This is a genomic window from Streptomyces diversicolor, from assembly GCF_057537855.1.
The window spans coordinates 1-86,294 of the sequence record NZ_BAAJXA010000041.1; the positions used below are offsets into that span (position 1 = coordinate 1).

Below are 86,294 nucleotides of genomic sequence, written 5' to 3' on the forward strand. Positions count from 1 at the left end.
ACCGTAGGCGGACCCGCGGACACCGGTCTTGAACGAATCGGACACCTCCCCGCCCACCGAGACCGGAGCGGGACGAGCGCGGCGGGGTGTGTGCCGTGTCGCCGCCGGCCGGGCGCCGCGCGAGCAGCGCTCCGCCCGGCCACCGGCGGTTCATCGGCCGCGGGGTGCCCGGGCCGCGTCCCCGGCGCGGGCCGCCGCCACCGCCGCGTCCGGACCGGTGGGCCGACCGCTCGGCCCGCCCGGCGCGGCCATCTGCGCGGCGGCACCGGCCGGGCGGCCCGCACCGACGGCGGCCAGTGACGTTTCTCCGGTGAACCGCTTGAGCCGATGGGGTGAGTAAAGCGCGCGCACGGAGAAGGTCACGCACACCCATAGACATCCTTTTGTCTCGGTAAAGGACCACCCCCTACGGGAGGAAGTCAGACCGTGACGCACGGGAAGAAACTGCGCGAGCGGATCGCCGCACCAGGGACCACTCCGCTGATCGGCGTGTACGACATGTACTCGGCGTCGATCGCGGCCCAGCACTACGACGGCATGTTCGTCTCCGGCTTCGGCTTCGCGGCCTCGTACTACGGCCTGCCGGACATCGGGTTCATCGCCTGGCCCGACATGGTCGCGTTCGTCCAGCGGCTGCGGGGCGCGTTCCCGCACCACCACCTGCTGGTGGACATCGACGACGGCTACGTCGACCCCGAGGTCGCCTGCCACGTCGTCGAGGGTCTGGAGCGGATCGGCGCCTCCGGCGTGATCCTGGAGGACCAGAAGCGCCCGCGGCGCTGCGGCCACGCCGACGGCAAGCAGGTGCTCCCGCTCGACGAGTACCTGGAGAAGCTGGAGAAGGTGCTGGCGACCCGTCGGGACCTGGTCGTGGTGGCCCGTACGGACGCCACCGACGAGCACGACATCCTGCACCGGGCCGAGCGGCTGGCCGCCACCGACGCCGACGTGGTGCTGGTCGACGGCGTGCGCAGCGTGGCGTGGATCCGCCGGATCCGCGAGGTCGTCGGCGGCAAGCCGCTGCTGTTCAACCAGATCGCGGGCGGCAAGTCGCCTCGGCTGTCGCTGGGCGAGCTGACCGACCTCGGCGTGGACGTCGCGATCTACAGCACGCCGTGTCTGTTCGCCGCCCATGAGGCGATGGACGCCGCGCTCACCGAACTCAAGGCGGCGGACGGCCGGTTGGCCGAGGTGGACGTGGCGAGCGGGATCGGCGTCAAGGCGTCCACCCGGCTGCTGGAGCAGAACATCGCCCGGGACCGGCTGATTCCCCAGAGCGTGGGCGTGTGACGCGTGCCCGGCCCGCGCTGCGGGCGACGGTGGCGGTCGCCACGGCGCTGCTCGGGGCCGCGGCCACGCCCGCGGTCGCGGACGGGGGCCTGATCACCGTCCTCGACAACTCGCGCTCGGACTCGATCCTGGAGGTCGACCGCACGGCGAACCTCCAGACCGGCCGCGGCACCGCGGGCAGCGATCACGACGGCAGCGCCGTCGACGCCATCCAGGCCCTGATGGGCGAGGGCGGCACGGACGACGACGACTGACCCGCCCCGCCGGAACCGCCGGCCGGGCGCCCGAGGGCCCCCGCCCAAGGGCGCCCGGCCGCACGGACCATCGCCGAACCCGCCTCTTCGGCCCGCCCGAGGGCCATCGAAAGGTGCGCACAACGCTGCTTCCGTGGCCTGTCAGGGCATCACCGAGAAAGCGCTTCCTGCGATAGATGTGCCCCAGGACGGCGTGAAGACCGGAGACATCGCGGAATCACGGGCGGGTGGACTTTCGAAACCCGCAACACAGCACAACGCCGTCCCAGGGCACGCCGGCGTACGCCGAACAGCCCTCCGGGCGCTGCACGGCCCCGGAATACCGGCGGACGACGGAGTGCTCTCACTTCACCGGTGCAAGCGCGCGGCGGGAGGAGCTGGTGGGCGGATGACGGCAGACCAGGCGGGCCCCGTGGTCAGCACGCCGTACGGGGCGGTACGCGGCAGATACGAGCGCGGCGTCGCGGTGTTCCGCGGCATCCCGTACGCGGCCCCGCCCTTCGGGCCCCGCCGGTTCCGCCCGCCCGAGCCGCCCGCACCCTGGGACGGCGTGCGGGACGCGGGAGCCTTCGGGCCGACCGCGCCGAAACCGCCGTACTCGGAGGCGTTCGCGCACTACCTGTCCGACCCGGACGTGCCCGGCGACGACTGCCTCAACCTCAACGTATGGACCCCCGAGCCGGGGCCCGGCGCCCGGCTCCCGGTCCTGGTGTGGCTGCATGGCGGCGCCCTGACCAGGGGCTCATCCGCCGTGCCGGTCTACGACGGACACGCCTTCGCCCGTGACGGCGTCGTCCTCGTCTCCCTCAACTACCGGCTCGGCGTCGAGGGGTACGGACTGTTCCCGGACGCGCCCGCCAACGCCGGACTGCGCGACCAACTGGCCGCGCTGCAATGGGTGCACGCGTCGATCGCGGCCTTCGGCGGCGACCGGGACCGGATCACCCTGGCCGGACAGTCGGCGGGGGCGATCAGCATCGGCGCGCTGGTCGCCGCACCGCAGGCCCAGGGTCTGGTGCGCCGGGCGGTCCTGCAGAGCGGGCCGCCGGAGGCCGCCGAGCGGGACAAGGTACGGCGCATGGTGCGCCGCATGGCCACCCGGCTGAAGATCCCCGCCACCGCCGAGGCGTTCGCCGCCGTCGACCGGGACCTCCTGCTGCGCACCCAGGCCGAGGTGGGTCGGCTGAGCAGCCCCGTCCTGGGCGGCCCCGCCTTCGGCATCGTCGTCGACGGCGACATCGTGCCGTGCGACCCGCTGGAGGCGCTGACCGAGAAGAACGCCGCCCGCGACGTCGACCTGCTGCTCGGCTGGACCCGCGACGAGTACCGGCTGTGGCTGGTACCCGGCGGGCTGATGGACCACGTGGACCGGCTCGGACCGGTCGCGGTGGCCGGCGCGATGGCCCGCTGCCACTGCGGCCACGAGGTGCCGCGCGGCTACCGCGCCCTGCACCCCGAGGCCCGCACCGCCGAGATCGTCGGCCAGTTGGTCACCGACCACCTGCTGCGCCGCCCACTGCACCGGCTGGCCGGCTCCCGCCCCGGCGCCAGCCACGTCTACGAGTTCGCCTGGCCCTCCAACCTGCCCGGCCTCGGCGCCTGCCACGCCCTCGAACTGGGCTTCGTGTTCGACACCGGGGACATCCCCGAGTCACGGAAGCTGGCGGGCGAGGGCGGCCCGCGGGAACTGTGCGACGCGATGCACGGAGCCTGGGTGCGGTTCGCCTCCGGCGGTGACCCCGGGTGGCCGGCCTGGGACGACCGTCATCCGGTGCGGGTCTTCGGGGACGGCGATCCGTATACCGCCTACGGTCCCCGTGACCGTGAACTCGCCCTGTGGACGGCCGGTGACGCCCGTGCGTCCGCCCCCGTCGGCGGTGCGCCGCCCGCGCGCGGCACGGAAGTGGCCTCCGCGGTACGTCGCCTGCGCCGCACCATGCGGGCACGCTCGCGCTGACGCCGACGACGGCGGGGGTGCGGATCGTGCCGAGAGCGGCGGGGTGTTGGCGTACGCGGTTGCGCTGGGTCCGCCGCGGACGGGGTACGTGGTCGCGCCGGGACTGACGGGGCGCAGCGTACGCGGGTTGCGCCCGAGTTCCACGGCGGAGGGGTGCGCGAGGGTGTGCGGAGACCGGGGGAGCCGGAGTCCGACGGCGGGTGGAGTGTGCGTGGTTGCGCCTGAGCGCGGCGGTGGGCGGGGTGTGTGCGGGGTGCCCAGGCCGGTGTGAGTGTGCGGGCGATCGATGTAGTTGTTTGCGATCCCACTCGGCGGCAGCCGCCGATCAGGCGGGCGCCTGTCGCCCGCTATTCCTCGGCCTGGTCGGTGCGGTTGTGCCTGGATTTCAGTGTGCGGGCTATCGATGTGATGGTTTGTGGGCCCACTCGGCAGCAGCCGCCGATCAGGCGGGCGCCCGCCGTTCGCCACTCATCGACCTGGGCGGTGCGGAAGTCGGCGTGGCCGTCCCAGGCGTGGGCCGTGGCGTTCCAGGACTCGCCGCTGTTGGGGTAGGCGACGACCGGCTTGCCGGTGACCCGCGCGGCGATCCGGACCGCCCGGCCGACGTCCTGCGGGGCGCAGCAGTTCACGCCGACCGCGATCACCTCGTCGGCGTCCGCTGCCGGGGCGAACGCCTCCGCCAACGGCTGCCCGGCCCGGGTGCGGTCCCCGTCGACGGTGTACGACAACCAGGCGGGCACGCCGAGCCCGCGCACCGCCCGCAGCAGTGCGGTCGCCTCATCGGCGTCCGGAACGGTCTCCAGGGCCAGCACGTCCGGGGCGGCACCCGCCAGCACCTCCAGACGCGCCCGGTGGAAGCGCTCCAGCTCCGCCACGCTCAGCCCGTACCGGCCCCGGTACTCGGAGCCGTCCGCGAGCATCGCGCCGTACGGCCCCGCCGACGCGGCCACCCACAGCGGACGCGTGATCCCCTCGGCGCGTGCGCGCCGCGCGGCGTCCCGGGCCAGCTCCACGCTGAGCGCGAGCAGCCGGGCCGCCTCCGTCCGGCCGGTCCCACGCCGCGCGAAGCCCTCGAAGGTGGCCTGGTAGGAGGCGGTGATCGCCACGTCCGCGCCCGCCCTGAAGTAGGCGAGGTGCGCCTCGGTGACCGCCTCGGGCCGCTCGGCCAGCAGCCGCGCCGACCACAGGGCGTCCCCCAGGTCGTGCCCCGCGGACTCCAACTGGTTGGACAGGCCGCCGTCGAGCACGACCGCTCCGGCGCGCAACGCCTCGCCGAGCGGGGGTGCGCTGTCGCTGCTCATGCCCCCGACGCTAACCGATGCCGCACCCAGCCCGGCAGCGGAGTCCCGGGGCCCCACCGGGGGCGCCCCGCCGGGCGCATGCCGGCGGCGCGATCTCGTGCACGGCGCGACGGTCTTCGCCGGACTCGTCTGCGACGCTCCCGGCACGGAGTCCGGTGCCCCAGGACGCCGCGGTCGGGATGAAGCCCCGGGGCGCCCCGGCCCGGTGGCCCCGGTTCCGGCCGGGAAGCGGCACCGGTTCAGTACACGTAGCGGCTCACGGTTTCCGGGTGGATGGTGAGGCGTACCTGGTCCGTGGCCAGGATCGCGGCGAGGTCGGCGGCGCGCGCCGGATCGGTGAGGTCCCAGTAGCGGGCGGCCAGGCGGGCGCACAGATCGTGGGCCCCGTCGCTGTCCACCGTGGTGCGGCCCGCGACCGACAGCCAGCGCTCGCGTTCGCCCACGGGGGCGGCGACGACGAGCGAGGCGCGGGCGTCGCGGCGCAGTCGCCGCACTTTGACCGAGTCCGGGGCCGTGAACAGCTGGATCGTGCCGTCGGCCGTGGCCTCGAACCACACCGGGCGAGGCTGTGGCGGAAGCGGCCCCGCGGCCACGGACAGGAAGCCGTGCAGCGGGCGTCGCAGGAATTCGAGGTCCTCGGGGGTCAGCGAACCGGCGTCGGTGCTCATCACAGTCCTTCCGAAGGTGAGGCAAAGGGTTCCGGGGCGGTCGTCATCGCCAGGCTCCCGCCGCGGCGGCCCGCACGACGTAGTCCTCGAAGGTCCGGGGTGCCCGCCCCAGCACGGCGGCGAGGTCGTCCGTCGTAGCGGCCAGCAGCCCGCGTTCCATCAGCACGAACATCTCGGCGACATGATGGGCGTCCTCCTCACTCACCCCCTCCTCGACCAGCGTCGCCGCGTACTCGGCGGGGGAGATCCGCCGGTAGGCGAGGGGCCGCCCGGACGCCCGGGAGATCAGCTCGACGGCCTCAGCGAAGGTGAGCGCACGCGGCCCGGTCAGCTCGTAGACGCGTCCGGCGTGCCGATCGCCCCCGGTCAGCACCGCGGCCGCGGCGTCGGCGACGTCCTCGACGTCGATGAACGGCTCGGGAACCACGCCGGCCGGCAGCGCCAGTTCCCCCGCGACCAGCGGGGCGTGGAAGACGTCCTCGTCGAAGTTCTGGGCGAAGTTCGAGGACCGCAGCACGGTCCACTGAAGCGCCGAGCCGCGTACGGCGTCCTCGGCCGACCGCATGTCGAGGCCGAACGAGGAGTCGCCCCAGGTGTCGGCGCCGCGCCCGGAGAGCAGCACCAGCCGCCGCACTCCGGCGGCCTCGGCCCGGGCCACGAACTCGTGCACCGGGCCCGGCACGCTCGGGGCGACCACATAGACGGCGGCGACACCCCGCAGGGCCGCGTCCCAGCCGCCGGGTTCGGACCAGTCGAACCGGGTCGGGCTCGACCGTGAGGCGGTACGCACCGGCGTGCCGCGCAGCCGCAACCGGGCGGCGAGCCGCCGGCCGGTCTTGCCCGTCGCGCCGAGGACGAGAGTGGTGTCGTTGCTCATGACGCCGATTCAACCCGGCCGACTCGGACGATCCCATAGGTAAGAAGCCGGATCACCTGTGTATGCGTCTAACCTCGCTGAGGTGGATGTGTTCAGTGATCTGATCCGTGGGGTGCGCGCCCACGGCTCGTTGTTCGGCAGCTCGACCCTGTCCCCGCCCTGGGCACTGCACTTCGTGGACGGCGCGCCGCTGACCCTGTGCACCGTGCTCACCGGGGCGGGCTGGATCGTGCCGGAGCACGGCCCGCCCGAGCCGCTGCGTGCCCGCGAGACGATCGTCGTCCGCGGCCCCACGACGTTCACCTTCGCCGACGAGGTCGGCACCCGGGCCGAACCGGTCGCGTGCGGCGAGCACTGCGCGACGCCCGAGCAGGGCGGGACCCGGCACCGGCTCGGCTGGCACGACCCCGGCGGAGACACCGGTGCCGGTCCCGGTGCGACGACCCTGATCGTCGGCGCCTATCCGGTGCGCGGCGAGATCAGCCGCCGGCTGCTGGACGCGCTGCCCGTCGTGCTGCGCGTGGACGCCGGGGGCACGGCCGACCCGGTGCTGGACCATGTCGCCGCCGAGGTCGCCGTCGACACACCGGGCCAGCAGGTCGTACTCGACCGGCTGCTGGACTGGATGCTGGTCTGCACGCTGCGGGAGTGGTTCGACCGGCCCGGCGGCGAGCCCCCGGCCTGGTGGGCCGCCCAGCGGGACCCGGTGGTCGGCGACGCGCTGCGTCTGCTGCACGCCGAGCCGGCGGCTCCCTGGACGGTCACCGCGCTGGCCGAGCGCGCCGGGGTGTCGCGTTCGACGCTGGCCAAGCGGTTCGCCGAGCTGGTCGGCGAACCGCCGCTGACCTATCTCACCCGCTGGCGCATGACGCTGGCGGCCGACCTCCTGGTCGAGCGGGAGGCCGCGACCGTCGCGGACATCGCCCGCACCGTGGGCTACTCCGACCCGTTCGGATTCAGCGCGGCGTTCAAACGGGTCCGGGGCGTCAACCCGAGCGAGTTCCGCCGCACCGCGCCCCCCGCCTCCGCACCCCCCGAGCACCCCACCTGAATCTGACCACCGCCGCCAGGACCGCTGCCGCCAGGACTGCTGCCGGCCACGACGTCGGCGACGCCGGACCGGCATGCGCGACGCCGGACCGGCATGCGCGGCCTGGGCCGACGGTTCGGCCGGTGCCGAAGTGATACGGGGCTAGCGTCGGTCTCATGAGCGACATCGCACGGAAAGCGACACGGAAGGCCGCACAGGAGGCGGCACCGGCGACCGCACCGGCGACCGCAGCGGACACGCTGTCGGCAGCGGCTCCGTCCTTCGCCGAGTTGCACCGTCGTCCGGGTGCGCCCCTGCTGCTGCCCAACGCCTGGGATCACGCCTCCGCCGCCGCCCTCGCCGCACGCGGGTTCCCGGCGATCGGCACGACGAGCCTCGGTGTCGCCGCGGCGGCCGGGCTGCCCGACGGCGCGGCGGCGACCCGCGACCACACCCTCCGGCTCGCCCTGACGCTCGGCACCGAGCCGTTCCTGCTCTCCGTCGACGCGGAGGGCGGCTTCAGCGACGACCTCGGCGAAGTGGCCGAGCTGGCACGGCTGTTGTGGGCCGTCGGGGCCGTCGGCATCAACCTGGAGGACGGGCTCGGACCCGTGGACCGGCACGCCGCGAAGATCACCGCCGTCAAGTCCGCCGCGCCCGGCCTCTTCGTCAACGCACGGACCGACACCTACTGGCTGGGCGACGGGCAGGGCACCGGAAAGCGGCTGGACGCCTACCAACGGGCGGGCGCGGACGGCGTGTTCGTGCCCGGCCTGAGCGACCCCGACGAGATCGCCGCCCTGCTGCGGCACCTCGACGTCCCCCTGAACATCCTCTACTCGCCCACCGGACCCACCGTCCCCCACCTCACCGACCTCGGCGTACGCCGGATCAGCCTCGGTTCGCTGCTGTACCGCAGGGCGCTGGGCGCCGCACTGGACGCCATGGCCGACATCGCGGGCGGACACGCCCCGCGCGGTACGACGCCCTCCTACGACGACGTACAGGCGCTGGAGCGGCGACCCGGATGAGCCCCGCCGGCCCGCACCGGAGCCGCTGATCGCCCTGCCGCCGCCGGCGCTCCGGGCCACCGGCTCGCGGGACGACGCCACGTCCCCGCCCGGGTGCACGGGCACTGCGTCCCGGAGCGCGGGCGGGGACCGGGACGCTCAGGCGAGTTCGGTGAAGACGAAGGAGAACTCGGCCGGTTCGGGGCGCAGATGGTACTGGGGGAGCGGGCCCGGGCCGCAGGACTGGGAGCCGATGCCGTGCTGGCCGTGGTCGAGGTTCACCCACACCGTGTCGCCCGGCGCGAGGTCGCCGAGGTGCCGGGCGGCGTCCAGCTGCTCGGTGGTCCAGCGCCGGGCGGTGAACCAGAACTCCGGGTCCCCCTCGACGCGCAGGCCGCCGATCTCGGCCCAGCGGACGTCGGCCCGGGCGCCGTTCTCCTGCGGACGCACATACGGCGTCTGCAGTTCGTCGACCGTGGACTCCCACCGGCCCGGCAGCGCCGCCGACCTGGTGTCCGGGTACGCCTCGCCGGGACCGCCGCCGAACCAGCGCACCCGGTCGGCCGCGGACAGCCCGAGGCGGATGCCGAGCCGGGGCAGCGGCAGCGTCCAGTCGCCCTCCGGGCTCACCGACACCGTCAGCCCCAGCCGGGCACCGTCCGACGTCCAGCGGTACACCGTCGCCAGGCCGAGATCGCGGCCGGCCGGCGCCACCCGGGTGCGCACCGTCAGCGCGTCGCCCCCGGCATCCACCGCGTCGACACGGTGCCGCATGCGGTGCAGGCCGAGCCGGCGCCACAGCAGCCCGTACCGGGTGTCGGTCTGCCAGGCCGCGCCGTCGTCGTTGTCGGTCGTCGCCCGCCACACGTCCAGCCGCAGACCGGTGACCGGCACCGCGCCGATCGCCGTGAGCGCACCGGTGCGGGCGTCGAAGGCGGCCGGGCCGAGCGTGATCCGCCGCTCGTCGGCGACCGGCCGGGCGGTCGCCGCGACGGACGGTGCCCGGCGCGCGGTGACCGCGAACCGGCCCCAGGCGACCACATGCCCGCGCGGCCCCCACGGGGTGTCGGCGGCCAGCACCGCCCGCACCGTCCCCTGTGTCTCGCCCGGGCCGGCCGGGGGCGGCTGCGGAAGCTTCACCTCGGCCGACGCGCCGGGGGCCAGGGCCGGCACCGGCAGGGCGCCCGACTCGACCGTCTCGCCGTCCACCTGGTAGGCCCACGTGAACGCGAACGCGGAAAGATCGGCGAAGTCCTGCTTGTTGACGATGCGCACGGTGCCGGCCGCGCCGTCTCCGTCGATGCCGACCGGCTCGATCACCTTCTTGTACTCGATCAGCCCCGGGGAGGGCCGCCGGTCCGGGAACAGCAGCCCGTCGCAGACGAAGTTGCCGTCGTGCAGTTCCTCGCCGAAGTCGCCGCCGTACGCGTAGCCGTGGCGCTCGTCCTCGATGCCGTGGTCGATCCACTCCCAGACGAAGCCGCCCTGGAGCCGTGCGTACGACTCGAAGAGCCGCTGGTAGTCGGCGAGGCCGCCGGGGCCGTTGCCCATGGCGTGCGCGTACTCGCACTGGATGAAGGGGAGCCGGCGGCGCCGCCCGGTGCCGCCGTCCAGGCCCCGGCCGATCCGCTCCACCTCGGCGTGCGCGGCGTACATGCGGGAGTACACGTCCGTGTCACGGCAGGTGATGTCGCCCTCGTAGTGCACGAGCCGCGAGGAGTCCCGGCCGCGGATCCACTCGGCCATCGCGGTCAGGCCGCGGCCGGTGCCGGCCTCGTTGCCGAGGGACCAGATCACCACCGACGGGTGGTTCTTGTCGCGTTCGACCATCCGGGCGGCGCGGTCCAGCAGCGCCGGGGTCCAGCGGTCGTCGTCCACGGGGTTGTCCCGCCAGCCCTGCTCGGTGAAGCCGTGGGTCTCCAGGTCGCACTCGTCGATCACCCACAGGCCCAGCTCGTCGCAGAGCGACAGGAACGCGGGGTGCGGCGGATAGTGCGAGGTGCGTACGGCGTTGATGTTGTGCCGCTTCATCAGCAGCACGTCCTCGCGCATGGTCTCCGGGTCCAGGGCGCGGCCCCGGCGCGGATGCCACTCGTGCCGGTTGACGCCCTTGAACAGGATCGGCGTGCCGTTCACCTCGATCAGCCCGTCGGCCAGTCGCACCGTGCGGAAGCCGATGCGCAGCGGCACCCGCTCGCCCTCGGTGGTCAGCACCCCGTCGTACAGCGTGGGTGTCTCCGCCGTCCACGGCCGCACCGGTACCGTCACCGGCTCGCCGGTCGCGACGTCGACACCGAGGTCCGGCACGGTGACCCGGCCGGCCACGTCCGAGTCGACACGCAGTGTGCCCGCGCCGGTGGTGTGGTCGTAGGAGGCGTGCACGAAGAAGTCGAGGACGGCGCCCGCCGGCCGGTGCAGCAGGGTGACGTCACGGAAGATGCCCGGCAGCCACCACTGGTCCTGGTCCTCCAGGTACGAGCCGGCCGACCACTGGTGGACGCGGACCGCCAGTACGTTGCCGCGGGGCCGCAGCAGATGCCCGACGGCGAACTCGTGCGGCAGCCGGGAGCCCTTGAACTCGCCGAGGTCCGTGCCGTTCAGCCAGACGCGGGCGCAGGACTCCACGCCGTCGAACCGCAGCACGCAGCCGCCGCCGGCGAGGTCGGGCCAGTCCTCGGGCAGGTCGAAGACGCGCAGGTGGTCGCCGGTCGGGTTCTCGGTGGGCACATGCGGCGGGTCCACCGGGAACGGGTAGCGGTGGTTGGTGTAGATCGGGGCGCCATGGCCCTGGAGGACCCAGTGGCCGGGCACCGAGACCTCCGCCCAGGCGTCGCAGTCGTAGCCGGGCTCGGCGAACGCGGTGTCCTCGGCGTCGGCGGTCGGCGACAGACGGAAGCGCCAGCCGCCGTTCAGGGAAAGGGAAGCGGCGTCGGAGGAGGCGTACCAGGCCCGGGGCGGCAGGGTCCCCGAGCCGGGCGAGACGTCCTCGACGTAGTCGGCGGTACGGAAAGACATCGGTCTCCTTGTTCGACCCTCGGCGTTCGGCTCTCGGCGTTCGGCCCTTGCGGTTCGGCTCCGGTGTTTTCGGCACCGGTGGTCAGCGTCTGGCGGATCCGGTGCGCGGGTGCCCGGCCGCCCGGTGGTGCCAGCCGGACGGCCGGAGGGCGCCCTCCAGGGCGAAGGTCGCCGCGCCCAGTGAGACCGGGTCGGTGGATATCGGGGACAGGACGATCTCCGTCGCGGCCAGCGGACGGCGCAGCGCGTGCCGGGCCACGGCCTCGCGCACCTCGCCGAGCAGCCGCTCGCCGAGCCGGGCGGCGACCCAACTGCTCAGCACGACCACTTCCGGATTGAGCAGGTTGATCAGATCGGCGATGCCCGCGCCCAGATAGCGGGCGGTGTCCCGGACGACCGCGGTCGCCACCGGATCGCCGGCGGCCACCGCGCAGGCCAGAGCGTCGATGGTGGCCGTCTGGTCCTCGGGGTGCAGCAACGCCGAACGCGGGCTCAGCTCCCGCAGATTCCGCATGATGCCGGGTGCGCCGACGTACGTCTCCACACAGCCGTGGTTGCCGCAGTGGCACGGCCGCCCGTCCAGGACCAGCGTGGTGTGGCCCCACTCGCCGGCGCTGTTGCTGGCCCCCCGGTGCGGTCCGCCGCCCAGCGCGAGACCGGCGCCGACCCCGGTGCCGAGGTTGACCACCACGCAGTCCTGCCGGCCGCGCGCCGCCCCGAACCACAGCTCGGCCACCGTACAGGCGCGCAGCGGGTTGTCCAGGTACAGCGGGCGGTCGATGTGCCCGGCGAGCAGAGCGCGCAGCGGCACGTCGTGCCAGCCCAAGTTGGGTGCGTACTCGACGATGCCGGTGTCCCGGTCCACCTGGCCCGGGACGCTCACGCCCACGCCGAGGACCCGGTCCGCCTCGACCCCGGCCCGCGCGAGCACCGCACCGACGGCGGCGGCGACGTGCGCGACCACCTGCTCCGGGCGGCTCTCCGTGGGACGCATGTCCTCGTCGGCGCGCGCGAGCACGCCGAGCGCGAGGTCGAACAGTTCGGCATGGACGTACGTCTCCGCGATGTCGACGCCGATCAGGGCGCCCCCTGAGGCGTTGACGGCGACGAGGCCCCGCGGACGGCCGCCCGCCGACTCCTGAAAGCCGACCTCGGTGATCATGCGGAGGTCGAGCAGTTCGCCGACGAGGGTGGCGACCGTGGCCAGGCTCAGGCCCGTGGCGGCGGCCAGCTCCTGCCGGGACGTGGGCGACTCGGCGATGATCCGGCGCAGCACCTCGTAGCGGTTCGCGGTGCGGATGTCACGTGACGTGCGCTTCACCCGGCTGCCCCCTCTCGTCCCCTTGTGCCCTTGTCCCCTTGTGCCCTTGCCCCCTTGTCCCCTCGGGCCGGGGCGACGACGGCACCGGCGCGGCGCACAGGCTAGGGGCTGTGCGGGTGCCGGACAAGGGATTCGGCAAGGACTTAGGAAAGGGGCCGTACGAAGTCGGACGGCCGTGCGAAGTCGAGAGCCGGGGGACTGTACGAAGTCGAGAGCCGGGGGACTGTACGAAGTCGACAGCCAGGGGACCGTACGAAGTCAGGCGCCCAGCGACTCGCGGACGAAGGCGTTGGCGAACTTGCCCGTCGGATCAAGGGACTTGGCGAGCGCGAGGAAGTCGTCGAGGCACGGGTACCGGTCGTGCAGCACGGACGCCGGCACGGTGAACACCTTGCCCCAGTGCGGGCGTGGCGCGAAGGGGTCCAGCGCCTGCTCCAGCCGGCGCACCACCGGCAGCACCGCCGCCATGTCGTCCACCCAGGTGAAGTGCAGCGCGACCGAGTCCCGGCCGTGGGCGGGGCTGAGCCACTGGGGATCGGCGGCGACGGTCCGTACCTCGCAGGTCTGCAGGACGGAGGCGACCGTGGCGCGGATCGCGTCCACCGCGTGCAGCGCGTCCAGTGCGGCCGTGCGCGGCAGCAGGTACTCCGACTGCAACTCGTCGCCGCTGCTCGGGGTGAACTCCGCCTTGAAATGCGGCAGTCGCTCGTGCCATGGCCCGGGCACCCCGAACTGCGGGGTGCAGTTGACCGCGGGCATGCCCGGCACCGGGTGCAGGGCCTCGGTCGCGGGCGTCGCCCAGGGGAAGCGGGGCGGCGCCTGGTCGGTGCGCCGCTTGAGCCACACCTGTCTGAAGCCCGGCCGCCGCCAATCGGTGAACAGGCTCACGCTGTACGCCGAAGCCGCGACCGTCTCGAAGTCCAGGCCGGTCAGGGGAAGTTCGGTGAACACATGCTGCTCGACACGGTAGTCGGGCTCCAGGTCGAGGGTGAGCGCGGTGACCACGCCGAGCGCGCCGAGGGAGGTCACCGCGCCGTCGAAGCGGGCATCGCCGCGGGCGAGGGTCACCGTCGAGCCGTCCGCCGTCACCAGGTCCACCTCCCGCACCGGCGCGGCCAGCGAGCCGTTGCCGATCCCGGAGCCATGGGTGCCGGTGGCCACCGAACCGGCCACCGAGATGTGCGGCAGGGAGGCCATGTTGGGCAGCGCCAGACCGTGCGCGTGCACCGTGCGGGCCAGTTCCGCGTAGCGGACGCCGCCCGAGACCCGTACCGTGCGGGCCGCGGTGTCCACGTCCAGCAGCCGCGGCAGCTCCGCGATCGACAGCAGGACGCCGTCGGGGCCCGGGTCGGCGATCCCGTTGAACGAATGGCCGCTGCCCAGCACCCGCAGCCGCGCGCTCGCGGCCACCAGCGACCGCAGCGCGTCCAGCGACCGCGGGCGGTGGTACTCCTTGGCCGTATAGCTGACGTTGCCCGCCCAGTTCGTAACTCTCTGCGACATCCCCGCCACCCCTCCCGACAACGACTCCTCCCCCGACCTTCTCATCCCCCCACCCCAGCCCCGGCCCCACCCGCCCCACGACGCCACCTACCCGGCCGCCCGGCCCCGCGACGGCGCCGGCCCCGCCCCGCCGCGCGAGACGAGCGCGGCGCGCCGGGGGACCCGGCACATGGGGCGTGCGGGCGGGGGCATACCGTGAGGAGTCGAACGCCTGAGCCGGGAGGAGAGACGGGATGGGCAGCCGCACCGCGCTGGTCGAGGATCTGATGGAGCGGTTCCCGCACGTACCGCGGGAAGCCGTCATCAAGGAGGACCTGCTCCGGGGCGGTGTCGCCTTCGACGCGTCCGCCCTGTCCGACAACGAGGACGGAGAGGTCAAGCCGAAGTCGTACTTCATCTTCTCCTTCGACCACGGCACCCTGCCGGAGCTGGGCGAGGCCGCGCTGCGCCGCCCACCGGAGGAGATCATCCTCACCGGCGGCCCCTACGACCTGCGCAGGACCGTGGTCTCCGTACGGGTGAACCCGTCCTCGCCGTACCGGGTCGCCGCCGACGACGGGGGGCTGCTCGGCCTCTACCTCGACGGCAAGCGGATCGCCGACGTCGGCGTGCCGCCGATGCCCGAGTACTACCGGCACACCCTGTCCAACGGGAAGTCCGTGATGGAGGTGGCCCCCACCATCCAGTGGGGCTACCTGATCTATCTGACCGTCTTCCGGGTCTGCCAGTACTTCGGCGCGAAGGAGGAGTGCCAGTACTGCGACATCAACCACAACTGGCGCCAGCACAAGGCGGCCGGGCGGCCCTACACCGGCGTGAAGGACGTCGAGGAGGTCCTGGAGGCGCTGGAGATCATCGACCGGTACGACACCCAGAAGGCGTCCACCGCCTACACGCTCACCGGCGGCGCCATCACCAAGACGGTCGCCGGGCGCGACGAGGCCGACTTCTACGGCCACTACGCCAAGGCCATCGAGGAACGCTTCCCGGGCCGCTGGATCGGCAAGGTCGTCGCGCAGGCACTGCCCAAGGACGACGTACAGCGCTTCAAGGACTACGGCGTGCAGATCTACCACCCCAACTTCGAGGTGTGGGACCGCAGGCTGTTCGAGCTGTACTGCCCGGGCAAGGAGCGCTATGTCGGCCGCGACGAGTGGCACCGGCGCATCCTCGACTCGGCGGAGGTGTTCGGCGCGCGCAACGTCATCCCGAACTTCGTGGCGGGCGTCGAGATGGCCGAGCCGTTCGGCTTCACCGGCGTCGACGAGGCCATCGCGTCCACCACCGAGGGCCTGCGCTTCTTCATGTCGCACGGGATCACGCCCCGCTTCACCACCTGGTGCCCGGAGCCCACCACCCCGCTCGGCAAGGCCAACCCGCAGGGGGCGCCGCTGGAGTACCACATCCGGCTCCTTGAGGCGTACCGCGCCACCATGGACGACTTCGGCCTGTCCTCCCCGCCCGGCTACGGCCCGCCCGGGCCCGGCCGTGCCGTCTTCTCCGTCAGTTCGTTCATGGACAGCCTCCCCGCGCAGGAGCCGGCCGGGCTCTGACCGTGCCGCCCGCCCGGCGCAGCCCAGCCGCTCGTGGTCCGCGGGACCGGCGGCGTGCCACGGTGAGTCGAAACCCGGTCGCCGTCCGTACAGGAGGCCGGAGTTGTGGCTCGCGGCGGACCGCGCCGCTCGGCACCGTACGGCGCAACGACCCGCCGTACGGTGCCCGCAGCCAGAATTGAATAGGCCGCTTGTCAGTTGTGTCGAAAGCGTGAAAAGCTCGGGCCCTTCCGCGAGGTTCCCCCCAACTCCACTGCCGATATGGTGAGTTGACCTCGCTCGTGGATGCAGGAGACCCATGCCCGACCTGCCGACCCCCCAGGACGCCACCGAGGCGGCGCTGTTCGCCGAGTACTGGGACGCCGTGCTCTCCTACGCCGACCTGTGCACATCCGGCGCCCAGACGGCCAACCAGCTGGCCACGGAGGCGTTCGCGGCGGGCCTGCGCGAGGCGCGCGACGCGGGGTCCTCGCCGGTGCGGGCGGGCCGGCGCGCACCCCGGCTGCCCATGATCCCGCTGCTGCTGACCGCCGTCCGCAGCACGGCCGCCGGCTGGGAGGCCGACGGGTTCGGCCACCGGCTCGACCCCGACCTCCGGCTGTGGCTCAACTCCGACAAGGCCGCCCGCTACACCGGGCCGCCGCTGCTGCGCCCGGTCGCCCTGCGCGCGCTCAGGGACCTCCAGGAGGCGGACGCCTCGCTGCTGTGGCTGGTCGAGGTGGAGGCGCTGCCGCTGCCCGTCGTCGCCCGCCGGCTCGGCCTCGACCCGGAGGTCGCGGGCCAGGAACTCGGCCAGGTCCAGGCCCTGTTCCGGGACCGCTGCCACCGCGCCCACCTCGACACCCCGTTGGACGCGCAGTGCCGCAGCTACGCCCGGCTGCTCGACGCGGTCACCCGCTCGCCCGCCACCGACACCCCCGACGACCTCTCCCGGCATCTGGCCACCTGCGTCCAGTGCGCTGAGGCCGCCGCCTGTCTGCGGCTGCACGGCGGCGGACTGCCCGCTGCGCTGGCCGGCGGGGTCATCGGCTGGGGCGGCCTCGCCTATCTGGAGCGCCGCCGCCGGGCCGCCGAGGTGCGGCTCGGCGTCGGCCGCCCCGGGGCACCGGCGGACCCGGAGAGCGAGGAGCCGAAGGAGGGCGCCGGCCGTGGCCGGCTGCTGCGCGGCGGCCTGCTCGCCGCGGCCGTCCTGCTGTCGTTGCTGGCGCTCGGCGTGTCGATGATGCCCTTCGGCGGCTCGGACGAGGACCGGGCCGCACGCCCCGACGACCGGCAGCCGGTCGCCGACCCCGGCGTGCCGCTCCCGTCCGCTGACCCCTCGCGCACCGCGCCCACCGCCCGCTCCACGGCCCCGTCCGCGTCCGGCACCGCGACCGGCACCCCGACCGGGCCGGCCGGCCACGCCCCCGACCCGGAACCGCAGGGCACCTCCGCCTCCACCGCCCGCGGCCCGGCTGCCGCGACCCGGCCGGGTGCCGCCTGCCGGTTCGAGTACGAGCAGGTCAACGAGTGGCCCGACGGCTTCCAGGCCACCGTCACCATCAGCACCGCGCAGGCCCTCGCCGACTGGCGTGTCTCCTGGTCCTTCCGGGACGGCCAGCAGGTGAGCCAGATGTGGGACGCGAGCCTCAGCCAGCACGGCGCCCGGGTCACCGCCACCGCCGCCGACTACAACAAGTCCGTCGCCGCGGGCGGCCGCCTCAGCTTCGGCTTCCTCGCCTCCTGGCACGGCCGGAACTCCGCCCCGTCCGCGTTCACCCTCAACGGCCACGCCTGCGCGGCCCACTGACCCGCACCCTCACCGGGCGCACCCCCTACCGGGCAAGCCCAGCACGCGGTTGGAGAAGTGGCGGCCGGTCGAGCGGCGCCCGGCGGCGGGCCCTCTCCCACGTGGGGACTCCCGGCGCCTGAACGCCGCCGCTCGCCGAAACCCTCGCCCGTGCCGGACCGGCGTCATGGTGACCTTGCCCGGAGCGGTCGAACCGGTGGACGTACCCGCCGTCGGCGGCGATCGACCGGGTCGGTTCGCCGGGGCCACAGGCGCGACCCTGGGCCCTTGACGTCACTGTTCCCGCACGCTTCCGCCTCAGTCGGCTGCCGTGAGTTCCGACTCGCTGGGAGAGGGGGGCCGTTCCTCGGGGCGGCCCCTGTGCCGGGTTTCCCTCGCCCAGGCCACGGTCCCCGCCGTGATCGCGCTCATCAGCGCGATGAAGACGACGACTCCGGCCACGCTGTGGTCGAACCAGAGCAGCAGTGCCGTGGCCAGCATGGGCGCGAGTCCGCCGGTGAGTACCGTGCCGATGTTGTTGGCGACGCCGACCGCGCTGAACCGCACCTTGGTGTCGAAGAGTTCGGCGAAGAAAGCGGGTTGTGAACCGAGGATCGCCGACTGGCCGACGCCGAGGGTGACCAGCAGGGCCAGCCAGGTGAGCGCCGTGTTGCCGCCGTCGACGATCGAGAAGAACGGCCAGGCCGTGAGCAGCAGCACCAGCGCGCCACCGATCGACACCGGCCGCCGCCCGACCCGGTCCGACAGCGCACCGAACGCGGGCACCGTCACCAGCTTGACGGCCGCGGCGATCGAGATCCCGCTGAGCAGTGCGGCGGTCGGCAGGCCGCGGTCCTCGGCGTACGCCACCGAGAAGGTGCCGAAGATGTAGTAGCCGGCGTTCTCGGCGGCGCCCGCGCCGATCACGATCAGCATCTCCTTGGGGTAGCGCCGCCATGCCTCCATGAACCGCGTACGGGCCAGGCGCTCGCGCCAGGTGCCGCCGCGGTGCCGGGGTGCGAGAACGCCGTTCTCCCGGAACTCGGCGGTTTCCTCAAGGGACGTGCGCACCCACAGCCCGAACAGTGTGAGCGCCGCGCTGAGCAGGAACGGGAGCCTCCAGCCCCACGCGAGGAACGCCTCGTCGCTCAGCAGCCCGGTGCACAGTGCGAAGACGCCGGTCGACAGGAGCGTTCCGGTGCCCGTGCCGATCGCGGGCAGCGAGGTCAGCAGCCCGCGCCACTTGGGCGGCGCGTTCTCGAACAGGATGACCAGGGCGCCGGTCTTCTCGCCGCCGGCCGCGAACCCCTGCACGAAGCGCAGCGCTGTCAGCAGCAGCGGCGCGGCCACGCCTATCTGCCCGTACGTCGGCAGCAGGCCGATCGCGGTGGTGGCGAGGCCCATCAGCAGCAGCGTGGCCACCAGGACCTTCTTGCGGCCCTGTGTGTCTCCCTTCTCGCCGAAGTAGGCGCCGCCGAGCGGCCGGGCGAGGAAGCCGATGGCGAACGTGCCGTACGCCAGGATCGTGCCGACGAGCGGGTCGCTGTCGGGGAAGTAGACCTTGTTGAACACCAGGGAGGCCGCGATGCCGTAGAGCGCGAAGTCGTACCACTCGACGGTCGTCCCGAAGACGGCCGCGATCGCCACCCTCGGCTGCAACAGCCGTCGTCTGCTTGCCACTTCGCTCATGGGGGACTCCCTCGTCGCCGAATGCTCCGAGCGGGTGAGGATCACCGAAGTACCGCCTGGTGGTCCTCTTGTGCCGCTGAATGGTTCGGTGATGTTATGGAGGGGCCCACCCCGTGACAAGAGGTCGGCACCGATGTGTTGGTGCCGCTGGGAGGAAGAACCATGTCCGAGCCCGAAGCGGGAGGCGTGCGCAGCGTGCAGCGCGCGGTCGACCTGCTCGCCCTGTTCGACACCGAGCATCCCGCGCGCACCGTCCGCGAGCTGGTCGACGAGACGGGCCTGGCCAAGAGCACCGTTGTCCGGCTGGTGCACACGCTGGAGCGGTGCGGCCTGCTGTGGAGCCGAGGCGACGGCCGGGCCGTCCCCGGACCCGGTCTGTTGCGCTGGGCCGAACTGGCCAACGCCACCTGGCAGTTGCCGGAGTCCGCACTCGCCGTGCTGAAGCGCCTGAGCGAGGCGAGCGGCGGCGAGGCCGTGCATCTGTACGTGCGTCAGCAGGGCGCCCGCGTCTGCGTCGCCCGGCACGAGGGTACCCGCACGCTGCGCCACGTCGTCCGCGTCGGCGAGGAGATGCCCCTGTGGTCGGGCGCCGCCAGCCACGTCCTGCTGTCCCGCGCCGAGCGCGCCGACGTCGAGGCGGTCGCGGCCGGCGCCCCGCACGAGGACTGGGCCGTGACGCTGTGGGAGCGGTCGCAACGGGCCGCGGTGACGGGCTGGTCCGCCAGCCACGGGGAACGCGAGGCGGGCGTGTCCGGCGTCGCGGCGCCCGTGTTCGACAGGGCCGGCCGTGTCGTGGCCGCCCTCGCCCTGGGCGGCCCCACCACCCGTTTCACCGACGACGCCGTGGCCGGCTTCTCGAAACATCTCGTCGAGGCCGCCGCCGAACTCACCGCCCTCGACTGCATCGGAGGCGGAGCCCGATGAGCACCGCACTCCTGGACGGCATTCGCGTCCTCGATCTCACGAACGTTCTCGCCGGGCCCTTCGCGGGCTATCAACTCGCCCTTCAAGGCGCCGACGTGCTGAAGATCGAGATGCCCGGATCGGGTGATCTGGCACGGCAGTTGGGCGCCGACCGCGCACTCGGCGAGGACCTGCTCGGTGCGTCGTTCCTCGCACAGAACGCCGGCAAGCGCTCCCTGACCCTCAACCTCAAGGACCCGGCGGGCAAGGAGGCGCTGCTGCGTGCCGTGCGCGACGCCGACGTCCTCGTGGAGAACTTCCGGCCCGGTGTGATGGACCGCCTCGGCGTCGGCTGGGAGACGCTGAAGCAGGAGAACCCGGGCCTCGTCTACTGCGCGATCTCCGGCTTCGGACAGACGGGCCCGATGCGCGAACGCCCCGCGTACGACCAGATCGTGCAGGGACTCAGCGGCATGATGAGCGTCACCGGCACGCCCGAAGTCGCCCCGCTGAGGGCCGGATTCCCCGTCGCGGACACCCTGGGCGGCATGGCGGCCGCCTACGCGATCGCGGCCGCGCTCGTGCGCCGCGCGCGGACGGGGGAGGGCGCCCACCTCGATGTGTCGATGCTGGAAGCCGCCCTCACCGCGATGGGCTGGGTCACCTCCAACTACCTGATCACCGGGCGTGCTCCACAGCCCATGGGCAACGACAACTTCACCGCCGCACCTTCCGGGACCTTCGCCACCGCCGACGGCCACCTCAACATCGCCGCCAACCGGCAACAGCAGTTCACGACCCTGTGCCGGCTCATAGGCCGCGACGACCTCCCGGCCGACCCGCGCTTCGCCCACCCGGCCGACCGCAAGACACACCGTGCAGCGCTGCGCACCGAGGTCGAGCGCGGGCTCGCGCTGCGCACCGCGAAGGAGTGGGAGGAGATCCTTTCGGACGCCGGTGTCCCCGCGGCCCGCGTGCTGTCGGTTCCCGACGCACTCGGCCTGGAACAACTGGCGGCCCGCGGCTTCGTACGCCGCCTGCCCTTTCCCGACGGCCGCGACCGCCCCCTCGAAGTGCTGGGCAGCGCGACCCGAGTGGACGGCGCACCGGTCGGCCCGGCAAGTCCCCCGCCGCTCCTCGGCGAGCACACGGACGCGGTCCTGGCCGAACTCGGGTACGACCAGCGGGAGATCGAGGAACTTCGGGCGAAGGGTACGGTGTGATGACCGCGGGCGGCGACGGGAGCGCGGCTGTGCCGGACGGGTTCGTCGAACGGGCCCGCGTCACCGATTGGTGGTCCACCGCGGTGAGCCGGATCCGCCCCGGCGAGATCCTGCTGCGGGGCTACCCGGTGGAGCAGCTGATCGGGCGCGTCACCTTCGCGGAACAGATCTGGCTGATGCTCCGGGGAGACCTGCCGACTCCCGTACAGGGAAGGCTGCTTGAGGCGGCGCTGGTCTCCGCGGTCGACCACGGCCCGCAGGCCCCGTCCATCGCCGCCGCCCGCATGGCCGCCACCTGCGGAGTGGGCCTCAACAGCGCGGTCGCCACCGGCGTCGGACTTCTCGGTGATACTCACGGCGGGGCGGGCCAGCAGTGCATGGAGGTCCTGGAACGTATCGTCGCGGGTGCCGAACCGTCGGCACTGGTCGCGGAGTTCAGGGAACGCGGCGCATACGTCCCCGGCTTCGGGCACCGCTTCCACCCGCGTGATCCGCGCCGCGATCCGCTGCTGGCCCTGGTCCGCGATGCCGTCGACGCGGGAGCCGTGCCGGGGCGCGCGCTGGCGGCGGGACTCGCGCTGGAAGCGGCACTGGCGCGGGGGCGGGCGAGGCCGGTTCCGATGAACATCGACGGCGCGACCGCGATCGTCTACGCCGAACTCGGCTTCCCGGCCGAACTGGGGCGCGGTCTCTTCGTCCTCTCGCGCAGTGTCGGCGTACTGGCCCATGCCTGGGAGGAGCACGAGGGCGGGGCCCGGATCAAGGGACCGCTGCCCAGACCGCTCCTGGCCGGATACCACGGCGCGGACCCCCGCGACCTCCCCCTGCCGGAACACCGGCCGAGCGCGAGCGCCTGAGGGAAGAGCCGCCGGAGGTTTTCCGCAACGGCCGGCGCGGCGCCGACCGCGTGCCGGTCCCGGTGATGGCCGACGGCAGCGGATGGGGTCGAGGCAGTCGGTGGGTGCACGGGTGGCTCGGGCGACGGCATCGGCTGAGCTGCGGCGGCGGGAACTCGGCCACGGCGGATGGCGCCTGCCGTCACGCCCGCGCGGCGACCGACCGTCCCGCCCCTCGCAGGGACGGGACGCCATGACCGACAGGACGCCCGCCACCGGGCGGGACCCACATCATGCCCGCCGTCCGTCCGGCCCAGTCCGTGGGAAAACCCCTGGCACAGCGTCGGCGCGGGCGGCTATGGTCATGCTCGTTCGTACCGCCGTTGTCTGCTGCGCGTGATCCGGGAGGTGTTGACCGATGGCTGTCGTTGCGATGGGCGCTGCCCGCATCCGGAAGTTCATCCAGTCCACCTCCGTGGCCGCCGGCTGACCACACTCCTCTTGAGCGCCTGAGGGCGCGCCGCCGGGGCCACCCATGTGAAGGGTTACCCCTTGTCTCCGTCTTCTTCTCTTTCGGGCTCGGTTTCGTCGCATCCACTCGCCCCGTACGGCTGGGACGCCGGCTGGGAATCCGAGTTCGCTCCGTACGCCGAGCAGGGACTCCTGCCCGGCCGCGTCGTCCGGGTCGACCGCGGACAGTGCGACGTCGTCACGGCCGCGGGCGTTGTCCGCGCAGACACCGAGTTCGTCGTTCCCCGCGATCCGATGAAGGTCGTGTGCACGGGCGACTGGGTCGCCGTCGACCCCGACGGCGGTGATCCGCGGTACGTGCGGACGCTGCTGCCGCGCCGCACCGCCTTCGTGCGCTCCACCTCCTCCAAGCGGTCCGAGGGGCAGATCCTCGCCGCCAACGTCGACCACGCGATCGTCGCCGTGTCGCTCGCCCTCGAACTCGACCTCGGCCGCATCGAACGGTTCCTGGCCCTGGCCTGGGAGTCCGGTGCGCAGCCCGTGGTCGTGCTCACCAAGGCCGACCTCGTGCCCGACCCGGTGACCCTCGCGCACCTGGTCCGGGACGTGGAGACGGCCTCGCCCGGGGCGCCCGTGCTGAGCGTCAGCGCCCTGCACGGGGACGGCCTTGACACCCTCTTCGCACTGGTCGGCACGGGCACCTCCGTGCTGCTCGGGCAGTCCGGCGCGGGCAAGTCGACCCTCGCCAACGCCCTGGTCGGCGAGGACGTCATGGACGTACAGGCCGCCCGGGACGTGGACGGCAAGGGCCGGCACACGACCACCACCCGCAATCTGCTCGCCCTGCCCGGCGGCGGCGTGCTCATCGACACGCCGGGGCTGCGCGGCGTCGGACTCTTCGACGCCGAGACCGGGGTCGGGCAGGTCTTCGCCGAGATCGAGGAACTGGCCGCGGGGTGCCGCTTCCACGACTGCGCGCACGACACCGAGCCCGGATGCGCGGTCACGGCCGCCGTCGAGACCGGCCGGCTGCCGGCCCGCCGCCTGGACAGCTACCGCAAGCTCGTCCGCGAGAACCAGTGGATCGTCGCGAAGACCGACGCGCGGGTGCGCGCCGAGCTGCGCCGGGACTGGAAGCGCAAGGGCGCGGAGGGCAGGGCGGCGATGGAGGCCAAACGCGGACGCCTGCGGTGACCCCACGGCGCCGGCGGTGACTCCACGGCGTCGGCCCGGGTGCCGGCGCCGGCCGGCGGCGGGCTGCCGGCGGAGGGGTCGGTGGGCGGCGGGCTGCGGCTGTGGGGCGCGGCGGCGGCGGTGACTTCGTGGCGGCGGCAGCGGTGGCCTCGCGGGCGTCGGCGGTGACTCCGTGGCGGTGGCAGCGGTGGCCTTGCGGCGGTGGCCGGTGGTGGGCTTGCCGTCGGCGGAGGGGTCGGTGGGCGGTGGGCTGCGGCTGTGGGGCGCGGCGGCAGCCGTGACTCCATGGCGGCGGTGGCCGTGATCCCACGGCGGCGGCAGCCGACTCCATGGCGGCGGCAGCGGCCCCGCGGCGGTGGCAGCGTCGTGTCCGATTTCCGCCAGCCGCTGCCGTGCGCGTCGCCCACACTGGATGACGTGATGGACGAAGACACCAGGTACGAGGCCGTGCGCAGCCGGGACGCCCGGTTCGACGGGGAGTTCTTCTTCGCCGTCGAGACGACCGGGATCTACTGCCGGCCCAGCTGCCCGGCCGTCACCCCGAAGCGGCGCAACGTGCGGTTCTTCACGACCGCCGCCGCCGCGCAGGGCCGCGGCTTCCGGGCCTGCCGCCGCTGCCGCCCGGACGCCGTGCCCGGCTCCGCCGACTGGAACGTGCGCGCGGACGTCGTGGGCCGTGCCATGCGGCTGATCGGCGACGGCGTCGTGGACCGCGAGGGCGTCGCCGGGCTCGCCGACCGGCTCGGCTACAGCGCGCGACAGGTCCAGCGGCAGCTCACCGCCGAGCTGGGCGCCGGACCCGTCGCGCTCGCCCGGGCCCAGCGGGCGCACACCGCGCGCGTCCTGTTGCAGACCACCGACCTGCCGATCACCGAGATCGCGTTCGCCTCCGGGTTCGCCAGCGTGCGGCAGTTCAACGACACGATCCGGGCCGTGTACGCGGCCACCCCGAGCGGGCTGCGCGCCGCGGCGCCCCGCGGCAGGGACGTGCCGCCACGCACCACACCGGGCGCCGGGATACCGCTGCGGCTCGCCCACCGCGGGCCCTACCAGGCCGCCGCCGTCTTCGACCTGCTCGCGCGCGAGGCCGTGCCCGGGGTCGAGGAGGTGACCGGCGCCCGCGGCGACCGCGGCTACCGGCGCACGCTCCGGCTGCCGTACGGCACGGGCATCGTCGCCGTGGCGGAGCGCACCCGGTCCCCGCGGACGGGGCCCGCCGCCCACCCCGGCGGCTGGCTCGACGCCCGGCTGCACCTCACCGATCCGCGGGACCTGACCACGGCGGTGCAGCGGCTGCGCCGGCTGTTCGACCTGGACGCCGATCCGTACGCGGTCGACGAACGGCTGAGCGCCGACGCACTGCTCGCCCCGCTGGTCGCCGCCCGGCCCGGACTGCGCTCACCCGGAGCCGCCGACCCGGCCGAGTGGGCGGTGCGCGCGCTCGCCGGGCCCGCGCGGTCCGAACGGCTGGTGCAGCGGTACGGGAAGGCGCTGGACGCCCCCTGCGGCAGCCTCACCCATCTGTTCCCGGAGCCCGCCGTGCTCGCCGAGGCCGAGCCGCACGGCACCCTGGGCGCCCTGGCCGCCGCGCTGGCCGACGGCACCGTACGGCTCGATCCCGGCGCGGACCGGGACGACGCCACGCGGGCACTGCTCGCCCTGCCCGGCCTGGACCCGGCCGTCGCCGCCGCGATCCGGATCCGCGCCCTGGCCGACCCCGACGTGGCCCCGCCCGGCCTCGACATGCCGGACGGCCGGCGGCCCTGGCGCTCCTACGCCGTGCGGCACCTGGAGGCCGCACGGGACCTCGGCGAGGGGCCGGACCCGTACGCCCCACAACACCCGCATCCCGAAGGGAAGTCCACGACGGCATGACCCTGGAACCGACGTACTGGACCACCGTGGCCGCGCCCCTCGGCCCGCTCCTGCTCACCGCGGGCCCGGACGGCGCGCTCACCTCGCTCTCCGTGCCCGGCCAGAAGGGCGGCCGCGCGGTCGGCGCGGGCTGGCGGCACGACCCCGGCCCGTTCCGGGCGGCCGAGCAACAGCTCGCCGCCTATCTCGCCGGTGAACTGAAGGAGTTCCGGCTGCCGCTGCGCACGCACGGCACGGCGTTCCGGGAGCGGGTGTGGGCCGCGCTCGACTCCGTTCCCTACGGGGCGACCACGACGTACGGCGAGATCGCCGCGCGGATCGGCGCGCCGCGGGCCGCGGTGCGGGCGGTCGGCGGCGCGATCGGCGCCAACCCGCTGCTGATCGTGCGCCCCTGCCACCGGGTGATCGGCGCGGACGGCTCCCTGACGGGCTACGCCGGCGGCATCGACCGCAAGACCTGGCTGCTCACCCTGGAGGGAGCACTCGCACACCCCTGACCACATGCGCTCGGCCCGCGCCAGGTCAGCCCCCGCCCACCGCACACGCCCACCGCTCCTGCCACCCCGCACACCGACTGCCCGCACGGGCTGCCCGCGCGGGCAGCCCGTGCGTGACGGTCCGCGCGCGTCGTACGCGAACTGCCCGCGCGAAGCGCCGTGTCGGCCGCCTGCGTGCGCCGTAGGCCCGAACTGACCGCGTGCGGCGCCCGTTTCGGGCTGTCCGTTCGCTGCGTGCGCTGGGCCGAGCGGGTGTCGTCGCGGTGATGCTGCCCCCGCGCCCCTCGGCCGTGTGTCACCTTCGGCTCCTGCGGGGCATCGGGAAGGGCGGGCGCACACATGGTCAAGGCCGGGCGGGTACTCGCGGCGGCGCTGCTGGCGCTGATCGGTACGACGGGCGCGGCGGCGCAGACGGGGGCCGCGACGGCCACCGCGCCGGCCGCGGCGACGCGTACCGCGCACGCGGCGGTGTCCACGGCGGTCCGTGTCGAGGCCGTGCGGGTCAAGGACGTGCCGGGCTCCTGGACCGGCACCTGGGAGGCCGCCCCGTCGGGCACCACCGCCGCGCTGCCCGGCGCCGCCGTCCGCAACGTCGTGCACCTCAGCGTCGGCGGTCAGCTCCTGCGGATCCGCCTCAGCAACCGGCTCGGCACCGCCCCCTTGACGCTCGGCGCGGTCACCGTCGCGCTGCGCGGAGCGGCCGGCCCGGACGCCGTCCCCGGCACGATGCGCACCGTGACCTTCGGCGGCGCGCCCACCACCGTGGTCCCGGCGGGCGGCGACCTGGTCAGCGATCCGGTGCCGCTGGCCGTGCCGGCCGCCGCCGATCTGCTCGTCACGGTCCACACCCCCGCCGACGGCGGACCCGCCACCTACCACCGCACCGCCCTGCGCACCAGCTATGTCGCCCCGCGGGGCGCGGGCCGGGCGGCCGACGAGAACGGCTCGGCGTACACGGCCACCACCAGCCACTGGTACTACGTCACCGGCGTCGACGTCCTCGTGACCAACGGCGCCGGCAGCGTCGTCGCCTTCGGGGACTCACTCACCGACGGCACCGGCTCCACCCCGGACACCGACCGCCGCTGGCCCGACCGGCTCGCCGAACGCCTGAGGCCGCACCGGCTGGGCGTGCTCAACGCGGGGATCGCCGGCAACCGGCTGCTACGCGACGGCACCGGGCCGAGCGCGCTGTCCCGGCTGGACGCCGACGCCCTGTCCCGGTCGGGCGCGCGGGTCCTGATCGTCTTCGAAGGCATCAACGACATCAACGGCAGACCCGAGGCGAAGGACGTCGGCGACTTCGAGGCCGCGTACCGCGCGATCGTCTCCCGCGCGCATGCCCTCGGCATCCGGGTCGTGGGCGCCACCCTCACGCCGTACGGCGGCCACGGCGCCTTCACCGCCGCGCGCGAGGACGTACGGCAGCGGATCAATGCCTTCATCCGCACCGGCGGCGCCTTCGACGCCGTCGCCGACTTCGACGCGGCCGTCCGCGACCCGGCACAGCCCCGCCGGATCCGGCCCGCCTACGACCCCGGCGACCATCTGCACTTCAACGACGCGGGCATGCGGGCGCTGGCCGACGCCATCGACCTCGGCGTTCTTCGGTGAACCGCCCGCGGCCCCCGCGGGCGCGACCGTGCCGCGCCGGGCGCCGGTCGCGCCGTCAGCCCCAGACCACCGCGCCCAGCCAGGCGCCCATGATCAGCAGACAGGTGAACAGCTCCGTCAGCACACTGGAGCCGCCCGAGCGCATCGTCGTGCGCAGCGCGGCCACCGCCTCGCCGCGGCGGCCCAGGTGCAGCCGCTCATGCAGATAGATCCCGGCCAGGAAACCGGGTATCGCCCCGACCACGGGCAGCAGGAAGAAACCGAGGAACGCCCCAAGACCGGCGTACGCCCCCGCCCGCGGAGCCGCACCGCTCGCCCGCAGCCGCCGCGGCGGCAGCGCCCAGCGCACCACCTGGGACAGCAACAGCACGCCGGTGGCGCCCACCAGGACACCCCAGGCGACCGGCTGCGGATCCTGCAGCGCCCACCACAGCACCGCGGCCCACACCAGCCACGAACCCGGCACCCCGGGCACCAGCACCCCGCACAGGCCGAGCGCCATCACCACGCCGACCAGCAGGAGTCCCCACACTCCCATCTGCCCAGCGTGCCGTAACGCGACCGGTCGCGCAGGGCAGGTACGCGTCACTCCTGGGCGTCCCTGGCCACCCAGCCGCGCTCGTAGGCGTGCCAGCCCAGTTGCAGCCGGGTCGTCACCCCGGTCAGCTCCATCAGCCGCTTCACCCGCCGCTGCACGGTCCGCAGGCCCAGGTCGAGCTGCTTGGCGACGCTCGCGTCGGTCAGCCCGGCGAGCAGCAGCGACAGCACCTCCAGATCGGTGCCGTCGGGCCCGTCCGGCCGCTGCTCGCGCACGCCCTGCGCGCCCAGCCTGAGCGGCAGCGCCTGGTGCCACACCGACTCGAACAGGCCGCACAGCAGCTCCAGCAGACCGCTGGCGTGCACGACGAGCGCGGCCGGTTCCGCGCTGTGCGAGGTGAGCGGCACCATGGCCAACGAGCGGTCGGCCACCACCAGCTTGGTCGGCACCTCGTCCAGCACCCGCACCTGCTCGTCCCGGCCCAGGGCCGCCGTCAGCTCGGTGATCCCGTCGGGCAGGTCCAGCACCGCACGCTCCACCACCACCCGGTAGCGGACGCCGCGTCCGACGGCCTGCTCCTCGGCGTCGTTCTCCGCGCCGGAGACGACCATCGGGGTGCCGGTGACCAGCGCACAGACCTCGTCGCTCGCGGCCAGTTGCATCTGCAGGAAGCGCTGGGCGACCGCGGCGGCGCCGGTCACCACCTCGACCAGGTCGTGCACGGCGGGCTCGGCCGCCGCCGCCCGGTACTCCTCGGCGAGCAGGGCCGCCGCCAGCTCGGCCTTCTCCAGTTCGTGCCGCTGCTGGGTGAGCAGCGCGCCCAGCGCGACGCCCGGCGGCGCCGCCACCCAGCGGCCCGGACGGGCCGACGACTGGGCCGCGAGGCCGTGCCGCTCCAGTCGGCGCAGGGCGCGCTCGGTGTCGTGCTCGGCCAGCATCAGCCGGCGCGCCAGATCGGGCACGTCGGCGGCGCCCACGGACACCAGTGCCCGGTACGCCGTCTCGTGCGTCTCGTCCAGCCCTATCGCTGCCAGCATCAGCCCTCGTCCCTCCCCGGCGACACGACCACACCTCGCGGCGGGTGTGGCGGAAACCGGCCACGGCGCAAACCCGCCTCGGCACATCATCGCCACACCAGCGGTCACTCTGCCATGGTGGCCGCACCGCGAAGTCGATCATCTGCTGTTCGGCCGCGCAGACGGTGGTCCGCGACCGGGTCACCGGTATGTCGCCGGGCGGTTCTCCCGTGGGGGGTGGAGCCGCCCGGCGACGGGCGTCGGCGTACCGCCCGCACCGTCTACCGCCCCTTTCCCGTACGGCAGTTCAGCGCCTTGCCCGCACACCGGTCGAGGCCGTGGGTGTGCCGCTTTTTCCCGATGTCCCGTTGTCCCGGGGCCCGCGCGGTGGACAATCAGGGGCATGAGCCAGCAGGGGGGCGGGCCCGCCCGAGACGCGGACGACTGGTGGGGCCGGCTGTACGACGACTCCACCGAGGACACGGGTCCCGTACCCGCGACCGATTCACTGGACGACCGCTTCGCCTCGGCCTCGCACACGCTCGGCCCGGGCGCGCCGAGCCCACGGGCCGCGGAGGCCACCACGAACCGGAACACGTCCCGGTCCTGGCCCGAGTCCTGGCCCGGGGCATGGCCCGGGTCCGGGCCTGAGGAAGCGCCGGGCACGCCGGAGCCCGGGCCGGGCTCCGGCGGCCGGGCGGAGGAACGGTGCGCACCAGCGGCCGACGCGGGCCCGGACGACCGTCCTGGGGGAGAGGACGCGGTTCCGGGCGAGGACGCGGTGGCGGGACGGGGTGCGGTTCCGGGTGAGGTCCCGGTGGCGGGCGAGGACGCGGTTTCGGGTGAGGGCGCGATACCGGGCAAGGACGTGATTCCCGGGCAGGGCGTGGTTTCGGGTGAGGGCGCGGTACCGGGGCAGGCGGCGGTGGCGGGTGAGGGCGCGATACCGGTACGGGGTGCGGTTCCGGGTGAGGTCGCGGTGGCGGGCGAGGCCGCGGTACCGGGACAGGGCGCCGTTTCGGGTGAGGACGTGATACCGGGCGAGGGCGCGGTGCCGGGGCAGGGCGCCGTTGCGGGCGAGGTCGCGGTGGCGGGCGAGGGCCCGGTGCTGGGGCAGGGCGCCGTTGCGGGTGAGGACGTGATACCGGGGCAGGGCGCCGTTGCTGGTGAGGGCGAGGTACCGGGGCAGGCGGCGGTGCCGGGTGAGAGTGCGGTACCGGGACGGGGCGCGGTGTCGGGGCAGGGTGAGGGCGCGGTTGTGGTGGGGCGTGCCTCCGGCCCGCCGGACGGCGGCCCGGTCCGGCCGCGGCCCGGAGCCCCCTGGGAGCCACCCGGCCCGGTGCGGTCCGGAGCCCCCGGGGAGCCACCACCCGCGGACCCGCCGCCTTGGCCGGCCCCCGGGGAGCCGCCATCCGCGGACCCGCCGCCTTGGCCGGCCGGCCCCGAGGAGCGCGTGTCCGAGGACGATCCCGCCGCGCCGCGGCCGGCCTCCACGGGCCCGGCGGAACCGGCGGCCCCGACGCACTGGGCACGGGGCGAAAGCGCCCCGCGGGCGGGAGTCCTCGGCGGGACGGGCCCCGCCGCCGACGGCCCGCGGGAGCGGACGGGCCCGGACAGCCGGCACGCCGTACCGGAGTACGAGGGCATCGCGCAGGATGCCGCGGCCGACCCCGGTGCCGCCCCGTGGGCGGACGCGGCGGGCGCTGAGGCACGGGACGTCGCGTACGTCGGGTCCGGGCCGCCCACCTATGACGCCGAGCCGACCGCCCTGCCGCTCGCCGACCCCGACGGCCTCGACGAGTTGGTCGCGGACACCGTGCTCGACGGTGCCCGGTACGGGGTGTGCACCCTGCGGGCCGCGTCCGTGCGGGGCGACTCCGCGCGCTACCGGGGCGAACCGCGCCGCGACGCGCTGCTCACCGCGCGGTTCGGCACCGGCGAACAGGCGCTGATCCTCGTCGCGATGGCGACCGGCGCCCGGGCCACCCCGGGCGCCCACCGCGCCGCGGCCGAGGCATGCCAGTGGATCGGCCGGGCCGTGGGCCGCAGCCATCAGCGGCTGGTCGAGGACATCCACGCGGCCCGCCGCGGCGACCTGAAGTCAGGACTGCACCGGCTCACCGACCGCAGCCTGGGCAGGCTCCGCGCCAGCGCCGCCGAGCAGGGCATCGACCCGGAGGAGTACGCGGCCACTCTGCGCTGCCTGCTGCTGCCGGCCCGCCCTGACTGCCGTACGCGCGTCTTCTTCGGCATCGGCGAGGGCGGCCTGTTCCGGCTCAGGGACGGCGCATGGCAGGACATCGAGCCGCAGGTCAGCGCCGCCGACACCACCGGTGACGCGGTGCTCGGCTTCGGGTCGCCGCCCGCCGAGACCCCCGACGGCGACCGGCTCACGATGGACCTGGGGATCCCGACGCCGCCCAGCCCCTACGAGCCCGCCCCCGAGCCGCCCCGCGAACCCTTCCGCTTCCGGGCCTCCGTCGCCCGCCCGGGTGACGCGCTGCTGATGTGCAGCGGCGGCCTGGCAGAACCGCTGCGCGGCGAGCCCGCCCTCTGCGCCTATCTGGCCCGGCGCTGGTCCGGCGGCAGCCCGCCCGGCCTGGCCGCGTTCCTCGCCGACACCCAGGTGCGGGTCAAGGGGTACGCGGACGACCGTACGGTCGCCGCCGTTTGGGAGGCGTGAGAGCGGCCCCTGTGACTTCATGGAACTGCGAGCCGACCGTCTCATCCCCCGGGACCGGAGGGGTACTCGAAAGCCATGGCCAAACAGAACGTCGCAGAACAGTTCGTGGACATCCTCGCCCGCGCCGGAGTGCGCCGCCTCTACGGCGTCGTCGGCGACAGCCTCAACCCCGTGGTGGACGCCGTGCGCCGCAACGCGGCCATCGACTGGATCCACGTACGGCACGAGGAGAGCGCCGCCTTCGCCGCCGGCGCGGAGGCCCAGATCACCGGGAAGCTGGCCGCGTGCGCCGGCTCCTGCGGCCCCGGCAACCTGCACCTGATCAACGGCCTGTACGACGCCCACCGCTCCATGGCGCCGGTGCTCGCCCTCGCCTCGCACATCCCGTCCAGCGAGATCGGCCTCGGCTACTTCCAGGAGACACACCCCGACCAGTTGTTCCGCGAGTGCAGCCACTACAGCGAGCTGATCTCCACCCCGAAGCAGATGCCCCGGCTGCTGCAGACCGCGATCCAGCACGCGGTGGGGCAGCGGGGCGTCAGCGTGGTGTCCCTGCCGGGTGACATCGCCGCCGAGCCCGCGCCGGAGCGGGCCGCCGAGCTGGCCCTGGTGACCTCCCGGCCCTCCGTGCGGCCGGGCGACGCCGAGGTCGACGCGCTGGTCCGGATGATCGACGAGGCCGACAAGGTGACCCTGTTCTGCGGCAGCGGCACCGCGGACGCGCACGCCGAGGTCATGGAGTTCGCCGGGAAGATCAAGTCCCCGGTCGGCCACGCGCTGCGCGGCAAGGAGTTCATTCAGTACGACAATCCGTACGACGTCGGCATGAGCGGCCTGCTCGGCTACGGCGCCGCCTACGAGGCCACCCACGAGTGCGATCTGCTGATCCTGCTCGGCACCGACTTCCCGTACAACGCCTTCCTGCCCGACGACGTACGGATCGTGCAGATCGACGTGCGCCCGGAGGTGCTGGGCCGCCGCTCCCGGCTCGACCTGGCCGTATGGGGCGATGTGCGCGAGACCCTGCGCTGTCTGGTGCCGCGGGTGCGCACGAAGGAGAACCGGCGCTTCCTCGACCGGATGCTGAAGAAGCACGCGGACGCGCTGGAGGGTGTGGTCAAGGCGTACACCAGGAAGGTCGACAAACACATCCCGATCCACCCCGAGTACGTGGCCGCGGTGCTCGACGAAGTCGCCGACGAGGACGCCGTGTTCACGGTCGACACCGGGATGTGCAACGTCTGGGCGGCCCGCTACATCTCACCCAACGGCCGCCGCCGCGTCATCGGTTCCTTCTCGCACGGCTCGATGGCGAACGCGCTGCCCATGGCGATCGGGGCGCAGTTCACCGACCGCCGGCGCCAGGTCGTGTCGATGTCGGGCGACGGTGGATTCGCCATGCTGATGGGCGACTTCCTGACCCTCGTCCAGTACGACCTGCCGGTGAAGGTCGTCCTGTTCAACAACTCCGCGCTGAGCATGGTGGAGTTGGAGATGCTGGTGGCGGGGCTGCCCTCGTACGGCACCACCAACACCAACCCCGACTTCGCCGCCGTGGCCCGCGCCTGCGGTGCCCTCGGGCTGCGGGTGGAGAAACCGAAGCAGCTGGCCGGCGCGCTGCGGGACGCCTTCGCGCACCGGGGCCCGGCCCTGGTCGACATCGTCACCGACCCCAACGCGCTGTCCATTCCGCCGAAGATCAGCGGCGACATGGTCACCGGCTTCGCCCTGTCCGCCTCGAAGATGGTGCTGGACGGCGGTGTGGGCCGCATGGTCCAGATGGCCCGCTCGAACCTGCGCAACATTCCCCGGCCCTGACCGAACGGGCGGCGGGGCGATGGATTCCGGCCAGATTCACGTGCACTGACAGAGCGTCAGCGCCCGGCGCGGGGCGTCCCGGCTCATCCTGTCGTGGCGTTCGTGGCGTCCTACCGCTCTCTTGGTGGCCGGATCACGGTGTCCATGGCGTCCGGGCCGCCGTGACGGCGCCGTATCGCCATGGCCGAACCGCTGGTCGTCGGCGGTCGGACAGGACTGGCCCAGGGCTCATGGGGCATGGATCTCCGTGAACGTGTTCGACCAGGAGGGGCAACGGCGACGGCGTGCGGGCGGGGGACATGAGAAAGCAGGCACGAGGGGGCGGCCCCGTGGTCATCAGGGGCTCCTCGGCGAAGACGACGAGAGAAGGCACCGACGACGGCACGGACCGTACGCACGCGCCGCAACTGCGACGCAGGCTCGGCCGGGCGAACCTGCGGGCCGTGCCCGAGGCACGCAGGGAACTGCGGGAACTCCTGCGGCACTGGGGGAAACCGGGCCGCTCCGAGATAGCGGAACTCCTCACCAGCGAACTGGTCACCAACGCACTCGTGCACACCGACCGGGACGCCGTCCTGACGGCCGTCGTCGGTCCCCGCGGACTGCGGGTGGAGGTACGGGACTTCGTGGCCCGCAGGCCGGTGCTGCGGGCGCCGTCCGCGGACGAGGGCACACACGGCCGGGGCCTGCTCCTGGTCCAGTCCCTCGCCGACGCCTGGGGCGTGAGACCACACGGCGTGGGCAAATCGGTCTGGTTCGAACTCAACGCGGAAGCCGCCTGAACGGCCGGCACCAGCGAGCGAGGCGGGGTGCGAGCGGGGTGGGGCGTGAAAACGGGGCGGGGGCGTGATCCTTGTGGTCACGCCCCCGCCCCGTGGGGTCCGGGCCCGGTCGGGCCGGTCCCGGCCGAGTTCTAGCCGAACTGCTGTTCAAGATCCTTGAGCTTGCGCTCCAGGGAGTCGAGGCGCGGCAGCGCCATGGTGTCGTCCTCCGCGGTCAGGTCGACGGTGATCGGGTCAGCTCCTTTGCGGACCGGCTGAAGGGAGGGCCGAGAGCGTACGGGCAGTTCCGGCGCCGCTATGGCAGGCTCCGCGGAAACCTGTGCGGAGCCACGCTCCACGGCCTGCACCTCGACCTGCCGGCCGCCCCGCCCGATGAAGCCACGGGTCCCGCGGCTGAGGGCCTTCAGCTGGGCCCGCTCCATGCGCTGCTGCTCGCGCCTGCGCAGCCGCGCCTCTTCCTTCTGCCGCTTGTCCTCGCGGACCTCCTCGACCGCCTCGTCCAGGCTGCGCACGTTCTCCAGCAGCATCAGGGACCAGGCCCTGTAGGTCTCGCGGGGCGCGCGCAGCCAGCGGACGATGCGGATCTGCGGCAGCGGACGCGGCACCAGGCCCTGCTCGCGCAGGGCGGCCCGGCGGGTCTGCTTCAGCGCCCGGTCGAACAGCACGGCCGCGGAGAGGGACATGCCCGCGAAGAAGTGCGGGGCGCCGTCGTGGCTCAGGCCCCTGGGCGCGTGCACCCAGTTGAACCAGGCAGCGGCGCCCGCGAACGTCCACACGAGGATCCGGGAGCCGAGGGCCGCGTCGCCGTGGCTGGCCTCGCGCACCGCGAGGACGGAACAGAACATGGCCGCGCCGTCCAGGCCGAACGGCACCAGGTACTGCCAGCCGTTGGACAGGCCCAGGTTCTGCTCACCGAAGCCGACCAGACCCTTGAAGGAAAGCGCGGCCGCGACCGCCGCACAGCAGAAGAGGAGTACGTAGGAAGCCGTACCGTAGATGGCCTCCTTGCGCCTGCGCCGCTCCTCGCTCCGTTCCCACGAGTCCTCGGTCTTCGCGTGCTCCCCGGACCGCTTGCTGCGCGCGAGCACCGCCACCGCTGCCAGGATGCCCAGGAGCAGTACGGCGCCCGGAAGCAGCCAGTTCAGCGATATGTCGGTCAGTCTCATCTGGGGTCCCTTGCATTGGGATAGGGCGTAACGCCCGCCATAGTGGCCCAATTCCACCGGCCCTCAGGGGGTTTCGGGGCAAGAGGCCGCCAAGGAGGTGCAAGGGGATGCCCATGGCAGCGTTCTGCTCGAACTGCCGCTTGAGGGGCGGGAGTTGAGTTCGAGTAAGACTACCCGTACGGATGGTTCTACGGAAAGTTCCCGCGACAAGTGAGGAAGTTGTGAATGAGGTACCCCCGTACGGGTGTCCTGGTTGTGGATGATCTTAGTGGACGCCGGGGGATGCCTCGTCCCGCTCTGCCGCGAGAGATGACCTTGCCTTGCCTTGTCCGTTCGGAATTTGAACTGTCGCGTCATGCGCCTAAGGTGCTTGACGGACAGGTAACAAGTCGCCGTAATGACCCCAAGTGCCGACAACCCGGAGGAGGACCCGTGAGGCACGGTGTGCACGACTCCACCGGGACCGGGATCCCGGAGCTGCGGGCCGCGGCGGCCCGGGTGCCGGCCCAGGCCCAGCCCGCGGACCGCGGCCGGCAGCGGGGTGCGGCGCCGCCGGGCGTACGCGGTGAGCACACGCACGGTGAGCCGCCGATTCCGCAGCCGCGGCCCGTGCAGCGGGCGTCGGTGCGCGGGCAGATCCTGGACGCGCTGCGCACCGCGCTGGTCACGGGCGAGCTGACGCCCGGCGAGGTGTACTCGGCGCCGGCGCTCGGGGAGCGGTTCGGGGTGTCGGCGACGCCCGTGCGGGAGGCCATGCAGCAGCTCGCGCTCGAAGGCGCGGTCGAGGTCGTGCCGAACCGCGGGTTCCGGGTGGTCGAGCGGGGCGCGCGGGAGCTGGCCGAGCTGGCGGAGGTCCGGGCGCTGATCGAGGTGCCGGTGGTGCTGCGGCTGGCCCGCACGGTGCCGGCCGAACGCTGGGCCGAGCTGTGGCCGCTGGCCGAGGACACCGTCCGTGCCGCGTCCTGTGGGTGCCGGGCGACGTACGCCGAGTCGGACCGGGTCTTCCACCGGGCGGTGCTGTCCCTGTCCGGCAACGAGCAGCTGGTGCAGATCGCGGAGGACCTGCACCGGCGGTCCCAGTGGCCGCCGGTCGGCGGCCCGGCCCGACGCCAGCGGGCCGACCTGCTCGCGGACGCGGCCCAGCACACGGCCCTCCTGGAGGCCCTGATCGCCCACGACCTGCCCACAGCCCAAACCCTCACGACAGCCCACTTCACCCCCACCACCTGACCCCCGCCACGACGCCGGTCCGGCACGCGGCATCGGCGACCGGCCCGCTCCGGCCCGGCCCGGCCGCGCACCGCCAGGGCCGCGCCGGCGTGTAGCCGCAGGTGGGGTGGTCAGGTTGTGGCTGGGTCTGGGGTGGGCGGGGTGAGGTGCTGGGCCAGCCAGGTGGGTACGCCGCCGAGGAGGCGGAACAGCCGGCGGGCCTCCTCGCGCAGGCGGGACGCCTCCGGCTCGGACTCGGTCTCGGCGAGCGAGGCCAGGGCCGGCGCCGTACCGACCAGATAGCCCAGCTCCTCCCGGATGCGCAGGGATTCGGTGAAGCCGTGGCGCGCCTCGGCCACCTCGCCGTCCCGCAGGGCGAGCCCCGCGAGGTGCCGCCAGGTGAAGGACAGGAGCAGCGGGTCCGCGTGCGCGGCGGCGCTCGCGTGCGCGCGGCGGTACGCGGCCCGGGCCGCCTGCGGGGAGCGGGCCAGGTTCTCGGCCAGCAGCCCCCGGCGGAAGTCCAGCAGCGCCCGGCCGGGCGCCCCGGGCGGGATCAGCGCCGCCGCACGCCCCAGCGCGGCCCGCGCCTCGTCCGCCCGGTCCCGCACCCCGTGCAGCGTGGCCGCGTAGGCGAGCTGGCCGCGCTCGCAGGCCGCCGCGCCGCGCTCCTCGTCGCTCTGGGCCACCGCCTCCGCCGTACGCAGCGCGTCCTCCGCCTCGGCCCAGCCCCGCTCGGTGTACAGACAGCGCTCGACCAGCAGCCCGGCCCGCTGGAGCGCGGCCGGCGCGGTGTCCGGCCGGAGCAGCGCCGCCGCGTCGGCCCAGCAGGCCCGCGAGCGCAATCGCCATACCGCGGTCTGGAGCGGATCGTCACCGGCGGTCGTTCCGTTACCAGACATGGCGGAATGCGCCACGTTGCCCTCCCCGAGCGCGCCGTCGAGCTGTTGAGTGGTGGCGGCATTCCAGCACCCTTTGCGGGGCCGGGCCAAGAGGCTGGGTGAAGGATTTCACAAAGTCGTGGGACGGGGCGTCACCCGCAGTCCACCCGGCGCACGCCCGCGTGACCTCAGCTCATGCGCAGCGCCAGGAAGAAATCGAGCTTGTCCTCAAGCCGCGACAGGTCCCGTCCCGTCAACTGCTCGATCCGGCCCACCCGGTACCGCAGCGTGTTGACGTGCAGATGGAGCCGGGCGGCGCAGCGGGTCCAGGAGCCGTCGCAGTCCAGGAACGCCTCCAGCGTCGGGATCAGCTCGGCCCGGTGCCTGCGGTCGTAGTCGCGCAGCGGGTCCAGGAGCCGTGCGGTGAAGGCCCGCCGGACGTCGTCCGGCACGAACGGCAGCAGCAGCACGTGCGAGGCCAGCTCCTGGTGGCCCGCCGCGCACACCCGCCCGGGGCGTGCCGCGGCCACCCGGCGGGCGTGCCGTGCCTCCTCCAGCGCCCCGTGCAGCCCCTCCGCCGAGTGCACCGCCGCGCTGACGCCGAGGGTGACCCGGCCGTCGTCGTCCAGACCGGCCGTCAGCGGGTCGCGTACGGACGCGAGGAGCGCGTCGGCGAGCACCCCGGTCTCCGAGCCGTCGTGCTCGGCGGAGACGGCGGGCAGCGGGACCAGCGCGACCGCCTCGTCGCCGGTGTGTGCGACGGCGATGCGGTCGGCGGGCTCGGGCCCGGTGGCGAGCGGGTCGACCAGGATCTCCTCCAGCAGCGACTGGGCGACCGGGCCGCCACCCGCCCGGTGCCCGCCGGAGCCCTCGGCCGTCCTGTCCGCGGGCCCGTCCTCCCACTCGACCCGGGCCACCACCACCTGCCAGTGCGGGGCCGCGCCGAGCCCGGGCAGCAGCACCGGCGCGGCCACCCGCAGCCGCGCGGCGATCTCGGCGGGCGCCGCACCGGCCTGCACCAGCTCAAGGACCTCCTGCGCGAGCCGGCGCCGCACCGTGCGCGCCGCGTCCCGCCGGTCCCGTTCCACCGCGATCAGCTGGGTGACGCCCCGGAGCAGTTCGAGCCGTTCCTCGGGCCAGTCACCGGCGTCGGCCTCGACGGCGAGCAGCCAGTCCGAGAGCGCCGTAACGCGCGTATCCCGGGCCGCCTGCGGGGAGCGGCCGGCGGAGCGGACCGGGAAGAGGGAGTACGTCGCGTGGCCGAGGACGATCCGGTGCGGCCCGCGGCGGCCGGTGCGGACGGCCGCCAGGTGCTCGGCGGCCAGCCGGGCGCCCGCCCCGGCCGGCAGGTCCGCCCCGGCGGCCTTGGGACCCGCGATGAGCCGGCCCGTGGGGGACAGCACCCAGGCCCGCAGGTCCAGGTCGCTGCCGAGCAGGTCGAGGACCACGTCCGGGCCGCCGCCCGCCGGGCCCGCGGACATCATCCGCCGGTGCCGGTCCACGACGGCCGCGAGATCACCGGCGCGCTCGCCGGACACCTGACGCACGACGTGCTCGGTGATCGTCGCGAACGCCACCGACTCGTGCACCGCGAACAGCGGCAGCCGGTGCCGCGCGCAGGCCAGCACCAGATCGTCCGGGACGGTGCCCAGCTCGGCCTCGCCCGCGGCCAGCGCGGCGACCCCGGCCCGCACCAGGATCCGTACGAACCGCTCGGAGTCGGTGGTGTCCCGGCGCCAGGCCAGCCCCGTCAGCACCAGCTCACCGCCCGAGAGATAGCGGCTGGGGTCGCGCAGGTCGGTGGTCATCACGCCCCGCACGGTCCGGTCCAGCTCGTCCGCGCCGCCGAGCAGCCGCAGGCCCAGCGCATCGGTGTCCAGCAGTGCGCGCAGCCGCATGTCGTCCCGCCGTTCTGTGTCTCGAAACCAACGATGGATCATGGTGGGGAGTCGGAGGGAGGAACCCGGGGACCGGTGCGCGAACCGCTGTGCGCGGCGGCCGGCCGTGTCCCGTGTTTCCTCGGTGAAACGGAGTGGTTACCGATGACCTCTCGTTCATACGAATCTACAAGAAGTGCGCCCTGGCCAGCCAACTCCTTCATGGTTTCGGTGACTGACCCGCTCGGAGCACGGCGCTGTGTACTGACACCACTCCGCGTGAACAGCACATGAACGAGCCGGGCCCATGCACACGGATGGGCTCGATCCGCACGCCCCACACGACGAAGAAGAGAGCCGTTCATGGACTTCCTTCGCCCCGCCACCTGGGACGAGGCGCTGGCCGCGAAGGCGGAGCACCCCACCGCCGTGCCGATCGCGGGTGGCACCGATGTGATGGTCGAGATCAACTTCGACCACCGGCGGCCCGAGTACCTGCTCGACCTCAACCGGATCAGCGACCTCTACGAGTGGGAGGTCGGCGCGGACACCGTGCGGCTGGGCGCCTCGGTCCCGTACGCCGGGATCATGGAGCGGCTGCGCGCCGAACTGCCCGGTCTCGCGCTCGCCTCGCACACCGTCGCCTCCCCGCAGATCCGCAACCGCGCCGGCGTCGGCGGCAACCTGGGCACCGCGTCCCCGGCCGGCGACGCCCACCCCGCGCTGCTCGCCGCGGGCGCCGAGGTGGAGGCCGAGTCGGTGCGCGGCACCCGGCTGATCCCGATCGACGCGTTCTACACCGGGGTCAAGCGCAACGCGCTCGCCCCGGACGAGCTGATCCGCGCGGTGCGGATCAAGAAGGCCGACGGGCCGCAGCAGTACTCCAAGGTGGGCACCCGCAACGCCATGGTGATCGCCGTCTGCGCCTTCGGGCTCGCGCTGCACCCCGACACCCGCACGGTCCGCACCGGGATCGGCTCGGCCGCGCCCACCCCGGTCCGGGCGAAGGCCGCCGAGGACTTCCTGAACGCGGCCCTGGAGGAGGGCGGCTTCTGGGACAACGGAAAGACCATCACCCCGTCCGTCGCGAAGCAGTTCGCCGAGCTGTGCTCGGCCGCCTGCAACCCGATCGACGACGTCCGGGGCACCGCGGGCTACCGCCGTCACGCGGTCGGTGTGCTGGCCCGCCGGACGCTCACCTGGGCCTGGGAGTCGTACCGCGGCAGCCGCCGCACCACCGAGGGAGCCGCGTGATGCGTGTCAACTTCACCGTGAACGGACGGCCCCAGCGGGCCGACGACGTCTGGGAGGGCGAGTCCCTGCTGTACGTGCTCAGGGAACGCCTCGGCCTGCCCGGCTCCAAGAACGCCTGCGAGCAGGGCGAGTGCGGCTCGTGCACGGTCCGCCTCGACGGCGTGCCGGTGTGCTCGTGCCTGGTCGCCGCCGGACAGGTCGAGGGCCGTGAGGTGGTCACCGTCGAGGGCCTGGCGGACTACGCCCGGCAGCGGTCGCGCGCGGCGCCCGGCGGCACCCCGCTCGACGAGACCGGGCGCCGGCAGACCGCGGGCGCCGGCTCACACGCCGGCTCACGCGCCGGCGAGGGCGACGGGCTCTCCCCGATCCAGCAGGCGTTCATCGACGCGGGCGCCGTCCAGTGCGGCTTCTGCACCCCCGGCCTGCTGGTCGCCGCCGACGAGATGCTGGAGCGCAACCCCCGTCCGACCGACGCGGACATCCGGGAGGCGCTGTCGGGCAACCTGTGCCGCTGCACCGGCTACGAGAAGATCATGGACGCGGTCCGGCTCGCCGCCGCCCGGCAGTCCGAGGAGGCATGAGCATGGCCGACGGCGCTCCCAGCAGGATCACGCAGGGCACCCGGACCAAGGGCGGCATCGGCGAGTCCACGCTCCGTCCCGACGGCGTCCTCAAGGTCACCGGAGAGTTCGCCTACTCGTCCGACATGTGGCACGAGGACATGCTCTGGGGCCAGATCCTGCGTTCCCCCCTCGCGCACGCCGAGATCGTGTCCATCGACACCGGTGAGGCCCTGGCCACCCCGGGCGTGTACGCCGTACTGACGTACGACGATCTGCCGGCCGACGTGAAGCACTACGGCCTGGAGATCCGGGACACCCCCGTCCTCGCCCACGGCAAGGTGCGCCACCACGGCGAGCCCGTCGCGATCGTCGCCGCCGACCACCCGGAGACCGCGCGCCGCGCCGCCGCCAGGATCAGGGTCGACTACCGGGAACTGCCCGTCATCACCGACGAGTCCTCCGCGACCGCCCCGGACGCGCTCCTCGTCCACGAGAACCGCACCGACCCGCACGCCGCCCACGTTCCGCACCCGAACATCGTGCACCGGCAGCCGATCGTCCGCGGAGACGCGGCCAGGGCCGCCGAGGAGGCCGATGTGATCGTCTCGGGGGACTACTGCTTCGGCATGCAGGACCAGGCGTTCCTCGGCCCCGAGTCGGGCCTCGCCGTCCCCGAGGAGGACGGCGGCGTCCACCTCTACGTGGCCACCCAGTGGCTCCACTCCGATCTGCGCCAGATCGCGCCCGTGCTCGGTCTGCCCGAGGACCGGGTCCGGATGACGCTGTCCGGCGTCGGCGGCGCGTTCGGCGGCCGCGAGGACCTGTCGATGCAGATCCACGCCTGCCTGCTGGCGCTCCGCACCGGCAAACCGGTCAAGATCGTCTACAACCGTTTCGAGTCCTTCTTCGGGCACGTCCACCGCCACCCGGCCCGGCTGCACTACGAGCACGGCGCCACGAAGGACGGCAGGCTCACCCATGTCAAGTGCCGGATCGTGCTCGACGGCGGCGCCTACGCCTCCGCCTCCCCGGCCGTCGTCGGCAACGCCGCCTCCCTCGGCATCGGCCCGTACGCCGTCGACGCCGTCGACATCGAGGCCGTCGCGCTGTACACCAACAACCCGCCGTGCGGTGCGATGCGCGGCTTCGGCGCGGTCCAGGCGTGCTTCGCGTACGAGGCGCAGATGGACAAGGTCGCCGCCCGGCTCGGCATGGACCCGGTGGAGTTCCGCCGGCTGAACGCGATGGAACAGGGCACCCTCATGCCGACCGGGCAGCGGGTCGACTCGCCCGCGCCGGTCGCCGAACTGCTGCGCCGGGTCAAGGCGATGCCGATGCCGCCGGAGCGCCAGTGGGAGAGCAGCGAGGGCGTCGACGTACGGCAGCTGCCCGGCGGTCTGTCCAACACGACCCACGGGGAAGGCGTCGTACGCGGCGTCGGCTACGCGGTCGGCATCAAGAACGTCGGCTTCTCGGAGGGCTTCGACGACTACTCGACCGCCAAGGTGCGGGTGGAGGTCGCCGGCGGCCGGCCGGTGGCCACCGTGCACACGGCGATGGCGGAGGTCGGCCAGGGCGGCGTCACCGTCCACGCGCAGATCGCCCGCACCGAGCTGGGCGTCACCCAGGTGACCATCCACCCCGCCGACACCCAGGTGGGCAGCGCCGGTTCGACCTCGGCCTCCCGGCAGACGTACGTCACCGGCGGCGCCGTCAAGCACGCCTGCGAGCTGGTGCGCGAACGGGTCCTGGCGCTGGGGCGCCGCAGGTTCGGCGCGTACCACCCCGCCTGGGCGACGGCCGAACTGCTGCTGGAGGGCGGCAAGGTCGTCACCGACGGCGGCGAGGTGCTGGCCGACCTGGTGGACGTCCTGGAGGACGAGGCCGTGGAGGTGGAGGCGGAGTGGCGGCACCGGCCCACCGAGCCCTTCGACCTGCGCACCGGCCAGGGCAACGGCCATGTGCAGTACTCCTTCGCCGCGCACCGCGCCGTCGTCGAGGTCGACACCGAGCTGGGCCTGGTCAAGGTCGTCGAGCTGGCCTGCGCCCAGGACGTCGGCAGGGCGCTCAACCCGCTGTCGGTCCTCGGCCAGATCCAGGGCGGCACCACGCAGGGCCTGGGCATCGCGGTGATGGAGGAGATCGTCGTCGACCCGGCGACGGCGCAGGTCAGGAACCCGTCCTTCACGGACTACCTCATCCCCACCATCCTCGACACCCCGACCATCCCCGTCGACGTGCTCGAACTCGCCGACGAGCACGCGCCGTACGGGCTGCGCGGGGTCGGCGAGGCGCCCACCCTGTCCTCGACCCCGGCCGTCCTCGCGGCGATCAGGAACGCGACGGGGCTGGAGCTGAACCGGACGCCGGTCCGGCCCGAGCACGTGGCTCTGCCGGTTTGCGGGAGTTCTCGGCTGGGTCGGTCTTGATCGGCCGGCGTCGGCTGCGGTTTTCGGCTGCGGGTTTGTTGTGGCTGGTCGCTCCCCCAAGTTCTCGGCTTCGCTCGAACAGGGGGGACCCCCATCGCGGCGGAGCCGCACATCGACAGCGTCCCGCGCCCCTTCGGGGCGCTCCCTACCCAGGGTGTGAGGAGACCGAGGCATGCTGGAGATCGCCGGGGAGTTGCACCGGTGGGTCGGGCGGGGGCGGGATGTCGCCGTGGCCACCGTCGTCGCGGTCGGTGGCAGTGCGCCGCGACCGCCCGGCGCCGCCCTCGCGGTGGACGCCGACGGCACCGCGATCGGCTCGGTCTCCGGCGGCTGCGTGGAGGGCGCCGTCTACGAGTCGTGCCGGCAGGCGCTCCAGGACGGCGAGAGCGTCCTCGAACGCTTCGGCCACAGCGACGCCGACGCCTTCGCCGCCGGCCTGACCTGCGGCGGCGTCATCGACGTCCTGGTCACACCGGTGCGGGCGGCCGATCCCGTCCGCCCGGTGGCCGCCGCGGCGCTGGCCGCCGCCGCGCGCGGGGAGGCGGCGGCGCTCGCACGGATCGTCGCGGGACCGGCCGGGCCGGACGGGCGGGCGCTGCTCGTGCGCGCCGACGGCAGCTTCGAGGGCGGCTTCGGCGGCCATCCGGAACTGGACCGCGCCGTCGCCGCCGAGGCCCGCGCCTTCCTGGACGCGGGCCGCACCGGCACCCTGGAGATCGGCGAGCGGGGCTCCCGCTGCGGGGCGCCGCTCACCGTCCTGGTCGAGTCGTCCGTGCCGCCGCCCCGGATGATCGTCTTCGGCGCGATCGACTTCGCTTCGGCGCTGGTGCGGATCGGCACGTTCCTCGGTTACCGCGTGACGGTGTGCGACGCCCGTGCCGTCTTCGCGACCCGGGCCCGGTTCCCCGAGGCCGACGAGATCGTCGTGGACTGGCCGCACCGGTATCTGGAGCGGACCGACGTCGACGGCCGGACCGTGCTGTGCGTCCTCACCCACGACGCCAGGTTCGACGTACCGCTGCTCCGGTCGGCGCTGCGCCTGCCGGTCGCGTACATCGGCGCGATGGGCTCCCGCCGCACCCACCTCGACCGCAACGAGCGGCTGCGCGAGGCCGGCGTCACCGAACTCGAACTGGCCCGGCTGCGTTCCCCGATCGGCCTCGACCTCGGTGCCCGCACGCCCGAGGAGACGGCCCTGTCGATCGCGGCGGAGATCGTGGCGGACCGCCGCGGCGGCACCGGCGTCCCGCTCACCGGCGCCCGCACCCCCATCCACCGCGAGCCCGTCGCACCCCAGCCCCTTGCGTGCCCGCCCGGTGCCGGCCTGGGAACGGGGCGTGTCAGCCCTTCCTGAGCAGGGAGCCGACCGCCCGCCCGAAGACGGCCCGGGAGGCCCGGACCAGCAGGGGGTCCAAGAGCGGCGGGAGTCCGCGGACCCGCAGTTCCTCCCGCCACAGGACCCGGGTGCCGCCGGGGCCCGGACGGACCTCCAGCTCCGCCCAGCCGAGCACCACCCTGCCCCGCTTCGTCAGGCGCACGAGCCCGGGCCCGCCGTCGGCCGGCGGGCGCCACACCGTGACCTCCATCGGGTCGTCGAAGGCGAACGGCCCGATGCCCGTGCGGGCCACGACGCGCGTGCCCACCCGGGTCGGCGGATCGGTGGCCACGGTGACGCGGGTCAGCGGCACCGCGTCGCCGTGCCGGGGCCACCTCGTGAGCCGGCGCCACGCCTCGTCGAGGGGCAGCGGCGTAGTCCGCTGGAGGAGGAAGTCGACCACGGCACGATGGTAGGGAACCACCCGGCGGGGACAGCGGGTCCTGCGGGCCGTTCGGCCCTGTGCCACCGGCATGGTGCACAGGCGGACGTATGCACACGGTGTATAGCTCTCGGTGGGCCGTCGTATCACCATGGGAGGCAGGGAGAGCCACCTCCGGCGGAGAGGACCGACCATGCGGTTCCAGGACCGAAGCCAGGCCGGACGGGAACTCGCCGGGCGGCTGTGCGCCCTGAGCGAGCGGGGCGGCCTGCCGGACCCCGTCGTGCTCGCCCTGCCCCGCGGCGGCGTCACGGTGGCCGCGGAGATCGCGCGGGCCCTCGGCGCCCCGCTCGACGTGCTGCTCGTCCGCAAGATCGGCGCCCCGCACCACGAGGAGTTCGGCATCGGCGCCATCGCCGGCGACGATCCGCCCCTCTACGACGAGCACACCCTGGACCGGCTCGGCCTGAGCGCGGAACGGCTCGCTCCCGCGGTGGCCCGGGAACGGACCGAACTGCACCGTCGTGAGCGGCGCTACCGCCAGGGCCGCCCGCCGCCCGGACTGGCCGGCCGCACGGTGATCGTCGTCGACGACGGGCTGGCCACCGGCTCCACGGCGCGCGCCGCGCTGCGCCATGTCCGCCGCCAGGCGCCCGCGCGTCTCGTCCTCGCCGTTCCCGTCGGCGCGCCCGAATCGCTCGACGCGCTGCGCACCGAGGCGGACGACATCGTGTGCCTGTACGCGCCTTACTCCTTCAGCTCCGTCGGCCAGTGGTACGACGAGTTCGGACAGCTCACCGACGACGACGTGATCGACGCGCTGCACACGAGGTGACGCGTCGCGCACGGGAACCGAGGAGGCGCACGGTGCCCCGGATGCCGGCGCAGGAGGCGCGACGGCGGTTCACCGCCGCGCGGGTGGCACGGCTCGCGACGGTCGACGCGGCGGGCCGGCCCCATCTGGTGCCGGTCGTGTTCGCGGTGCGGGCCGGGCCGGACGGGGCGGGCGGGTCCGGCGCCGACGGCATCGTCATGGCCGTGGACGACAAGCCGAAGACCACGACCCGGCTGAAGCGGCTGCGCAACATCGCCGCACGGCCCGCTGTGTGCCTGCTGGTGGACGCCTACGGCGAGGACTGGGGCCGGCTGTGGTGGGTCCGCGCCGACGGCGAGGCCCGCGTCCTGCCCCCCGACGCCGTGGACGCCGCCGTGCGGGCCGAGTGCGGGGCCGCGCTCGGCCTGCTGCGCGACAAGTACCCGCAGTACCGCGACCACCCGCCGACCGGACCGGTCGTGGCCGTCACCGTCCACCGCTGGACCGGCTGGCAACCGACCCCCACGCCCTGAACACCACACCCACGGCGGCCAGAGGCGGGCCGCCCCGGGCCCGTCTGCGGCACCGACCGGCGAGCGACGACGGCAGGACGTGCGACGTCCGGGGCGCCCCGGTGGCCCAACGCGCGACACGGCCCAGACGCGGAGCAAGACGGTTCCGAGCCGACGCGGGGCGTGCCGCCGGACAGACGGAAGGCGGGCGGAGATGCGCGGTGGCCGTCGGGGCGGCCGGTTGCGGGCGGCGCGGGTGCGGATCCGGTGGCGCCCCGGCGCGGGGCCGGCGCGCCGGGGCGTGTTCCGCCTCGTGGTGTGAGCGACCGTGCCCGACGCGTTCCGAAAGCCGCGCGTCGGCCCCAGTGGGGAACCGCTTCCGCATGGCGCTCGCTGACGTGTCGTCAGCGGTGTGGGTGCTTCGGGTCGTGTTGGCGTTGCGTATAAGACTTGTGTCGCTCGTTTTCTTGAATCGTTCGTCTTTGGGGCGGTAGGTTGACCGCCATGACCGCAGCCCAGCCCCCGACCGCCGCCGACGAGCTGCGCGGTGCCGGTCTGCGTGTGACGGCCGCCCGCGTCGCACTGCTCGACACCGTCCGGCACGGCGACCACCTCGGCGTCGACGCCATCGCCTCCGGGGTCCGCGAGCGCGTCGGCCACATCTCACTCCAGGCCGTGTACGAGGGGCTGCACGCCCTCACCGCGGCCGGACTCATACGCCGTATCGAACCGGCGGGCAGCCCCGCCCGGTTCGAGGGCCGCGTCGGCGACAACCACCACCACCTCATCTGCCGGTCGTGCGGTGCCCTCGCCGACGTCGACTGCGCGACCGGCGACGCCCCCTGTCTGACCGCCTCCGACGACCACGGCTACGCCATCGACGAGGCCGAGGTCATCTACTGGGGCCTGTGCCCCGGTTGTTCCACCGCCCGCAGTTCCTGAGCACAAGATCCGCCCAGTCCGGAAGGATTTCCATGTCCGAGAACCATGAGGCAATCGTCACCGACCCGAAGACGGAGGAGACGGGCGGCTGCCCGGTCGCTCACGGTCGCGCCCCGCACCCGACGCAGGGCGGCGGCAACCGCCAGTGGTGGCCGGAGCGGCTGAATCTGAAGATCCTCGCGAAGAACCCCGCCGTGGCCAACCCGCTCGGCGAGGACTTCGACTACGCCGCGGCCTTCGCGTCCCTCGACCTCCCGGCCGTCAAGCGGGACATCGAGGACGTGCTGACGACCTCTCAGGACTGGTGGCCCGCCGACTTCGGCCACTACGGCCCGTTCATCATCCGCATGGCCTGGCACAGCGCCGGCACCTACCGGATCAGCGACGGCCGCGGCGGTGCCGGCGCCGGCCAGCAGCGCTTCGCTCCGCTCAACAGCTGGCCGGACAACGCCAACCTGGACAAGGCCCGCCGCCTGCTGTGGCCGGTCAAGAAGAAGTACGGCCAGAGCCTGTCCTGGGCCGACCTGCTGGTCCTCGCCGGCAACGTGGCCCTGGAGTCCATGGGCTTCGAGACCTTCGGCTTCGGCGGCGGCCGGGAGGACGTCTGGGAGCCGGAGGAGGACGTCTACTGGGGTCCGGAGACCACCTGGCTCGGCGACCAGCGCTACACCGGCGACCGCGAGCTGGAGAACCCGCTCGGCGCCGTCCAGATGGGCCTCATCTACGTCAACCCGGAGGGCCCCAACGGCAACCCGGACCCGATCGCCGCGGCCCGCGACATCCGTGAGACGTTCCGCCGCATGGCGATGAACGACGAGGAGACCGTCGCCCTGATCGCCGGCGGCCACACCTTCGGCAAGACCCACGGCGCCGGCCCGGCGGACGCCGTCGGCCCCGACCCCGAGGCCGCCTCGCTTGAGGAGCAGGGCCTCGGCTGGAAGAACAGCTACGGCACCGGCAAGGGCGCGGACACCATCACCTCCGGCCTGGAGGTCACCTGGACCAGCACCCCCACCCGGTGGAGCAACGGCTTCTTCGACAACCTGTTCGGCTACGAGTGGGAGCTGACCGAGAGCCCGTCCGGCGCCAAGCAGTGGAAGCCGAAGGACGGCGCGGGCGAGGGCACGGTGCCCGCCGCCCACGACCCCTCGAAGAAGATCGCCCCGGCGATGCTCACCACCGACCTGGCACTGCGCTTCGACCCGGTCTACGAGCCGATCGCCCGCCGCTTCCACGAGAACCCCGCGGAGTTCGCGGACGCCTTCGCCCGCGCCTGGTACAAGCTGACCCACCGTGACCTGGGCCCGAAGTCGCTGTTCCTCGGCCCGGAGGTGCCCGAGGAGACCCTGCTGTGGCAGGACCCGCTGCCGGCCGCCGAGGGCGAGACCATCGACGCCGCCGACATCGCCGCGCTCAAGGCCAAGCTGCTCGACTCGGGTCTGACGGTCTCGCAGCTGGTCTCCACCGCCTGGGCCTCGGCGTCGACCTTCCGCGGCAGCGACAAGCGCGGCGGCGCCAACGGCGCCCGGATCCGCCTTCAGCCGCAGAGCGGCTGGGAGGTGAACAACCCGGGCGAGCTGGCGACGGTGCTGCGCACCCTGGAAGGCATCCAGCAGGAGTTCAACTCGGGCGCCAAGAAGGTCTCCCTGGCCGACCTGATCGTGCTCGGCGGCAGCGCCGCCGTCGAGAAGGCCGCCAAGGACGCCGGTCACGACGTGGAGGTCCCCTTCACCCCGGGCCGCGTCGACGCGACGGAGGAGCACACCGACGCGGAGTCGTTCGCCGCGCTGGAGCCGACCGCCGACGGGTTCCGCAACTACCTCGGCAAGGGCAACCGGCTGCCGGCCGAGTACCTGCTGATCGACCGGGCGAACCTGCTCACCCTGAGCGCCCCCGAGCTGACGGTCCTCGTCGGCGGCCTGCGCGTCCTGGGCGCCAACCACGACAACTCGAAGCACGGCGTCTTCACCGACGCCCCCGGCACGCTCACCAACGACTTCTTCGTCAACCTGCTCGACCTGGGCACGACGTGGAAGGCGACCTCGGAGGACCAGACCACCTTCGAGGGCCGGGACGCCGCCACCGGCGCGGTCAAGTGGACCGGCACCCGCGCCGACCTCGTGTTCGGCTCCAACTCCGAACTGCGCGCGCTCGCCGAGGTCTACGCCTGCGACGACGCGAAGGAGAAGTTCGTGACGGACTTCGTCGCCGCCTGGACGAAGGTCATGAACCTCGACCGCTTCGACCTCGCCTGACCGTTCCGAACGCTCTGACCGTTCGGATGGTCCGACGGTGAGCACAGGACGTCCGGGCCGGCCCGCGGTGGCCGGCCCGGACGTCCCCTTGTCTCCTTATTCGCTTGTCCGCTTATCCATGCATTTCCACGTCGTTCCGGTACTGCGGCGTCACAGGGGCTGACGGGCGACCGCCGCCAGGAACGTCCCGTACGCCAGTGACACGGCCGTCAGTGTGCCGCCCAACAGGAGCGCCCTCGCCCGCGTCGTACGCCAGGTCCGCACCAGCGCCAGGGCGACCGGGAGGAGAAGCGGGAACGCGGGCAGCAGAAAGCGGGGCTTGGACGCGAACGGCCCCGACACCGCCACCACCATGAGGAGCAGCGTGCCCGCGAACACCACCAGCGGCAGCGGGGCACGCTCCAGGCACAGCAGTGCGAACAGCACGATCCCGGCGGCCACGACCACCAGGGCCAGCGGATAGACGACCCCGCCGCCGTGCAGGAACAGCGCCTTGAGGAAGCGCAGGGCGCCCCAGCCGAAGTCGAGGCGGGAACTCCAGGCGCTCTGCACCCGGAAGTAGCCGTGCAGCAGATCCCCGGTCCGCCGCCCCACCCACAGCACATAACCCGCCCAGCCCAGCGGGGCGAGTACGGCACCCACCCACAGCCCGGCCGGAACCCGGCCGCGGCACCGCCAGACCGCGTACCCGGCCGCCGCGACGACCGCCACGGCCGCGGCGATGCCGTTCGGCCGGGACAGCCCGGCCAGGGCCGCCAGCACACCGGCCGTCAGCCAGCGCTCCCTGAGCACGGCGTACAGGCACCAGGCCGCGAGCGCGGCGAACAGCGGCTCGGTGTAGGCGAGGGTGAGGACGACCGAGTGCGGCAGCGAAGCCCACAGCGCCACCAGAGCGGTGGCGACGGCACGCCCGTACAGGCGGTGGCCGATGGCGTAGATCCCGCAGGCGGCCACCACCGCCGCACACCACGCGATCAGCAGACCGGCCCCGCCCGGGGAGAGGGGCAGCACGGCCGTGACCGCCCGGACGAGGGTCGGGTACAGCGGGAAGAACGCCCAGTCGGTCTGCACATCGCCCGTCGGAGTGATCCAGATCAGATGCCCGTAGCCGTGCGTGGCGATGTGCAGATACCAGTTGGAGTCCCAGGAGTGGGCGAGGTTCTTCGTGACCGGCCGGCCGTACAGCCGGCTCGTCACGACGACCGCGACGACACCGGCGGCGCGGACGGCCACGAACAGGGCGAGGGCCGGGAGCAGGCCGGCCGGGGCCGGGTGCCAGGGCCGGCGGGCCCGGCGGGCCGCGGGACGCCGCACCGGCGGGTAGGGGACGGCGGGTTCGGGAAGCGGTGCGGAAGGCGTGCTCACTCTTTGACCTTGAACACGCACCGCACCGTACGCAATCCGGACTCCGCCCTTCTTACCCGCCGTATACGTCCCTGGGAGGAGACCCGCCGACAGGAGCGCCGCAGGTAAGAGTCGCCCTTGAAGACGGCCGGGGCGTCAGCGGGTGTGGGGCTGGTTGAAGCGGAGCATGTTGCCGGCCGGGTCCCGGAAGGCGCAGTCCCGGACGCCGTACGGCTGGTCGATCGGCTCCTGCAGGACCTCGCCGCCGGCGGCCCGGATCCGTTCGAAGGTGGCGTCGACGTCGTCGGTGGAGAAGATCACCCCGCGCAGCAGACCCTTGGCCAGCAGCTCCGCCATGGCCTGCCGGTCCGCCGGCGAGGCGTTGGGGTCGGCGAGCGGCGGTTCGAGGACGATCTCCACGTCCGGCTGCGCGGGCGATCCGACGGTCACCCAGCGCATCCCCTCGAAGGCGACGTCGTTGCGCACCTCCAGACCGAGGACGTCACGGTAGAAGGCGAGCGCCTTGTCATGGTCGTCGACTGCGATGAAGCACGTGGAAACCTTGATGTTCATGCCACCGACGCTACGAGGCGGCGGCCGAATCCGCTTCTTCGATCCTGACCGGTTGCCCGCTCGGGCCCGGCCGGCCGTTTCTGACCGGGCGCGTGAAGATCTTGGCCATGCACGCCGGGATCGCGGCGCCCGCGTCATGGGCGCGGGCCCGGTATGCGCTCGGGCTCTCCCCGACCAGCTCGGTGAAGCGCGAGCTGAACGACCCAAGGGACGTACAGCCCACCTCGCAGCAGACCTCCGTCACGCTCAGGTCGCCCCGCCGCAGCAGCGCCTTGGCACGCTCGATACGGCGGGTCATCAGATAGCTGTACGGCGTCTCGCCGAACGCGGCGCGGAAGCTGCGGGAGAAGTGCCCGGGCGACATGAGGGCGACGGCGGCCAGCGCGGGCACGTCCAGCGGCCGGGCGTAGTCGCGATCCATCACGTCCCGCGCGCGCCGCAGCCTCACCAGGTCCTCAAGTGTCACGCCCCTCAGCATCCCACGCCCCACCGACAGCCCTCACCGGCCGCGTCCGCGGAGCCCGGCGGCGCGTCCCGTGGCAGGCGGTGCCGGGTTTCCCGGTGTCGGTGTGCGGGGACCGGGCGGCTTCCCACGGCTTTGCCGTCGCCGGAGCGGTCGGGCGTGTCTTGGTCCGGGGTGTGACGCTGTGCCGGAGCGGTCGGGTGTGACGGGAGCCGGAAGAAAAAAGGGGGTGGTCATGGGGGCGGGGGAGCGGGCTATTCTCTGACCGCAGCCAGGCGGCCCTGCGCCGTGCCCGGGACGCGGCGTCCCGGTGCCGGTCCCCTCTCCGCCGAGGCCGGACCTGGCTCGGCCACGCCCACCCGCACACCGCGCCGGTCGGCGCCCGCGCGCCCCGACGGCGTCGGACGGGCGTCGCGCGGCCCCGGCCCGACACCCCGGTCCGCCGGATCACCGGCGGACCGCTGCCGCGCCCGCGCCGACCGCGCCGACGCGGACCGCGAAGGCGGTCCAGCCGACCCACCACAGGGAGAGACGATGACCAACGCCCCCAGCACGGACACCCAGGCGGCAGCGGAGATGCCGGCGCACGCCGCCGACAGCCACGATCTGATCCGTGTGCACGGCGCGCGCGAGAACAACCTCAAGGACGTCAGCATCGAGATCCCGAAGCGCCGGCTGACGGTGTTCACCGGGGTGTCCGGCTCGGGCAAGAGCTCCCTGGTGTTCGCCACGATCGCCGCGGAGTCGCAGCGGCTGATCAACGAGACGTACAGCGCGTTCGTGCAGGGCTTCATGCCCACCCTCGCCCGCCCCGAGGTCGACGTGCTCGACGGGCTGACCACCGCGATCATCGTCGACCAGCAGCGCATGGGGGCCGACCCGCGCTCCACCGTCGGCACCGCCACCGACGCCAACGCGATGCTGCGCATCCTCTTCAGCCGCCTCGGCGAGCCGCACATCGGCCCGCCCGGCGCGTACGCCTTCAACGTGCCCTCGGTCCAGGCGAGCGGTGCGATCACCGTCGAGCGCGGGGCCAAGAAGACGGAGAAGGCGACCTTCAGCCGCACCGGCGGCATGTGTCCGCGCTGCGAGGGCCGAGGCCGCGTCTCCGACATCGACCTGACCCAGATCTACGACGACAGCAAGTCGCTGAACGAGGGCGCGCTGACGATCCCCGGCTACAGCATGGACGGCTGGTACGGCCGCATCTTCACCGGCTGCGGCTTCTTCGACCCGGACAAGCCGATCCGCGCGTACACCAAGAGGGAGCTGAACGACCTCCTCCACAAGGAACCCACCAAGATCAAGGTGGACGGCATCAACCTGACGTACGAAGGGCTGATCCCGCGGATCCAGAAGTCGATGCTGTCGAAGGACATCGACGCGTTGCAGCCGCACATCCGGGCCTTCGTGGAGCGGGTGGTGACCTTCGCCGTCTGCCCCGAGTGCGACGGCACCCGGCTGAGCGCGGGCGCCCGCTCCTCGAAGATCGCGGGGATCAGCATCGCCGACGCCTGCGCGATGGAGATCCGCGATCTCGCCGAGTGGGTCCGCGGCCTCGACGAGCCGTCGGTGGCCCCGCTGCTGGCCAAGCTCCAGCACACGCTGGACTCGTTCGTGGAGATCGGCCTCGGCTATCTCGCGCTGGACCGGCCCTCGGGCACGCTGTCGGGCGGCGAGGCGCAGCGCGTCAAGATGATCCGCCACCTCGGCTCCGCGCTCACGGACGTCACCTACGTCTTCGACGAGCCCACCGCGGGCCTGCACCCGCACGACGTCCAGCGGATGAACGACCTGCTGCTGCGGCTGCGGGACAAGGGCAACACGGTGCTGGTCGTGGAGCACAAGCCGGAGCTGATCGCCATCGCCGACCATGTCGTGGACCTGGGCCCCGGCGCCGGCACGCAGGGCGGCACCGTCTGCTTCGAGGGCACCGTCGAGGGGCTGCGGGCCTCCGACACCGTCACCGGCCGCCATCTCGACGACCGTTCGGTCCTGAAGGAGACGGTACGGAAACCCACCGGCGTGCTGGAGATCCGCGGCGCGTCGGTGAACAACCTGGCCGGTGTCGACGTGGACGTCCCGCTCGGTGTGCTCACCGTCGTCACCGGCGTCGCCGGGTCCGGCAAGAGTTCGCTGGTGCACGGCTCGATCCCGGCCGACGAGGGAGTGATCTCCGTCGACCAGAGCCCGATCCGCGGGTCGCGGCGGAGCAACCCGGCGACGTACACGGGGCTGCTCGAACCGATCCGCAAGGCGTTCGCGAAGGCCAACGGTGTCAAGCCCGCGCTGTTCAGTGCCAACTCCGAGGGTGCCTGCCCCACCTGCAACGGCGTCGGGGTCGTCTTCACCGACCTGGGGATGATGGCCGGCGTCTCCTCGCCCTGCGAGGACTGCGAGGGCAAGCGGTTCCAGCCGTCGGTCCTGGAGTACACGTTCGGCGGCCGTGACATCAGCGAGGTCCTTGCGATGCCGGTGTCCGAGGCCGAGGAGTTCTTCGGCTCGGGCGAGGCGCGCACCCCGGCCGCGCACCGGATCCTCACCCGGCTCGCCGACGTCGGCCTCGGCTACCTCACCCTCGGGCAGCCGCTCACCACGCTCTCCGGCGGTGAGCGGCAGCGGCTCAAGCTGGCCACGCACATGGCGGACAAGGGCGGTGTCTACGTCCTCGACGAGCCGACCGCAGGACTGCACCTCGCCGACGTCGAGCAGTTGCTCGGCCTGCTGGACCGGCTCGTCGACTCCGGGAAGTCGGTGATCGTCGTCGAGCACCACCAGGCGGTCATGGCGCACGCCGACTGGATCATCGACCTGGGCCCCGGCGCGGGCCACGACGGCGGCCGCATCGTCTTCGAGGGCACCCCCGCGGACCTGGTCACCTCCCGCACCACCCTCACCGCCGAACACCTCGCGACATACGTCGGCCTCTGACGGGGGCGCGTGGTGCGCTGCGGGAGTCCCCGATGGGCGGACGTAGTCCGCCCGGGCGGAGCGGCATCCCCCGGAGAGTGCTCGTCTCGGGCCCGGTGACCGAGGGGGACGCGGCGGAGGGTCAGGGGGTGGGTGGCTTGGTGGGTTCCGCCGGCGGGCCGGGTGGCTGGGCGGTGGCGCGGTACTCGGTCGGGGTCATCCCCGTGGCGGTGCGGAAGGCTCGGGTGAAGTCGGACGGCGCCGGATAGCCCCAGCGCGCCCCGATGACCGCGACGGGAACCGTCCGCTGCGCCGGGTCCGCCAGGTCCCGCCGGCAACGGGCGAGCCGCTGCTGCCGGACGAACTCGCCCACCGTGATGCCGTGCTGCTGGAAGACGCGGTGCAGATAGCGGGTGGAGATGAAGTGCGCCGCCGCCACCGCGTCCGGTTTCAGACCGGGATCGTGGAGATGGGCGACGAGGAACGCGCTGATCTCCTCGAACAGCGCGCGCTGCCGCGACTCGGCCGGAAGCACGTCCTGCCGCCCGCCGTGGTGGGCGAGCAGCGCCGCCGCCAGGTCGACCGCGGTGTTGCCCAGCCGGACGGTGTCGCCCGCGGTGAGATCGCGGTGGGTCTCCACCAGGCCGGTGAGCATCAGGCTCAGCAGCCGCCCCACGCCCGTCCGGCCGTTCAGGACCGTCCCGCACAGCGGCGCCACCTCCTTGTCCGGCAGCGGCACGAGCTTCCTGGGGAACTGGAGCAGCAGGGTCCGCGTCCCGGCGGGCGACGGGCCCGAGACGGCGGTGAACGGCCGGGAGCTGTCGTACAGCACCAGGTCGCCGGCGCCGAGCGCGGCGCTCGACCTGGCCTGTTCGATCTCCTGCTGTCCCGCGACGGTCAGCCCGAGCTGGTACAGCTCGGGATCGGACTGCCGGATGAGCCGGGCGGTGCGCCGCGACGACAGCGGCGAGTAGGACATCACCGACAGCTGGACGGGACCGAGCGCCAGGGTCTGGATCCGGGCGCGCACCTGCTCGGGTTCCCGGGCGCGGAAGCTGATGAGGGTGGTCACCAGGGCGAGGCCCGTGACCTCGGTCCAGGCCGCCGTCCGGTCGGCGGGCCGTACCCGGGCGGTGTCCAGCACGGTGGTGAGCATTCTTCTCCCGGATGACGCCGTGTCAGGTGGCTGCGGCGCGCGGCCGGTGCCGGCCCGCCGCGGTCGCGTCCACGATGGTCCCCGGTGGACGGCGCCCCCGCAAAGTGCGCTGCACGCCAAGCCGAGTGCGCTCCACGCCCAGGGCGGCCGGGCGCCGGGATGGCAGGCTGGGCGCAGCCCGGTGGCGCGGGACGGGGGGCCGCGCCGCCCCGCACCGGCGTCGGCCCTGTCGGCGGGGCCGCGCCGGCGGCGGCCACCGCACGGCCCACGGCGTCCGGAGACGGCGGCCCGCGACTCACGGCATCTGACGGTCCACGGCGTCTGGGGGCGGCGGGGTGCAGCCCAGGGCGTCTGGGGGTGGCGGCGGGTGGCTTCCGGCGTCCGGAGGTGGGGGCGCGCGGCTCGCGGCGTCTGGGAATGGCGGCGTGCGGCTCACGCGGCTGGGGGTGGGGCCTCGCGGTGGCCGGAGGGCCGAGCAGGTCCAGTGAGTCCGCTGCGGTTCGGCAGCGCCGCGAAGGGGCGCGGGGCCGTATTGGTGTGCGGCTCCGCCGCGATGGGAGTTCACCCTGTTCGAGCGGAGCCGAGAACGCGGGGGAGCGACCAGCCACGACGGTGCCGCAGGCGGCCGACGGCGCAGCGCGGCATGTCCAGCGGAGCGCTTAGCCGGGTGTGCTGCGGTCGGGCGGCATGGACTCGGAGGCTCGCCGTAGATGCCCGGTGTGCAGCGGAAGTCGCCAGGCGTTGCGGCGGTGGGCCCGCGCCAGTGCCGCCTCAAGGGGTGAGGGCGGCACCGCGAGGACCGGGCAGCCGGCGTGGGCGAGGCAGTGGCGCCCCACCGACGGCCACAGCGCCCGGTGCAGCGGCCCGCGCCGTCCGGCGCCGATCACCAGCAGGTCGGTGTCCCGGTCGGCGGTCCGCACCAGCACCGGACCCGGCACGCCCCGGACGACGAGCGCCGGCCCGGGCAGCCCCGGACCCGGGCCGGCGAACGCCTCGCGCAGCGCGGCCTCCAGCCGCTCCCGCGCCAGCCGTTCCCAGTCCTCGGCGAGCAGGGAAGCGGCCGGGGACCTGCGGCAGGCGAGGTCACCGCCGGGCGGCTGCCAGACCAGCACCGGCCACAGTTCGGCTCCCCGGCGCCGCGCCTCGTCGGCCGCCCGGACCAGGGCGGCCAGACTCCCTGTTGAGCCGCTGACCCCCACCACGACACGGGCGCCCGAGGGCGGGCGGGACTCGGACATCGGCACCACCGTTCTGCACCCGCCGACCGGATGCCGGCCGGCGAACCTCCACGCGAACCGCCTCCATCACACCCCCGCCCACCGGCTCCGGACCACCCCTGCCCCCGGTTATTGGCACCCTCCTGACGCCCCGCCCCGCGGGACCACGGCGCGGAGCCCGCGCGTGGCCGTCATCCCCCTCATGCCGCGCCGAGCGCCGCCGGGAGTTCGACGACGGTGCCGGTGGTGCGGGCTCGTTCCGCCGCCCACACCACCTGGTGGGTGGCCAGGCTCTGCGCCGCGTCGGACAGCAGCAGCGAGGCGTCGCCGGTCGCCACGGCGGCCAGGAACGCCTCGGTCAGCGCCTCGTCCCCGCCGCCGTGCCCGTCCCGCGCGCTCGGCCCCGCCTGCGCCGAGGCCCCGGCGGCCGGCTCGGGTTCGTCGGTGTGCGGGCCGACCACCTGCTCGGAGCCGTCGCGGAAGTCGACCAGCCGCAGCGTCTCCCCGTCGCCGTCCAGGAAGCCGTGCGTCCCGAGGATCCGGGTGCGGCGCTGTTCCATGGGGGTGAAGGCGCTCATGGTGAAGGAGCAGGTGGCCCCGGAGGCGAACTCCATGGTGACCACCTGGTGGTCGACGACGTCGTTGTCGCACGCGTACACACACCGCCCGTACGGCCCGGTGCGCAGCGCCTCGCGCACCCCCGCCTCGGTGTGGTCGTCGGTCACGGCCGACAGCGGCCAGAACTCCCGCTCCGGATCGCCCAGGCAGCTCAGGTACAGCCGCTCGGCCGAGTACGGGCAGGTGGACTCCACCGCGCAGTCGACGCAGCGCGCCGCGGCTCCCGCCGGAGCGGCCTCGGGACGGAAGTGCGTCAGGCTGCCGAAGGAACTCACCCGCCGCGGTAGCTGCCCGAACAGGTGGACAAGCCAGTCGATGTCGTGGCACGACTTGGTGAGCAGCATCGGGGCCGAGGTGTCCTGCCGGCGCCAGTTGCCGCGTACGAACGAGTGCGCCTGGTGCCACCAGCCGACCGGTTCCAGGTGCTGGACGCTGACGACGTCCCCGATCCGGCCGTCGTCCAGCAGCCGCTTGAGGAAGCGGGTGTAGGGGGTGTACCGCAGCACATGGCACACGGCCAGCAGGACGCCGCCTCGCCGCGCGGCCTCCGCGATCGCCGTGGCCTCCGCCTCGCCGGTCGCCATGGGCTTCTCCAGCAGGATGTGGTGGCCGAGGTCGGCGAGCGCGACCGCCGGTTCCGTGTGCTCGCGGTCCTGGGTGGCGACGATGCAGGCGTCGGCGAGCCGTCCGTCCCGCACGGCCGCGCGCCAGTCGGGATACGTACGGTCCGGCGGGATGCCGAACTCGGCCGCCGCGCGGGCCCGCCGCCGCGGGTCCGGTTCGGCGACGGCGGTGACGCGCGCGGACCCGGTGGCCATCGCGTGCCGGGCGTAGGTCATGCCGCGCAGACCGGCACCGATGAGAGCCAGCGTCACCTGGGCCATGGAAGTACCTCCTCGAAAAGTGGGGGCGGGGGCCGGGCAGTTGGGGGCCGATCGGCCGGGGCAGGGTGGCTGCCCCGGCCGATCAGTGTCCGAGGGTGGCGCGCAGCCCGGGCTGGAGCAGATCCGCGTGGGCGCGGACCATGTCGTCGCACAGGTCCCAGATGCGCTCGACCGGCAGGGCGGCGGAGGTCGCCGGGTCCGCCATGGCGGCCTGCCGGATCGACCGCGGGTCGTCCTCCAGCGCGGCCCGCACCACCAGGTCGTTCATGCTGAGATAGGCGCGGTTGAGCGCCGCGCACTGGGCGGGCAGCGCGCCCACCCGGGTGGGCTGGACGCCCAGGCCGTCGACGAGGCAGGGCACCTCGACGGTCCCGGTGGCGGGGAGGTTGTCGATGAGTCCGCGGTTGGGGACGTTGCCGTACACCGTGCGCGGGGTGCCCGTGGTGATGCTGTGGATGATCTGCGGGGCGTACTCCATGGTGCCCTCCACCGTGAGCGGTGTGCCCTCGGCGAGCGCGTCGCGGGTCTGCTCGTAGGCCGCGATGTTCTCGTCGACGATGCCGAGGTAGGCCCCGATCGGCAGCCGCAGCCGCTCCACCTCGCTGTCGTGGTGCAGATACCAGGGGACGTACTCGGAGGAGTGCTCGCTGGTCTCCGTCGGGTAGTAGCCGAGCCGCCGGTACATGTCGACGCGGACCCGGCGGCGCAGTTCCGGGTCGTTTGCGATCAGCTTGTCCAGCCGCGGGTACAGGTCGTCGCCCTGGTGCTCCAGGCGCAGCACCCATGCCTGGTGGTTGACGCCGGCGGCGCGGTAGGTGACCTCCTGGTGCGGGACGCCGAGCAGCTCGGCCAGGTCGTGGACGGTCCAGTACACCGAGTGGCACAGGCCGACCACCCGGGTCAGGCCGGTGGCCTGGGTCAGGTACTGGATGTTCATGGCCATCGGATTGGTGTAGTTGAGCAGCCAGGCGTCGGGGCAGACCTCGGCGATGTCCTCGGCCAGCGACTTCAGCACCGGGAAGGTGCGCAGCGCGCGGAAGATGCCGCCCACGCCGAGGGTGTCGCCGATGGTCTGCCGCAGCCCGTAGCGGGCGGGGACGTCGAAGTCGGTGCGGGTGGCGGCGCGCATCCCCACCTGGACGATGTTGATCACGAAGTCGGCGTCCGCGAGGGTGGCGCGGCGCTCGGCGTGCGCGGTGACCCGCGGCCGGGTCGGGCCGCCGCCGGTGAGGCGGTCCGCGATCTGCTGTGCGGCGCCCTCGGCGGTGGCGAGCCGTTCGGCGTCGATGTCGTGCAACGCGATGTGCGCGCCTTGCAGTTCGGGGAAGGCCAGCAGGTCGGCGAGCAGGCCCTGGGTGAATACGACGCTGCCGGCGCCGATGAACGCGATCTTCGGGGCGGTGAGGGTCATCAGAGGTTCTTTCCGTTCCGAGCGAGTACGGCCAGGGCTTCGTCCCAGGTGGCCTGGGCGCCGGTACCCCCGTGCGCCCGGGTCGACAGGGCGCCGCAGGCCGCGGCGAGGTGAAGGGCGTCGGCGGTGGGCAGGCCGCGCAGGTGCGCGGCGACGAAGCCCGCGTCGAAGCTGTCTCCGGCGCCGACCGTGTCCAGCGGCCGGGCGGGTGTGCCCGGCGTGCCGAGCAGGGTGCGGCCGTCGTGGGCGAGCGCGCCGTCCGCGCCGTTCTTGACGGCCACGAGCGGACCGCGCGCCGCGAGCGCGGCGGCGGCCGTGGCGGGGGTGTCGGCGGGTGTGCCGCCGGCGGCGGCCAGGGCCAGTGCCTCCTGCGCGTTGGGCAGCAGGAAGTCGGTGACGGCGAGCACGGCGGCCACACCGTCCGGGTCCCAGGTGCCCGCGGGGTCGTCGTTGGTGTCGAGGGAGGTGGTGGCGCCGTGCGCGCGGGCCGTGGCGAACAGGCCGGGCAGCGCGGCGGCGAGCCGGGGGAGCAGGAAGTAGGAGGCGGCGTGGACGTGCCGGCTCCCGGTGAGCAGGGACTCGGGTACGTCCTTGGGGCCGGTGGCGGCGAGGGTGCCGGGCGAGGTGACGATCGCACGGTCGCCGTCCGGCCGGGTGAGGACCGCCGTGAGCGGGGTGGGCAGTTCGGGGTCGACGCGCAGCGCGGTGGTGTCCACGCCCCGTTCCTTGAGCGCGGTCCGCATGAAGCGGCCCGCTTCGTCGTCCCCGACGCGTCCGGCGAAGGCGACCGTCAGTCCGAGCCGGGCGGCCCCGCACGCCATGATCGCGGCCGAGCCGCCGAGAGTGAGCAGCCCGGTGCCGACAAGGTGCTCGTGCTGTCCGAAGGAGAGCGGGCTGTCGAGCGGGCCGAGAACGACATCGGGATTGGCGTCCCCGATGACGAGCAGGTCGAAGGAGTGCGGCATACGGCTTCCTGTGAGATACGGGTCCGAACGCGGGCGCGCGTGCGGGTGTCCGGGGTCGGGGTGCGGGTGGTTCGTGTGCGGGCGTGGGCCGGCCGGTTCGCCGTGCCGCCGGTCGCGGGTGCGGGGTGGCTCGCGCGGTGGCGCGAGCCGGGCCGGTCATCGTGGGTTCGGGTTCGGGTTCGGGTTCGGGTTCGGTGGCGGTGGGGGTGGTCGGGTGCGGGCGTGGGTCGGGTGGGTTCTTGTGTGTCCCGTTGGCGGGGCGGGTGTCGGTGGCTCTGTGCCGGTGGGGGTCGCCGTGCCGCTGGTCGCGCGTGCGTGTGCGGGTGGCTCGCGTTTCGGTGCGGGGTGCTGTGCCTCCGGTCGTGGGCGCGGGTGTCGGTGCCCGCGGCCGGGCGGGGGGCCGTGCGTTCGGGCGTAGGGGCCGCCGGTACAGGGCGGGTTCGGGTCAGCCCTTCAGGCCGCTGGATGTGATCGACTGGATGAACGACTTCTGGGCGAACAGGAACGCGAGCAGGACCGGCAGGACGGTGATGACGTTGCCCGCCATGACCGCCGACCACTTGGTGTGGTGCTGCCCCTGGAAGGTCGTCAGACCCAGTTGCAGCGTGTACTGGGTGTCGTGGTTGATGGCGATCAGCGGCCAGGACAGGTCGTTCCACGTGGTGAGGAACGTCAGCACCGCCACCGTGCTCAGCGCGGGCCGCGACAGCGGCAGCACGATGCGGAAGAGCACCCGCAGCCGCGAGCAGCCGTCCAGCCACGCGGCCTCCTCCAACTCCCTGGGCAGGGACAGGAAGAACTGGCGCAGCAGAAACACCGCGAACGGCGTGACCAGCGACGGCACGATCAGCGCGCCCAGGGTGTCGATAAGCCCCAGCCGCTTCATCACCAGGAACGTCGGGATCATCGTCAGCTGGAACGGGATCACCATCGTGCCCAGCATCAGCGCGAGCAGCACCCGGGAACCGGCGAACCGCATCCGGGCGAACGCGTACCCGCCGAGCGACCCCAGCAGCACGTTGGACGCCACCGCCACCAGCGACACGATCAGCGAGTTGGCGAACCAGCGCGGGAACATGGCGTTGCCGAGGACGTACCGGTAGCCGCCCAGGTCGATGCCCGACGGCCACAGCGCGGGCGGGAAGCGGTTGATCTCCGCGTCGCTCATGACGGAGCTGAGCACGAGCCAGATCAGCGGCATCGCGAACAGCAGCGACAGCGGCGCGAGCAGCAGATGCCAGGCCCGGAACGGCAGCCTGAGACGGCGCTCGGGCCGCGCGGCGGCGGGGCTCGCGGAAGCGGAGTGCAGGGCGGAGTGCGAGGGTGATGCGGCCGTCATCGTGCGGCTCCTTCGAGGTGGTGGTGCGCGCGGGCGCGGTTCCGTACGGCCCGCACCACCCGGGGGAGTGCGCCGAGGACGAGCAGGACGAGCGCCAGGGCGTAGGCGGCTGCGGCGCCGTAGCCGGCCGTGAAGTTCTTGAAGGCCTGTTCCCAGATGAAGTAGACGATGACGGTGGTCGAGCCCAGCGGGCCGCCCTTGGTCGTCACGTACACCAGGTCGAAGACCTGCAGGGCGTTGATGGTCTGCCACACCGTGAGGAAGCTGAGCACCGGGGCGAGCGCGGGCAGGGTGACATGGCGCAGCAGATGCCAGCGTCCCGCGCCGTCGAGGCGGGCCGCCTCGACCAGGGAGACCGGCACGTCCTGGAGCGCGGCGAGCGTGACCACCACACAGAACCCGGTGCCGCTCCACAGCGAGATCGCCACCAGGGCGAGCAGGGCCTGTCCGGGGTCGGTGAGGAAGCCCTGCGGTGAGACGCCGAGCTTGTCCAGGAGGGAGTTGGCCGCGCCGAACTCCGGGTCGAGGATGAAGGAGAACAGCACACCCTGCGCCGTCGCCGAGACGACGAACGGCACGAAGATGAGCGTGCGGTACAGGCCCACCAGCCGGATCCGCTGGTTCAGGGCGAGCGCCAGCGCCAGTCCAAGGCCGATGCTCAGCGGGACGTAGAGCACCGTGTACAGCAGGGTGTTGCGCACCGCCTGGCTGAAGTGCGGGTCCTGCGCGAGGGCCCGGTAGTTGTCGAGGCCGACCCAGCGGCTGGGCGTGACGAGGTCGTCGGCCTGGAAGGACAGCAGCAGCGACCAGGCCACGGGTACGACGCTCAGCCCGAGGATGACCAGGACCGACGGGGAGACGAACGCCCAGGCGGTCGTGGTCTCCCGGCTCGGACCGCGGCGGCGCGGGGCGCCCGACGCCGCTTGGGGGCGTCGGCGGCCGGCGGTGCGCCGGCCTCGGCCGGTGTCCGTGTCCGCGAGGGTGAGGGGAGTGGGCAGGCGGGGCATGGTGTTCCTCTCAACGCGGAATGAGCAGGGCGGCGTTGGCCTCTTCGGCGCAGTCGCGCATGGCCGCGGCGGGCGAACTCCGGCCGAGCAGCACGGCGCTGATGGCCTGTCCGAGGGCCTGCGAGATCTGTGGATAGGCGGGGTGCACGGGGCGCACCCGGGCCGAGTCCAGGGCCCGGGTGAACACCCGCAGCCCCTCGGTGCGTGACTCCTGCTTCCGCCACGCCGCAAGGGCCTGGGTGCTGCGGCTCAGCGGGAGGCTGCCGGCCTGGATGTCCCAGCGCACGTCCTGTGCGGGGCGGGACAGCCAGGACACGAACGTGCGGGCCGCCCGCACCCGGGCCGGACCGTTGTCGAACACGGTCCAGGTGTCCGGTCCGGAGATGGTGACGGGCCGGCCGCTGTAGCTGGGCAGCGGCACCACGTGGTAGTCGATGCCGGCCTGCTGCACGTCGGGCAGCTGCCAGGGCCCGGTGACGACCATGCCCATCCGGCCGGAGAGGAAGACCTGGTACATCTGCTCGCTGCCCGGCTTGGGATCGACGTAGACGCTCTTGGCCCGGGCCAGCTCCGCGACCGTCTCCAGCGCCTTGACGCCGGCGTCCGCGAACCCGATCCGGCGCCCGCCCTCGCCGACGACGTCGCCGCCGAGATCCCACACCATCGGCCACAGCCGCCACACGGTGTCCTCGTCGCCGACGCCGGGCCAGCCGGTGCCGAAGACGCCTCGCCGCCGGTCGGTGAGGCGGTCGGCCGTGTCCACGAACTCCTGCCACGTCCAGCCCTCCCGGGGCAGCGGCACTCCGGCGTCCCGGAAGGTCTTCTTGTTGCAGACCACGGCGAGCGAGTCGAGCAGCGCGGGCGCCGCGCGCACCCGCCCGTTGAGGGTGACGGCCTCGCGCGCGGGCGCCCAGAAGTCCTTCCAGGGCACGGGTCCTGAGCGGACCGTGTCCGTCAGGTCCACCACCGAGGGGCTGCGCGCGACGCTGGCCAGGTCGGAGCCGAAGACGTAGGCGACGTCGGGGAAGGAGCCGGACGCGAGCGCGGCGGTGATCTTCTGCAGCATCGCGTCGGCGAGCACGCCGCCGCCGGCGTCGACCCTGATGCCGGGGTGGGTCCGGTTGAACTCGGACACCAGCCGCTCGATCGTCTTGCGGCCGGTGTCCGTCTGCCCGTGCCACAACCCGACCGTGACCCGCCCGTCGGCCCCTACGCCGTCGTCCCCCGGTGTGCCGCAACCGGCCAGCGGAGCCGCCGCTGCGCCCAGCGCGAGAGCCGAGGCCCGGCGCAGGACGGTGCGGCGCGTCGGTCCCCGACCGGTCCCGGTGGGTTGTTGTGCTGCGGTCATGTGGCAGAAGCCCCCAATGAGTACGCGGTGCGGGAGGCGCGTCACGCGCGGCGCGTTCCGGCACGGCAGGTGGTGTGGACGGGCGGTGCACGGTGCGGCGGGCGCACGGTGCGCGCTCCCCTGAGGAGGGGGAGCGGGCGGCGGTCCCGGCCCCGGGCGGGGGACCCGGTGGCCGGGACGCCGGTCTTTCGGCGGGCGGCCCGCTCAGCAGGTCTTGCGGACGTATCCGCGGTCGCCCGGTGCGCTGACGTTCACATCGCGCAGGACGACGCTGAGCCGGTCGCCGAACTCGGCGCACGTCTTCGTGAACGCCTTGTCCTGATACTCGATCACGATGACGTTGTCGCCGAAGCCCTCGGTGTAGTCACCGCACTCGTCCCACTGGCCGCACTCCTCGGCGACGGCGAAGTCGAGTCCGGTGCTCGCGCGGTCCGTGGAGAAACCCGGGGTGTTCTTCTGCGCGATGGCCAGGCCCTTGGCGTGGGCGTGGTCGGAGAGCAGCCTGACGTACGCCTTCGCGTTCGCCTCGCTGATCAGGCTCGTGCGGTCGAAGGTGTCCAGATTGTCCGGCTCGACGGCGTTGAAGCCCTTGCTCGCGCAGCTGTCGATCCACGCGTCGACCTTGGCGGCGATCTGTTTGCGTTTGGCGTCCGTGCGGATGTCCAGCATGGCCTCCCCCCAGTCCTCGTCGTAGACGACGTTGCCGCGTGCGTCCCGCAGCAGCAGGTCGCCCCATTCGCTCTCGGCGCCCGGCTGGGCCTGGAAGGCGTTGACGTAACAGACGGTGTAGAGCCCGGCCGCGGGGGTGGCGGTGTGGTCGCGGCTGACCACCCGCACTCCGGGCGGCGGCGGGTAGGGCGAGCCGATCTGGTAGTCGAAGTCGGCGTGCGCCGGGGGCGGCGCCACCGCCTGGACGGCGTCGGCGGGCGGGGCGAGCAGCAGGGGACCGGCGACGGCCGCGGCCGAGGCCACCGCCGCCGCGGTGAACCCTCGGGTCCGGGCACGGGAGTTGAAGGGCATCACGAGCTCCAGATGATGGGGGGTACGTCCCCGCCTCGGACGCCCCGCTGTCAGGCGGTCGTCCTGGCGACTGTGTCCGGACTTACGGCGTGTGCACCGTGCTACCGGCTGGGCGTACCTCTGGCGCCAGGTGCTCATTTTTGGCGTTGCATGGAGTAAACCGAGCAGCAATCGTCATGTCAACAGATCGAACTTGCGCATCTTGTTCAAATGGGCAAAGACTTCGGCGGGCGGTCGCCGACGAAAAGCCCGGGCCGCCCGGGGCGGCTCCGGGTCTATGCTCGATCCATGCTGAAATCCGAGCGACATGCGCGCATTCTTGAGCATGTCTCAGCGCGCGGCGCCATCGACGTCACCGAGCTGTCCCGGCTGCTGAACGTCTCAGGCGCCACCGTCCGGCGCGATCTGCAACACCTCAGCGGCCGGAACCTGTTGCGCCGGACCCATGGCGGGGCGGTCCTCGGCAGCTCCGCGCTGGAGCTGCCGGTCGAGCACCGTACGGAGCACTGGCGGTCGGAGAAGCAGGCCATCGCCCGTGCCGCGGCCGAGCTGGTGCCCGTGGGCGCGGTCGTCGGGATGACCGGCGGCACCACCGTCACCGAGGTCGCGCGCGTGCTCGCCGCGCGCGGTCCGCTCACCATCGTGACCAACGCCGTCAACATCGCCGCCGAGATGGTCCAGCACCAGGACGTCACCCTGGTCGTCGTCGGCGGCTACGCGCGCACCAAGAGCTACGAACTCGTCGGCCCCATAGCGGAGAAGACCCTCGCCGACCACCACACGGACATCACGTTCCTGGGCGTCGACGGCATCAGCACCGCGCACGGCTGCACGACGCACGACCAGTTGGAGGCCGCGACCGACCGGGCCTTCGCCGACAGCAGCAGCCGGACCGTCGTCCTGGCGGACCACTCGAAGATCGGCAAGGTCACCTTCGCGAAGATCTGCCCGGTCACGGACATCGACCACCTGGTCACCAGCAAGGGCGCCCCCGCGGACGCGCTGTCCGCCATCGCCGACACGGGAGTCACCGTCACGACGGCCGAGTAACCGCCCGGCACAGGCCGCCGCCATGCCGGCACCGGCGCCGCAGGCCGCCGGCAGCCGGCGGTGCGCGGTGTCGATGCGGGGTCAGCCGGACAGCCGGGAGGCCAGTGCCGCGCCGGCCGGCCGTGGCGCCGCCTCCCGCCCCAGGGAGGCCCCATGCCGACGATCACCACGGACAGCGCCGCGGTGCCCGGGCCGCGCCGCAGCGGCGGGTGTCCCTCGTCGCGCCACAGCGCCGTGCTCACCTCCGAGCCACCGGGCCCGGTCCAGCGCCGCAGCAGCCACCAGCCGATCCCGGCCAGCGCCGCGGCGGCGGCCAGGGCCACCACCCGGCGGGCGGCACCGGCCCGCTCGACCGCGGCCAGGAAACTCCCCGACCGGTAGGAACAGGTGAGGTGGGCCGCCGTGCGCAGCAGCACCATCAGGGCGGCACCCGCGAGTCCCGCCAGTACGACCGTGGCCACCACCAGCACCCAGAGCCGCACCGACAGCGCCGGCACATCCGCCGGCGCGAGCAGGTTCGGCTGCTCGACCGTCCCGGCCTCGGCGGCCTCGCGCCCTTCGCTGTCGCTGCCTTGTCCCGCACCCATCGCCCGCCTTCCTCCGACCGCCCGACGAGCGTGTCGCACCCATGCGCAGCCCCGGCCCCGCCCCACCGAGGGCAACAACACGCCCCCTCATCCGCCCGCCGCCCCTGACCCACCGACACCCGCGCGACACCTGCGCCCCACTTGTCGATGCCGGCCTTCCACACGTTGATCCACGGCGAGGGACGCGCACAGGACTCCCCGGCGGCCGCGAGGCCCACGGCATCCGCCGTCCCCGGATCGCCCGGGCGGCGGGGGCCGGAAGGCTACGTGCGTGGCCCGCACCACCCGGACCGTGTACGCCGTCAGCATCGGCCTCGCCATGTCCCTGATCCCCGCTCCGCCCCCCGAACGCGACGTCGGGCTTCCCGCCGTAGTGGGCGAACAGGTGACACCGTGTGAGAGCCGTGCGCCGGCGCGTCCGCCCCGCGCTGGGGCTGACGCGCCGGTGGATCAGACGGGCGGGCGGGGGGAGTCCGCCGGGACCTGATCCGGGATCAGTGCGTCGGGCGTCGACGGCGCCGCCGCCGCGGGCGGCCCGGCCTGGCCGGCGTCGATGCGCCGGCGCAGGACGAGCAGCCACCAGACGAAGCCGAGACCCGCGCCCACGACGACGGTCAGGGCGGTCTGGTTGTTCTCCGCGGGGACGGTGAGGACGACGATGACGGTCGCGCACCAGAGGAGACCGAGGACGAGGGTCGGCCACAGCCGGCGCCCGAGGCCGAAGACGCCTTCGGGAGCCGGCGGAATGCGGCCCTTGCGGTGAGCGATCGCCGTGGCGATCAGGGTGAGCGCGTAGGTGCAGTAATAGGTGAGCCCCACCATCGCGAAGATCTTCTCGACCAGACCGGCGTTGAGCAGGTTGAGGACGACCGCCAGGGCGGTGATGACGAGGATCGCCGCGACAGGGGCGCCGGTGCGCCGCCCGACGGATGCCAGCGGTGTGGAGCCGGGCAGCATCTTGTCCCGGCCGAGCGCGAAGACCATACGGGTGGCGACGGCCATGTTCGCGATGAGGCAGGCGAACAGCGAGGCGAAGGCCACGACCGTCATCACCGCACGGGCGGCGCTGCCGACCTGCGCACCGACGAGACGCAGCACGGGATTGCCGGACCCGCCGAGGAAGGCGGCCGGTGCGGTGGGCAGGTCGATGGCGAGGAGCGCGAAGACGACCAGCCCCATGGCGCCGGACACGGCGACGGCGCGGATCATCGCCCGGGGAGTGGTCCGGCGCGGATCGGTGGTCTCCTCCGCCAGGTCCGCCGCGCCCTCCCAGCCGAGCAGGACGTACACCGGCAGCAGTGCGGCGAGGGCGACGCCGGTGAGCGTGATGGAGCCGCCGCCGACCGGGGTGGTGTCGGTGAGGACGGCCGGGCCCTGGGTGTGGCGGAAGGCGAAGAGCGCGCCGGCGGCCAGCACGAGCGCCAGCAGCACGGTTCCGACCAGTTCGACGGAGGCGCCGACGTTGTTGACGAGGCCCGCGATGCGGACGCCGAACACATTGAGCAGACAGACCACGAGGGTCACGCCGATGCTCAGCGCCTGCACCTGTCCGCGGCTCGGGTGGTCCCAGATCTCGGGGGCGAAGACGGTGCCGACGGCCGCCGCGGTGGCCGCGGTGCCGGCGACGAAGGACATGAGGGCGATCCAGCCGGTGAACCAGCCGAAGTGCGGGCCGACCAGCCGGCTGGACCACTGGTAGGCGTAGCCGGTGAGCGGGATCCGGCCGGCCAGATGGGCGTAGACCAGGACGAGGGTGAAGACCAGCGGGATGACCGCGAGCCACAGCAGGATGGCCACGCCGCCGACCCGGTGGAAGGGATCGCCGAAGAGGGTGACAATGCCGGTGTTGATCGACACCATCGAGAAGGCCAGCGCGAACGAGGTGAAGCCGCCGATGCCGCGCCGTAGCTTTTGCTGGTAGCCCAGCGCGCTCAGGTCGTCGCTGTCGTCGTCGGGGACCGGGGCCGCCGGGGCGGTGGCGCCGAGGTGCGGGGGGCCGGAGGCCGCTGGTTTCGTGTCCATGGCAGGCGCACCTTCCTTCCGCTAGTCCTGACCGCTCTCGATCTCGGTCAGGACGGTGTCCAGCACGTCGAGGGCGTGCGAGAGCTGTTCACGGGTGATGTCGAGCGGCGGCTTGATCTTGATGAGGTTGCCGAGGCCGGCGTAGCGGCTCTCGCCGAAGATGACGCCGTGGTCCAGGCCGCGCAGATAGACCTGGTGCGCTTCCTTCGTGGCGGGTTCCTTGGTGGCCCGGTCGGTGACCAGTTCGACGGACACCATCAGCCCGGGACAGCGTACGTCGCCGATCAGCGGGTGGCGGCGCTGCATCTCCAGCAGCCGCCCGGTGGCGTACGCGCCGTGCTCGGCGGCCCGCTCGGGGAGCCGGTCCTCGATGATGGCGCGTACGGCGGCCAGACCCGCGGCGACGGCGACCGGGAACTGGCCGAAGGTGAGCTGGTCGTCGCCGGGTTCGAAGCGCTCCAGGTCACGGTGGGCGAGGACGCCCGCCAGCGGGAAGCCGCCGCCGACGCCCTTGCCGAAGACGAGGATGTCCGGCCGGATGCCGTAGTGCTGGGCGGCCCACATGCTGCCGGTGCGGCCGAGGCCCGTCTGGACCTCGTCGAGGATCAGCAGGATGCCCTCCTCGTCGCAGATCCGGCGCAGCCCGGCGTGCCAGGCGGCGGGGAACTCGATGTGCCCGCCGTTGCCCTGGACGGGTTCGTAGACGAGGGCGGCGACCTTGCCGTCCACGCCCTTGCGGATGGTGTCCCGCAGCAGGTGCAGGCACAGCTCGGCGTCCTGCTCGGGGTCGAGGCCGGGCCGGGGCCGATAGGTGTCGGGGTGCGGGACGCGGGTGAAGCGGGGCTGGAGCGGGCCGAAGACGTTGTCCGGGTGCGGCCAGCTGGCGGCCATCGTGGACAGCGAGCGGCCGTGGTAGCCGTCCTGCAGGGTCAGGACGTGCTGCGCTCCGGGCCGGTTGCGCAGGGCCAGCTTGAGCGCCATCTCCACGGCCATCGAGCCGTGCAGGGTGAAACCGACCTGTCCGAGCCCGTCGGGGGCGATGCCGACGAGCAGGTCGGCGAGCTCCAGCAGGGCCGGCGTGTGGAAGGTGGGCCTCGCATGGGTGATACGGCGCAGCTGCTCCACCGCCGCCTCCACGACCCGGGGGTCGTTCGCGCCGAGATTGTTCGACCACGCCTGGGCGGTGCAGTCGAGGTATTCGCGGCCGTCGATGTCCCAGACCAGCGAACCGCGGGCCTTGACCAGGGTCAGCATCTCGTCGCCGGCCTGGGGGGACTGGTGCAGAAGTGCGTGGCGGCCGCGGGCGAGGGTCGCGTCCGAGAGCGATGCGGCACGGACATCCATGAGGGGTGCCCCTTTCTGTGGGCGTTTCTGCGGGCGTTGACCAGGGCAGAGGCGGCCGCCTGTGGAAAGAAGCTAGGGCCGGCGGGGGCTGGAAGAGAAATAGCAAATTCCATAGAATTCATTGATGCGGTCGATGAATGTTGAGTTGCGGCATCTTCGGGCCTTCGTAACGGTGGCCACGGAGCTGCACTTCAACCGCGCCGCCGCCCAACTGCACCTGTCCCAGCCCACGTTGAGCCAGACCGTGCGCCAGTTGGAGGACGCGTTGGGCTTCCGGCTGCTGGCGCGCTCGACCCGTTCTGTGGCACTCACACCGAACGGGCAGACGTTCCTCGCCGAGGCCAGGGCCGTACTGGAGCGCTTCGACGGGGCGATGCGTCAGGCCGAGCGGATCGCCTCCGGTCTGGTCGGACGGGTGCGCGTGGGCCACCTCATCGGCTCCGCCATCGATCACATGCCCGCGATCCTGCGGGCCTTCCGCGAGATGTACCCGGACGTCACCCTTGATGTCGAGGAGTACGACTTCCGCTCTCCGGAGGCGGGCCTGGACACCGGCGCGACCGACGTGGCCGTGCTGCGCCCGCCGGTCGACCTGCCGCCCGGATCCCGACTGCACGTCCTGCGCAGCGAACCCCGGGTGGCCTGCGTCGCCGACCTGCACCCGCTCGCCGCGCGCACCGAGGTGAGCGTCGCGGACCTCCTCGACCAGCCGATCGTCGCCGCGCCCGGCAGCGGGACCTGGCGTGACTACTGGCTCCTGCTCGACCACCGCGGCGGCGGCGCACCGCCGGTGGTCCACGAAGCGGCCACCTTCGAGGCGGAACTCCAGGCCGTGGCCTCCGGGCGCGGCATCTCCATCACGCCGGCCACCGCGGCCCGCTTCTACACGCGCCCCGGCCTGGCGTTTCCCGTCATCACCGACATCGCCTGGTGCGACGTCGCCGTGGTGCTGCCCCCCGACCCCCTGCCGGCCGCACGCCACTTCGCCCAGCTGGCCCAGCGGGTGGCCGGCGCCACGCGGGCGGCCCGGCCCGGCGCACCACAATCACCACCCTGACCCGCGTACGGCGCTACGCCCCGGCCGTCGGGGCCGCGCCGCATGCGGGTCGGGGGCGCCGGCGCCGTCCATGCCGCGCGCGGAGGCGACGGCGGTCGCCGCGCGTACCAGCGCGGCCACGGCCCGGCTGCGCGAGTTCTCGGGCCAGGCGATGACGAGCGTGGCCGGTGGGCAGTCCTCGATCGGAACGTAGGCCACGGCCGGCCGGGGATAGGCGGCGGCGACCGAGCGGGGCACGACGGTGGTCGCCTCGCCGAGACCGACGAGGGTGAGCAACTGCGCGAGGTCGTGGGCCCCATGCGCGTCGATGGCGTGCTCCGCCTGGTCGTCGACCTCGTCGGAACCGACGCCCAGGTCTGCCAGCCGTACCCGGCGGGAGCCGGCCAGGGCGTGCCGGGCCGGCAGCGCGGCCACGTGCGGTTCGACCGCGACGACATCCGTGTCGATCCCGGCCCGGTCACGGGGCGCGAACATCAGCGCCGCGTCGGCCTCGCCCGAACGCAGCAGCCCGATGTGCTCGCCCCAGCCGCACAGGCGCACCGCCACGGGTTCGGCATCGGGCTCGGCGGACACCGCGGCGAGGATGTCCTCCAGCAGTCCCCCGTCGGCGTCGGCCTTGACGGCGAGCAGCAGCCTGCCGTCCGGCGCCGCCGCCCGCACGGTGCGCCGGACCGCCGCGTCGAGGGCTTCGAGCGCGGGCCGCGCACCGGCCAGCAGCACCGCCCCGGGCTCCGTCACCTCCACCCTGCGCGTGGTCCGCTCGAACAGGCGCACACCGAGGTCCGCTTCGAGCGCCTGGATCGCGCGGGACAGCGCGGGGCCGGCGATGCCGAGCCGCTGCGCGGCACGCGTGAAGCTGCGCTCCTCGGCCACCGCGACGAAGTAGCGCAAGGTACGGGACTCCACCGCCATGGGGTCATTATGTCCCGGCCGGCAACGCGATTGATGCCCTCATGTTCCTCATCGCTGCTTGATTGATCATTCCGCCGGGTGCGGCCGCGGACCATGCTGGGGCGGGCAACGTACGGAACGGCTCCGAGGCCGGGCAGAACGGAGAAAGCTCATGCGCGCAGTCACCATCGAGCGGTTCGGGGCGACCCCGAGGCTCACGACGCGGCCCGTGCCCGAGCCGGGCCCCGGCCAGGTGCGGGTCAGCATCGAGGCCGCGTCGGTCAACCCGCTGGACACGGCCATCGCCTCCGGCTCTCTGGCCGCCCTCGGCGAGTACCGGTTCCCGCTCACCCTCGGCATGGACGGCGCGGGCACCGTGACCGCGACCGGTGACGGCGTCACCGAATTCGCCGTCGGCGACCGCGTCTTCGGCCAGTTCTGGAGCCAGCCGCTCCAGTTCGGCACCTTCGCCGAGGTCGCCGTCGTCCAGGCCGCTCCCGCGCTCGGCGCGCTGGCCGCCGTCCCGGACGGCCTGCCCAGCCATGTGGCCGCCGCGGTGCCGACCGCGGGCATGACCGCGCTCGGCGCGATCGACCACATGCGGGTACCGCACCACGGCACCCTGCTCGTCCTCGGCGCGACGGGCGGGGTCGGCACCTACGCCGTCCAGATCGCCGCGGCCCAGGGGATCCGGGTCATCGCGACGGCGTCCGCCCGGCTCGTCGACGACCTGCGGAAGCTGGGCGCGGCCGATATCGCCGTCCGCGGCGAGGAGCCGGTCGACCGGGTGCTGCGCAGGCTCGCACCCGACGGCGTCGACGCCGTCCTCGACGCCGTCGGCGACCGCTTCGCCAACGCCCGGGTGGCAGGCGCGGTACGCGACGGGGGTGCCTTCTTCTCGACCGCCTTCGGCCTGGACGAGCACCTTCTCGCCCAGGAGCGGATCCGCACCGCGAACTACCGTCTCGACCGCAAGCCCGAACGGCTCGCCGGCATCGCCGAGCTGGTCACCGCGGGCACGGTCCAGCCGGTCATCGGTTCGCTCCTCCCCCTGACACAGGCCCCGCGCGCCCTCACGGGCGCCATCACCCCCGCAGGACTGCGCGGCAAGACGGTGCTGCACCTGACCTGACAGCCCCGCGCCCCGCCCGCCGGCCCGGTGCTCACAGCTTTCAGCGTGTTTCAGATTCGCGCCGTGTTACGTGGCCGATCCTCTCCGTTCGTCGACGTCACGCGGGCATCACAAGCGTCTGGACTGCTCGCGGCGAGCCTGCTGATCCGGCAATCGGGGCCGGACCGGCGACCGCCCCCGGCGACTCGCCGGACAGGCTGCCTGCATCCGCCAGGGACGGAGTTTCTCGGGGTTTCGCACCGCCCAGACATGTCTGATCCGGTCGCCCGCGATCTCGAACCCGAATACGGTCGCGATGTCGCCGTCCTGCTGCGCCACCAAGCCGGGCAGGCCGTTGACCGTGCACTCCAGGAACGTCGTGCGGTCGCCCGACACACGGGCGATCTCGGCGTAGGCACGTGCGATCTGCACACCGCCCACGATCGGGTGCAGGTGGGTGACGGCCAGCCCGCCACCGTCGGCGGTCGCGGTGGCGTCGGGGTCGAGCAGGCTGATCAGGGCGTCGATGTCCTGGGCCTCCCACGCCGTTCTGAACTGCCTGACAATGCGGGCTTGCCCGGACTTCGGGCCCGCCGGGCTCTGTGCGGTGCGGATGCGACGGCGGGCGGACGAGGCCAGTTGACGGCAGGCAGCCGGAGTGCGGCCGACGATCTCGGCGACCTCGCCGAAGGGGTAGCGGAAGACGTCGTGCAGCACGAACGCGACGCGCTCGGCCGGCGTCATCGAATCCAGGACGACCAGGAAGGCCATCGTCACCGACTCGTCGAGGGTGACCCAGTCAGCCGGGTCGATCCCGCCGACGCCGGAACTCCCGGTGACCCACTCCGTGGGTTCGGGCAGCGGTTCCGGGATCCAGTTGCCCACGTACGTCTCACGCCTGGCCCGCGCCGAGCCGAGCAGATTCAGGCAGATCCGGCTGGCGACCGTCATCAGCCAGGCGCCGGGCGACTCGATGGCCTGCCGCTCCCGCGCGGACATGGCGTACCAGCGGGCGTAGGTCTCCTGCACGACGTCCTCGGCCTCGGCAAGGGAACCGAGGAGTCGGTAGCCGAGGTTGATCAGCCGGCGCCGCTCGCTCATGATCGCGGTGAGGCCCGGATCGCTCTGATCGTCGCGCGGCTCGGCTCTGGTGGTCATGGTCTGGCCGTCTCCCTCGCTCGATTCTGTGCCTCTACCCGTGACGACAAGACAGCGCACCGGAGTGTGAGGCCGGGGCGCCGCCTCACATTCCGAAGGGCCGCGTTGTCGTAACGGCGAGGACGACAACAAGACGGAGAGGCGACTTTGATGAACGACTTCCGGGCCATCGCGGACCGCGTCGAGATCGAGGCACTGCGCGGCGAGTTCACCGACGCGGCGATGATGCGCGACCGGACCCGCCTGGCGTCGCTGTTCACACCGGACGGTGTCCTGCGCATGCCCAACATCCCCGTCGAGCAGATCGGCCGCGAGGAGATCCGTGCCGGAGGCGAGCGGCTGCAGAGCCAGTGGGACTTCTTCGTGCAGAACACTCACCCCGGCACGATCCTGCTCGACGGCGACACCGCGACCGGCCGCGCCTACATCCAGGAACTCGCGCGCGCCCTCGACGGACGCCAGGGTCTGAACTACGCCGTCTACCACGACCGTTACCAGCGCACCGCAGAGGGCTGGAAGTTCGCCGAGCGGGTGTACGAGGTCAGGTATCTCGACACCTCCCCGCTGGCGGGCACGGCGCCCCACGCGGCGCAGGGCTCCGGGACCGAACCGGCAGCAGCCACGGCCACCCCGGCTCCGTCCGCATCCTTCACCGCCCCGGCAACGGCCGAACGACTGGAGCGGGTAGCCGCCGCACTGAGGGCCAACGGCTTCGCCGCCGAGATCCTCGACGACGCCGCAGAAGCGCGTACCCGCGTCAAGGACCTGGTCCCCGAGGGCGCCGGCGTGCTCACCGGAGCCAGCGAGACCCTCCGGCTGTCCGGCATCGACGAGGACATCAACGCCGGCGGCCAGTACGACGCCATCAGGCCGCGCATCCTGGCCATCGACCGTGCCACCGGCGCTGACGAGATCCGAAGGCTGGTCGCCGGCCCCGAATTCGTCATCAACAGTGTCGCCGCGGTCACCGAGACCGGCTCGCTCGTTCTTGCATCGGGCAGCGGGAGCCAACTCCCCGCCAATGCGGGCGGTGCCGCCCACGCGGTCTGGATCGTCGGCGCGCAGAAGGTGGTGCCTGACCTGAGCACGGCCCTGCGCCGCGTCGAGGAGCACGCCCTTCCGCTGGAGAACGCCCGCGCCCAGGCGGTGTACGGGATGCCCAGCGCCGTCAACCGCCTCCTCATCCTCAACGCGGAACCCCGCCCAGGGCGCGGCACCGTGCTGCTTCTCCGAGAGGCCATCGGATACTGACCCGGCCCCGGGGGTGTGTTTGGCTCACGGGCTCAGAGCCGGTCATTGATGGCGTCGATCTGGACGGTGACTTCGTAGCGGACCGCGAGCTTGTCGTACCCCGGCCCTGGTCAGAGCCCTTCCCACGGCGATCAACCCCGGCACGGCCGCGCCCATTGCCGTACGCCCCACCGGATCGGCCTCGACGCCCTCCGCGGTATCCGCCCCAGGAGTCACGGGCAGTCTGCGTGGTCCCCGGTGGGCGGAAGGGTGGGTGAACGCACATGCATATGACTGGCTCCATTCGTCATCGGACGCGGACGCGGGTGCAGGCGCTGGGTGCGCTGGCAGCGGCCGCGGCCCTGGTCGCCGGCTGCGGCAGTGCCGGCGGTACAGCAGGCCGACTGGCGGCGACCGGTGGCGGAGGGCACGGCCCACCAGCTCTCCGGTGGCCGGCGCCGACGCGTCGCCCTCGCCCGCGACCTGGCCCGCGACCGTCGCCTCCTCCTGCTCGACGAGCCGTTCACCGGCCTGGACACCCTCGTCCGCGACGAACTGCGGTGGGAACTGCGCCGCCTCCAGCAAGGCACCGCCGCGACCACCGTGATCGTCACCCACGACCCGCAGGACGCGGCCCTCCTCTCCGACGACATACTCATCCTCGCCCACGGCCGGCTCCTTCAGGCCGGGGACCAGCGCACGGTTTTCTCCCACCCCGCCACCCCGGAGGTCGCTCGGCTGCTCGGCATCCGCTACCTGCACACCGGTCGCCTCACCTGCCCCCACACCCTCGACGTCGACGACGCCCGTATCACCGTGCCCGGCACTGCCGCCTTCACCTGCCGCCCGAAGCCATCACGGTCTGGCCCGCGCCCGCCGACTCCGTCCAGCACCCACTCGCCTTGCGCGCCGGCCGAAGCCGGCTGACCGAAGGCGCGGCCGGCACAACCCCGGGGCTCGGTCCGGGCGACCCACCCTGAGCCTGTTGGATCCGCCGGCAGCGGGCCCGGCTCACGTCCCCCGCACCGGACGGCCAGGAACCGTGTGGCTGATTGCTCACAGCCAGTCCCGTCGCTTGAAGACGACGTACAGACTGGCGCACACGACCCCCATCAGGACGATCGCGAAGGGGTATCCGAGCACCCAGTGCAGCTCCGGCATGTGGGTGAAGTTCATCCCGTAGATCGTGCCGACCAGCGTCGGAGCGAACAGGATGGCCGCCCACGACGAGATCTTCTTGATCTCCTCGTTCTGTTCGAAGCCCGCTTCCGCCAACGCCCGCATCTCCGCGTTCTGTTGCTGGGTGACGAGGGTCGCGTTGACCGTGAGGATTTCGGTGAGCGCCTGACGGAAGCCGTCGACGCGTTCGCTGGTGTGGGTGACGTGGTCGGCGACGTCCCGGAGGTAGCGCTGCAGTTCCTCGTGTGTCTCGTACTTGGCGAAGCCGGCGATGAGGCCGTGCAGCATGCCGACCAGAGGGCGGGTGGCGCGCTGGAACTCGACCATTTCGCGGGAGAGTTCGTAGATACGGCGGGAGACCTCGGGATCACCGCGGAACACCTCGGTCTCGATCTCGTCGATGTCGTTCTGCACGCCCGACACGACGGGCGCGTACCCGTCGACGACCGCGTCGAGTATCGCGTACAGGACCGCCTCCGGGCCCAGCTTCAGCAGGTCGGGGGAGTCCTCCATGCGGGCGCGGACCGCCGAGAGGTCGGGGGCCGCGCCGTGCCGGACCGTGATGACGAAGTCCTGGCCGACGAACACATGCAGCTCGCCGAAGTCGACCTCCTCGGGCGCGTCGAGATAGCGGGCGGCGCGCAGGACGACGAACAGGGTGTCGCCGTACCGTTCCAGCTTCGGCCGCTGGTGTGCCTCCATCGCGTCCTCGACGGCGAGCGGATGCAGGTCGAACTCCTCGGCTAAGGAAAGGAGTTCGTCCGCGGTGGGCCGGGCGAGGCCGATCCACGCCATGCCGGACGGCTGCTCGCGCAGCTCGCGGTAGGTCTGGGCGAGCGTGGCCGGCGAGGAGACACGTACCCCGTCGCGGTACAGGGCCGCCTCGACCACGCCGGCCGGTTCGGCCGGCTCCGCGGGGGCCGGCCCCGCCGTGCTCGCGGCGGGTTCGGCGGCCGGCGGCTGCCGCGGGGGCAGGGCGCGGCGCCGACCGGAGCGCGCGGTCCTGGAGGCGGGGCGGGCGCGTCGCTCGGGCATCGCGGCAGCCTCTCGTCGAGCCGAGGTGATGGTCCTGGAGCAGGATATACGGGGCAAACAGACCGCAGAACGCCGCCCGCCCAGCCCTCACGCCGGGAAGCCACCCCGAGCCACGTAAGGAGCCCCCTTGCGAACGCGACCGCGAAACGACGGCGCGGGGAACGGCGCGACCAGCCGCAACGGAGCCGCAGGCGATACACGGCACGTCGCGGCACTCCCAGCGGAGCGCTCAGGTGGCAACGGCCACCACGAGCAGATACGAGCCGACCACGTTGCCGAGCGCGGTCGCCACGGTCTTGCGAGGCCGCCCGTTGGAACAGGGGGCCGCCGTGCGCCGCCGGACGGCCGCGCGAGGCCGTCGGCACCCGCACCGCAGGACGGGCGAAGCGGGCAGGCGCCGCGGGCGGATGGAGCGGACGCGGGGACGCGGGCAGATGGATAGGGGGGCGTTGCGGGCCGCTCGTGGAGGCCCGCAACGCCCCCCTGGCTCTGCCTGAGGGGTACTCAGGAGTTCGGTTCCGGGTGCGAGAGCCCCGCCCGGCTAGGAGTTGACCTGCGCGGTCACCAGGTCGGAGAAGGTGGTCAGCCGGGTGTAGACACCCGGGTAACCGGCGCGGGCGCAGCCCTCGCCCCAGGAAGTGATCCCTGCCAGGACGCCCCCGATGAGCAGGGGACCGCCGCTGTCGCCCTGGCAGGTGTCCACGCCGCCGGAGGTGTATCCGGCGCACACCATGTCGGTCTGGACGAAGTCCGAACCGTAGGAGGTACGGCAGCTGGAGTCGGACACGACCGGCACGGTCGCGGTCCGCAGCTGGTTGGAGGAGCTTCCGCTCTCCGAGGTGGTGCCCCAGCCGAGGACGCGGGCCGTGGTGCCGGCCGCGTACACACCCGTCTGGGAGGAGGAGACGTACGACGCCGTGGTGTACGGCATGGACGTGGACAAGGTCAGCACGGCCACGTCGTCGCCGTTGGTGGCGTCGGTGTAGCCGGGGTTGATCCAGATCTTGCTGACCCGGCTGACCGTGCCGTTGGTGCCGTTGAGGTAGGTCCGGCCGCCCACCACGCGCACGCTGCCGGTGGTTTCACCGACCATGCAGTGCGCGGCCGTGACCACCTTGGTGGGGGACACCAGGGTGCCGCCGCAGAACTGGTTCTGCGAGGCGTCCGTGATCTGCATCATGAACGGGTACGCGGTCGTCGTGGTCGTCGTACCGCCGACGACGGGCCGCGGGGCCGCGAGCGCCGTGGGGGCGGCGAGCAGCGCGGTCGCGGCGGCGGCGGTGGCCACGAGGGCGGCGGTCCTTCTTGCGCGGGTGAGCCCGAACATGAGTCTCCTCAGTGGGGGGTTGCCGGTGGGGGCGCGCGGTGGGGGGTGGTCCATGAGGGCCGCGGTACCGACCCCCATGTGCCCGGGCGAGCGGCACGCCCTTACGCTAGGACCCGGAACCCACGACTCCAATGAGGGAACCCCCTAAGGGAGTAGGGCAGGGAAAACCCTCGGTCGGGCCCAGTAAACCGGCAGTGATCTCACTTCGCCCGGCGGCCCGCCGCCAATCGGACGATATCCACCCGCGAACGGATCCCGAGCTTGCGGTACACCCGGGTGAGGGTCGCCTCGACCGTCTTGACGCTGACGAACAGGCGCGCGGCGATCTCCCGGTTGGTCGCGCCCTCCATGACGAGACCGGCCACTTGACGCTCCGTCGGGGCCAGCCCTTCGAGCCCGTCGGGCGCGACCGGGGCGACGGGCGGCCGCGGATCCGGGTCGGTCAGCGCCTCGTCCACCCGGCGCAGCCAGGGCAGCGCACGGCAGCGGCGGAAGAGCCGGGTGGCCTCGTCGTACGCCGTCGCCCGTCCGCGGGCCGCGGCGGCGGGGTCCGCGGTGTCCGGGTCCGGCCGCCGGGTGCGCAGCGCGGCCAGCGCGAAGGCGGCCCGCGCCTCCTCCAGACCGTAGCCCAGTTTGGCCAGCCGGTCCTGAGCGGAGGTCAGCTGGGAGACGGCGGCCTCCCGTTCGCCGCGGGCGGCGCGCACCAGTGCCTCGGCCCGGTCCAGTACGGCGAGGACACTCTCCCGGCCGAGCCGCAGCGCATGCTCCCGGGCGACGGCGATGACGTCCTGCGCCTCATCGGGTTCACCGATCCGGACGAGCGCTTCGGCCAGGTCGCCCTGCCAGCGGCCACGCGCCGGGTCCGTGATGCCGAGTCCCAGCTCCAGTTCGCGCACCCGGCGCAGCGAGCGGACCGTGCCCGCCGCGTCCCCGGCCACCAGCTGGGCGTACCCGAGTGCGCCCAGCGCCCTGGACAGATACATCTGGTCGCCGTCCTCCTGGGCGTGCTGCACCGCCTCCCGGGCGAGCGCGAGCGCCCGGTCCACGTCGCCACCGGAGGCTTCGGCGAGCGAGGTGAGCATGGCGGAGGCGGTCTCGCCGATGCCGGAGTCCCGGGCCAGCCGCAGTCCTTCGCGGGCCAGGTCGAGGGCCCGGCCGCAGTGCCCGGAGCGCAGCTCGGTCTCGGCGAGTCCGCGCAGGAAGTGCACCTCGCTCTCCACCGATCCGCGCCGGCGGACCTCGCGCAGCAGCGCGGTGACGGTCGCCCGCGCCTCGGCGAGCTGGTCGCCCATGACCAGCCAGCGGAACCGGGCGCTGCCCGCGCCGTTGTGATGGCAGGCGACCGCGGGGTCCTGAGGCTCCTTCAGGGCGCGTTTGATGGTGGCCGGCGCGTTCGGATGGCCCATCAGGGTCTCGGTCTGGGCCTGGAAGGCGAGGGAGAGCAGTTCGGTGCGCCGGTCACCGCCGCGGGCGGCCAGCTCCGCCGCGTGCGCGGCCGCCTGCCGGGCCTCGGTGAAGTCGCCCTGCACGATCAGGGCGCGCCAGGCGAGCTGGTAGTGGACCAGGGCGAGCAGCCGCGGGTCGTCCCCGGCGTCGGCCAGGGCCTGCGGGAAGACCGAGTCGACCTCGCTCATGGTGTGGCCGGCCGTGTCGATCACGATGATCCAGGCCCGTACCCGGTCGGTGGGCACGGTGGTCCGGGTCAGCACCTCGTGGGCGATGTCCCGGGCGAGGTCGACCTCGCCCGCGGTGATCGCGTCCTCGGCGGCCTGCAACCGGCGCTCCTCGGGGCCCGGCACGGTGTCGGCGGGGCTGTGCCGGGCGGCGAGCAGACCGAGCTGCGCCGCCACGGAGGGGGCCCCGCGGTCCCGGGCCTGCGCGGCGGCCTCGGCGAGCCGGCCGGCGACCTCGGGGTCGGTGCCGGTGGTGGCCAGGGCGAGGTGGCGGGCCCGCTCTATCGGATCGGAGGCCGCGGTGGACAGCGCGGCGTGCGCGGCCCGCCGCTCGGGCGCGGGCGCCTCCGCGTACAGGGCGGCCGAGATGAGCGGGTGCGCGAACCGGATGGCCGGCCCGGCGGGGCCGTCCAGGTCGGTGGCCAGCAGACCGAGTTCGGCGGCCTGGGCGCATTCGGCCTCGGCGTTGTCGCGGCCGGCCGCGAGCAGCAGGGCGGGCGTGGGGCGGGCGCCCGCGCTGGCCACCAGCAGGGTGCGGCGGGCCTCGACCGACAGCATGTCGAGGCGGCTGAGCACCAGGGCGCGCAGCGAGGTGGGCACGGGCAGCGGCTCGCCGGGCCGCGGCGGGGTCGGGCTCTCGGCCAGGGCGCGGCCCAGTTCCAGGGCGAAGAGCGGGTTGCCGCCGCTGGTGCGGTGGATCTCGCGGACCGTGGAGCGGGACAGGCGGTGGCCGCGGTGGTCGAGCAGCGTGGCCACCTGGGTGCGGGAGAGCGGGCCGAGGCGTACGGCGACGGTGTCCGGCGGGGACGCGCGTAGATAGCGGTCGTACTCCTGCCCGTCGGTGCGCAGGGCGCACAGCAGTTGCACCGGGGTGCCGCCCAGCCGGCGGGCCGCGAAGCCGAGGAGTTCGGCACTGGCCGGATCGAGCCACTGCAGGTCGTCGGCGACGATCAGGACGCTGCCCTCGGCGGCGAGGGCGCGCAGCGCGGAGAGCACCGCGAGGCGCAGGGCCAGGCCGTCGCGCTGGAGGGTGGACTCGCCGCGGCCGGTGAGGGCCGACTCCAGGGCGGTGCGCTGTGCCGCGGGCAGCCGTCCGGAGACCTGGTCGAGGACCAGTCCGAAGAGGTCGGCCAGGGCCAGGAAGGGCAGATGGGATTCGGACTCGGTGGCGGAGCAGCGCAACACGGTGCGGGCGGCAGCGGCGTATTCCGCCGCCAATGCGCGCAGGACGGTCGATTTCCCTATTCCGGCGGGGCCGTGCAGCAGGACGCTGCCGCCCGAGGCGAGCTGGTCACGGGCCGCGGCCAGCGGTTCGTCCCGGCCGAAGACCAGGTCGGGGCGGCATCTCGCAGGCTCCTGGAAGTCCCGTCGCACGGTCGCCGCTCCCCTCGTGTCGTGTCCGGGCCAAATTCTAGGCAATGATCACCGGAATTCGGACGGAAGGCGTGGTGAGGGAAATAACAGCCCCTACGCGCAGGGAATTCAAAGATCCGTCCCAAGGAATGGACGGGCACCCTACGGGAGCAGTCCCGCACGGCGGGCCGCCGCCACCGACTCGCCACGCGTGTGGGTGCCCAGCTTGCGCATCGCCGAACGCAGATAGCCCTTGACCGTCTCGGGGCGCAGGCCCAGCCGGTCCGCCACGGCCGCGTTGGTCGCGCCGGCCGCCACCCAGGCGAGGACATCCAGTTCGCGCGGTGCGAGATGCGCGCCTCGCGCCGGCTCCGGCGCCGTCAACAACCCGCAGGCGGCCAGCAGTTCGGCCCGCAGCTCCGGGTCGGCGAGCTTCGGCGCCAGGGCGCGCAGCGCGGCGTGGGCCTCGCGCACCTGCTCCCAGCCGGGACCGCACGGACCGCGTCCGCCGTCCGCCGGCAACTCCGGGCGGGCCGCCGCCAGCAGCCCGCGCGCCTCGTCGCGCACCACGAGCGCCTGCTCCACGTCCCGGGCCGCGGCCACCGCCGCGCTCAGCGTGCGGTCGCCCAGCGGCTGCGCCGAGCGCAGCGCGCCGTACAGCACGCCCCGCACCCGACGGCGCACCACCACCGGCACGGCGAGCACCGAACGCAGACCCTCGGCGGCCACCGGCACGTCGTACTCGTGGCTGATCTGCCGCGAGGAGGAGTAGTCCGTCACGGCGCACGGCCGCGCGAGGGCCACCGCCTTGCCGCCGAGGCCGTTGCCCGAGGTCACCGCGAGCGCGCGCAGCGCCGGCGTGGACGTGCCGCTCAGTTCGCTGATGCGCATCCTCGACCGGCCGGCCTCCACCAGGCCGCCGAAGGCGACCGGCAGCCCGGTGACGCGCCGCAGCCGGGCCAGGGCACCGCTGATCTCCACCGCCCCCGCGACGTCCGCTGCCACCTGTTCGCCCCTTCGTCGCGGCCCTGGTGCGCTGCACACCCCCGTTCGGGGGTAGTGAGACCTGCATCACGGATTACCGGGACTCATGCAGAAAGCCCCGGCGTTCACGCCGGGGATGAATGCATCGCAAGACTGCTCTGACGTGCATCTTAGAGCGGACGTTTTTGCTGCTCGATGTACGGGCGGACGATCGCCAGCGGTGCTCCGCCGCACGATGCGGAGAAAGACGGGGGCGACCACAGGTGGCCGTGCATGATGGCGCGGTTGATCCGGCCGGTGAACTCTCCCGGTGGTGCCTCCCAGCCGTATCCGGCGGGCGGACACGCCCTTGAGGCTGTTGACCGGCTTCGAGACGGCGACCTCGGGCGGGCGGTGCACCGGGAGGTGGACGTGATCGCGTTCGCCGTTGAACTCCTTCAGCTCCGGGTGGTACTTCGTCACGAAGACCACGTGCCCATGCATCGCCGAGACGACGTGCCTGCCCCGCTTGGAGTCCGTTTTGCTCATCCATGCGACCGGTGGTGGATAGGGTCTTGGTCATGCAGCTCCGCTACAACTTCCGGGCCTACCCGGACGCCGCCCAGCGCCGTGCGCTGGCGCGGGCGTTCGGGTGCGCCCGGGTGGTGTGGAACGACTGCCTGCGCGACCGGAAGGAAGCACACGCGGCAGGACTGCCGTACGTGACGTCGGCCGAGCTGTCCCGGCTTCGCATCACTCAGGCCAAGCGCACCGAGGAACGGGCCTGGCTGGCCGACGTGTCGGCGGTCGTCCTGCAACAGTCCCTGCGGGATCTGGATGCCGCCTACAAGAACTTCTTCGACTCGGTCACAGGCAAGCGGCAGGGCCGCAAGGCCGGCCCTCCCCGCTACAAGTCGAAGAAGGACACCCGGCAGTCCATCCGTCTCAACACCAACGCCTTCTCCCTGAAGGGCGACGGCAGGGTGTACGTGGCCAAGGTCGGCAGCCTCAAGGTCAGGTGGTCCCGCCGGCTTCCGGCCGCGCCCACGTCCCTGACCGTCACCAAAGACAGCTCCGGCCGGTACTTCCTCAGCTTCGTCGTGGACACCGAGCCGGACATCCTCCCGCAGGTGGAAGCGGAGTCCGGCATCGACCTCGGCCTGTCCGCGTTCGCGGTCCTGTCCGACGGGACGAAGATCAGTGCCCCGCGCTTTCTGCGCCGGGCCGAGAAGAAGCTCAAGCGCCTTCAGCGGGAGCTGTCCCGCAAGGCCAGGGGATCGAGGAACCGGGCCAAGGCCCGCATCAAGGTCGCACGCCAGCACGCCAAGGTCGCCGACCGGCGCCGGGACTGGCACCACAAGGCTTCCACGCAGATCATCCGCGACAACCAAGCGGTGTACGTGGAAGACCTCGCGGTGTCCGGCCTCGGGCGCAGCCGGCTCGCCAAGTCCGTATACGACGCGGGATGGTCCGCGTTCGTCGGCATGCTGGAGTACAAGGCGGCTCTGCACGGCCGCACCTTCGCCAAGGTGGACCGGGCCTTCCCGTCCTCCCAGGTCTGCTCCGCCTGCGGATTCCGGGACGGCCCCAAGCCCCTGCACGTCCGGCAGTGGACGTGCGGCGCGTGCCACACCGTGCACGACCGCGACCACAACGCAGCCCGCAACGTCCTCTTCGAAGGACGCCGTGTCGTCGCCGCCGGACGGGTGGAGACGTT

General features: G+C 73.4%; 67 protein-coding genes and 1 pseudogene. 34 read left to right on the top strand and 34 right to left on the bottom strand.

The window, feature by feature from the left end:
* The first annotated feature begins 426 nt into the window (after positions 1–426).
* The 3 genes from AC27LF_RS35580 to AC27LF_RS35590 all read left to right on the top strand — a co-directional run bounded on the left by AC27LF_RS35580 (position 427) and on the right by AC27LF_RS35590 (position 3,501).
* Positions 427–1,290, top strand: coding sequence for an isocitrate lyase/PEP mutase family protein (locus tag AC27LF_RS35580; protein WP_479660485.1), 864 nt, complete (start codon positions 427–429; stop codon positions 1,288–1,290).
* Positions 1,287–1,544: a hypothetical protein gene (locus AC27LF_RS35585; RefSeq protein WP_479660484.1), complete on the top strand. Its 258-nt coding sequence runs from the start codon at positions 1,287–1,289 to the stop codon at positions 1,542–1,544. The genes AC27LF_RS35580 and AC27LF_RS35585 overlap by 4 nt, the downstream gene beginning before the upstream one ends.
* A 388-nt stretch (positions 1,545–1,932) precedes the next feature.
* Positions 1,933–3,501: a carboxylesterase/lipase family protein gene (locus tag AC27LF_RS35590; protein WP_479660483.1), complete on the top strand. Its 1,569-nt coding sequence runs from the start codon at positions 1,933–1,935 to the stop codon at positions 3,499–3,501.
* 347 nt (positions 3,502–3,848) lie between these two features.
* Here the strand turns inward: AC27LF_RS35590 and mmuM are convergent, their stop codons facing one another.
* From mmuM to AC27LF_RS35605, 3 genes are all read right to left on the bottom strand, one after another.
* Positions 3,849–4,802, bottom strand: coding sequence for a homocysteine S-methyltransferase (gene mmuM, locus AC27LF_RS35595; protein WP_479660482.1), 954 nt, complete (start codon positions 4,800–4,802; stop codon positions 3,849–3,851).
* Positions 4,803–5,041: 239 nt separating this feature from the next.
* Positions 5,042–5,470, bottom strand: a complete 429-nt coding sequence (locus AC27LF_RS35600) for a pyridoxamine 5'-phosphate oxidase family protein (protein ID WP_479660481.1) — start codon at positions 5,468–5,470, stop codon at positions 5,042–5,044.
* A 43-nt stretch (positions 5,471–5,513) separates the two neighbouring features.
* Complete coding sequence (locus AC27LF_RS35605; RefSeq protein ID WP_479660480.1) at positions 5,514–6,347, bottom strand: NAD(P)H-binding protein; 834 nt, start codon at positions 6,345–6,347, stop codon at positions 5,514–5,516.
* A gap of 82 nt (positions 6,348–6,429) precedes the next feature.
* On the opposite strand from AC27LF_RS35605, the gene AC27LF_RS35610 reads away from it, so the two are divergent.
* Together AC27LF_RS35610 and AC27LF_RS35615 are read left to right on the top strand one after the other, a co-directional pair.
* Positions 6,430–7,398 (top strand): AraC family transcriptional regulator, encoded by a 969-nt coding sequence (locus AC27LF_RS35610; protein WP_479660479.1) that lies wholly within the window; start codon positions 6,430–6,432, stop codon positions 7,396–7,398.
* 155 nt (positions 7,399–7,553) lie between these two features.
* Positions 7,554–8,408: an isocitrate lyase/PEP mutase family protein gene (locus AC27LF_RS35615; protein ID WP_479660478.1), complete on the top strand. Its 855-nt coding sequence runs from the start codon at positions 7,554–7,556 to the stop codon at positions 8,406–8,408.
* Between the two features lie 138 nt (positions 8,409–8,546).
* On the opposite strand, the gene AC27LF_RS35620 is transcribed toward AC27LF_RS35615, so the two are convergent.
* The 3 genes from AC27LF_RS35620 to AC27LF_RS35630 form a co-directional block, all read right to left on the bottom strand.
* Positions 8,547–11,402: a glycoside hydrolase family 2 TIM barrel-domain containing protein gene (locus tag AC27LF_RS35620; protein WP_479660477.1), complete on the bottom strand. Its 2,856-nt coding sequence runs from the start codon at positions 11,400–11,402 to the stop codon at positions 8,547–8,549.
* Between the two features lie 82 nt (positions 11,403–11,484).
* Positions 11,485–12,723 (bottom strand): ROK family transcriptional regulator, encoded by a 1,239-nt coding sequence (locus AC27LF_RS35625; RefSeq protein WP_479660476.1) that lies wholly within the window; start codon positions 12,721–12,723, stop codon positions 11,485–11,487.
* Positions 12,724–12,981: 258 nt separating this feature from the next.
* A complete protein-coding gene (locus AC27LF_RS35630) occupies positions 12,982–14,226 on the bottom strand; it encodes an FAD-binding protein (protein WP_479660475.1) in 1,245 nt (414 codons plus the stop codon).
* Positions 14,227–14,459: 233 nt separating this feature from the next.
* Between AC27LF_RS35630 and AC27LF_RS35635 the strand changes: the two genes are divergently transcribed.
* Together AC27LF_RS35635 and AC27LF_RS35640 are read left to right on the top strand one after the other, a co-directional pair.
* On the top strand, positions 14,460–15,779 hold the full coding sequence (locus AC27LF_RS35635; protein WP_479660474.1) for a radical SAM protein: 1,320 nt from the start codon (positions 14,460–14,462) through the stop codon (positions 15,777–15,779).
* 298 nt (positions 15,780–16,077) lie between these two features.
* The gene (locus AC27LF_RS35640; protein ID WP_479660473.1) at positions 16,078–17,568 is read left to right on the top strand and encodes a cellulose binding domain-containing protein; all 1,491 of its coding nucleotides are present in this window, start codon (positions 16,078–16,080) and stop codon (positions 17,566–17,568) included.
* A 297-nt stretch (positions 17,569–17,865) separates the two neighbouring features.
* Here the strand turns inward: AC27LF_RS35640 and AC27LF_RS35645 are convergent, their stop codons facing one another.
* The gene (locus tag AC27LF_RS35645; protein ID WP_479660472.1) at positions 17,866–19,236 is read right to left on the bottom strand and encodes an MFS transporter; all 1,371 of its coding nucleotides are present in this window, start codon (positions 19,234–19,236) and stop codon (positions 17,866–17,868) included.
* Between the two features lie 162 nt (positions 19,237–19,398).
* On the opposite strand from AC27LF_RS35645, the gene AC27LF_RS35650 reads away from it, so the two are divergent.
* The 7 genes from AC27LF_RS35650 to AC27LF_RS35680 all read left to right on the top strand — a co-directional run bounded on the left by AC27LF_RS35650 (position 19,399) and on the right by AC27LF_RS35680 (position 27,849).
* Positions 19,399–20,160, top strand: coding sequence for an IclR family transcriptional regulator (locus AC27LF_RS35650; protein ID WP_479660471.1), 762 nt, complete (start codon positions 19,399–19,401; stop codon positions 20,158–20,160).
* On the top strand, positions 20,157–21,362 hold the full coding sequence (locus AC27LF_RS35655; protein WP_479660470.1) for a CaiB/BaiF CoA transferase family protein: 1,206 nt from the start codon (positions 20,157–20,159) through the stop codon (positions 21,360–21,362). Before AC27LF_RS35650 ends, AC27LF_RS35655 begins: the two co-directional genes overlap by 4 nt.
* Positions 21,362–22,219, top strand: coding sequence for a citryl-CoA lyase (locus AC27LF_RS35660; RefSeq protein WP_479660469.1), 858 nt, complete (start codon positions 21,362–21,364; stop codon positions 22,217–22,219). Before AC27LF_RS35655 ends, AC27LF_RS35660 begins: the two co-directional genes overlap by 1 nt.
* 531 nt (positions 22,220–22,750) lie before the next feature.
* Positions 22,751–23,863 (top strand): ribosome small subunit-dependent GTPase A, encoded by a 1,113-nt coding sequence (gene rsgA / locus AC27LF_RS35665; RefSeq protein ID WP_479660468.1) that lies wholly within the window; start codon positions 22,751–22,753, stop codon positions 23,861–23,863.
* Positions 23,864–24,283: 420 nt separating this feature from the next.
* Positions 24,284–25,738: a bifunctional transcriptional activator/DNA repair enzyme AdaA gene (locus AC27LF_RS35670; RefSeq protein WP_479660487.1), complete on the top strand. Its 1,455-nt coding sequence runs from the start codon at positions 24,284–24,286 to the stop codon at positions 25,736–25,738.
* On the top strand, positions 25,735–26,235 hold the full coding sequence (locus tag AC27LF_RS35675) for a methylated-DNA--[protein]-cysteine S-methyltransferase (protein WP_479660467.1): 501 nt from the start codon (positions 25,735–25,737) through the stop codon (positions 26,233–26,235). Before AC27LF_RS35670 ends, AC27LF_RS35675 begins: the two co-directional genes overlap by 4 nt.
* A 339-nt stretch (positions 26,236–26,574) precedes the next feature.
* The gene (locus AC27LF_RS35680) at positions 26,575–27,849 is read left to right on the top strand and encodes an SGNH/GDSL hydrolase family protein (protein WP_479660466.1); all 1,275 of its coding nucleotides are present in this window, start codon (positions 26,575–26,577) and stop codon (positions 27,847–27,849) included.
* A 55-nt stretch (positions 27,850–27,904) separates the two neighbouring features.
* On the opposite strand, the gene AC27LF_RS35685 is transcribed toward AC27LF_RS35680, so the two are convergent.
* Together AC27LF_RS35685 and AC27LF_RS35690 are read right to left on the bottom strand one after the other, a co-directional pair.
* Positions 27,905–28,387, bottom strand: a complete 483-nt coding sequence (locus AC27LF_RS35685) for a DUF456 domain-containing protein (RefSeq protein ID WP_479660465.1) — start codon at positions 28,385–28,387, stop codon at positions 27,905–27,907.
* A gap of 47 nt (positions 28,388–28,434) precedes the next feature.
* Positions 28,435–29,424, bottom strand: coding sequence for a helix-turn-helix domain-containing protein (locus AC27LF_RS35690; protein WP_479660464.1), 990 nt, complete (start codon positions 29,422–29,424; stop codon positions 28,435–28,437).
* A gap of 382 nt (positions 29,425–29,806) precedes the next feature.
* Here AC27LF_RS35690 and AC27LF_RS35695 point away from each other — a divergent pair, with 382 nt between their 5' ends.
* From AC27LF_RS35695 to AC27LF_RS35705, 3 genes are all read left to right on the top strand, one after another.
* A complete protein-coding gene (locus AC27LF_RS35695; protein WP_479660463.1) occupies positions 29,807–32,086 on the top strand; it encodes a protein phosphatase 2C domain-containing protein in 2,280 nt (759 codons plus the stop codon).
* A 75-nt stretch (positions 32,087–32,161) separates the two neighbouring features.
* The gene (locus AC27LF_RS35700; protein WP_479660462.1) at positions 32,162–33,904 is read left to right on the top strand and encodes a pyruvate dehydrogenase; all 1,743 of its coding nucleotides are present in this window, start codon (positions 32,162–32,164) and stop codon (positions 33,902–33,904) included.
* Positions 33,905–34,233: 329 nt separating this feature from the next.
* The gene (locus AC27LF_RS35705; RefSeq protein ID WP_479660461.1) at positions 34,234–34,686 is read left to right on the top strand and encodes an ATP-binding protein; all 453 of its coding nucleotides are present in this window, start codon (positions 34,234–34,236) and stop codon (positions 34,684–34,686) included.
* Positions 34,687–34,817: 131 nt separating this feature from the next.
* On the opposite strand, the gene AC27LF_RS35710 is transcribed toward AC27LF_RS35705, so the two are convergent.
* Complete coding sequence (locus AC27LF_RS35710) at positions 34,818–35,852, bottom strand: DUF2637 domain-containing protein (RefSeq protein WP_479660460.1); 1,035 nt, start codon at positions 35,850–35,852, stop codon at positions 34,818–34,820.
* Positions 35,853–36,284: 432 nt separating this feature from the next.
* Here AC27LF_RS35710 and AC27LF_RS35715 point away from each other — a divergent pair, with 432 nt between their 5' ends.
* A complete protein-coding gene (locus AC27LF_RS35715; protein WP_479660459.1) occupies positions 36,285–37,082 on the top strand; it encodes a GntR family transcriptional regulator in 798 nt (265 codons plus the stop codon).
* A gap of 110 nt (positions 37,083–37,192) precedes the next feature.
* Here the strand turns inward: AC27LF_RS35715 and AC27LF_RS35720 are convergent, their stop codons facing one another.
* A complete protein-coding gene (locus AC27LF_RS35720) occupies positions 37,193–37,960 on the bottom strand; it encodes a hypothetical protein (RefSeq protein WP_479660458.1) in 768 nt (255 codons plus the stop codon).
* A 167-nt stretch (positions 37,961–38,127) separates the two neighbouring features.
* Positions 38,128–39,837, bottom strand: coding sequence for a PucR family transcriptional regulator ligand-binding domain-containing protein (locus AC27LF_RS35725; protein WP_479660457.1), 1,710 nt, complete (start codon positions 39,835–39,837; stop codon positions 38,128–38,130).
* A 342-nt stretch (positions 39,838–40,179) separates the two neighbouring features.
* Here AC27LF_RS35725 and AC27LF_RS35730 point away from each other — a divergent pair, with 342 nt between their 5' ends.
* From AC27LF_RS35730 to AC27LF_RS35745, 4 genes are all read left to right on the top strand, one after another.
* Positions 40,180–41,070, top strand: coding sequence for an FAD binding domain-containing protein (locus AC27LF_RS35730; RefSeq protein WP_479660456.1), 891 nt, complete (start codon positions 40,180–40,182; stop codon positions 41,068–41,070).
* Positions 41,070–41,651, top strand: a complete 582-nt coding sequence (locus AC27LF_RS35735; protein ID WP_479660455.1) for a (2Fe-2S)-binding protein — start codon at positions 41,070–41,072, stop codon at positions 41,649–41,651. The genes AC27LF_RS35730 and AC27LF_RS35735 overlap by 1 nt, the downstream gene beginning before the upstream one ends.
* The gene (locus tag AC27LF_RS35740; protein WP_479660454.1) at positions 41,648–44,062 is read left to right on the top strand and encodes a xanthine dehydrogenase family protein molybdopterin-binding subunit; all 2,415 of its coding nucleotides are present in this window, start codon (positions 41,648–41,650) and stop codon (positions 44,060–44,062) included. The genes AC27LF_RS35735 and AC27LF_RS35740 overlap by 4 nt, the downstream gene beginning before the upstream one ends.
* A 172-nt stretch (positions 44,063–44,234) precedes the next feature.
* Entirely contained in the window at positions 44,235–45,416 is a 1,182-nt protein-coding gene (locus AC27LF_RS35745; RefSeq protein WP_479660453.1) for an XdhC family protein, read from the top strand.
* On the opposite strand, the gene AC27LF_RS35750 is transcribed toward AC27LF_RS35745, so the two are convergent.
* Positions 45,403–45,840: an SRPBCC family protein gene (locus tag AC27LF_RS35750; protein ID WP_479660452.1), complete on the bottom strand. Its 438-nt coding sequence runs from the start codon at positions 45,838–45,840 to the stop codon at positions 45,403–45,405. The two genes, AC27LF_RS35745 and AC27LF_RS35750, sit on opposite strands and share 14 nt — an antisense overlap.
* Before the next feature lie 172 nt (positions 45,841–46,012).
* Between AC27LF_RS35750 and AC27LF_RS35755 the strand changes: the two genes are divergently transcribed.
* From AC27LF_RS35755 to katG, 4 genes are all read left to right on the top strand, one after another.
* A complete protein-coding gene (locus tag AC27LF_RS35755; RefSeq protein WP_479660451.1) occupies positions 46,013–46,654 on the top strand; it encodes a phosphoribosyltransferase in 642 nt (213 codons plus the stop codon).
* Positions 46,655–46,686: 32 nt separating this feature from the next.
* The gene (locus tag AC27LF_RS35760; RefSeq protein ID WP_479660450.1) at positions 46,687–47,166 is read left to right on the top strand and encodes a TIGR03668 family PPOX class F420-dependent oxidoreductase; all 480 of its coding nucleotides are present in this window, start codon (positions 46,687–46,689) and stop codon (positions 47,164–47,166) included.
* 483 nt (positions 47,167–47,649) lie between these two features.
* Positions 47,650–48,087 (top strand): Fur family transcriptional regulator, encoded by a 438-nt coding sequence (locus tag AC27LF_RS35765; RefSeq protein WP_479660449.1) that lies wholly within the window; start codon positions 47,650–47,652, stop codon positions 48,085–48,087.
* Positions 48,088–48,119: 32 nt separating this feature from the next.
* Entirely contained in the window at positions 48,120–50,342 is a 2,223-nt protein-coding gene (katG, locus tag AC27LF_RS35770; protein WP_479660448.1) for a catalase/peroxidase HPI, read from the top strand.
* Between the two features lie 150 nt (positions 50,343–50,492).
* On the opposite strand, the gene AC27LF_RS35775 is transcribed toward katG, so the two are convergent.
* The 3 genes from AC27LF_RS35775 to AC27LF_RS35785 form a co-directional block, all read right to left on the bottom strand.
* Complete coding sequence (locus AC27LF_RS35775; RefSeq protein WP_479660447.1) at positions 50,493–51,707, bottom strand: hypothetical protein; 1,215 nt, start codon at positions 51,705–51,707, stop codon at positions 50,493–50,495.
* Between the two features lie 135 nt (positions 51,708–51,842).
* Positions 51,843–52,259, bottom strand: coding sequence for a VOC family protein (locus tag AC27LF_RS35780; RefSeq protein WP_479660446.1), 417 nt, complete (start codon positions 52,257–52,259; stop codon positions 51,843–51,845).
* Between the two features lie 10 nt (positions 52,260–52,269).
* On the bottom strand, positions 52,270–52,725 hold the full coding sequence (locus AC27LF_RS35785) for a helix-turn-helix transcriptional regulator (protein ID WP_479660445.1): 456 nt from the start codon (positions 52,723–52,725) through the stop codon (positions 52,270–52,272).
* A gap of 531 nt (positions 52,726–53,256) precedes the next feature.
* On the opposite strand from AC27LF_RS35785, the gene AC27LF_RS35790 reads away from it, so the two are divergent.
* On the top strand, positions 53,257–55,653 hold the full coding sequence (locus tag AC27LF_RS35790) for an ATP-binding cassette domain-containing protein (protein WP_479660444.1): 2,397 nt from the start codon (positions 53,257–53,259) through the stop codon (positions 55,651–55,653).
* A gap of 121 nt (positions 55,654–55,774) precedes the next feature.
* Here AC27LF_RS35790 and AC27LF_RS35795 read toward each other — a convergent pair whose 3' ends face one another.
* From AC27LF_RS35795 to AC27LF_RS35835, 9 genes are all read right to left on the bottom strand, one after another.
* Positions 55,775–56,788 carry an AraC-like ligand-binding domain-containing protein gene (locus AC27LF_RS35795; RefSeq protein ID WP_479660443.1) on the bottom strand — a complete coding sequence of 338 codons (1,014 nt, stop codon included), beginning with the start codon at positions 56,786–56,788 and terminating at the stop codon, positions 55,775–55,777.
* 659 nt (positions 56,789–57,447) lie between these two features.
* On the bottom strand, positions 57,448–58,026 hold the full coding sequence (locus AC27LF_RS35800) for a universal stress protein (RefSeq protein ID WP_479660442.1): 579 nt from the start codon (positions 58,024–58,026) through the stop codon (positions 57,448–57,450).
* Positions 58,027–58,205: 179 nt separating this feature from the next.
* Complete coding sequence (locus tag AC27LF_RS35805) at positions 58,206–59,507, bottom strand: Gfo/Idh/MocA family protein (RefSeq protein ID WP_479660441.1); 1,302 nt, start codon at positions 59,505–59,507, stop codon at positions 58,206–58,208.
* Positions 59,508–59,589: 82 nt separating this feature from the next.
* On the bottom strand, positions 59,590–60,918 hold the full coding sequence (gene melA, locus AC27LF_RS35810) for an alpha-glucosidase/alpha-galactosidase (protein WP_479660440.1): 1,329 nt from the start codon (positions 60,916–60,918) through the stop codon (positions 59,590–59,592).
* Positions 60,918–61,883 carry a carbohydrate kinase family protein gene (locus tag AC27LF_RS35815; protein ID WP_479660439.1) on the bottom strand — a complete coding sequence of 322 codons (966 nt, stop codon included), beginning with the start codon at positions 61,881–61,883 and terminating at the stop codon, positions 60,918–60,920. The genes melA and AC27LF_RS35815 overlap by 1 nt, the downstream gene beginning before the upstream one ends.
* Before the next feature lie 445 nt (positions 61,884–62,328).
* Positions 62,329–63,222, bottom strand: a complete 894-nt coding sequence (locus tag AC27LF_RS35820; protein WP_479660438.1) for a carbohydrate ABC transporter permease — start codon at positions 63,220–63,222, stop codon at positions 62,329–62,331.
* Positions 63,219–64,229, bottom strand: a complete 1,011-nt coding sequence (locus AC27LF_RS35825; RefSeq protein ID WP_479660437.1) for a carbohydrate ABC transporter permease — start codon at positions 64,227–64,229, stop codon at positions 63,219–63,221. The genes AC27LF_RS35820 and AC27LF_RS35825 overlap by 4 nt, the downstream gene beginning before the upstream one ends.
* A 10-nt stretch (positions 64,230–64,239) precedes the next feature.
* Positions 64,240–65,577 carry an ABC transporter substrate-binding protein gene (locus AC27LF_RS35830; protein ID WP_479660436.1) on the bottom strand — a complete coding sequence of 446 codons (1,338 nt, stop codon included), beginning with the start codon at positions 65,575–65,577 and terminating at the stop codon, positions 64,240–64,242.
* Positions 65,578–65,781: 204 nt separating this feature from the next.
* Positions 65,782–66,597 carry an endo alpha-1,4 polygalactosaminidase gene (locus AC27LF_RS35835; RefSeq protein ID WP_479660435.1) on the bottom strand — a complete coding sequence of 272 codons (816 nt, stop codon included), beginning with the start codon at positions 66,595–66,597 and terminating at the stop codon, positions 65,782–65,784.
* Between the two features lie 288 nt (positions 66,598–66,885).
* On the opposite strand from AC27LF_RS35835, the gene AC27LF_RS35840 reads away from it, so the two are divergent.
* Together AC27LF_RS35840 and AC27LF_RS35845 are read left to right on the top strand one after the other, a co-directional pair.
* Positions 66,886–67,647 carry a DeoR/GlpR family DNA-binding transcription regulator gene (locus AC27LF_RS35840; RefSeq protein ID WP_479660434.1) on the top strand — a complete coding sequence of 254 codons (762 nt, stop codon included), beginning with the start codon at positions 66,886–66,888 and terminating at the stop codon, positions 67,645–67,647.
* Between the two features lie 153 nt (positions 67,648–67,800).
* Entirely contained in the window at positions 67,801–68,028 is a 228-nt protein-coding gene (locus AC27LF_RS35845; RefSeq protein WP_479660433.1) for a hypothetical protein, read from the top strand.
* Between the two features lie 656 nt (positions 68,029–68,684).
* On the opposite strand, the gene AC27LF_RS35850 is transcribed toward AC27LF_RS35845, so the two are convergent.
* Positions 68,685–70,256: an APC family permease gene (locus tag AC27LF_RS35850; RefSeq protein WP_479660432.1), complete on the bottom strand. Its 1,572-nt coding sequence runs from the start codon at positions 70,254–70,256 to the stop codon at positions 68,685–68,687.
* Between the two features lie 21 nt (positions 70,257–70,277).
* Entirely contained in the window at positions 70,278–71,600 is a 1,323-nt protein-coding gene (locus tag AC27LF_RS35855) for an aspartate aminotransferase family protein (RefSeq protein ID WP_479660431.1), read from the bottom strand.
* A gap of 124 nt (positions 71,601–71,724) precedes the next feature.
* On the opposite strand from AC27LF_RS35855, the gene AC27LF_RS35860 reads away from it, so the two are divergent.
* A complete protein-coding gene (locus AC27LF_RS35860) occupies positions 71,725–72,657 on the top strand; it encodes a LysR family transcriptional regulator (RefSeq protein ID WP_479660430.1) in 933 nt (310 codons plus the stop codon).
* On the opposite strand, the gene AC27LF_RS35865 is transcribed toward AC27LF_RS35860, so the two are convergent.
* Positions 72,646–73,569 carry a LysR family transcriptional regulator gene (locus AC27LF_RS35865; protein ID WP_479660429.1) on the bottom strand — a complete coding sequence of 308 codons (924 nt, stop codon included), beginning with the start codon at positions 73,567–73,569 and terminating at the stop codon, positions 72,646–72,648. The two genes, AC27LF_RS35860 and AC27LF_RS35865, sit on opposite strands and share 12 nt — an antisense overlap.
* 151 nt (positions 73,570–73,720) lie before the next feature.
* On the opposite strand from AC27LF_RS35865, the gene AC27LF_RS35870 reads away from it, so the two are divergent.
* Positions 73,721–74,680, top strand: a complete 960-nt coding sequence (locus AC27LF_RS35870) for an NADP-dependent oxidoreductase (RefSeq protein WP_479660428.1) — start codon at positions 73,721–73,723, stop codon at positions 74,678–74,680.
* A 108-nt stretch (positions 74,681–74,788) separates the two neighbouring features.
* On the opposite strand, the gene sigJ is transcribed toward AC27LF_RS35870, so the two are convergent.
* Complete coding sequence (gene sigJ / locus AC27LF_RS35875) at positions 74,789–75,817, bottom strand: RNA polymerase sigma factor SigJ (protein WP_479660427.1); 1,029 nt, start codon at positions 75,815–75,817, stop codon at positions 74,789–74,791.
* Between the two features lie 150 nt (positions 75,818–75,967).
* Here sigJ and AC27LF_RS35880 point away from each other — a divergent pair, with 150 nt between their 5' ends.
* Both AC27LF_RS35880 and AC27LF_RS35885 read left to right on the top strand, forming a co-directional pair.
* Positions 75,968–77,068, top strand: coding sequence for an LUD domain-containing protein (locus tag AC27LF_RS35880; protein WP_479660426.1), 1,101 nt, complete (start codon positions 75,968–75,970; stop codon positions 77,066–77,068).
* A gap of 360 nt (positions 77,069–77,428) precedes the next feature.
* On the top strand, positions 77,429–77,974 hold the full coding sequence (locus AC27LF_RS35885) for an ATP-binding cassette domain-containing protein (protein WP_479660425.1): 546 nt from the start codon (positions 77,429–77,431) through the stop codon (positions 77,972–77,974).
* Positions 77,975–78,103: 129 nt separating this feature from the next.
* Here AC27LF_RS35885 and AC27LF_RS35890 read toward each other — a convergent pair whose 3' ends face one another.
* The 5 genes and pseudogenes from AC27LF_RS35890 to tnpA all read right to left on the bottom strand — a co-directional run bounded on the left by AC27LF_RS35890 (position 78,104) and on the right by tnpA (position 85,081).
* Positions 78,104–79,261 carry a magnesium and cobalt transport protein CorA gene (locus AC27LF_RS35890; protein ID WP_479660424.1) on the bottom strand — a complete coding sequence of 386 codons (1,158 nt, stop codon included), beginning with the start codon at positions 79,259–79,261 and terminating at the stop codon, positions 78,104–78,106.
* A gap of 541 nt (positions 79,262–79,802) precedes the next feature.
* Positions 79,803–80,588, bottom strand: coding sequence for a S1 family peptidase (locus AC27LF_RS35895; protein WP_479660423.1), 786 nt, complete (start codon positions 80,586–80,588; stop codon positions 79,803–79,805).
* A gap of 200 nt (positions 80,589–80,788) precedes the next feature.
* The gene (locus AC27LF_RS35900) at positions 80,789–83,635 is read right to left on the bottom strand and encodes a helix-turn-helix transcriptional regulator (protein ID WP_479660422.1); all 2,847 of its coding nucleotides are present in this window, start codon (positions 83,633–83,635) and stop codon (positions 80,789–80,791) included.
* A 141-nt stretch (positions 83,636–83,776) separates the two neighbouring features.
* Complete coding sequence (locus tag AC27LF_RS35905; protein WP_479660421.1) at positions 83,777–84,619, bottom strand: helix-turn-helix transcriptional regulator; 843 nt, start codon at positions 84,617–84,619, stop codon at positions 83,777–83,779.
* 149 nt (positions 84,620–84,768) lie between these two features.
* A pseudogene (gene tnpA / locus AC27LF_RS35910) lies at positions 84,769–85,081 on the bottom strand (IS200/IS605 family transposase).
* Positions 85,082–85,158: 77 nt separating this feature from the next.
* On the opposite strand from tnpA, the gene AC27LF_RS35915 reads away from it, so the two are divergent.
* A partial coding sequence (locus tag AC27LF_RS35915; RefSeq protein ID WP_479660420.1) for an RNA-guided endonuclease InsQ/TnpB family protein occupies positions 85,159–86,294 on the top strand: 1,136 nt, incomplete at its 3' end.

Coding starts and splice junctions, on each gene's coding strand:
- AC27LF_RS35605 (WP_479660480.1), bottom strand. CDS start 6,347: ATGAGCAACGACACCACTCTCGTCCTCGGCGCGACGGGCAAGACCGGC.
- AC27LF_RS35680 (WP_479660466.1), top strand. CDS start 26,575: ATGGTCAAGGCCGGGCGGGTACTCGCGGCGGCGCTGCTGGCGCTGATC.
- AC27LF_RS35640 (WP_479660473.1), top strand. CDS start 16,078: ATGCCCGACCTGCCGACCCCCCAGGACGCCACCGAGGCGGCGCTGTTC.
- AC27LF_RS35710 (WP_479660460.1), bottom strand. CDS start 35,852: ATGAGACTGACCGACATATCGCTGAACTGGCTGCTTCCGGGCGCCGTA.
- AC27LF_RS35620 (WP_479660477.1), bottom strand. CDS start 11,402: ATGTCTTTCCGTACCGCCGACTACGTCGAGGACGTCTCGCCCGGCTCG.
- sigJ (WP_479660427.1), bottom strand. CDS start 75,817: ATGACCACCAGAGCCGAGCCGCGCGACGATCAGAGCGATCCGGGCCTC.
- AC27LF_RS35795 (WP_479660443.1), bottom strand. CDS start 56,788: ATGCTCACCACCGTGCTGGACACCGCCCGGGTACGGCCCGCCGACCGG.
- AC27LF_RS35600 (WP_479660481.1), bottom strand. CDS start 5,470: ATGAGCACCGACGCCGGTTCGCTGACCCCCGAGGACCTCGAATTCCTG.
- AC27LF_RS35630 (WP_479660475.1), bottom strand. CDS start 14,226: ATGTCGCAGAGAGTTACGAACTGGGCGGGCAACGTCAGCTATACGGCC.
- AC27LF_RS35685 (WP_479660465.1), bottom strand. CDS start 28,387: ATGGGAGTGTGGGGACTCCTGCTGGTCGGCGTGGTGATGGCGCTCGGC.
- AC27LF_RS35740 (WP_479660454.1), top strand. CDS start 41,648: ATGAGCATGGCCGACGGCGCTCCCAGCAGGATCACGCAGGGCACCCGG.
- AC27LF_RS35895 (WP_479660423.1), bottom strand. CDS start 80,588: ATGTTCGGGCTCACCCGCGCAAGAAGGACCGCCGCCCTCGTGGCCACC.
- AC27LF_RS35780 (WP_479660446.1), bottom strand. CDS start 52,259: ATGAACATCAAGGTTTCCACGTGCTTCATCGCAGTCGACGACCATGAC.
- AC27LF_RS35615 (WP_479660478.1), top strand. CDS start 7,554: ATGAGCGACATCGCACGGAAAGCGACACGGAAGGCCGCACAGGAGGCG.
- AC27LF_RS35830 (WP_479660436.1), bottom strand. CDS start 65,577: ATGACCGCAGCACAACAACCCACCGGGACCGGTCGGGGACCGACGCGC.
- mmuM (WP_479660482.1), bottom strand. CDS start 4,802: ATGAGCAGCGACAGCGCACCCCCGCTCGGCGAGGCGTTGCGCGCCGGA.
- AC27LF_RS35805 (WP_479660441.1), bottom strand. CDS start 59,507: ATGGCCCAGGTGACGCTGGCTCTCATCGGTGCCGGTCTGCGCGGCATG.
- AC27LF_RS35850 (WP_479660432.1), bottom strand. CDS start 70,256: ATGGACACGAAACCAGCGGCCTCCGGCCCCCCGCACCTCGGCGCCACC.
- AC27LF_RS35645 (WP_479660472.1), bottom strand. CDS start 19,236: ATGAGCGAAGTGGCAAGCAGACGACGGCTGTTGCAGCCGAGGGTGGCG.
- AC27LF_RS35820 (WP_479660438.1), bottom strand. CDS start 63,222: ATGACGGCCGCATCACCCTCGCACTCCGCCCTGCACTCCGCTTCCGCG.
- AC27LF_RS35670 (WP_479660487.1), top strand. CDS start 24,284: ATGGACGAAGACACCAGGTACGAGGCCGTGCGCAGCCGGGACGCCCGG.
- AC27LF_RS35865 (WP_479660429.1), bottom strand. CDS start 73,569: ATGGCGGTGGAGTCCCGTACCTTGCGCTACTTCGTCGCGGTGGCCGAG.
- AC27LF_RS35720 (WP_479660458.1), bottom strand. CDS start 37,960: ATGTCTGGTAACGGAACGACCGCCGGTGACGATCCGCTCCAGACCGCG.
- AC27LF_RS35700 (WP_479660462.1), top strand. CDS start 32,162: ATGGCCAAACAGAACGTCGCAGAACAGTTCGTGGACATCCTCGCCCGC.
- AC27LF_RS35660 (WP_479660469.1), top strand. CDS start 21,362: ATGACCGCGGGCGGCGACGGGAGCGCGGCTGTGCCGGACGGGTTCGTC.
- AC27LF_RS35800 (WP_479660442.1), bottom strand. CDS start 58,026: ATGTCCGAGTCCCGCCCGCCCTCGGGCGCCCGTGTCGTGGTGGGGGTC.
- AC27LF_RS35590 (WP_479660483.1), top strand. CDS start 1,933: ATGACGGCAGACCAGGCGGGCCCCGTGGTCAGCACGCCGTACGGGGCG.
- AC27LF_RS35880 (WP_479660426.1), top strand. CDS start 75,968: ATGAACGACTTCCGGGCCATCGCGGACCGCGTCGAGATCGAGGCACTG.
- AC27LF_RS35870 (WP_479660428.1), top strand. CDS start 73,721: ATGCGCGCAGTCACCATCGAGCGGTTCGGGGCGACCCCGAGGCTCACG.
- AC27LF_RS35695 (WP_479660463.1), top strand. CDS start 29,807: ATGAGCCAGCAGGGGGGCGGGCCCGCCCGAGACGCGGACGACTGGTGG.
- AC27LF_RS35635 (WP_479660474.1), top strand. CDS start 14,460: ATGGGCAGCCGCACCGCGCTGGTCGAGGATCTGATGGAGCGGTTCCCG.
- AC27LF_RS35790 (WP_479660444.1), top strand. CDS start 53,257: ATGACCAACGCCCCCAGCACGGACACCCAGGCGGCAGCGGAGATGCCG.
- AC27LF_RS35835 (WP_479660435.1), bottom strand. CDS start 66,597: ATGCCCTTCAACTCCCGTGCCCGGACCCGAGGGTTCACCGCGGCGGCG.
- AC27LF_RS35735 (WP_479660455.1), top strand. CDS start 41,070: ATGCGTGTCAACTTCACCGTGAACGGACGGCCCCAGCGGGCCGACGAC.
- AC27LF_RS35845 (WP_479660433.1), top strand. CDS start 67,801: ATGCCGACGATCACCACGGACAGCGCCGCGGTGCCCGGGCCGCGCCGC.
- AC27LF_RS35755 (WP_479660451.1), top strand. CDS start 46,013: ATGCGGTTCCAGGACCGAAGCCAGGCCGGACGGGAACTCGCCGGGCGG.
- AC27LF_RS35650 (WP_479660471.1), top strand. CDS start 19,399: ATGTCCGAGCCCGAAGCGGGAGGCGTGCGCAGCGTGCAGCGCGCGGTC.
- AC27LF_RS35840 (WP_479660434.1), top strand. CDS start 66,886: ATGCTGAAATCCGAGCGACATGCGCGCATTCTTGAGCATGTCTCAGCG.
- AC27LF_RS35860 (WP_479660430.1), top strand. CDS start 71,725: ATGCGGTCGATGAATGTTGAGTTGCGGCATCTTCGGGCCTTCGTAACG.
- AC27LF_RS35675 (WP_479660467.1), top strand. CDS start 25,735: ATGACCCTGGAACCGACGTACTGGACCACCGTGGCCGCGCCCCTCGGC.
- AC27LF_RS35690 (WP_479660464.1), bottom strand. CDS start 29,424: ATGCTGGCAGCGATAGGGCTGGACGAGACGCACGAGACGGCGTACCGG.
- AC27LF_RS35655 (WP_479660470.1), top strand. CDS start 20,157: ATGAGCACCGCACTCCTGGACGGCATTCGCGTCCTCGATCTCACGAAC.
- AC27LF_RS35890 (WP_479660424.1), bottom strand. CDS start 79,261: ATGCCCGAGCGACGCGCCCGCCCCGCCTCCAGGACCGCGCGCTCCGGT.
- AC27LF_RS35765 (WP_479660449.1), top strand. CDS start 47,650: ATGACCGCAGCCCAGCCCCCGACCGCCGCCGACGAGCTGCGCGGTGCC.
- AC27LF_RS35815 (WP_479660439.1), bottom strand. CDS start 61,883: ATGCCGCACTCCTTCGACCTGCTCGTCATCGGGGACGCCAATCCCGAT.
- katG (WP_479660448.1), top strand. CDS start 48,120: ATGTCCGAGAACCATGAGGCAATCGTCACCGACCCGAAGACGGAGGAG.
- AC27LF_RS35730 (WP_479660456.1), top strand. CDS start 40,180: ATGGACTTCCTTCGCCCCGCCACCTGGGACGAGGCGCTGGCCGCGAAG.
- AC27LF_RS35725 (WP_479660457.1), bottom strand. CDS start 39,837: ATGCGGCTGCGCGCACTGCTGGACACCGATGCGCTGGGCCTGCGGCTG.
- AC27LF_RS35825 (WP_479660437.1), bottom strand. CDS start 64,229: ATGCCCCGCCTGCCCACTCCCCTCACCCTCGCGGACACGGACACCGGC.
- AC27LF_RS35745 (WP_479660453.1), top strand. CDS start 44,235: ATGCTGGAGATCGCCGGGGAGTTGCACCGGTGGGTCGGGCGGGGGCGG.
- melA (WP_479660440.1), bottom strand. CDS start 60,918: ATGACCCTCACCGCCCCGAAGATCGCGTTCATCGGCGCCGGCAGCGTC.
- AC27LF_RS35855 (WP_479660431.1), bottom strand. CDS start 71,600: ATGGATGTCCGTGCCGCATCGCTCTCGGACGCGACCCTCGCCCGCGGC.